This window comes from Desulfobulbus sp., assembly GCF_031547805.1.
In the GTDB taxonomy this organism is placed as follows: Bacteria; Desulfobacterota; Desulfobulbia; order Desulfobulbales; family Desulfobulbaceae; genus Desulfobulbus.
Genome location: NZ_JAVBRQ010000028.1, coordinates 54,842 through 161,594 on the forward strand (window position 1 = coordinate 54,842; position 106,753 = coordinate 161,594).

90 protein-coding genes and 3 pseudogenes (1 of these 93 only partly in view) are annotated in these 106,753 nt (G+C 63.1%); 62 read left to right on the top strand and 31 right to left on the bottom strand.

The features are described from left to right. Together RMR13_RS09615 and RMR13_RS09620 are read left to right on the top strand one after the other, a co-directional pair. Positions 1–608, top strand: partial view of a hypothetical protein gene (locus RMR13_RS09615; protein ID WP_310600413.1) — the 3' end only. The gene continues 1,165 nt to the left of window position 1, outside the view; 608 of the gene's 1,773 nt are visible here — the last part of the coding sequence; the start codon falls outside the window, past its left edge; it ends in the stop codon at positions 606–608. 118 nt (positions 609–726) lie between these two features. Beyond that, positions 727–1,935, top strand: a complete 1,209-nt coding sequence (locus RMR13_RS09620) for a pyridoxal phosphate-dependent aminotransferase (RefSeq protein WP_310600414.1) — start codon at positions 727–729, stop codon at positions 1,933–1,935. Between the two features lie 98 nt (positions 1,936–2,033). Here the strand turns inward: RMR13_RS09620 and RMR13_RS09625 are convergent, their stop codons facing one another. Then, complete coding sequence (locus RMR13_RS09625; RefSeq protein ID WP_310600415.1) at positions 2,034–3,032, bottom strand: LysR substrate-binding domain-containing protein; 999 nt, start codon at positions 3,030–3,032, stop codon at positions 2,034–2,036. A 281-nt stretch (positions 3,033–3,313) separates the two neighbouring features. Between RMR13_RS09625 and RMR13_RS09630 the strand changes: the two genes are divergently transcribed. The 13 genes from RMR13_RS09630 to RMR13_RS09690 all read left to right on the top strand — a co-directional run bounded on the left by RMR13_RS09630 (position 3,314) and on the right by RMR13_RS09690 (position 14,773). Next, the gene (locus tag RMR13_RS09630; RefSeq protein ID WP_310600416.1) at positions 3,314–3,721 is read left to right on the top strand and encodes an NADH-quinone oxidoreductase subunit A; all 408 of its coding nucleotides are present in this window, start codon (positions 3,314–3,316) and stop codon (positions 3,719–3,721) included. Continuing rightward, entirely contained in the window at positions 3,691–4,188 is a 498-nt protein-coding gene (locus tag RMR13_RS09635) for an NADH-quinone oxidoreductase subunit NuoB (protein WP_310600417.1), read from the top strand. Before RMR13_RS09630 ends, RMR13_RS09635 begins: the two co-directional genes overlap by 31 nt. Positions 4,189–4,212: 24 nt before the next feature. Beyond that, positions 4,213–4,722: an NADH-quinone oxidoreductase subunit C gene (locus RMR13_RS09640; RefSeq protein WP_310600418.1), complete on the top strand. Its 510-nt coding sequence runs from the start codon at positions 4,213–4,215 to the stop codon at positions 4,720–4,722. Next, entirely contained in the window at positions 4,719–5,837 is a 1,119-nt protein-coding gene (locus tag RMR13_RS09645; RefSeq protein WP_310600419.1) for an NADH-quinone oxidoreductase subunit D, read from the top strand. Before RMR13_RS09640 ends, RMR13_RS09645 begins: the two co-directional genes overlap by 4 nt. 15 nt (positions 5,838–5,852) lie before the next feature. After that, a complete protein-coding gene (gene nuoH, locus RMR13_RS09650) occupies positions 5,853–6,845 on the top strand; it encodes an NADH-quinone oxidoreductase subunit NuoH (protein ID WP_310600420.1) in 993 nt (330 codons plus the stop codon). 2 nt (positions 6,846–6,847) lie between these two features. Then, positions 6,848–7,300 carry a 4Fe-4S dicluster domain-containing protein gene (locus RMR13_RS09655; RefSeq protein ID WP_310600421.1) on the top strand — a complete coding sequence of 151 codons (453 nt, stop codon included), beginning with the start codon at positions 6,848–6,850 and terminating at the stop codon, positions 7,298–7,300. Further along, positions 7,288–7,842, top strand: a complete 555-nt coding sequence (locus RMR13_RS09660; protein ID WP_310600422.1) for an NADH-quinone oxidoreductase subunit J — start codon at positions 7,288–7,290, stop codon at positions 7,840–7,842. Before RMR13_RS09655 ends, RMR13_RS09660 begins: the two co-directional genes overlap by 13 nt. A gap of 3 nt (positions 7,843–7,845) precedes the next feature. Beyond that, the gene (nuoK, locus tag RMR13_RS09665) at positions 7,846–8,172 is read left to right on the top strand and encodes an NADH-quinone oxidoreductase subunit NuoK (protein WP_309412156.1); all 327 of its coding nucleotides are present in this window, start codon (positions 7,846–7,848) and stop codon (positions 8,170–8,172) included. Between the two features lie 15 nt (positions 8,173–8,187). Further along, on the top strand, positions 8,188–9,684 hold the full coding sequence (locus RMR13_RS09670) for a monovalent cation/H+ antiporter subunit D family protein (RefSeq protein ID WP_310600423.1): 1,497 nt from the start codon (positions 8,188–8,190) through the stop codon (positions 9,682–9,684). Then, positions 9,681–9,956 (top strand): hypothetical protein, encoded by a 276-nt coding sequence (locus tag RMR13_RS09675; protein ID WP_310600424.1) that lies wholly within the window; start codon positions 9,681–9,683, stop codon positions 9,954–9,956. Before RMR13_RS09670 ends, RMR13_RS09675 begins: the two co-directional genes overlap by 4 nt. Next, positions 9,953–11,743, top strand: a complete 1,791-nt coding sequence (locus tag RMR13_RS09680) for a Na(+)/H(+) antiporter subunit D (protein WP_310600425.1) — start codon at positions 9,953–9,955, stop codon at positions 11,741–11,743. Before RMR13_RS09675 ends, RMR13_RS09680 begins: the two co-directional genes overlap by 4 nt. A 12-nt stretch (positions 11,744–11,755) precedes the next feature. After that, complete coding sequence (locus RMR13_RS09685) at positions 11,756–13,273, top strand: NADH-quinone oxidoreductase subunit M (protein ID WP_310600426.1); 1,518 nt, start codon at positions 11,756–11,758, stop codon at positions 13,271–13,273. Between the two features lie 81 nt (positions 13,274–13,354). Beyond that, positions 13,355–14,773 carry an NADH-quinone oxidoreductase subunit N gene (locus RMR13_RS09690; RefSeq protein WP_310600427.1) on the top strand — a complete coding sequence of 473 codons (1,419 nt, stop codon included), beginning with the start codon at positions 13,355–13,357 and terminating at the stop codon, positions 14,771–14,773. Between the two features lie 72 nt (positions 14,774–14,845). Here the strand turns inward: RMR13_RS09690 and glyA are convergent, their stop codons facing one another. Next, positions 14,846–16,096 carry a serine hydroxymethyltransferase gene (glyA, locus tag RMR13_RS09695; protein WP_310600428.1) on the bottom strand — a complete coding sequence of 417 codons (1,251 nt, stop codon included), beginning with the start codon at positions 16,094–16,096 and terminating at the stop codon, positions 14,846–14,848. Positions 16,097–16,688: 592 nt separating this feature from the next. Here glyA and RMR13_RS09700 point away from each other — a divergent pair. Then, entirely contained in the window at positions 16,689–17,129 is a 441-nt protein-coding gene (locus RMR13_RS09700) for a gamma-glutamylcyclotransferase family protein (RefSeq protein WP_310600429.1), read from the top strand. A 68-nt stretch (positions 17,130–17,197) separates the two neighbouring features. On the opposite strand, the gene yhbY is transcribed toward RMR13_RS09700, so the two are convergent. From yhbY to RMR13_RS09715, 3 genes are all read right to left on the bottom strand, one after another. After that, a complete protein-coding gene (gene yhbY, locus RMR13_RS09705; RefSeq protein WP_310600430.1) occupies positions 17,198–17,605 on the bottom strand; it encodes a ribosome assembly RNA-binding protein YhbY in 408 nt (135 codons plus the stop codon). 69 nt (positions 17,606–17,674) lie between these two features. Further along, on the bottom strand, positions 17,675–19,174 hold the full coding sequence (locus RMR13_RS09710; RefSeq protein ID WP_310600431.1) for an SDR family oxidoreductase: 1,500 nt from the start codon (positions 19,172–19,174) through the stop codon (positions 17,675–17,677). 154 nt (positions 19,175–19,328) lie between these two features. Further along, positions 19,329–21,170 (bottom strand): LysM peptidoglycan-binding domain-containing protein, encoded by a 1,842-nt coding sequence (locus tag RMR13_RS09715; RefSeq protein WP_310600432.1) that lies wholly within the window; start codon positions 21,168–21,170, stop codon positions 19,329–19,331. Positions 21,171–21,784: 614 nt separating this feature from the next. Between RMR13_RS09715 and RMR13_RS09720 the strand changes: the two genes are divergently transcribed. The 14 genes from RMR13_RS09720 (at position 21,785) to RMR13_RS09785 (ending at position 41,955) form a co-directional block, all read left to right on the top strand. Next, the gene (locus RMR13_RS09720; protein WP_310600433.1) at positions 21,785–25,063 is read left to right on the top strand and encodes a transglycosylase domain-containing protein; all 3,279 of its coding nucleotides are present in this window, start codon (positions 21,785–21,787) and stop codon (positions 25,061–25,063) included. Positions 25,064–25,383: 320 nt separating this feature from the next. After that, positions 25,384–27,069: a hypothetical protein gene (locus RMR13_RS09725; RefSeq protein ID WP_310600434.1), complete on the top strand. Its 1,686-nt coding sequence runs from the start codon at positions 25,384–25,386 to the stop codon at positions 27,067–27,069. Positions 27,070–27,284: 215 nt separating this feature from the next. Then, positions 27,285–27,884 carry an alpha/beta hydrolase gene (locus RMR13_RS09730; protein ID WP_310600435.1) on the top strand — a complete coding sequence of 200 codons (600 nt, stop codon included), beginning with the start codon at positions 27,285–27,287 and terminating at the stop codon, positions 27,882–27,884. A 16-nt stretch (positions 27,885–27,900) separates the two neighbouring features. Beyond that, positions 27,901–30,390, top strand: coding sequence for a DNA topoisomerase III (locus RMR13_RS09735; RefSeq protein WP_310600436.1), 2,490 nt, complete (start codon positions 27,901–27,903; stop codon positions 30,388–30,390). Positions 30,391–30,451: 61 nt separating this feature from the next. After that, entirely contained in the window at positions 30,452–30,850 is a 399-nt protein-coding gene (gene rsfS / locus RMR13_RS09740; protein ID WP_310600437.1) for a ribosome silencing factor, read from the top strand. A gap of 18 nt (positions 30,851–30,868) precedes the next feature. Further along, positions 30,869–32,425 (top strand): 2,3-bisphosphoglycerate-independent phosphoglycerate mutase, encoded by a 1,557-nt coding sequence (gene gpmI / locus RMR13_RS09745; protein WP_310600438.1) that lies wholly within the window; start codon positions 30,869–30,871, stop codon positions 32,423–32,425. 23 nt (positions 32,426–32,448) lie between these two features. Beyond that, positions 32,449–33,840 carry a threonine synthase gene (thrC, locus tag RMR13_RS09750; protein WP_310600439.1) on the top strand — a complete coding sequence of 464 codons (1,392 nt, stop codon included), beginning with the start codon at positions 32,449–32,451 and terminating at the stop codon, positions 33,838–33,840. Between the two features lie 42 nt (positions 33,841–33,882). Next, the gene (locus RMR13_RS09755; protein WP_310600503.1) at positions 33,883–34,713 is read left to right on the top strand and encodes a purine-nucleoside phosphorylase; all 831 of its coding nucleotides are present in this window, start codon (positions 33,883–33,885) and stop codon (positions 34,711–34,713) included. Next, positions 34,710–36,041 (top strand): amidohydrolase, encoded by a 1,332-nt coding sequence (locus tag RMR13_RS09760; protein ID WP_310600440.1) that lies wholly within the window; start codon positions 34,710–34,712, stop codon positions 36,039–36,041. Before RMR13_RS09755 ends, RMR13_RS09760 begins: the two co-directional genes overlap by 4 nt. A gap of 71 nt (positions 36,042–36,112) precedes the next feature. Beyond that, entirely contained in the window at positions 36,113–36,292 is a 180-nt protein-coding gene (tatA, locus tag RMR13_RS09765; RefSeq protein WP_309412176.1) for a twin-arginine translocase TatA/TatE family subunit, read from the top strand. 41 nt (positions 36,293–36,333) lie between these two features. After that, positions 36,334–36,582 carry a twin-arginine translocase TatA/TatE family subunit gene (locus RMR13_RS09770; RefSeq protein ID WP_310600441.1) on the top strand — a complete coding sequence of 83 codons (249 nt, stop codon included), beginning with the start codon at positions 36,334–36,336 and terminating at the stop codon, positions 36,580–36,582. Between the two features lie 241 nt (positions 36,583–36,823). After that, positions 36,824–37,966: a glutamate synthase gene (locus RMR13_RS09775; protein WP_310600442.1), complete on the top strand. Its 1,143-nt coding sequence runs from the start codon at positions 36,824–36,826 to the stop codon at positions 37,964–37,966. Beyond that, complete coding sequence (locus tag RMR13_RS09780) at positions 37,924–39,564, top strand: glutamate synthase-related protein (protein ID WP_310600443.1); 1,641 nt, start codon at positions 37,924–37,926, stop codon at positions 39,562–39,564. Before RMR13_RS09775 ends, RMR13_RS09780 begins: the two co-directional genes overlap by 43 nt. Before the next feature lie 30 nt (positions 39,565–39,594). Further along, complete coding sequence (locus tag RMR13_RS09785; protein WP_310600444.1) at positions 39,595–41,955, top strand: FAD-dependent oxidoreductase; 2,361 nt, start codon at positions 39,595–39,597, stop codon at positions 41,953–41,955. Between the two features lie 127 nt (positions 41,956–42,082). Here the strand turns inward: RMR13_RS09785 and scpB are convergent, their stop codons facing one another. From scpB to RMR13_RS09835, 10 genes are all read right to left on the bottom strand, one after another. Further along, the gene (gene scpB / locus RMR13_RS09790; RefSeq protein WP_310600445.1) at positions 42,083–42,862 is read right to left on the bottom strand and encodes a methylmalonyl-CoA decarboxylase; all 780 of its coding nucleotides are present in this window, start codon (positions 42,860–42,862) and stop codon (positions 42,083–42,085) included. Positions 42,863–43,105: 243 nt separating this feature from the next. Further along, positions 43,106–43,270 carry a hypothetical protein gene (locus tag RMR13_RS09795; protein WP_310600446.1) on the bottom strand — a complete coding sequence of 55 codons (165 nt, stop codon included), beginning with the start codon at positions 43,268–43,270 and terminating at the stop codon, positions 43,106–43,108. A gap of 88 nt (positions 43,271–43,358) precedes the next feature. Continuing rightward, positions 43,359–44,510 carry a DUF362 domain-containing protein gene (locus RMR13_RS09800; RefSeq protein WP_310600447.1) on the bottom strand — a complete coding sequence of 384 codons (1,152 nt, stop codon included), beginning with the start codon at positions 44,508–44,510 and terminating at the stop codon, positions 43,359–43,361. A 183-nt stretch (positions 44,511–44,693) separates the two neighbouring features. Beyond that, a complete protein-coding gene (locus tag RMR13_RS09805) occupies positions 44,694–45,551 on the bottom strand; it encodes an NAD(P)-dependent oxidoreductase (RefSeq protein ID WP_409070283.1) in 858 nt (285 codons plus the stop codon). A gap of 63 nt (positions 45,552–45,614) precedes the next feature. Beyond that, positions 45,615–47,105, bottom strand: a complete 1,491-nt coding sequence (locus tag RMR13_RS09810; protein ID WP_310600449.1) for a helicase HerA-like domain-containing protein — start codon at positions 47,103–47,105, stop codon at positions 45,615–45,617. Positions 47,106–47,180: 75 nt separating this feature from the next. Continuing rightward, complete coding sequence (locus RMR13_RS09815; protein ID WP_409070284.1) at positions 47,181–47,753, bottom strand: GNAT family N-acetyltransferase; 573 nt, start codon at positions 47,751–47,753, stop codon at positions 47,181–47,183. Positions 47,754–48,071: 318 nt separating this feature from the next. Further along, the gene (locus RMR13_RS09820) at positions 48,072–48,344 is read right to left on the bottom strand and encodes a hypothetical protein (RefSeq protein WP_310600451.1); all 273 of its coding nucleotides are present in this window, start codon (positions 48,342–48,344) and stop codon (positions 48,072–48,074) included. Positions 48,345–48,387: 43 nt separating this feature from the next. Further along, the gene (locus RMR13_RS09825) at positions 48,388–48,885 is read right to left on the bottom strand and encodes a methylated-DNA--[protein]-cysteine S-methyltransferase (protein ID WP_310600452.1); all 498 of its coding nucleotides are present in this window, start codon (positions 48,883–48,885) and stop codon (positions 48,388–48,390) included. Positions 48,886–48,920: 35 nt separating this feature from the next. Further along, positions 48,921–49,463: a hypothetical protein gene (locus RMR13_RS09830; protein ID WP_310600453.1), complete on the bottom strand. Its 543-nt coding sequence runs from the start codon at positions 49,461–49,463 to the stop codon at positions 48,921–48,923. Positions 49,464–49,474: 11 nt separating this feature from the next. Further along, complete coding sequence (locus tag RMR13_RS09835) at positions 49,475–51,427, bottom strand: PBP1A family penicillin-binding protein (protein ID WP_310600454.1); 1,953 nt, start codon at positions 51,425–51,427, stop codon at positions 49,475–49,477. Between the two features lie 105 nt (positions 51,428–51,532). On the opposite strand from RMR13_RS09835, the gene mutL reads away from it, so the two are divergent. From mutL to RMR13_RS09850, 3 genes are all read left to right on the top strand, one after another. Then, positions 51,533–53,470, top strand: coding sequence for a DNA mismatch repair endonuclease MutL (gene mutL, locus RMR13_RS09840; protein WP_310600455.1), 1,938 nt, complete (start codon positions 51,533–51,535; stop codon positions 53,468–53,470). Further along, positions 53,460–53,969 (top strand): YchJ family metal-binding protein, encoded by a 510-nt coding sequence (locus tag RMR13_RS09845; protein WP_310600456.1) that lies wholly within the window; start codon positions 53,460–53,462, stop codon positions 53,967–53,969. The genes mutL and RMR13_RS09845 overlap by 11 nt, the downstream gene beginning before the upstream one ends. 89 nt (positions 53,970–54,058) lie before the next feature. Beyond that, positions 54,059–57,685: a PAS domain S-box protein gene (locus tag RMR13_RS09850; protein ID WP_310600457.1), complete on the top strand. Its 3,627-nt coding sequence runs from the start codon at positions 54,059–54,061 to the stop codon at positions 57,683–57,685. 40 nt (positions 57,686–57,725) lie between these two features. Here RMR13_RS09850 and RMR13_RS09855 read toward each other — a convergent pair whose 3' ends face one another. Next, a complete protein-coding gene (locus RMR13_RS09855; protein ID WP_310600458.1) occupies positions 57,726–58,442 on the bottom strand; it encodes a sulfite exporter TauE/SafE family protein in 717 nt (238 codons plus the stop codon). A 289-nt stretch (positions 58,443–58,731) separates the two neighbouring features. Between RMR13_RS09855 and RMR13_RS09860 the strand changes: the two genes are divergently transcribed. From RMR13_RS09860 to RMR13_RS09875, 4 genes are all read left to right on the top strand, one after another. Further along, positions 58,732–59,493: an amidohydrolase family protein gene (locus tag RMR13_RS09860; RefSeq protein WP_310600459.1), complete on the top strand. Its 762-nt coding sequence runs from the start codon at positions 58,732–58,734 to the stop codon at positions 59,491–59,493. Positions 59,494–59,556: 63 nt separating this feature from the next. Beyond that, complete coding sequence (locus RMR13_RS09865; RefSeq protein WP_310600460.1) at positions 59,557–60,000, top strand: DNA-binding protein; 444 nt, start codon at positions 59,557–59,559, stop codon at positions 59,998–60,000. A 129-nt stretch (positions 60,001–60,129) separates the two neighbouring features. Continuing rightward, entirely contained in the window at positions 60,130–60,909 is a 780-nt protein-coding gene (locus RMR13_RS09870) for an enoyl-CoA hydratase-related protein (RefSeq protein WP_310600461.1), read from the top strand. Positions 60,910–60,969: 60 nt separating this feature from the next. Then, positions 60,970–61,953: a methyltransferase gene (locus RMR13_RS09875; protein ID WP_310600462.1), complete on the top strand. Its 984-nt coding sequence runs from the start codon at positions 60,970–60,972 to the stop codon at positions 61,951–61,953. Between the two features lie 112 nt (positions 61,954–62,065). On the opposite strand, the gene RMR13_RS09880 is transcribed toward RMR13_RS09875, so the two are convergent. Then, positions 62,066–62,356 carry a hypothetical protein gene (locus tag RMR13_RS09880; protein WP_310600463.1) on the bottom strand — a complete coding sequence of 97 codons (291 nt, stop codon included), beginning with the start codon at positions 62,354–62,356 and terminating at the stop codon, positions 62,066–62,068. A gap of 235 nt (positions 62,357–62,591) precedes the next feature. Between RMR13_RS09880 and RMR13_RS09885 the strand changes: the two genes are divergently transcribed. Continuing rightward, entirely contained in the window at positions 62,592–63,152 is a 561-nt protein-coding gene (locus RMR13_RS09885) for a metal-dependent hydrolase (RefSeq protein ID WP_310600464.1), read from the top strand. Here the strand turns inward: RMR13_RS09885 and RMR13_RS09890 are convergent. Continuing rightward, on the bottom strand, positions 63,131–64,483 hold the full coding sequence (locus tag RMR13_RS09890; protein WP_310600465.1) for a sigma-54 dependent transcriptional regulator: 1,353 nt from the start codon (positions 64,481–64,483) through the stop codon (positions 63,131–63,133). The genes RMR13_RS09885 and RMR13_RS09890 overlap by 22 nt on opposite strands. Before the next feature lie 5 nt (positions 64,484–64,488). Next, positions 64,489–65,997, bottom strand: a complete 1,509-nt coding sequence (locus tag RMR13_RS09895; protein WP_310600466.1) for a HAMP domain-containing sensor histidine kinase — start codon at positions 65,995–65,997, stop codon at positions 64,489–64,491. A gap of 185 nt (positions 65,998–66,182) precedes the next feature. Here RMR13_RS09895 and RMR13_RS09900 point away from each other — a divergent pair, with 185 nt between their 5' ends. The 8 genes and pseudogenes from RMR13_RS09900 to RMR13_RS09935 all read left to right on the top strand — a co-directional run bounded on the left by RMR13_RS09900 (position 66,183) and on the right by RMR13_RS09935 (position 76,709). Further along, on the top strand, positions 66,183–66,617 hold the full coding sequence (locus RMR13_RS09900; RefSeq protein ID WP_310600467.1) for a universal stress protein: 435 nt from the start codon (positions 66,183–66,185) through the stop codon (positions 66,615–66,617). Position 66,618: 1 nt separating this feature from the next. Further along, positions 66,619–67,554, top strand: coding sequence for a sulfite exporter TauE/SafE family protein (locus tag RMR13_RS09905; protein ID WP_409070281.1), 936 nt, complete (start codon positions 66,619–66,621; stop codon positions 67,552–67,554). A gap of 1 nt (position 67,555) precedes the next feature. Next, on the top strand, positions 67,556–68,326 hold the full coding sequence (locus tag RMR13_RS09910; protein WP_310600469.1) for a TIGR02186 family protein: 771 nt from the start codon (positions 67,556–67,558) through the stop codon (positions 68,324–68,326). A 12-nt stretch (positions 68,327–68,338) separates the two neighbouring features. After that, positions 68,339–70,903 (top strand): PEP/pyruvate-binding domain-containing protein, encoded by a 2,565-nt coding sequence (locus RMR13_RS09915; RefSeq protein ID WP_310600470.1) that lies wholly within the window; start codon positions 68,339–68,341, stop codon positions 70,901–70,903. Between the two features lie 4 nt (positions 70,904–70,907). Beyond that, positions 70,908–71,321, top strand: coding sequence for a response regulator (locus RMR13_RS09920; RefSeq protein WP_310600471.1), 414 nt, complete (start codon positions 70,908–70,910; stop codon positions 71,319–71,321). A gap of 22 nt (positions 71,322–71,343) precedes the next feature. After that, entirely contained in the window at positions 71,344–73,959 is a 2,616-nt protein-coding gene (locus RMR13_RS09925) for a PEP-utilizing enzyme (protein ID WP_310600472.1), read from the top strand. Further along, a pseudogene (locus RMR13_RS09930) lies at positions 73,946–74,596 on the top strand (PEP/pyruvate-binding domain-containing protein); the annotation flags it as partial. The gene RMR13_RS09925 and the pseudogene RMR13_RS09930, both read left to right, overlap by 14 nt. Before the next feature lie 85 nt (positions 74,597–74,681). Next, the gene (locus tag RMR13_RS09935) at positions 74,682–76,709 is read left to right on the top strand and encodes a PEP/pyruvate-binding domain-containing protein (RefSeq protein WP_310600504.1); all 2,028 of its coding nucleotides are present in this window, start codon (positions 74,682–74,684) and stop codon (positions 76,707–76,709) included. Here RMR13_RS09935 and RMR13_RS09940 read toward each other — a convergent pair. The 3 genes from RMR13_RS09940 to RMR13_RS09950 form a co-directional block, all read right to left on the bottom strand. Further along, a complete protein-coding gene (locus tag RMR13_RS09940; protein ID WP_310600473.1) occupies positions 76,700–77,398 on the bottom strand; it encodes a metallophosphoesterase in 699 nt (232 codons plus the stop codon). The two genes, RMR13_RS09935 and RMR13_RS09940, sit on opposite strands and share 10 nt — an antisense overlap. A 46-nt stretch (positions 77,399–77,444) precedes the next feature. Next, positions 77,445–77,678 (bottom strand): hypothetical protein, encoded by a 234-nt coding sequence (locus RMR13_RS09945; protein WP_310600474.1) that lies wholly within the window; start codon positions 77,676–77,678, stop codon positions 77,445–77,447. 254 nt (positions 77,679–77,932) lie between these two features. After that, the gene (locus RMR13_RS09950; protein WP_310600475.1) at positions 77,933–78,397 is read right to left on the bottom strand and encodes a hypothetical protein; all 465 of its coding nucleotides are present in this window, start codon (positions 78,395–78,397) and stop codon (positions 77,933–77,935) included. 391 nt (positions 78,398–78,788) lie between these two features. Here RMR13_RS09950 and RMR13_RS09955 point away from each other — a divergent pair, with 391 nt between their 5' ends. The 9 genes from RMR13_RS09955 to asd all read left to right on the top strand — a co-directional run bounded on the left by RMR13_RS09955 (position 78,789) and on the right by asd (position 87,285). After that, positions 78,789–79,427: a YceH family protein gene (locus tag RMR13_RS09955; protein WP_310600476.1), complete on the top strand. Its 639-nt coding sequence runs from the start codon at positions 78,789–78,791 to the stop codon at positions 79,425–79,427. Between the two features lie 50 nt (positions 79,428–79,477). Beyond that, entirely contained in the window at positions 79,478–80,248 is a 771-nt protein-coding gene (locus RMR13_RS09960) for a 5-oxoprolinase subunit PxpA (RefSeq protein ID WP_310600477.1), read from the top strand. 7 nt (positions 80,249–80,255) lie between these two features. Further along, positions 80,256–80,981, top strand: coding sequence for a 5-oxoprolinase subunit PxpB (pxpB, locus tag RMR13_RS09965; protein WP_310600478.1), 726 nt, complete (start codon positions 80,256–80,258; stop codon positions 80,979–80,981). Continuing rightward, complete coding sequence (locus RMR13_RS09970; RefSeq protein WP_310600479.1) at positions 80,978–81,925, top strand: biotin-dependent carboxyltransferase family protein; 948 nt, start codon at positions 80,978–80,980, stop codon at positions 81,923–81,925. The genes pxpB and RMR13_RS09970 overlap by 4 nt, the downstream gene beginning before the upstream one ends. Positions 81,926–82,046: 121 nt before the next feature. Beyond that, a complete protein-coding gene (gene hisD, locus RMR13_RS09975) occupies positions 82,047–83,357 on the top strand; it encodes a histidinol dehydrogenase (protein WP_310600480.1) in 1,311 nt (436 codons plus the stop codon). Continuing rightward, positions 83,344–84,000, top strand: coding sequence for a 16S rRNA (guanine(527)-N(7))-methyltransferase RsmG (rsmG, locus tag RMR13_RS09980; protein ID WP_310600481.1), 657 nt, complete (start codon positions 83,344–83,346; stop codon positions 83,998–84,000). The genes hisD and rsmG overlap by 14 nt, the downstream gene beginning before the upstream one ends. 99 nt (positions 84,001–84,099) lie before the next feature. Next, on the top strand, positions 84,100–85,182 hold the full coding sequence (gene leuB, locus RMR13_RS09985; RefSeq protein WP_310600482.1) for a 3-isopropylmalate dehydrogenase: 1,083 nt from the start codon (positions 84,100–84,102) through the stop codon (positions 85,180–85,182). A 25-nt stretch (positions 85,183–85,207) separates the two neighbouring features. Then, complete coding sequence (gene prs, locus RMR13_RS09990) at positions 85,208–86,128, top strand: ribose-phosphate diphosphokinase (RefSeq protein WP_310600483.1); 921 nt, start codon at positions 85,208–85,210, stop codon at positions 86,126–86,128. 38 nt (positions 86,129–86,166) lie between these two features. Then, a complete protein-coding gene (asd, locus tag RMR13_RS09995) occupies positions 86,167–87,285 on the top strand; it encodes an aspartate-semialdehyde dehydrogenase (RefSeq protein WP_310600484.1) in 1,119 nt (372 codons plus the stop codon). A gap of 122 nt (positions 87,286–87,407) precedes the next feature. Here the strand turns inward: asd and RMR13_RS10000 are convergent, their stop codons facing one another. From RMR13_RS10000 to RMR13_RS10035, 8 genes are all read right to left on the bottom strand, one after another. Beyond that, positions 87,408–88,385, bottom strand: coding sequence for an MBL fold metallo-hydrolase (locus RMR13_RS10000; protein ID WP_310600485.1), 978 nt, complete (start codon positions 88,383–88,385; stop codon positions 87,408–87,410). A gap of 246 nt (positions 88,386–88,631) precedes the next feature. Then, positions 88,632–89,393: a hypothetical protein gene (locus RMR13_RS10005; protein WP_310600486.1), complete on the bottom strand. Its 762-nt coding sequence runs from the start codon at positions 89,391–89,393 to the stop codon at positions 88,632–88,634. Positions 89,394–89,449: 56 nt separating this feature from the next. Continuing rightward, entirely contained in the window at positions 89,450–90,205 is a 756-nt protein-coding gene (locus RMR13_RS10010; protein ID WP_310600487.1) for an SPASM domain-containing protein, read from the bottom strand. A gap of 229 nt (positions 90,206–90,434) precedes the next feature. Further along, on the bottom strand, positions 90,435–90,896 hold the full coding sequence (locus RMR13_RS10015) for a DUF2846 domain-containing protein (RefSeq protein ID WP_310600488.1): 462 nt from the start codon (positions 90,894–90,896) through the stop codon (positions 90,435–90,437). 50 nt (positions 90,897–90,946) lie between these two features. Continuing rightward, positions 90,947–91,684 carry an ABC transporter ATP-binding protein gene (locus RMR13_RS10020; RefSeq protein WP_310600489.1) on the bottom strand — a complete coding sequence of 246 codons (738 nt, stop codon included), beginning with the start codon at positions 91,682–91,684 and terminating at the stop codon, positions 90,947–90,949. Further along, the gene (locus RMR13_RS10025) at positions 91,677–92,903 is read right to left on the bottom strand and encodes a lipoprotein-releasing ABC transporter permease subunit (RefSeq protein WP_310600490.1); all 1,227 of its coding nucleotides are present in this window, start codon (positions 92,901–92,903) and stop codon (positions 91,677–91,679) included. Before RMR13_RS10025 ends, RMR13_RS10020 begins: the two co-directional genes overlap by 8 nt. Before the next feature lie 18 nt (positions 92,904–92,921). Beyond that, entirely contained in the window at positions 92,922–94,409 is a 1,488-nt protein-coding gene (gene lysS / locus RMR13_RS10030; RefSeq protein ID WP_310600491.1) for a lysine--tRNA ligase, read from the bottom strand. Between the two features lie 125 nt (positions 94,410–94,534). Continuing rightward, positions 94,535–95,803, bottom strand: a complete 1,269-nt coding sequence (locus RMR13_RS10035) for a class I SAM-dependent RNA methyltransferase (protein WP_310600492.1) — start codon at positions 95,801–95,803, stop codon at positions 94,535–94,537. A 208-nt stretch (positions 95,804–96,011) separates the two neighbouring features. Here RMR13_RS10035 and RMR13_RS15395 point away from each other — a divergent pair. The 7 genes and pseudogenes from RMR13_RS15395 (at position 96,012) to RMR13_RS10075 (ending at position 106,291) form a co-directional block, all read left to right on the top strand. Next, positions 96,012–97,304, top strand: a pseudogene (locus RMR13_RS15395) (sigma-54-dependent transcriptional regulator). A 128-nt stretch (positions 97,305–97,432) separates the two neighbouring features. After that, complete coding sequence (locus RMR13_RS10050) at positions 97,433–100,096, top strand: diguanylate cyclase domain-containing protein (protein WP_310600494.1); 2,664 nt, start codon at positions 97,433–97,435, stop codon at positions 100,094–100,096. Between the two features lie 160 nt (positions 100,097–100,256). Then, positions 100,257–101,588, top strand: a complete 1,332-nt coding sequence (locus RMR13_RS10055; RefSeq protein ID WP_310600495.1) for a pyridoxal phosphate-dependent aminotransferase — start codon at positions 100,257–100,259, stop codon at positions 101,586–101,588. 244 nt (positions 101,589–101,832) lie between these two features. Continuing rightward, a complete protein-coding gene (locus tag RMR13_RS10060) occupies positions 101,833–102,420 on the top strand; it encodes a nucleotide exchange factor GrpE (protein WP_310600496.1) in 588 nt (195 codons plus the stop codon). 108 nt (positions 102,421–102,528) lie between these two features. Continuing rightward, entirely contained in the window at positions 102,529–104,460 is a 1,932-nt protein-coding gene (dnaK, locus tag RMR13_RS10065) for a molecular chaperone DnaK (RefSeq protein WP_310600497.1), read from the top strand. Positions 104,461–104,662: 202 nt separating this feature from the next. Then, a complete protein-coding gene (gene ddlA / locus RMR13_RS10070; RefSeq protein WP_310600498.1) occupies positions 104,663–105,748 on the top strand; it encodes a D-alanine--D-alanine ligase in 1,086 nt (361 codons plus the stop codon). A gap of 33 nt (positions 105,749–105,781) precedes the next feature. Continuing rightward, the gene (locus tag RMR13_RS10075; protein ID WP_310600499.1) at positions 105,782–106,291 is read left to right on the top strand and encodes an N-acetyltransferase family protein; all 510 of its coding nucleotides are present in this window, start codon (positions 105,782–105,784) and stop codon (positions 106,289–106,291) included. A gap of 195 nt (positions 106,292–106,486) precedes the next feature. Here the strand turns inward: RMR13_RS10075 and RMR13_RS10080 are convergent. Then, positions 106,487–106,753, bottom strand: a pseudogene (locus tag RMR13_RS10080) (IS4 family transposase); the annotation flags it as partial.

The window sequence follows — 106,753 nt, forward strand, 5'->3', positions numbered from 1 at the left end:
GGGTGCCGCAGTGCTACGGCTGCCATGCCAAGCGGGACAAGCGCGAGACCCATCTCGACAAACTGACCCTCAAGGAGACGCCCGGCTGGTGGGAGGAGGGGCGTTCCTATATCCGCTACGAAAAGCCGATGCTGGCGGTTTGGGGCGACAAGGTGGTGGTGGTGACGCCCGGCTGCCAGGACATGGTGACTCTGATCGACGAAAAGGGCGCCTCCGAGGGGGGATTCAACCGGTTCACCATGGCCGCGATCAATCCCCACACCATTCAGGCCAAGGGACGCACCTGCAAAGACTGCCACGCCGAACCGAAGACCATCGGCCTGGGAGAGGGCACGGTGGCCCTGCGGGAGGGGAAATGGCAGTTTTATCCGCTGGATCGGGGCGTGGAAACCGAGACGGGGCGAACGCCGGGGCTCGACACCTTCGTCACCATCGACGGCACGCCGCTCCAGCACGGTTCCCGGTCGAATCTGCGGCCGTTCAACGGCGAGGAGCTGCGGCGCATTCTGCGCATCGGGCTCTGTCTCGACTGCCACCGCGAGGCCGACGATCCGGTCTGGCGCAATTATGACCGCCAGCGCCCCTGCCCGGTGTTCAAGGCGCCGTGAACGGCGACGATCGGCGAAAAATGTTCGCCTCTCGGCGGATTTGTACTTGTGAAAATTGAACGAAAGCGTTACAGCGCACTGTTTTTTGTCATTCACGGATATGTGGAAGGAGTCAAGGATGTTTTCTGAAAAATTTGTGCTCTCGGATCGTGTGCTGCAAGTGGCCCCCTCGCCAACCCTTGCGGTCAATGCCAAGGCAAAGGCGCTCAGGGCCGCCGGTGCGGATATCCTGAATTTCAGCGTGGGCGAGCCCGACATGCCCACGCCCGCCCATGTTTGCGCCGCCGGCAAAAAGGCCATCGAGGAAGGGCGCACCCGCTATACGCCGGCTGCCGGCATTCCCGAGTTGCGGGAGGCGGTCTGCGCCAAGTTGAAGCAGGAGCATGGGTGGGAGTACAAGCCGGAGGAGGTACAGATCAGCTGCGGCGGCAAGCATGGTCTGTTCAATATATTCCAGGCGGTTCTCAATCCGGGGGACGAGGTCCTCATCCCCGCGCCTTACTGGGTATCCTATCCGCCCATGGTGCAGTTGGCCGGAGGCACGCCGGTGATCGTCCCCCTGCAGCAGGATCGGCAGTTCGATATCGACCCGGCGGTGGTGGCGCGATATGTCACCAGCAAGACCAAGGCCATTGTCCTCAACAGCCCTTCGAACCCGACCGGAGCGGTCTATTCGCTGGCAGCGCTGGCTGAGGTCGCCAAAATGGCCTATGAAGGCGGGTGGCTGGTGGTCTCCGACGACATGTACGAGGAGCTGTATTACGGCGAGGGGAAGGTGCCGCACATCCTCCATGCCGATCCGCGGCTGAAGGACCAGACGGTGCTGTCCAACGGGGTTTCCAAGGCCTTTGCCATGACCGGGTGGCGGATCGGTTATTCCATCGGCCCGCGCGAGGTGATCAGGGCCATGAACAAGATCCAGAGCCAATCCACCTCGAATCCGGCCGCGCCCTCGCAGTATGCGGCCCTGGCCGCCCTGACCGGGCCCCAGGATTTTCCCCACCAGATGCGCGAAGCCTTCTTGCCCAGGCGGGCCTTTTTCGTCGAATCGCTGGAATCCATACCCGGAGTAAGCTGCGTGGCCCCGATGGGCGCTTTTTACGTTTTCCCGAATTTTTCCGCGTATTACGGCAAGAAGTTCAAGGGGACGGCCATCGACGGCTCGGTTGCCCTGGCCGACTATTTCCTGGACGAGGCCCAGGTGGCCTCCGTTCCCGGAGCCGCTTTCGGCGCCGACGATTTCATCCGCTTCTCGTTCGCCACCTCGCTCACCACCATCGAGCGAGGCATGGAGCGGATCAAACAGGCCCTGGCCGCTCTGCAATAGCCATTCGGTCTTTTTGCCCCCGCTGGCATAAAAAAACCGGACAGAGCGCAGGCTCCGTCCGGTTTTGTTTTTGTCTTTCTCGCCGCCGACCGGCCGAATTATCCTTTGGCCTCGGCGGGTGGGCCGCTTTCCTGGTTGAGTTTGCTTTTCATCAGCAGCGACTGCAGTTTCCAGGGGGAGGAGAGGCATTCTCGGCCCAGATGGTTTTCCGCCACCATTTCGCAGAATTTCAGGAATTCGGCCATCAGACGGGTAATGATCTTATCCTTGTGCTGGATGATCCAAAGTTGGCGGCTCATGTCGATGCCCTCGATGGGCAGGATTTTCAGCCATCCTTCCTCGGCTTCACGGCACACTGTCAGCATGGACAGACAGGCCGCGCCCACACCCGCTTCCACCGCCTTTTTGATGGCCTCGGTGTGGCCGGTCTTGGTTACCACCTTGAGCATGGAGGTGTAGCGGCCCAGTTTCTTGGTGAAGATTTCGGCGGTGCCCGAACCCTCCTCCCGCATGACCCAACTGGTTTCCTTGAGATCGTCCGGAATCTGGAAGGTCTCGCGTTCGGCCAGTTTGTGGCTGGAGCTGACGATGATCCCGAGTTCATCCGCAAACCAGGAGGTGGCCACCAGGGCATCGACGTTGATGTCCCCCTCGACGAACCCCAGGTCGGCCTGGCCGCCGGCCACCAGCTTTTCCGCGGTCATGGTGTTGACCACCAGCATGTTGATGTGCGCCTCGGGATGAAGCCGCATGAAGGCCCCGATGAGGTAGGGGAGGACATAGTTGCCGATGGTCGAGCTGGCAACGATTTCGAGTACCCCGGCCACCGCGCCCTGCTGCTCGGTGAGGACGGTCTCGATATTGGCCACCTGGTGGAGGATATTTTTTGACAGCGGCAGCAGATAGCGGCCCCGGTCATTGAGGAGCAGGCTGCGGCCATGGCGGTCGAAAAGCGGGCCGCCCAGCTGGTTTTCCAGTTCGCCCAGGGCCATGCTCACTGCGGACTGGGTCAGCAGCAGTTTCTTGCTGGCGCGGGTGACCTGCTGCGTTTCGGCGACCGCGATGAAAATTTCGAGTTGTCTGAAGGTAATAGCCATGAAAACGCCTGATATCAGTTTAGCTGAATATATATATGATTGAAATTGAAAGCCAAACTAACACTTCCGGGAAATAGGTCAATCACTTTTCGAAAACAGCGGGTATTATTTGCCGGCCGCAAGAGTCGCGACCGCCGGAAAAGCAGGGCATTTTTTTCCAAATCGAATTCTGGAATTGTCCTTGACATCGGTTTTGCTTTTCAGTAGCTTGATAAAATGTGCTGATAAAACGCATCAGTAGGATTGATGCCACGTGGTGGCTCCTGCCAGGGGGAATCAAGATGGATCAGGTTGTTCTCACGAATATCATTTACGTCACCCTCTTTTTGATCGGCGCCCTGTTGTTCGGGTTCGGGTCGATCATCATCGTCAAGCTGCTCAGCCCTTCCTCCCATACCCGGCAAGCCGCCGGCCGAACCGGTCAGTTGATCGAATGCGGCATGGAGCCCATCGGCAGCGCCTGGATTCGATTCGGCATCATCTATTATCTCTACGCCCTGATTTTCCTCGCTTTCGATGTCGATGTCCTTTTCCTGTTTCCGGTGGCCGTGGCCTACAACAGCCCGGAATTGGGCCTGCGGGACTTTTACGAGATTCTGTTGTTCGTCGCCATCCTATCACTAGCCATCGTTTACGCCTGGCGTAAAGGAGTCTTCACGTGGGAGAAGAAAACGTACCTACGTCAATAGTGCAGTTTGCTCAGCTCGATAAACTGCTTAACCTCGGCCGGGCCAATTCGTTGTGGCCCATGACCTTCGGGCTGGCTTGCTGCGCCATCGAGATGATGTGCACCGGCGGTTCCCGCTTCGACATCTCCCGTTTCGGCGCGGAGGTCTTCCGGCCGTCGCCCCGCCAATCCGATGTCATGATCGTGGCCGGGACCATCAACAAGAAGCTGGAATTAGCCGTCAAGACGCTGTATGACCAGATGCCGGAGCCCAAATGGGTCATTGCCATGGGGAACTGCGCCATATCAGGCGGTCCGTTCAAAGTCAAGGAAAACTACAATGTGGTCGAGGGAGCGGACAAGCTCTTTCCCGTTGATGTCTACATCCCCGGCTGCCCGCCACGCCCCGAGGCCTTGCTCGAGGGCATCATGACGCTTGAGGAAAAAATCACCGGAAAACGCCGCTGGCCGCGGGTCCATCCGGGCTAAGAAAGGGGGCGAGCAATGGGCCTAATGGAACGAACGCAGGCGGCCTTGGCCGAAATATTCCCCCCACCGGCTTCCGCCGCCACGCCGCCGGCAGGGGAGGAGGGGCAGGAGGGGCAGGAGGGGCCGCCGCGAGAGCAGGGGATACTGGTCGTCGACCCGGCCAGACACGGCTGTCACCTTGATGTCCTCTGCGGGCTCGGCCAGGTGGTGGACGTGGCGCGCACGCTGGACCGTGAGGGCTATTTCCTGGAGGCGGTCTCCGGGGTCGACTGGCCGGACAAGGGGCAATTCGAGGTGATATACGACTACAGCCGGCTGGGTGGCGAGCATTGCCGGGTAATGGTCCGCGCCTTCGTGGACCGAAGCGAACCCGTGGTGCCGACCATCTCCGGCGTTTTTCCCGCCGCCGATTGGCACGAGCGCGAGACCTTCGATTTCTACGGCATCCATTTCCAGGACCACCCCAACCTGATTCGCATTCTCCTGCCGGAAGATGCCGATTTCCATCCCCTTCGCAAGGACTATATGCCATGACCGTCCCCGTTCATCTGCGGCATGATGAGACCTTTGTCCTCAACCTGGGGCCGCAGCATCCGGCCACCCACGGCGTCCTCCGGGTCAAGCTCACCATGGATGGCGAATACATCGTCAAGGCGGAGCCGGTGCTGGGCTATATCCACCGCATGCACGAAAAACTGGCCGAGGGCGGCACCTTTGCCCAGTTCATGCCTAATACCGCCCGGATGGACTATCTGCACGCCCTGGCCTTCAACCATGGCTGGGCCCTGGTGGTGGAGAAGGCGGCCGGGATCGAGGTGCCCGAACGGGCCGAATACATCCGGGTGATCACCGTCGAACTCAACCGCATCGCCAGCCACCTGCTGTGGTGGGCGGCCTTCCTGCTTGATCTGGGCGGTTTCACCCCCTTGCTCTACGCCTTCGACGACCGCGAGAAGATCGTCGACCTGCTGGAGCGGGTCACCGGCTCTCGCCTGACCTATTGCTACCTGCGGTTCGGCGGCGTCTACAACGACATCGACGACGAATTCATCGCCGGCACCCGCGACTTCATCAAGCGCCTGCGCGGCCGCATGCCCCGCCTCTATCACGACCTGGTCACCCACAACATCATTTTGATCAAGCGGATCAAGGATATCGGTTTCGTCTCCGCCGAGCAATGCCGCCGCTACGGTGCCACCGGCCCGGTGGCTCGCGGTTCCGGCATCGACTACGACATCCGCAAGAACGAGCCCTATTCGGTCTACCCAGAGTTCGATTTCGAGGTGCCGGTCTTTAACGAGTGCGACTCCATGGCACGCTACATGGTGCGGATGCACGAAATCGAGCAATCGATGCGGATCATCGAGCAGGCCCTGGACAAGCTCCCCGGCGGCCCGGTGATGGGCAAGGCGCCCAAGGTGCTGAAACCCGAGGCCGGCTACTATTATTCCGCGGTGGAGACCGCCCGGGGCTCGCTTGGCCACCGGCTGGTCTGCAACGGCGACAAGAACCCCTACAAGCTCAAGCTGCGGTCGCCGACTTTTTCCAATCTGAGCCTGTTCGGCGAAGTGGCCGAAGGCATGCTGCTGGCGGATGCCCTGGCCTTCATGGGCAGCCTGGACCTGGTTATCCCCGAAATCGATCGCTGACCGAAAGAGGAAACGATGGAAACAAGTATGTGGCGCGCCCTGCTGTACCTGGTGGGGCTCCTGGCCTTTGCCGGTGTCAACGCCGCCTGGCTCGGCTGGTGCGAGCGCAAGGGCGCGGCCCGCATCCAGCGGCGCATCGGACCCTGCGAGGCGGGGTTCGCGGGACTGCTCCAGCCCCTAGCCGACGGGCTAAAGTTGATGAGCAAGCAGCTGCTGGTGCCTCAAGGCGTGGACGGCATCATCTTTCGGGTGGCGCCGGTGCTGGCCATGATTCCGGCCATCACTTCTCTGGCGGTGATTCCATTTTCGGAAAATATCGGTGCCCGGGCCATGGAACTGTCGCTGCTGCTCCTCTTCGCCCTGGCCTCGATCGGCATGATCGCCATCCTGCTCGGCGGCTGGGCCTCGGGCAACAAGTATGCCATCATCTCCGCGGCCCGCTCGGTCTCCCAGAATCTGGCCTATGAGATTCCCATGCTGCTGACGGTGATCACCGTGGTGCTGATCTCCGGCTCGATGAACCTGCGCGAGATCGCCCTCGACCAGCAGGGCGGGTTTTGGCATTGGAACATCTTCCGTCTGGAGAACGGGCATTTCCTGACCATGTGGATCTCGTTCATCATCTTCTTCATCTGTTCGGTGGCCGAGACCAACCGCGCCCCCTTCGACATGGCCGAGGCCGAGAGCGAACTGGTGGCCGGGTTCATGACCGAATACAGCTCCATGGGATTTGGCCTGTTCATGATGGGCGAGTATCTCAATATCGTGGTCGGTGCCTGCCTGACCGCGACCCTGTTTCTCGGCGGCTGGGACTGCCCCTTCGGCCAGACTCCCGGCATCTGGTGGTTTTTGCTCAAGATCTACGTTCTGATCTTCACCTTCATCTGGATCCGCTGGACCTATCCCCGGACCCAGATTTACCGGCTTCTCAATCTTTCCTGGAAAATACTGATTCCGTTCTCCATGGCCAATCTCCTGGTAACGGCAGCCCTGATCAAGGTGTTTTGAGTATGAGCGGGTATTGGAGCGATATCGTCACCGGCGGCAAAAGCCTGGTGACCGGCCTGGCCATCACCGCCCGCGAGTTCTTCCGGCCGGTGGTGACCGAGCAGTACCCCTGGGAAGTGCCGACCATGACGCCGCTGTTCCGGGGACATATCGAATTGATCGGCAACGAGGAGACCGGCGAGCCCAATTGCGTGGTCTGCGGCATGTGCCAGCGGGCCTGCCCCTCGGTGTGCATCAGCCTGGACGGCAAGAAGAACGAGGGCGGCAAGGGCAAGGTGCTGACCCGCTACATGCTCGATTTCACCAAGTGCAGCCTGTGCGGCTCCTGCGTCGAAAGCTGTAATTTCAACGCCTTGCGGTTTTCCAGGGAATACAACCTGGCCAGTTTCGACAAGAATGACTTCATCATGGATCTCATGCAAAGGCTGGAGGATCAGAACAGATGCAAGCGCTAGTCTGTCAGCCGGCGGATGTCCCGGCCCTTTTTTCCGCCGAGGGCATGGTCGGGATCGTTTTCCTGCTCACCGTGGCCCTGGTCGTGACCGGGGCGGCCATCGCGGTCAGCGCCCGGCGGCTGGTCCGGGCCGTCTCCGGCCTGGCGATCTGCTTCACCGGCCTGGCCGGGGTCTATTATTTCCTGCTCAGCCCCTTTTTGGCCATGATGCAGATGCTGATCTACGTCGGCGCGGTCTCCATCTTGATCGCCTTCGGCATCATGATGGCCACGCCCGAGGAACAACAGACGGCGGACAGAAAGCAACGCAGCCTTCTGGCCGGGCCACTGGCCTTCAGCGTCGCCGCCCTGATCTTCGCCGCCCTGACCGTGCTCGGGCTGAAAACCGAGTGGCAGGTCTTTCCCCGGCAGGGGAGCTTTGACATCAAGGCGGTGGGCTTGTCGCTTTTGACCACCCACGGCTTTGTCTTCGAACTCATTTCCATCGTCCTGCTCCTGGCCATCATCGGCGCCTTGGTGCTTGCGCAGAGGGGGAGAAACTAACCGATGCAACTGCTCAATCTCTACAATTGCCTTTCGACCTACCTGGTGATCGGCGCCCTGCTGTTCGCCTTCGGGGTCTACGGCATGGTGGCCCGCCGCACCGTGATCGGCATGCTGATTTCCTCGGAATTCATCCTGGCGGCCGCCTCCACCAACTTCATGGCCTTCAACCGTTTCCTGGCCCCCGACCCGGCGATCGGGCAGATTTTCACCCTGTTCATCATGGCCATTGCCGCTGCCGAGGCGGCCATCGCCATCAGCATCATGATCGCGGTCTACCGGAACTACAAATCCATCGAGACCGACGACCTGGTCGATCTGCAAGGCTAAGCGGGGAGAATATCCATGGATATCGTTGCCTCCACCACCGACGTCGTCGACAACCCCTACCTGCTGCTGGCGGTGCTCATCCCGCTGTTCGGCAGCCTGGTGGTCATGACCCTGAAAAACAAACCGAACCTGCGCGAGTTCGTCTCCTCCTGCGCCTCGGTGCTGTTGCTGGGCACGGTTCTCTCCTTCGTGCCGGCGCTCAGGGCGGGCAAAACCCTCGTCTTTCCGATTTTCCAACTTTTGCCCGGATTGTCGATTACCCTGCGGGCCGACGGCTTTGCCATGATCTTCGCCCTGGTCGCCTCGTCGCTGTGGGTGATTGCGGTGTTCTACTCCATGGGCTACATGCGGGCCCACGACGAGCCCTGCCAGACCCGGTTCAACGCCTGCTTCGCCCTGGCCATCTTCGGTGCCATCGGCGTGGCCTTTGCCGACAACCTCCTGACCCTCTATCTCTTCTACGAGATCGTCTCGGTCTGCACCTACCCGCTGGTCGCCCATCACCAAGACGAGGAATCTTACGAAGGGGCGCGCAAATACATCGTCTACCTGACCACCACCGCCAAGTTTTTCCTCCTGCCGGCCCTGATCCTCATCTACGTCTTGGCAGGCACCCTGGATTTCCCGCATAACATCAACACCGGCATCATTCCCACCTCGGCCCCCGGCTGGATGGTGACCATGCTCTACATTTTTTGCATCTTCGGCTTCGCCAAGAACGGCGTTATGCCCTTCCACCACTGGCTCCCCGGCGCCATGGTGGCTCCGACCCCGGTCTCGGCGCTGCTGCATGCGGTGGCGGTGGTCAAGGTCGGCGTGTTCTGCACCACCCGCACCATGCTCTACGTGTTCGGCGTCGACACCATGGACCGGCTCAACCTCGGCATTCCCACCGCTTACTTCGTCGGCTTCACCATCATCGTCGCCTCGATGATCGCCCTGTCCAAGGACAATCTCAAGGCCAGGCTGGCCTATTCCACGGTCAGCCAGCTCTCCTACATCATCCTGGGGGTGGCACTGCTGACGCCCCATGCCATCGAAGGCGGCCTGATCCACATCGTCAACCACGCCTTTTCCAAGATCACCCTGTTCTTCTGCGCCGGCGCCATCTACATCGCGGCCCACAAAAAATACATCTCGGAGATGAGCGGTCTGGGCAGGACCATGCCGTTCACCTTCGGCGCCTTTGCCGTGGCTTCGCTGTCGATGATCGGCGCGCCGCCGGTGGCCGGTTTCGTCTCCAAGTGGTATTTGCTGGTGGGCTCGATGGAGGCGCACCAGGTGGGCATCCTGCTGATCCTCATCGCCTCGACCGTGCTCAATGTCGGCTACTTCGCGCCGGTGACCTACAAGGCCTTTTTCGGCAAACGGCCGGCTGGCCAGGCCGAAACCGGGATCAAGGAGGCGCCGTTGAGCATGCTGATCCCCTTGCTGATCGCGGTCGCCGTTTCGGTGATCATCGGCATTTACCCCAATTTCATGATGCAATTCGTCTGGATGGTGACAGGATGACCACGCTGATCGCATACCTCCAAGCCCGGCTGAAAACCGTGGTGACGGTCTGCCTCGTGCTGCTGGCCGCCATTGCCGTGGCCTCGCTGCTCGTCGATACCCAGCACGCCCATTCCTGGGCCGAGCGGCGCGTGCCCTTTTTCTGGTCGTTGTTCGGTTTTGCGGCTGCGGCCCTGATCATCGGGGTGGCCCGTTGGTTCGGCCGGTCCGGCATCCAGGCCCCGGCCGATGTGTATGACCGCACCCTTTTACCCTGCGAGGAAGAAGAATGACCTCCGGCTTTCTCCACCCCTCCCTGTTTTTGATCGCGGGCGCGCTGCTGTTGCCCTTCGTCCAGGGACCGCTGCGCCGGCCCTACCTCTTCCTGGTGCCGCTGCTGGGCCTGGGCGCGGTGCTGTACAATGCCGCCCTGGCCGGCAATTACGGTCTGGTGAATTTTCTGGACTGGCAACTGGTCTTCGGCCGGGTGGACAAGCTCTCCACGGTCTTTGCCCTGATCATGGCGCTGATGGCGGTGATCGGCACCCTCTACGGCCTGCATGTCGACCGGGCCGGCGAGCACGTGGCCGCCTGGTTCTATGCGGCCGGTTCCCTGGGGGTGATTTACAGCGGCGATTACCTGAGCCTCTTTCTCTTCTGGGAAATGATGGCCTTTGCCTCGGTCTTCCTCATCTGGTTCAGGCGGGGACCGAACTCGCTGGCAGTGGGCTACCGCTACCTGGTCATCCACACCATCGGCGGTATCATCCTCCTGGCCGGCATCCTGCTCCGGTACCAAGCGACCGGCAACATCGCCTTCGACCTGCTCGACGTCAGCCATCCCCAACTCGCCACCTGGCTGATCATGATCGGCTTCGGGCTCAACGCCGCCGTGGTGCCGCTCCACTCCTGGCTGCCCGAGGCCTATAGCGAGGCCTCGTTCAACGGCGCGGTCTTCCTCTGCGCCTTCACCACCAAGACCGCCGTGTATGCCCTGGCCAGGTCCTGCGCCGGCATGGAGATCCTGGTGGTGCTCGGGGTGATCATGGCCCTGTACGGCGTGATCTACGCGGTGATGGAAAACGACATCCGCAAGCTGCTGGCCTGGTCGATCGTCTCCCAGGTGGGCTACATGGTCGCCGGCATCGGGATCGGCACGGACCTGGCCATCAACGGCGCCGTGGCCCACGCCGTGGCGCATATTCTCTACAAGAGCCTGCTGTTCATGGGGACCGGTTCGGTCCTGTACATGACCGGCAAAACCAAATTCACCGAACTGGGCGGCTTGCATGCCAAAATGCCGGCCACCTTCTTCTTCACCATGATCGGCTGCCTGTCGATCTCCGCCGCCCCTTTCTTCGCGGCCTACGCCAGCAAGTCGATGATCATCGCCGCCGGTTTCGAGCAGCATCTCAACTGGGCGGTCTGGCTGCTGATGCTCGGTGCCACCGGCACCTTCATGTACAACGGCCTCAAGCTGCCCTATTTTCTGTTCTTCGGGACCAACAAGTGCAGCCAGGCCACCTGGGACAAGGCGGCCGATCCCCCGCGCAACATGCTCATCGCCATGACCCTGGGTGCCACCATGTGCGTCCTGGTGGGGACCGCGCCCGGCTTTCTCTACGCTCTGCTACCCCATGCGATCGACTACACGCCGTACACGGCCTACCAGCTGATGGAAACCCTGCAACTGCTCGGTTTTGCCGCCCTGGCCTTTTTCCTGCTCAAGAAATACGTGGAGCCGGTGGACCGGGTCTGCCTCGACATCGACTGGCTCTATCGCCAGTTCGGCCGTGCCTTCCTCTGGCTGGTCAGGCGTCCGCTGCAGTGGTTCGACACCGCCTGGGGTGAGGCCTACCGCGTGGTCGGGCTCGGTTCGCTGATGACGGTCAGCCGTTTTTGGAGCTGGTTTGATTGGAACGCCATCGACGGGGTGGTCGACGGCATTGCCCGCGGCGTGCGGGCTTTGGGCGGCAAGGTGCGGGTGCTCCAGAGCGGCCAGATCCAGGTCGCTCTGTTCTACGTTTCTTCGCTTGCCGCGGTCGTGCTGGTCACCTTTGTCGTCTCCCAGTTGCTCTAAGGGGAAAAGAGAATGGATCTGCTACTTATCAAAGAGGGTTTTCCCCTGCTCAGTTTTCTCATCTTCCTGCCTTTGGCCGGCTCGATTGTGCTGCTCTTCTTTCACAACGAGACCTTTGCCCGGCTGTGGACGCTGCTGATCACCTCGCTGACCGCGATCTGCTCGCTGCCCCTGTTGGTCGGCTTCGACCAAACCAGCAGCAAGTATCAGTTCGCCGAAGCCTATGCCTGGATTCCCCGGCTCAACATCAACTACATCGTCGGCCTGGACGGCATTTCCATCCTGCTGGTCCTGCTGACCACTTTGATCATGCCGTTTTGCGTGCTCGCCTCCTGGAAATACATCCAGCAGCGGGTGGCGCCGTTCATGTTCTGCCTGCTGGTGATGGAAACCTCCATGGTCGGGGTCTTTGTCGCCCTGGACTTCGTCCTGTTCTACATTTTCTGGGAATTCATGCTCATTCCCATGTATCTGCTGATCGCCGTCTGGGGCGGGCCCCGCAAGGCATACGCCTCGATCAAGTTCTTCCTCTACACTTTGGCCGGCTCGGTCCTGCTGCTGGTGGCCATCATCGCCCTCTATCTCGAATCGGGCAGCTTCTTCATCCCGGAGATGATGTGGCAACCCTATTCCCTTACCTTCCAGGTGCTGGTCTTCCTGGCCTTCTTCCTGGCCTTTGCCATCAAGGTGCCGATGTTTCCCTTCCATACCTGGTTGCCGGCGGCCCACGTGGAGGCCCCGACCGCTGGATCGGTCATCCTGGCCTCGGTCCTGCTCAAGATGGGAACCTACGGCATGCTCCGCTTCTGCCTGCCGATCACACCGGATGCCACCATGCTCCTGGCCCAGCCGATCCTCTGGCTGTCGATCGCCGGCATTATTTACGGCGGCTTCACCGCCCTTGCCCAGCAGGACATGAAAAAGCTGATCGCCTATTCCTCGGTGGGGCACATGGGGTTCGTCACCCTGGGCATCTTTGTGCTCAACAGCCGGGGGGTGGAAGGCGCCATGCTGCAGATGATCAACCACGGCGTCACCACCGGCGCGCTCTTCCTGTGCGTGGGCATGATCTACGAGCGAACGCACAGTCGGGAGCTGGCGCTGGCCACGGGGGTGGGCAAATACATGCCCTGGTTCGTGACCTTTCTGGCCTTTTTCTCCCTCTCTTCCTTCGGCTTTCCGGGAACCAACTCGTTCATCGGCGAATTTCTGGTGCTGGCCGGGGCCTTCGAGCACAATACCTTCCTGGCCCTGGCCGCCATTCCCGGCGCGGTCCTGGCGGCGGCTTACATGCTGCGCCTGCTGCAAAAAGTCGTTTGGGGCGGAACCGCCAATCCGGATCAGTCCTACCTGACCGATCTCGGCCTGCGCGAGATTGCCGTGCTCACGCCCTTTCTGCTTTTTGTTTTCTGGATCGGTCTTGGGCCGCAACCTTTTCTCAACCTGATGCACACCTCGGTCAGCGCCTTGCTGGATCAGCTGCACCACTGGCAACAGCATCAACAGGTCGCGGCGGTGCTGTGGAATTGATTGCGCATCCGCTTGGTTTGGTCACTCTCCCGATCGTCTTGAGCGATCGCTGCTGAGACAACACGAAGAAAGGCAACGTTTATGGTTATTCTTCCCGAATTGGTGCTGGCTGCCGGTGCGCTGGCACTCTTTTTTGTCAGCCTGAGCAAAACGCCCCCGGTCCGGATCGCGAAGTCGGTGGCCGTGCTTTTCGGCCTCGCCACCTTCGCGGCCGCCTTGCTCGCGTTCCAGTCGAAAGGGAGCCTGTTTTACGGGGCCTACGCGGTGGATTCGTACTCGCAGCTGTTCAAGGCGCTGATCGGATTCTCCCTGGCTGTGCTCCTGATCTTTGGCCAGAACCTGAAAGGCATCAGCCCGGAGATCCGCCCGGAATATTATCTTTTCCTCCTGCTCAGCGTCCTCGGCCTGATGATGCTGGTCAGCTCGGTGGAACTGATCGCCATCTTCATTTCGCTCGAACTCTCCTCCTTTGCCCTCTATCTGCTGGTGCCCATGCGCGACGACCGCACCGGCAGCCGGGTGCAGATGGAAGCGGGCATGAAGTATATTCTCTTCGGCGTCATGGCCACCGGCTTCATGCTCTATGGCATGAGCCTGCTGTACGGGCTCACCGGTACCACCTATCTCAAGGAAATCATCGCCTTCCTCGCCAAGGGCAACGTGCAGCCCACGGTGCTGGTGGCGGTGTTGCTGGTTTTGGCCGGTTTTTTCTACAAGCTGGCGGTCTTCCCCTTGCATTTCTGGGTGCCGGATGTCTATCAGGGGGCCTCGAACGAAACCGCCGGCTTCATCGCCACCCTGCCGAAATTCGGGGCGGTGGCCCTGTTGATCCGTTTTCTCACCGTTCCGACCGGCCAAGCCCAGTTTCTCATCGAGCTGATGGCGGCGCTGGCGCTCTGTTCGATGTTTTACGGCAACCTCAGCGCCTTGGTGCAGAAGGATATCAAGCGGATGCTGGGCTTTTCCGGCATCGCCCATGCCGGCTTTGTGCTCCTGGGCCTGCTTGCTCTCGACCGCGACGGCTACGGGGTGGCGATTTATTACATCGCCGGGTATGTGCTGATGAACCTGGCCTGTTTCCTGGTGATCAGCAATGTTTCGCGGGAAGGGGAAAACTTGAGGATCGACGACTTCAACGGCCTGTACAAGCGGCAGCCGCTGCTGGCTTTCGTGCTGGCGGTCGGTCTGTTCGGTCTGGCGGGTATTCCGCCCTTTGTCGGCTTCATGGGCAAATTCATGATCCTGACCTCGGCGCTGCGGGCACACCATGTGGTGGTGGTCTGCCTGGCAGCCATCAATACCGCCATTGCACTGTACTACTATCTTTCGGTGGTCAAGGCGGCCTACACGGTCGAACCCGGAGAACAGGCCGGGCGGATCGCGGTGAACCCGCTCATTCAGCTGACCGGGGTGGTGCTGGTGCTCGCCATCACTTTGCTCGGGGCCTTGCCCGCCCGATTCATCGATTTTGCCAGCGCCGTGGTGCAAACCCTGCACTGAAAAAGCATGGGACAATAAAAAAGGGGACGCTGTACGGCGTCCCCTTTTTTATTGCGGATTGCTGGGCGGCTGTCAGCCGGCAGACTCCAAGCCCGGCGCGGGAAAACCGGCGCAGAGCTGCCGGACCGCCGCGGCGATCTCGGCCTGGAGCGCGGTGTTGGCCGGATCGGCAACCACGGCGTCGATCCACTTGCCGATTTGCTCCATCTGCTCCTCTTTGAACCCGCGCGAGGTCACGGCCGGGGTCCCGAGGCGGATGCCGCTGGGGTCGAAGGGCTTGCGGGTGTCGTAGGGAACGGCGTTGTAGTTGAGGACGATGCCGGCCGCATCCAGGGCTTTGGCCGCGATTTTGCCGGTCACGCCCTTGTTGGTGAGATCGATCAGCATCAGGTGGTTGTCGGTGCCGCCGGTCACCAGGTGGAAGCCTCGGCCGATCAGGGTATCGGCCAGAACATGGGCGTTTTTGACGATCTGGGACGCATACTGCTTGAAGGCCTCGGTGGAAGCCTCCTTGAGGGCAACGGCGATGGCGGCGGTGGTGTTGTTGTGCGGGCCGCCCTGAAGCCCGGGGAACACAGCCTTGTCGATGGCGGCGGCGTACTCGTTCCTGCACATGATCATGGCGCCCCGGGGACCGCGCAGCGATTTGTGGGTGGTGGTGGTGACCACGTCGGCATAGGGGATGGGCGAGGGATGGACGCCGCCTGCCACCAGCCCGGCGAAATGGGCCATGTCCACCAGGAGCAGCGCCCCGCAGGCATCGGCGATCTCGCGGAATACGGGAAAATCGAGAATCCGGGAATAGGCGGAGTGACCGGCGATGAGAATCTTGGGCCGGCAGGCCAGGGCCTTCTCGCGGATGGTGTCGTAGTTGAGGCGGCCGGTTTCCTGGTCAAGGGAATAGGACTCGGCGATGAAGTACTTGCCGGAGATCGACACCTTGGCGCCATGGGTCAAGTGGCCGCCGTGGGGCAGGGCCATGCCGAGAATGGTGTCGCCGGGGTTGAGGAAGGCGAGGTACACCGCCAGGTTGGCCGGTGAGCCGGAATAGGGCTGCACATTGACGTGCTCGGCGCCGAACAGCTCCTTGGCCCGTTGGATGGCCAGGCTCTCCACCTGGTCGATGTATTGCTGGCCTTCGTAATACCGCTTGCCAGGGTACCCTTCTGAATATTTGTTGGTCAGCACCGAACCGGTGGCTTCCATGACCGCGCCGGAGACGTAGTTTTCCGAGGCGATCAGGCGAATCTTGTCTTGCTGCCGCTGCTCTTCCTGCTTGATCAGGGCAAAAAGTTCGGGATCACATTGTTGTAGGCTGCTCATCTTGACTCCTTGGAAGGGGAAGTAGGCCGGCTGTACGCGGTCTGGCCCGCGGCAGCGGCTCTCGAAAAAAAGGATAACGCGGTTTGCGGCTCTGCCGCGGCTTGGGCGTCACAAGAAGACTTTTGGGAAAAGCCGTGCTGCAAAGGGGGACATCATACCCAACCTGACTGCCGTTGAACAGGAGAAAATGACAGGGGCGCCTTTGGCCCGATCGCAGCGGTTGCAACCGGGAAGAGAGAGAACGCTCGGGCCGCTTCCGCTGGCTTGCACCGGGCCCGAGGTCTGTCTACGGCCGGTTTTCGATTTTTTTGATATGTTCTTATGCTCTTGGAAAATCGGTGATGGTAGGGTATTTTACCCTGGTAATTTTACCAGGTTCGCTGCAATTCGGAAGTCCTGGGAGGGACGATTGAGGACCGGTTGCAGTTGCGCCGAAGACCAGCTGGCGGAAAAGCCCGTGGGGCCGTGTCGGCATGGGAAATTATCTTCGACGAAAAAAACGGAAATAAGGAGGGATACGATCGGTAAACGGGTTTGGCGACGCGAAGAAGACGTGTGGGCAACAGATGTTGAATGAACAGCAGGGGAGAGAATGAATACGAGAGCACTATTTTGTTATGGAACATTGCAGTCGCCACTGGTCATGAAGGCCGTCACCGGCCAATCCTATGAGGGCAGGGAGGCGACCTTGCATCATTGGGCCCGGTATCGCGTCCGCGGTTCCGAATATCCCGGCATCACCCACCAAACGGATTCGGTTGTTTCTGGCAAGCTATACTGGGGGCTGGACGAGCAGGCCATGGAAAAGCTCGATGCCTTTGAAGGCGACAAGTACGAGCGGGTTGTCGTCCAGGTGACCATGGCGGACGGTTCCGAGGAAGATGCCTACGTGTACGCGATCCGCAACGATTGTCGCAAGATGCTGTCGAACGACCCCTGGGATTTTGACCGTTTCCTCCAAAACGGCCTGGAAAAATTCATTCATTGGTTTGTCGAGGATCGCCGGGATCTGTTCGATCGAGGCGATCTCTAATCGTCCCTTTTTCCCTCTCCTGGAGCAAGCCCGGCTGAAAGCGCGCCTTGCCGGCGAGAGGACCATGTTCATGGCTTTTTGGTCCGTGTCGCCGCCTTGCCTTGCCGTGTGTTTTTTCCCGTCTGTCCAACGGATGCGCCGGATGTCAGAGATATCCGGCGCGCCTCCGGAAGATCGGGATTGGGTCGGTACAAAAGCAGCGTTCGGCCAATGGCCTGGACCAAGCTGGCACCGGCCGCTTCGGCCAATTCCTGCCCGGCTTGATTCCGTTCCACCGGATAGTTCTGTCCGATTTTGACCTTGATCAGTTCATGCGCCTTGAGCGCTGCCCGCATGGAGCAGAGCAGGGCTGGCGACAGCCCTTCCTTGCCGGTGTAGACCACCGGTTCAAGGCTGTGGCCCAGGCCGCGCAATATCTTCTTCTCCCGACCGGTCAATTCGACCGGCTCAGCCGCTGTATCGGTTTGTTCGCTCATGTTTATCTGACTCTTCCTTGTGGTTGTGAAATGAGGCGGTTACGTTTGCAACCACCCTGGCCGAACGGCTCACGCCGGCCGGTCGTCCGTGCAGGTGGTGCTGCCGTCGGGCAAAAAACCGGGCACCTGTCCGGGCGGTGCGGCGATCCGCGCCCGTTCTACGACCCTGCGGCAGAGCCGGGGAAAGATCAGGCCGTGCCATGGCAGCATCGCGTACCAATAAAGCCGGCCCAGCAGACCGTGGGGAATGAAAAAGGCGGTCTGGACCAGAGTTTCCTGCCGGATTTCGAATTCCAGCCATGCCTTGCCAGGAAGCTTCATCTCCCCCTGCAGCAGCAGGCGCTGGTTGGGAATCAGGTCGGCAACCCGCCAGAAATCGAGGGCATCCCCGGTCCGAAGTCTTAGGGCCTGCCGGCGCCCCCGATTCAGGCCCGGGCCGCCGATCGCCTTGTCGATCAGCCCGCGTCCTTGCCAAAGCAAGTTGCAGGTCAGCCAGCCCGTTTCCCCGCCCAGGGCCAGGAGAGAGGCAAAAACCTGTGACGGCCTTGCCCCGGCAAGGGAATGGGTGCGTCGATCGCGCCAGAGCGTCGCGCCGGCCGGAGCATCGACATCCGCAAGAACGCAGTCGCTGGAGTCGCACCAGCGGCTAGGTACCAGATCGTTTTCCGTTTCGTCAAGGGCTTGCCGAAGAATATGGGAGAAAGGTGCCGGGCTGATTTCCGGGAAAAAGACACTGGCACGAGGCTGTTGCCCCTGGATTGCGGTGTGCAGGCCGGCGATGAAGGCATCGGTCGTCGGGCGGGATATCGGCGTCATGGCGGCCAGCCCCAGTGAACTGGGGCGGGGAAGCGAAAAGGGAATGGGAATGAGTACGTTGCTGCGGCCCATGGCCTCGGCGGTCTGACGCAGCATGTCCATGAAGGTCAGCGGTGGGGTGTCGATATCGACTTTTGTGCTTCCGGGATGATGATGCGTAAGTGCTGCCACGAGGTAAGCCACGACATCGTCGATGCCGATCGGGTGGGCCGGAAGAGAGCCCCATCTCGGCACCGGTATGAGCGGTGCGTTCCGGATCAGGCCGCGAAGTAGTTCGAAGTTGCAACTGCCTGACCCGATGATGGTGCCGGTTTGCAACCAAAGGGTACGGATTCGGTCGGGTCTGCTGGAGAGTATCCGACCGGGTGCGGCGAAAGGAGCGGTTGTGCGCCGAGCATCGTCGTCCGGCCGGCCAAGAGCGCCGATGCAGATGATGTTCTTGACGCCCTGATCAAGGCATGCCTGGAGAAAATTCGTTGCCACGGTTTGATCGAGACGGCGACTGTCCTGTCCTGTCCCCTCGACACGGATGAGATAGATCGCGGTTTCGACTCCGGCCAGCGCCTGTTGGAGTACGGGCAGGTGCATGGCGTCGCCTTGAAGGATTTCCGCTCCTTGCCGGGCGGTGTCGGCCAGTTTGCGGGCATCGCGCACTAACAGGCGCAAGGCGATGCCCTTGTGCCCTCGCAGTGCTTTTTCCAGCCGCCGGCCTATATATCCGGTGGCACCGGTGAGTAGAACCGTTGGTCGCAAGGAAAAACCGCCTTATTGGCGCGGAGGTGCGGCAATCATTGAAGACTGGGGCAGGATTGTTCGGGGGTTAGCGATACAAAAACACAGAACAACAGGGAAGAGGTGTCGCGGGAAAAACGGCCGGGGACGAGGCAAAGCCCCCGGCCGGGTAGCCTTATCCTTTTTTGACAATCAGCTTGTCACCCGTTTGCAAGGCATTGCTGCTGAGCTTGTTCCAGGTGCGGATGTTTTGGGGGGAGGCTTGAAATTTCTTGGCAATGGTCGCCAAAGTATCTCCGTTTTTTACCACGTACCAAGTGGGAGGTTGATTTTTCGCCGTCTGAGCAACCACGGTCGGCTGGGCGGACGCTTTCTGGCTACTGGCCGGCTGCTGGGTCGCCTTGGCAACGCTTTGTTTCCTGGTACTTTCCAAGGTGGGAACCACGGCGGGTTTCTTGTTGGCGCTGCCTGGAGTTTTGGCCACCGCGATCTTGGTGGCAGCGGCGGTCAGAGTGGCATCGGACTTGTTGGTATCGGCCTTGCCTTCCGGCTTCTCGGCAAGACTCGGTACGGGCATCGAGGTGTAGAGAGCCAGCTGCTGCCCCGGTTTGACCTTGCTCGCCTGGGAGAGTTTGTTCCACCGCAGGACCTGCTGGGGTGAAACGCGATACTGCTTGGCGACCGAGGCCAGGGTCTCGCCGGATTTAAGGGTGTATTTCACCAACTGCTGCTGCCGTTTATCCTTGCCATTGTTTTTGGCCAGGCGGTCTTCGGCCTGTCTGTCCCGGTCCTTGGCAACCACATATTTGGTGCTGGTCGTCGGGATCTGGAGACGCAGCCCCCTCGGCAACTGCGCGCTCCTCAGGTTGTTGGCTTTCAGGAGGGTGGTCTTGCTGATATTGTACAGACTGCAGATACTGTCCAGGGTTTCGTCCTTCTTGACCGTGTGAGTGGCGTACACGGTCGTGGTCACCGGGCGGAGCTTGTCGATGTTGCCGGCGATCAACTCTCTGGTGCCCACGGGAATGCGCAGAGTGTACTCGCTCCTGGGGGGAACCTGGCCCTTTCTCAACTCATTGTTGAGTGCCCGCAATTCTTTGGTCGAGGTGTTGGCAGTGGCGGCCACCACCTCAAGGCTGACCCCGCCGGGGACGGCAATAGTCTCGTATTCGTGCGGCTTTTTATAGGCAATGTCGGTAAATCCGTACTTTTCCGGGTTGCGGGCAATGATGATGGCGGCAATCAGTTTCGGCACGTACCGCTTCGTTTCCATGAAAATGCCTTCGGTCGCCGCTATTTCCCAGAAATCCTTGGCATTGTTTCTCTTCAAGGCGGTGTCGATCTTTTTTTCGCCCGCATTATACGCGGCCACGGCCAGGTACCAGTCCCCGAATTGGGAATAGAGGTTGGAAAGATACTGCACCGCCGCTTTGGTGGACTTTTCCGGTTGCCGGCGTTCGTCGACCCAAGAATCGATCCTGAGGCCGTATCGGCTGCCCGTCCCTTCGATGAATTGCCACAGGCCGCACGCCTTGGCCGGCGAGTAGGCCGACGGATTGTAGCCCGATTCGATCATGGCCAGGAAGACGAGGTCCGTGGGGAGACCGGCCTTCTTCAGTTCCGCTTCGATATGGGGCCGGTACATGGCGGACCGGGCCAGCCATTGGGTGAAGTAATTCCTCTGCCTTCCCTGGAACAATTCGAGATAGTACAAAACCTGCTTGTTCACCATGATGGGGAAGTCGTATTTGTTGGAGTCAATGCCCAGCTTTTCCAGAGAGTAGGTCTGGCCGATGCCGTATTCCCAGGCGCCGGGGGCATTGAGGGCTTCCAACTCTTCCGCTGCGGTTTCTTCCGGTTCGGCCGAGGAGATCTCCTCGTCCTGGTTGTCGGTGAGCGCTACCTCGTTTGCGGGCGGAAGCTGGGTCGTTTTTTTGTTATGCGAGGAACAGGCTGTGAAGGAGAGGCAGATGAGGGCGACGAGACAATGGGTCAGCAGATTCGGCAATATTTTCATATGGAGTAGTCGGGTTTGTGCAACCTTATATTGCATTGAAACAATATTGTATTTTCTGCGATCAATCAGATGCTGAACACAAAATGGGTAAGAACAATATGGCCTTTTTAACTTTTAACCAAAAGAATGACAAGCAAAAGTATTTGGTTGCGTTGTTTTGCCCTGTTGGGTGGGTATTTTTTTTCTTGGATTTTTTTCTGCGGCCGTTTTTTTTTCCGGTTTTTCGTGCACAGGGACAAGCCGGGGAATCCTTGGGATGGTCCTGGGAGGTTCCGTGTGGTTCTTTGCTTATAACATGTCGTATTATTGGGAAATAATAAAACCAATCCGATGAGTATCGTGGACAACTGCTTGTCTGTTTGGGCCGGTTAGGGTTGCTCAGCCGCCGTTCGCTTGGCCAAAGGCATGGTTTGCTTTTGACGACAGAGAAAAAAAAGCACTTTTTTTTGGCCGAACATGCTAAAAACCTCATCGCGTTTTCACCGGCGGCGCACCGGCTGGCGAATGGATGGCCGGTCGAATTGTCGATGAGAATATTGCCTGTAAAAATACATGGTTGAAGTAGAGAGGCGCTCTGCCGCTCTCCGTGATTTCGTTGGGAACGCGTTGGAATTATGCTGAAATTGATCAAATACTGTTTCCTTTTGGTGTTGATGTTCTCTTTGCTCGCCACCGCGATAGGGGCCGGCGGACTGTATTACCTGGTGGCCCTGGTGCCTGCTCCGGAGATCGAAGAGTCGGCCATCAGCGAAATCCTGGGGCGGGAAAGCCCGGTTTATTATCGGGACGGGGAGGACAAGCTGGGCGTGTTGTTCGAGGGGATCCACCGCCAGTACCTCACCTATGACCAGATTCCGAAGAATTTTGTCAACGCCCTGCTTGCCGCCGAAGACAATCAGTTTTTCAGCCATTTCGGTCTCGATATTCCGGGGATTGGCCGGGCGATGTTGGCCAACCTCAGGGCGGGTAAGGTGGTCCAGGGCGGCAGCACCATCACCCAGCAGACCGCAAAAAACCTGTTTAAGCGGGAATCGCGCAGCCTTCAGGCCAAGCTCAAGGAGTTGCTGTATGCCCTGCGTCTGGAACACCGCTACAGCAAGGAGAAAATTCTCGAATTCTACACCAACCAGTTCTTTGTCAGCGGCAACGGTCACGGCCTCGGCGTGGCGGCCCGCTTTTTTTTCGATAAGGAGCCCAAGGATCTGACTTTGCTGGAATGCGCCTTCATTGCCGGCAGCGTCAAACGGCCCAACTATTACAACCCGTTTTTGAAAAAGAACCTGGCCAATGCGGACGAAGTCAGGCAAAGAAGCGAGGAACGCGTCCGCTACGTGCTGGGCCAGATGCGCAAGAACAATTTGCTCAGCGAGGAGGAATACAAAGGCCTGAAACTCGACGAGCTGGTGTTCAAGCAGGGGAAGATGTCCTATGCCCAGAATACGGCCATGGATCTGGTCCGGGAAGGCTTGAGCACCCCGTTTATCGCCGATATTCTTGAACAAAACGGCATATCCAACATCGCGACCTCGGGCGCCAGGATCATCACCACGCTCGACCACCCGCTCCAGCGCAAGACCGTCGAAGGCCTGCGCCGCCACCTCTCCCAGCTCGATGTGCGCCTGCGCGGCTATGAACGGGCGATGGTGCAGGAGGAATACAAGGCCCTGGAATATCAGGGGGACGAGGAGTTGCTGCCGGGCAATTTCGTTTTCGGCACCATCAAGGATATCGGGGAAAGCCGCGACAAGGGCGTCGAGGTGCGCGTGCATTTCGACGAGGGCCGCGCCGAGGGCATCGTCGATGCCGCCGGATTGAACCGGATGGCGGATGCCTACGCCCGGTTCAGCCGCGGCGCCCAGACCGCATCGGCTGCGGATCGCAAGGCCTTGCTTCGCCAGCTGCAGGCCGGAGACAAGGTGTACGTCGCTGTCCGGGAAAACGACGGGCACGGCAAGGTGCTGCTCGATCTGGAACGCTACCCGCAGGTCGAGGGCGCCGCCTTTGTCCTCCAGGAAGGGGCGATCCGCGCCATGAGCGGCGGCATGTCCAACCTGAACTTCAACCGGGCCACCACCGCCAAAAGGCTGATGGGCTCGACCTTCAAGACCTTTCTCTTTGCCGCGGCCCTGCAGTTGGGCTGGAGCCCGGTGGACATGATCAGCAACAGCCGGGACACCTTTGTCTTCATGAACCGCCCGTATGCGCCGCAACCCGACCACGACAGTCCCTTCGGCTCGGTATCGTTGAGTTGGGCCGGCGTTACCTCGGAGAACGTCGCCGCGGTGTGGCTGCTCTACCATCTGACCGACCATCTGACGCCGCCGATGATCCGCGAACTGGCCGCCAAGGTGGACATGGCGCCCCGGATCGACGAGGACGGAAGAGTCGAGGCCTACCAACGCTACCGGGAACGCATGCGGGATCATTTCGGCATCCAGCTTTCCCGCCAGTATCTCGACTATGCCGCCTTTGGCAGTGCGGTGCGGGCCTTGCAACCGGATTTTGTCTTCGATAACCGCGAGGAAGAGTACAAAAAGCTGACCCAGATGCGCTACGACGATTTTCAACACCTGCGCGCCCTGGTTGACGCCCTGGGGGCCTATCGCCGGGCGCTGGACAGTGGGGCGCGGCCGCTCAATCCGGATGCGGCCTTCGACGACCCCGGCGCATCGACCCTGCCGAATGCCGCGGGGCGATTGGTCCGGGACGATGCCGGCCGTTTCATTTTCACCCTGCGGCACGATCTGCCCGCCAATTGGACGCCGTTGAACGTGCATGAGGTGGTCGATCAATTGATCGCCCTCGATCCCGGACAGTTCGAGGACTTCTGGCTGGAGCGGGTTCAACTCGAGGGCATGGTGTCGGCCACGACCGTCCAGCAGGTGGACAACCAGTTGGGCAACGAGCGGGGCAAGCTCAACCCGGATAAGCTCTACTCGCTGGATGTGCTGGGGGAAGTCCGCGACTTCCGGGTGATGCTCGGGTTGCAGTACCTGGTGCAGCTGGCCCGCGAATGCGGCATCAACAGCAGGTTCGAGCCGGTGCTGTCGCTGCCGCTCGGCTCCAACGTGGTCTCCCTGTCCGAGATCACCCGTACCTACGAGACGATGATCACCGGTAGCCGCCACGATGCCGCCGATGCCCCGACCCTGGCCCAATCCGAATTGGACGGCCATGTCGACCCCGACGGGGCCGCCATCATCGACCGGATCGAGACCCCCGAGGGACGAGTGGTCTATTCCCGCCAGGTCTACAGGACCAGGGTGTTCGATCCCAAGAGCGCGGCCGAGGTCGGCAACATCCTCCAGAATGTCATCCCGTACGGAACCGGCCGCTATGCCCAGGAGCATGTCCGGCTCCGCAGCGACGATCCCGACCGGAACAAGCTTCTGGCCAAGCTGAACCAGCCCTACCCGTTGTTGGGCAAAACCGGAACGGCCAACGACTACCGCAACTCGGCCTTTGTCGGCTATGTCCCGGCGCTGGCGCAAGACCAGTCGGGCATCGGTTTCCAGGGCGGCTACACGGTGGGGGTGTACGCCGGGTTCGACAACAATGCCACCATGGTGCGGCGTGGGTTCCGGGTCACCGGTTCCCAGGGCGCGCTCCCGGCCTGGAGCGCCATTGCCCAGGCCGTGCTCGATACCGAGAAGATAGCCGATCGGCTCGATCCGGTGGACCTGACCTTCAACGGCCTGTCCTTGCAATATCCCGACGTGAAACAGGTATTCATGCCGGTGGCCCCCAACCAGGGCGGGGCAATGACCGGTGCCGCCGGTCTGCGCCAGACCTCGGCGCCCGGTTCGCCCGCCAGCCTCTGCTTCGGCGCGGTGAGTGCCAGCGGCCGGTTCGAGCCCGAACGATTGTTTCTGCCGTACTGGCGAAATCGCTGAGCGACCGCCTTCGGGACAGGGGCCGGCCACCGTCCCGAAGGCATGTTTTTCCGCTCAGATGGAGAAAGCGATTGTTTGGCACCGGCTTATTTGCTATCTTGCCTGCCGTATTCTTTTCTCTGCTTACTTGAAACAACCCGGCGGGAAGAGGGGAGAATAGCCTGCTTTTTGCCGGTCCTGCCCGCTGTCTGCTGCGAGTGACGGCAACCGTTTCATCGACTCGAACATGCGCGGAGAGAACAGGGCATGCCGGGTTCCGGGACAACAGGAATTCCCTTCCGGTTTTATCACTTACGACCTCCCTACAACGGACAACATCCATGATGCCTTCAAGAATTTCGTCGTGCAAATTGCTGGTGCTCTCCTTCTGTCTGTGCGGCCTGTTCCTTTCGGGGTGCGCGTTCGACAGCGGCATGATCGATCCGGCCGACGGTCGCTCCAGGCGCGATGCCGCGATCCAGCAAAAAACGGATCAACCCCAGACCGAGGCGGCGCGGCGGGACGTGATGATGCCGGTGATGAGCTCCATCAACGGCCGGATTCGCGCCTATGAGCAACGAGTGGAGGAGTGGCGAGAGGTCGAACGGAAGACCGCGACCATGGACCTGCCGCAGGAAAAATTGAACAGGATCGACGAGTGCCGTTCCCACCTCCAGCACATCCTGCTCGAATACAACGCCCTCCAGAAACAGCTGCAGCAGGAAACCCGGATCGAGGCGGCCCAGCTGCTGGCGGGCAATTCCCTGTTGCAGCTCAACCAGCAGGATATCGACTATCTCGAAAGCGGATGCGGCAAATTCCTGGCCGAGCTGAAAAACGCGACCCAGCCCTCGGCCTCGGCGACTCCCGATCCCCAAATCAAGGCCGCGTTCAACGGCGGCGACTACGGCCAGGTCATCAATCTCTATGCCCAGAGCGCGGCTACATCCGGCCAGACGCCCGCGGCCGAAACCACCTTCCAATACGGCCAGGCGCTGCTGAAGAACCACCAGGAGGCCGAGGCCTACAAGGTGCTGAACGATCTGCTTGCCCGGATGCGGCAACAGCAGGGCCAGGACGAGCTGCTGCTCAAGGTCCTGCAAAGCGTGGCCGACCTGAATTTTGGCATGGAGGCTAACGACGAGGCCCGGAAAAATTATGAGGAACTGATCCGGCTCTCCATCGAAAAAGGGGCGCAACGGGACGAATGGGCCGGGCTGCAGCTCGCCGCCCTGATGCCGACCAGCACCATCCCGCCGTCCGAAATGAAGGAATATTGCGCCCTGCTCAAGAATTACCTGGCCTACGTGCCCAAGCGGGACAGTTATAACGTGACCGAGCGGGCCGATAAATTCCTGCAGGCCTATTCGGCGTCGCCGCTGGTGCCCAATGTCAACCTGATCAAGAAGGCGACGAAACAACAGGCCGATAACTTCATAAATCAGGGCGTCGCCCGGATCGAGGTGCAGGCCGGCGAGCGGACCGCGCCCCCATCCCAGTTTCCCGCAACGGGCCAGGTGCCCGGCGATTCGTCCAGAACCGGCATCGTGCCCGTAACCGGCGGCGGCCCGGTTGCGGCGGGCAGCGACAAAAACCTCCAGGACGAGTACGACCGGGGCGTGGCCTTGCTCCAGGCCAGGGAGTACGACAAGGCGATCGAACGTTTCAACCGGTTGCAGCGAACCGCCTATGAAGCCAAGGCCCGGCCCCAGCTCGAGGAGGCCTCCAAACTCGCGGCCCAGGATTTGCGCCAGAAGGCGGCGGAATTGTTCGTCCGCGCCAGCAACAATCGCGATCCCGAGGAAAAACGCAAGCTGCTGCTGAGTTCGCGCGATCTGCTGCAGAGCATCCTGGTGAAATATCCCCAATCGGGACTGACCGACCGGGTGCAGAAGAACCTGTCCCGGATCGAGGCCGAGTTGCGGGCGGTCGAGGCCAGCGGTGCCGCGCCCCGTCCCGCTGCGGGCGGCGGTGCCTATGTGCCTCCGAGAACCGGTACCGGGACGCCCTCGCCCACGCTGCGCTGAGGGCTTCTTTCGCCTGGCCCCGGCCAAGCCGCCGGGGAGCGCCTTTTCCTTTTCCGTTCCCGAGTTTTTCCGAAGGATAAGCCGGATCCGCTGTTTTTTCCGGCCCGCCACCGGACTGCGTTTCTCCCGGTTGACAAAGCCGCGCCGGTCGCTTACTTCTGTGGCACCGCCAGCCTCGCCTGGTGGAGAAGCGATACCTGTCATCGGGGGAAACCATGTTTGAGATCACGGAAAAAACTGTCGATTGCGGTGGGGGAGAACTCCACTGCCTCGAATGCGGCCGGCCGGAGGGCCGGTCGATTGTCCTGCTCCACGGGATGAAGTTTCAGGCCGCGACCTGGCGGGAGCTGGGCACGCTGGAAGTGCTGGCCGAGCTGGGCCTGCGGGTGTTGGCCGTGGACATGCCCGGTTTCGGCCGCAGTCCGGCCTGCGACCTGGCCCCGGTCGAGGCCCTGGCCCGTTTTCTCGACCGGCTGGACCTCGGGCAGACGATCCTCGTCGGTCCTTCCATGGGAGGGCGCATCGCCCTTGAATTCGCCATCGCCCATCCCGGACAGGTGGCCGGACTGGTTCTGGTCGGAGCTGTCGGCGTCGAGGAAAACCGGGCACACCTGGCCCAAATCGCCGCTCCCTGTCTCATTGTCTGGGGTGGGGCGGACCAGGTTTCGCCGCTGGCCAACAGCGAGATCCTCCTGGCGGGCCTGCCGGACGCGCGCCGGGAAATCTATCCCGAAGCCCCGCATCCCTGCTACCTGGAGCGGCCCGAGCGATGGCACGCCAGTCTCCGCACCTTTCTTTCCGCCTTGCACACTTAAGGACATCGCCCACCTTATGGGAAAAACACTGATCATCGCCGAAAAGCCGAGCGTTGCCACCGACATCGTCAAGGCGCTTCCGGGGAAATTCACCAAGGCCAAGACCCATTTCGAAAGCGACGACTACGTCATCTCCTTTGCCATCGGGCATCTGGTGTCCATTGCCTATCCCGAGGAGATCGATCCGGAATTGCACAAGTGGACGCTCGACAGCCTGCCCATCCTGCCGGAATCCTTTCCCCTGACGGTGCTGTCCGAGACCAAGGCCCAGTTCAATGCCCTGACCAAGCTCATCCGCCGCAAGGATGTGGACGTGATCGTCAACGGCTGCGATGCCGGCCGCGAGGGCGAGTTGATTTTCAAGTACATCCTCAAGCAGGCGGCGAACAGTACGGTGGAGCGCAAGCAGATCAAGCGCCTGTGGCTGCAGTCCATGACCCTGGACGCCATTCGCGACGGCTTGGGCCATCTCCGGGAGGACAGCGAGATGCGGCCGCTGGAGGACACGGCCCTGTGCCGCTCCGAGGCCGACTGGCTGATCGGCATCAACGCCACCCGGGCGCTGACCTGCTACAATTCCCGGTTCGGCGGCTTTCGCAAGACCCCCTGCGGCCGGGTGCAGACCCCGACTCTGTCGCTGCTGGTCAAGCGGGAGATCCAGCGGCGCGAGTTCGTGCCCCAGACCTACTGGGAGCTGCACGCCCGTTTCGATTGCGGCGCCGCCGTCTACGACGGGGTCTGGATCGATCCCGATTTCGCCAAGGACGACGAGCAGAACCAGGGGCGGCGCAACCGCATCTGGGACGAGGAAAAAGCCAAGGCCATTGTCCTTCGCTGCGCCGGCAAACCGGCCGCGGTGGAAGAGACGAGCAAGAAATCGACCAAGGGGGCGCCGCCGCTCTACGACCTTACCCTGCTGCAGCGCGAGGCCAACAGCCGCTTCGGCTTTTCCGCCAAGAACACCCTGGCCTTGGCCCAATCGCTGTACGAACGGCACAAACTGATCACCTATCCCCGGACCGACAGCCGCTGTCTCCCCGAAGATTACCTGGCAACCGCCGGGCAGGTGATGGTCCGGCAGCAGGAGTGGCAGTTCGGCCGATTCGCCGCCGAGGCCCTGGCGAAGAAATACCTGAAGCCGGACAAGCGGATCTTCAACAATAAAAAGATCTCGGACCACTTCGCCATCATTCCCACCACCGGCCTGCCCAAAACCCTGTCCGAACCCGAGCAGAAGATCTACCAGATGATCGTGCAGCGGTTTCTGGCCGTTTTTTTCCCGCCGGCGGTCTACCACAACACCCGGCGGGTGTCGCTGGTGGAGGGAGAAACCTTCCTCACCGAGGGCAAGATTCTGGTGGAGCCGGGCTGGCGGGCCATTTACGGGGCGAGCAGCGAGGAGGACGGCGACAAGGAATTGCAGGCCCTGCCGGCCGGCACCGAGGTCCGCTGCGGGGACATCGACCGGCAGGAACATCAGACCAAGCCGCCTCCCCGGTTCACCGAGGCCACCTTGCTTTCGGCCATGGAAAACTCGGGCAAGCTGATCGACGACGAGGAACTGGCCGAGGCCATGAAGGAACGGGGCTTGGGAACCCCGGCCACCAGGGCGGCGATCATCGAGAAGCTGATCAACGAGAAATACATCGTCCGCGAGCAGCGGGAACTCGAGCCCACCGGCAAGGCCTTCGAGTTGCTGAGCCTGCTGGAGGCCAGGCAGATCGATGTCCTGGCGTCGCCCGAACTGACTGGCGAATGGGAGTACAAACTCAACCAGATCCTGCGCGGCACCATGACCCGGGACCAGTTCATGCACGAAATCCGGGCCATGACCGGGACCATTGTCAACAAGGTCAAGCAGGAGGGCGGCGGCGAGCGGAAACCGGCTGCGTTTTCCCCGGTCGACGGAGTCAATTTTTACGAAACGGCTTCGGCTTACGAGTCGGAAGACAAGAAGTTGGTCGTCCGCAAGGTGCTGGGCGGCCGGGTGATGACCGAAGAGGAGATCCTCGCCCTGATCAAGGGCGAAACCGTGGGGCCGTTCAGCGATTTCCGCTCGAAAAAAGGCAAGCCCTTTACCGCCTCGGTGCATATTGTTCATTCAAAGGTGGAGTTTATCTTCGCCGACTCCGGTGAATTCGATCTCGACGAAATCCGCGGCCAGGAGCCGCTGGGCCAGTCGCCCATCGACAAGACCAAGGTGTTCGAGACCCCGGTCGGGTTCCAGTCGGAATCGGCCTTGGCAGGCGACCAGAAAAACGGGTTGCGGATCTCGAAGATCATTCTTGGCCGCCGGCTGGACCGGGAGCACATCGGCCAGTTGCTGGCCACCGGCCGCACCGGTTTGATCACCGGTTTCATCTCCAAGAAGAAAAAACCGTTTGACGCCTTCTTGCTCCTCGATGCCAAGGGCAAGTTGAGTTTTGAATTTCCTCCCCGGGAAAAGAAGGGGCGGGCCAAGGATGCCGACAAGGACTCCCCGCCCTCGGATGCCCGGGAGGATTGATCGTTGACAAGGCGCTGCGCGTCCGGGTTTTAGGCTTCGGAAGGCAGCCAGCAAGGAAATCATGCGACATTTAAAGAAAGAATACGCGGCAAGAGAAGGAAAGGAACTGGCGGCGGTTTGCGCCCGCATCGCCTCGGACACCAAGGCCGAGGATCTGGTGGTGCTGGATGTGAACGGCCTGGCCTCCTTTACCGATTATTTCGTCATCATGAGCGGCCGGTCCACCCGGCATGTCCAGGGCTTGGCCGAGGCCATCGCCGGCGAGCTCCATGCCAAGCGGGTCAGCAGCAGGCACAGCGAGGGCCTGCGCGAGGGACTGTGGGTCCTGCTCGACTTCGGCACGGTGGTGGCACATATTTTCTATCATGAAAACAGGAAGTTTTATGACCTTGAGGGGTTGTGGCACGATGCCCCCAAGCTCGATGTGGACGCCCTGCTGGCCGACGAATCGTGCGCATAACCTTTCCGGAGGTGCATCATGTCTGCTCCTGTTCCGATTATTTTGACCATTCTTGACGGCTGGGGCGTCGGCAAACCCGTCGACACCAACGCGGTGTTCGTTGCCGACACCCCGAACGTGGACCGGCTGAGCCGGGAATTCCCCACCACCACCCTCGTTGCCCACAACGGCATGGTCGGGTTGCCGGAAGGCCAGATGGGCAACTCCGAGGTCGGCCACCTCAACATCGGCGCCGGCCGGATCGTCTACCAGGACTACACCCGCATCAACCGGGCCATCGATTTGGGCGAGTTCGCCGCCAATCCGGTGTTCAACGACACCATGGACCGGGTGCGGCAGGCGGGTTCGCGGCTGCATCTGTGCGGGTTGGTGTCCGACGGTGGCGTCCACAGCCATCTCCGCCACCTGGTCACCCTGATCGAGCTGGCGGCGGGCAAGGGGATCGAGGTGGTGGTGCACGCCTTCATGGACGGCCGGGACACGCCGCCCACCAGCGGCCTGGAATTCATGGGGGAACTGGTTGCGGCCATGGACCGCATCGGCTGCGGCCGCGTGGGGACGATATCCGGGCGCTACTGGGCCATGGACCGGGACAAACGCTGGGACCGGGTGAAAAAGGCCTGGGATGCCATGGTCTGCGGCCAGGGGCCGACCGCGGCCGATCCGCTGGCCTGCATCCGGGAGGCGTACGGCCGGGACGAAACCGACGAGTTCATCACCCCCACGGTGCTGGTCGACGACAACGGGGCCGTGGGGCGGATCGCGGCCGATGACGCGGTGATCTTTTTCAATTTCCGCGCCGACCGGGTGCGCGAGCTGTGCCATGCCTTCGGCGATGCGGACTTCAACGGCTTTGACCTCGAATGCCGGCCGAACTTGCTGGTGCTCGCCACCATGACCGAGTACGAGGCCGATTTCACCTTTCCCGTCGCCTTTCCCCCGGTCAGCCTGACCCGGATCCTGGGCGAGGAGGTCAGCCGCCACGGGCGGCGCCAGCTGCGGATCGCCGAAACCGAGAAGTATGCCCATGTCACCTATTTCTTCAATGGCGGCAACGAGGTGCCCTACGAGGGCGAAGACCGCATCCTGATCAATTCGCCCCGCGATGTCGCCACCTACGACCTCAAGCCGCAGATGAGCGCGGTGGAGGTGACCGACACCCTGCTGCGGGTCCTGGCCGAGAAGGAAGCGGCGGGGACGCCCTATGACCTGGTGATCCTGAACTTCGCCAACGGCGACATGGTTGGCCACAGCGGGGTGATGGCGGCGGCGGTGGCGGCCTGCGAGACCGTCGACCGCTGTGTCGGCCGGATCGAGCGCTTTGTCCGGGAGCGGGGCGGGGTGATGCTGATCACCGCCGACCACGGCAACGCCGAGCAGATGGTCGATCCGGAAACCGGCGGCCCGTACACGGCCCACACCCTCAACCCGGTGCCGTGCATTCTGGTCGCGGACCGGTTGAAAGACAGGAAACTGCGGCAGGGCGGGGCGCTGAAGGATCTCGCGCCCACGCTCCTGGACTTGATGGAACTGCCTCGCCCGGCCGAAATGGAAGGGGAGAGCTTACTGGCCTGATCGCCTCAATCAAAGGAAATACCATGCGTTATATCAGCACCCGGGGCGGGATCGCGCCCCTGCGTTTTCAGGATGCGGTGATGATGGGGCTGGCCCGCGACGGTGGCCTGCTCCTGCCCGAAACCCTGCCCACGGTGGACGCCGGCATGCTCGACCGCTGGCAGCACCTGCCGTATCAGTATCTGGCCAAGGAAATCCTCTCGCTCTTCATCGACGACATCCCGGAGCACGATCTCGAGGACCTGATCGAGCGGGCCTATGCCAGCTTTGCCCATCCCCAGGTGACGCCGATGACCAAGCAGGGCGAGGTCTACATCCTGGAGCTCTTCCACGGCCCGACGCTCGCCTTCAAGGACGTGGCCCTGCAGCTGCTCGGCAACCTGTTCGAGTACGTGCTGGCCCGCACCGGCGGTTTCATGAACATCCTCGGCGCCACCTCGGGCGACACCGGCAGCGCCGCCATCGCCGGGGTGCGCGGCAAGAACAACATCAACATCTTCATCCTCCATCCGCACGGCCGCACCAGCCCGATCCAGGCCCTGCAGATGACCACGGTGCTCGATCCCAACGTGTTCAACATCGCGGTCCGCGGCACCTTCGACGATGCCCAGGCCCTGGTCAAGGCCATCTTCAACGACCTGGCCTTCCGGGACCGCTACCGGCTGGGGGCGGTCAACTCGATCAACTGGGCCCGGGTCCTGGCCCAGGTGGTCTACTACGTGTACGCCTACCTCAAGCTGCGCAAGCTGGGGCATGACAGCGTCGATTTTTCCGTGCCCACCGGCAACTTCGGCGACATTTTCGCCGGCTATGTCGCCAGGGCCCTGCTGCCGCGCGGCTGCATCCACAGCCTGATCCTGGCCACCAACGCCAACGACATCCTCGCCCGGTTCGTGACCGAGGGCGACTACTCGCGCGGCCAGGTGCAGGCGACCAGCAGCCCGTCGATGGATATCCAGATCGCCTCGAATTTCGAACGCTACCTCTACTATCTGCGCGGCGGGGACGGCGGCGCGGTCCAGCGGGACATGGAAGGTTTTGCCGCCACCGGCCGGCTCGATTTCGCCGCCTGCCGGCAACGGGTGGCCGAGGATTTCCGCTCCCGTTCGGTCTCCGAGGAGGAAACCTTGGCGACCATTGGCGATTTTTATCGGCAATACGGCTACCTGCTCGATCCGCACACTGCGGTCGGCGTCAAGGCGGCCCTTGAATTGCGCGATCCGGCTCGGCCGATGGTTTGCCTGGCCACCGCCCATCCGGCCAAATTTGGGGCGGCCGTCACCCTGGCCATCGGCAGCGAGCCGCCGTTGCCGCCCGCCCTGGCCGAACTCGTAAGCCGCGAGAGCCGTTGCGCCGTGCTGGATGCCGAGCTCGGCGCGATCAGGGACTTCGTCGCGGCCAATGCCCTGCAATAATCGATAATCCATTGGCACAGGAGCACGACCGCCTTGATTGACATGAACCGATACCGGGAGCAGGTCGAGGAAGCGGCCGCGTTCATCCGGGAACGGGTGGCCGAACCGCCCGAGGTGGTGATCCAGCTGGGGACCGGGCTCGGCGAATTGGCCAAGGCCATGGATGTCGACTGTTCCTGGCCGTACGCCCAATTGCCCAATTTTCCCCGTTCCACCGTGGCCAGCCACGACGGCAACCTGGTGGTCGGCAACCTGGCCGGCCGGCGGGTCGCCATCTTGCAGGGGCGTTTCCACTGCTACGAGGGCTACGCGGCGCGCGAGGTGGCCTTTCCCATCCGGACCCTGGCCCTGGTCGGGACGCGAGTCGCCATCATCACCAATGCCAGCGGCGGCCTCAATCCCGCTTTCCGGCCCGGGCACATCATGGTGCTGGCCGACCATCTCAATCTGCTGGGCGACAATCCCCTGCGCGGGCCCAATATCGACGAGTGGGGGCCGCGTTTTCCCGACCTGTCGACCCCCTACGATCCCCGGCTCCGCCAGCTCGCGCTCGGTCTGGCGGGCCGGCTGGGGCTTGACGAGGTGGTCAGCGGCACCTATGTCTGCATTCCTGGCCCCAGCCTGGAAACGCCGGCCGAGACCCGCTTTCTGCGGATGATCGGCGCCGATGCCGTGGGCATGTCGTCGGTGCCCGAAATCCTGGTGGCCCTGCATGCGGGCATGCGGGTGCTGGGCCTGTCGGTGGTGGCCAATGTCAACGATCCCGACCAGTTCCAGCCGATTCTGCTCGACGACATCATTGCCGCGGCCCGCAGGGCCGAGCCGCGCCTGCAGCAACTGATCATTCAAACCCTGGCGGAGCTGACTCCATGACCGAAATCGCGGCAGACCTCATCCTCACCGGACGCTACCTGTTGACCATGGACCGGGAACGGCCGCTGATCGAGCGGGGCGGGGTGGCCATCGGCGGCGACACCATCCTGGCGGTGGACAGCGCCGACCGGTTGCTGGCCCGCTTTCCGGGAGCGCAGGTGATCGCCGAACCGCACGGCCTGATCATGCCCGGCCTGGTGAACGTCCACACCCACGCGGCCATGTCGCTGTTCCGCGGACTGGCCGACGACCTGCCCTTGATGCGGTGGCTGAACGACTACATCTTTCCGGTGGAAGCCACCCTGACCGGCGAGATCGTGCATCTGGGGAGCCAGCTGTCGATCTGCGAGATGATCAAGTCCGGGACCACGTCGTTTTGCGACATGTACCTGTTTGCCGGCGAGGTGGCCAGGGCCGCCGAGGAGGCGGGCATCCGGGCCTGGATCGGCGAGGTGCTCTACGATTTCCCCTCGCCCAATTACGGCGCGCTGGAAAACGGCTTTGCCTATACCAAGGACCTGCTGGCCCGATATCGGCGCCATCCGCTGGTCACCGTCACCGTGGACCCGCACGCGGTCTACACCTGCTCGCCGGACCTGCTGACCCGGCTGGGAACCATGGCCGCGGAGGAAGAGGCGCTGTATGTGATCCACCTCAGCGAGAACGAGGACGAGGTGCGCACCTGCCGCGAACGCTACGGCCGCACCCCGGTGGAGCATCTCGAGGCCCTCGGCCTGCTCGGGCCGCGGGTGGTTGCCGACCACTGCGTCGTGCTCACAGCCGAGGAGATCGCCCTTTTGGCCGAGCGGGGCGTCAAGGTGGCCCACTGTCCGGAATCGAATTTGAAGCTGGCTTCCGGCATCGCCCCGGTGGTGCGGATGCTGGAGGCGGGGATCTGCGTGGGGCTGGGCACCGACGGCAGCAGCTCCAACAACGATGTCGACCTGTTCGGCGAGATGAACACCGCGGCCAAGATCCACAAGGTCGAGCAGATGGACCCCACGGTAATGAACGCCGAGACCACCTTGCACACCGCCACCCTGGGCGGAGCCGGGGTGCTGGGCGCCGGCGGCCTGATCGGCAGCATCGAGCCGGGAAAAAAGGCCGACTGCATTGTCCTTGACCTCGACCAGCCGCACCTGACCCCGCTGTATCACCCGACCTCGCATCTGGTCTACGCCGCCCGGGGCAGCGATGTGATCCACTCGGTAATCAACGGCCGCCTGGTGATGCGAAACCGCCGGCTGCTCACCTTGGACGAGCCGGCGATCCTGGCCCGCGCCGCCGAGATCGGGGCCGGGTTCCGCCGGGGCCGCGATGGCGGTTGACAGGGAATCGACCGGAGTGCTATTATCAAGTCCTTTCGTTCTTCTTCGCTTATTCTACATGAGGTGTCGTCATGTTCGGACTCGGAATGCCTGAGCTGATCGTTATTCTGGTTATTATCGTCATTATCTTCGGGGCCGGCAAGCTGCCGGAAATCGGCAGCGGCATCGGCAAGGGTATCCGCAACTTCAAGGAAGCGGTCAAAAAGGACGACCCCAAAACCCTGGACAACGACAAGGACAAAGAGGCCTGATCCGGCCTCTTGCCGCTTCTCCCCCCCCCATCGGTGCCGCCATGTTTGGACTTGGAATTCCTGAACTGATTGTCATTTTGGTCATTGTCTTCTTCCTTTTCGGCGGTAAGAAACTGCCTGAAATCGGTGCCGGCCTCGGCAAGGCCATCGGCTCCTTCAAAAAGGGGCTGAACGAGGTCGAGGAAACCGCCACCGATCTCAAGAAAAGCCTGCCGGTGGTCAAGGAGATCACCGAGGTCAGGGAATCGCTGGAACAGGTCGGAAAAATAACCGGTTCCGCCGACAAATAATCGCCCGGCAATCTCCCCCCGGTTCGCCATGGAACCCCCTGGCGAACCCCCGCTGCTTTCCCGATACGTCTTTTTTATTAGCGCTTGACAAGCCCCCCCCTTTTCAGTAAATGCTCCTCCTTACACAGATTGCAATTCTGTGAATAAACAATTGCAAAATCGTATTTAATTTTACAATTTTGTGCATTTTTATTCGTGATTGTCGACTTCGCCAGCGCGAACGACCGTCCAGGAGCCGTCCATGTGCCGATTAGCTCTCAAAAGCGCAGATATCCCTTTTTCCCCCTACGAAGTGCTCTCCGCCATGGAGGCCATGCAGGAAGGCTATGACGGCAGCGGCCTCGGCTTGCTGCTGCGGGGTGTGGAGTTCGACGAGTTCAAGCTCAAGCCCCACCATGTGGTTCTCTCCGGTATCGCCCACACCGAGGCCGCCTTCCACCGGTTGACCGACTGGATGGGCGCCCAGGGTTTCCGGGTCAAATACGCCCACGAGTTCGAGCGCCGGCCCGAACTGATCGAGGCCGGAGACCGGTTCACCTATCTGGTGCGGGTGTACCGGATTCCGGAGGCCTGGGCCAACCTGAGTTTGGAGCAGATCGACGACAAACTGCTCGAGACCCGGCTGGCCATCCGTCGGGACGGTGAAGCCCATGGCGGCGATATCACCGTCTTTTCCCTGTACCGCGACGTGGTGATGATCAAGGAAGTGGGCTGGCCGCTGGCCGTGGGCGACGCCCTCGGTCTGGCCGACGGCCGGCTCAAGGCCAGGGTGGTCATGGCCCAGGGGCGGCAGAACACCAACTACGGCATCAATCTCTACGCCTGCCATCCCTTTTTCATCCAGGGCATCGCCACCATGACCAACGGCGAGAACACCGCCTTCGTCCCGATCAAGGAATGGCTGCTGGGCAAGAACATCCCCGGCTATTTCGGCTATCATTCCGATTCCGAGACCTTTACCCACATTCTCCATTACGTGACCAAAAAGCTGAAGCTGCCGCTGGAGTTGTACAAGCACGTCATGACCCCGCTGAAGACCGAGGAGTTGGATGTCCATCCCAACGGCGATTTCCTCAAGGGGCTGCGCACTGCCTGCCGCCGCCTGATCATCGACGGCCCCAATGCGGTCATCGGCACTCTGCCCGACGAAACCTGCCTGCTGGTGATGGACCAGAAGAAGATGCGGCCGGCCACGGTCGGCGGCCGGCCCGGCGCCTGGGCCATCGCCTCGGAGATGTGCGGGGTCGACGCCCTGGTGCCGGACCGCAACCCCGCCCTCGACTTTCAGCCCATGCGCGAGCACACCGTTATCATTCCACCTGAACGCAAGGAACGCATAATATGGTCTCAGTTCGATCGATTCACTCTTCCCCAAGCAGCCTGACCTACCACGACCTTCCCTGGATCATCGCACACCGGGAAGACCGCTGCACCCTGTGCGGCCGCTGCACCTCCGTTTGCCCGGTGGGGGCCATCTCGCTTTCCCATTTCCGCCAGCGGGTGCCCAAGCTCGATGTCCTGCAGAAGCGGCGGGGCAACGACTACCGCCATTTCACCGGCATCCGCCAGAACACGGCGATCGAGAAGCGATGCATCGGCTGCGGCATGTGCGCCTCGGTCTGTCCCAACGAGGCCATCGGTCCGCATGCCAACGACAACGAGCACCGGGCGGTCTTCCATCTCAATCAGAAGGGCGATGCCCACAAGCGCGGCGGCCGGCGCAATGTCCCCGGCAGGACCGTGCTGGACCGGATGCAATTCGGCCGCATCTCGATGCTGACCGACCCGGCGCTCGATGCCGGCCGCCACGAGTTCAACATCAACACCATCCTCGGGCGGGTGCTGCCGCCGGAGGAGTTCCTCCGCCGCAAGCTGGTCGGGGAATGGATTCCGCCGACCCGGGAGATCTTTCCCTTTGTCATCGGCTCGATGTCGTTCGGGGCGCTGTCGCCCAACATGTGGCTCGGCCTGCTGCAGGGCGTGGCCTACTGCAACGAGGTGCTGGGCATCCCGGTGGTGATGGCCACCGGCGAGGGCGGCTGTCCGCCCTGGGTACTGAAGAGCCCGTTCCTCAAGTACATCATCCTCCAGATCGCCTCCGGCTATTTCGGCTGGGACGAGATCATCCGTGCCATCCCCGAGATGCAGTGCGACCCGGCGGCCATCGAGATCAAGTACGGCCAGGGGGCCAAGCCCGGCGACGGCGGCCTGCTGATGTGGTTCAAGGTCAGCAAGCTCATCGCCCGGCTGCGCGGCGTGCCCGAGGGCGTCGACCTGCCGTCGCCGCCGGTGCACCAGACGCTCTATTCCATCGAGGAGAGCGTCATGAAAATGATTCAGACCATGTCCATGGCCTTCGGTTTCCGGGTGCCGGTCTACCCCAAGGTCTCCGGTTCGACCTCGGCCAAGTCCGTGCTCAACAACCTGGTGCGCAATCCCTATGCCGGCGGCCTGCTGATCGACGGCATCGATGGCGGCACCGGCGCGGCCTACAACGTCAGCATGGATGCCACCGGCCATCCCATCGCCTCCAACCTGCGCGAGTGCTATCTGGACCTGGTCCGCCAGGGGCGCCAGAACGAGATTCCGCTGTTTGCCGCCGGCGGCGTCGGCAAGAACGGCAATGTCACCCAAAACGGCATGGCCCTGATCATGCTCGGCGCCTCCGGGGTCCACATCGGCAAGTACATCATGCAGTCCTGCGCCGGCTGCCTGGGCAATGAGATGGGGCGCTGCAACGTCTGCAACGTCGGCCTGTGTCCCAAGGGCATCACCAGCCAGAATCCCAAACTCTACCGCCGTCTCGATCCCGACGAAGTCGCCCAGCGGGTGGTCGACGTGTTCATGACCATCCGCACCGAAATCAAGAAGATCATGGCCCCGCTCGGCCGTTCCCAGAGCCTGCCCATCGGCATGTCCGACGCGCTGGGCATCGAGGACAAGGCCATCGCCGAGCGGTTGCAGATCAACTACATTTGCTGATTCAGGTCTTCAGGACAGAGCTTTGACATTATGAGCGACACACAACGCACCATTCTCACCATCCGCGGCCGCGACGCCAACAACCAGCGGATTTCATCCAAGATCTTCGAGGAAGAGGTCCGGGCGGCCGCGGCCGTCGCCGACGAGCTGATCCTCGAATCCTATGGCCAGCACAATATCGGCCTGCGGCTCGGTTCCAAGGAGCGGCCGCTGACCATCCGGGTCAAGGGGCCGGCCGGCCAGCGGCTCGGCTGCATGGGTCTGCCCGGCGCGACCGTCGTGTGCGAGGGCTCGGCCTCGGACGATGTCGGCTATCTCAACATCGGCGCCGACATCGTCGTCAAGGGCGATGCCACCAACGGCGTCTGCAACGCCATGGCCGGCGGCCGGGTGATGATCGGCGGCTCCATCGGGGCCCGCGGCCTGACCATGACCAAATGGAATCCGGACTACGAGCGGCCGCAGATGTGGGTGCTCGGGTCGGTGGGCGATACCTTTGCCGAGTTCAACTGCGGCGGTGTCGGGGTGGTGTGCGGGATCGAGGCCAAGAATCCGGAGAACGTGCTCGGCTACCGGCCCTGCGTCGGCATGGTGGGCGGCAAGATCTACTACCGGGGCAAGACCGACGGTTCCTATGCCACCACCAACGCCAAACTGGGGGCGCCGAACGAAGAGGAGTGGCAGTGGCTGATCGAGCGGCTGCCCGAGTTCCTCACGCACCTCAACCGGGGCGAACTGCTGCCGAAGCTGTCGGTCCGCGAGGAATGGCAGGTGCTGACGGCCATTACCCCCCAGGAGCGGGCCCTGATCTTTTCCGGCCCCATGCCCATGGCCGAATTCCGGCGGCGGATCTGGGACCGCGGCTTTGGCGGCGGCGACCCGTTGCGCGATATCGCCCCCGGACTCGAGCGCGGGCTGATCGGGGTGGTCGAGCCGGGCGAGTTCCGGCGGCGCAAGCCGTTCTGGGCCAACCGCGACGCGGCCGCGCCCTGCACCTTCTTCTGCCCGATCCATATTCCGACCGTCGACCGGCTGCGCCTGATCCGCGAGGGCCGCACCGACGAGGCCTACGAGATGCTGCTGCGCTACACCCCGCTGCCGGCCTCGGTGTGCGGCGCCATCTGCCCCAATCTCTGCATCCAGAACTGCTCCCGCGAAAAGATCGATTATTCCATCGACGCCGCGGTGCTCGGCCGTTCGATCCAGGCGGTGGCGCCGCCGGCCGCGACGCCGGCCATCGGCAAGAAGGTGGCGATCATCGGCGGCGGCCCGTCGGGCATGGCCGTGGCCTGGCACCTGGCCCTGAACGGAGTCGAGGCGCATATCTTCGAGCGCGATACCAAGCTGGGCGGCAAGCTGGCCCAGACCATTCCCTGGGAGCGTTTGTCCCAGGCGGTGTGGGACGTGGAAATCGACCGTTTCCTCAAGACCGAGAACCTCCAGGTCAGCCTGGGAGTGGATCTGAGCCGAGATACGGTCGAGGAATTGAAAAAATCGTTCGATTACGTGGTAGTGGCGGTGGGAACCCATCAGCCGCGCACCCTTTCCTTTCCCGGCCACCAGCGGGTCGTGCCCGCGCTTGCGTATCTCAAGGCGGCCAAGAGCGACCAGCCGATGACCACCGGCAGGCAGGTGGTGATCATCGGTGCCGGCAACGTTGGCTGCGACGTCGCGGCCGAGGCCTATCGATTGGGGGCCGAGGAGGTGACCCTGGTCGATATCCAGAAACCGCTGGCCTTCGGCAAGGAACGGATCGCGGCCGAGGCCCTGGGGGCCACCTTCAAGTGGCCGTTCATGACCCGCGAGGTCACCGCCGAGGGCGTGGTCGGGGCCGACGGCACCGTGCTGCCCGCCCAGACCGTGATCATCTCCATCGGCGACATCCCCAGCCTGCCCTTTTTGCCCGAGTCGGTGGAAGTGGTCAAGGTGGCCGGTGCGGCCTGGATCAAGACCGACGAGGCGGGCCGGACCAGCGATCCCCAGATCCTGGCGGTGGGCGACGTCGAACGGCCCGGTCTGGCGACCAACGCCCTGGGGGCCGGCAAGCGGACCGCCGAATACCTGCTGTCCGTGTTCAGGGGCGAACCCTGGCTGCCTTTCCGCCAACGGCTGATCAGTTACGAGGACCTGACCCTGGCCCACTACGATCCGGTCACCGACCGGGGCGCCACCGAGGACCAGCAGGCCGCCCGCTGCCTGAGCTGCGGTTCCTGCCGCGATTGTCACCTCTGCGAAACCGTCTGCCCCACCGGCGCCATCTCCCGCCGGGACATCCTCCCCGGCCGGGACGGGGTGAACTACGAGTATGTCTCGGACGACGACACATGCATTGCCTGCGGCTTCTGTGCCGATACCTGCCCCTGTTGCATCTGGGTGATGCGGCCGTTCTGATCCCGGCCAATGTCCGAAAAAACGAAGCCCCCCGATCGCACCGCGGTCGGGGGGCTTTTTTTTGCCGCCGGGCAAGCGGCTTCGGCTTGAGTCCGTATCGGCGGCTGTGGCGGTCGCGGCACCGGCTTTACTTGCCCTGGAAGCGGGGCGGGCGTTTTTCCTTGAACGCCCGGATTCCTTCCTGATAGTCCTGGCTGTCGTACACGTTTCGCCGTACCGATTGAATCAGTTCGAAGGTCTCGGCCGTAAGCGTGGCGCCGCGGGTGAGCAGGCGGAATTGGCGCTTGATCACCGAGACGGTCAAGGGGGCGTTGTTGATGATCTTGGCGGCCAGCTCCTTGGTGAATGCCTCGAGTTCGGCGGCCGGAACCAGATGGTTGAGCAAGCCTATGCGCAAGGCTTCCTGGGCGGAGATCGGTTGGGCGGTAAAGAAGAGTTCCTTGGCTTTGTTCAGTCCGAGGATATTGATGAAATGAATCAAACCGGAAGGATTGTAAGGAACGCCGATCTTGGCGGGGGTGATGGCGAAGGTGGCGTTTTCGCACCCGATCAGGATATCGCAGGAAAGGGCGAGGTCCAGGGCCCCGCCCCACACGCCGCCTTCGACCATGGCGATGATCGGTCGGGGATAATCTTGGACATGGCGCAACAGGGATTCGAACGGTTCTTCGTACGGCAGGGGATCGCGATAGGGATCGGGCAATTCACCGATGTCGTGGCCCGCAGACCAGACCGTGCTGTTGGCGGGCGCGCGTAAAACGACCGCCAATGCCCCGGATTTTTGATGTTGGTCGAGGGCCTCGACCAGTTCGTCGATCAAGGCCTTGCTCAGGCAATTGCGTTTGGGCGCGTTGTTCAAGGTGATGAAACCTAATTTTCCATCCAATTCGGTATGCACGAGAATCATGATTATCTCCAGGGAAGTACGGTATTTTTTCTCGGTAGTTGCTCCAGCAGAAGCCGTTTTTCAGTTTGTCGGAGCGGTCGGATCGATATCCGCCGATGGTATATTCGGGCGGAAGTTGGGAGATACAAGCGGTTCGGCGCGAAGCAGAGGCAATGCCCCGCGAGTGGCAGCGAAGTGCTTTTCATTTCCCATCCACCCGTGCCAAGAGATGGTCCACAGGCGGATGGGGTTTTTCGCGGCCGATTAGGCCAGCTTTTCAGCCTCCTCGATAGAGCGCTTGAACCGCTCGGTCGAAAAACGCAACTGGCAGCCGGGGCAGCAATTGCCGGGTTTCTTGAACCAACTGCCGGGGTTGGTCATTTTGATGCCGCATTTGGGACAGGTAACGGTGATGTTCTTGTCTTCCATCGTGATGCTCTCCTCGCAAAGAAAAAATGAATGGGTCGGGCAACCGGGCGGCTCGTTGTTGCCGCCGAAGCCGTCGCCCTTGAGGTTCTCAAATGGCCGTGAGTGTATACTCGGTGGTGCCCAGACCGATTTTTTCGGCATAGGCGAATTGGTGCTCCCACGGGATATGGGCATAGACGGCGCGGATCTTGTCGGCGGTATCCGCCTTCTTGGCCAGGCACGAGGTCGGCAGGACCGGCTGCCTGTTCATGAGGTCCACCGAGGCCTTGTCCAGGGCGACCGGGTCGGTGGAGGCCAGGATGCCGATGTCGCCGACAATGGGCGCGTCGGCATAGGAATGGCAGTCGCAGGCCGGGGAGATCTGGGTAAGGAAATTGATGAACAGGGATTTCTCCTTCTTGCCGTACAGGGCCGCGGCGGCATAATCGATCATCCGCTCCAGGAAGGCCGGGATGTCGCCGGCCCAGTCCACATCCAGGGCACCCTGCTTGCAGGCGTGCAGGCACATGGCGCAGCCCACGCATTTTTTTTTGTCGATCCGGGCCAGGCGGGTGATTTTCGGGTTGGGGGCTTTTGCCTTTTCCGCCGCGTTCCGTTCCACCAGGCTGAGCGCTCCGTGGATGCACTGGGGCAGACACATGCCGCAGCCGATGCATTTCTCCACCGCCACCACCGGCGAAACCGTGCTGTGCTGGGCCATCTTGCCCCGCCGCGAGCCGCCGCCCATGCCGACGTTCTTCAGGGCGCCGCCGAAGCCGGCCATTTCGTGGAGCTTGAAATGGGCGACCGAGACCAGGGCATGGGCGTGCATCAGGGCCGCGCCGATGAAGGCGGTCTTGAAATGGGCCGATTCCACCGGCACCTCGATTTCCTCCCGGCCGTTGAGGCCGTCGGCGATGATCAGCGGCGCCCCGATCGAGGAATAGCCGAAACCGTTGTAGACGGCGGTGTTGAGGTGATCCACCGCGTTGCCCCGTTCCCCCACGTAGAGGGTGCTGGCGTCGGTCAGAAAGGGCTTGCCGCCCGCCTTCTTGATGGCCTCCACCACCGGCCGGACGAACAGGGGCCGGACAAAGGCGGTGTTGCCCAACTCGCCGAAATGCAGCTTGATGGCGGTCAGGTCGTCCTTGGCGACGATGTCCTCCAGGCCAGCCTTGCGCATCAGGGTGCGGAGCCGGGGGAGAATCCCCTGGGACCGCTTTGCGTTCAAATCCATGGAATAGACGGTTGCCGGTGCCATGCTGCCTTCTCCTTGCCGATGTGCGTTTTCAATGAAAAAGTTGCCTCGAACGGGGCTTTGACGCAAGCCGCCCGCCCGGCCGGGCCGGCGGTCATCTCGCGCTTCCAGCCCGAAAACTACTGCAGTCCGGGCGGGTTGAATAGCTTTTTTATCCGGTTTTCCCCGTTGGTCCGTGCCGCCCGGTCACAGGCTGCGGACCACGGCCGCGATGTCCCGGTCGCCGTATCCTTCGGCCAGGGCTTTGACGAAGACGGCGTGCACCGCCTCGGCCACCGGCAGGCCTTGATCCAGTTCCCGGCCGAGCTGCAGGGTCAGGCGCAGATCCTTTTCCATGTGTTTGAGGGGAAAACTGGTGGTGGTGTCCCCGGCCAGGACCATGGGTCCCTTGACCCGGAACATCGGGTTAGCCATGGCGCCCTCGGCCAGCACCTGCAGGATTTGGTCGCCTGCCAGGCCGCATCTTTCGCCCAGGGCCAGGGCTTCGCCCAAGACTTCCATCATGGTGCCGAGCACCAGGTTGACCACCAGCTTCATCTTGGCGCCCTGGCCGACTTCCCCCAGATGCAGCGACAGCCGGCCCATCTGTTCGAAGGCCGGCAGGGATCGATCGTACAGGTCGCGGTCGCCGGCGGCGAGGATCACGAGGGTGCCGTCTGCGGCGGGTTGTTTCGTGCCCGAGACCGGCGCCTCCAGAAACCGGGCGCCCTTGGCGGCCACCGCCTCGGCGATGCGGCGCGAGGTCGCGGGGTCCACGGTCGACATGTCGACATATCCGTTGCCGGGCTCGATGCCCGCCAACACCCCGTCGATGCCGAAGCAGAGATCCAGGCTGGCCTGGGGACCGGCGACCATGGCGAACGCGATGTCGACCGCAGCCGCCACCTCTTTGGGGCTTGCTCCCTGCCTGGCGCCGAGCTCGACCAGGGGGAGGCACTTGCCCGCATCCCGGTTCCAGACCGTGACATCGAAGCCGGCGCGCAATAAACGGGCCGCCATGCGGCTGCCCATGATGCCCAATCCCAAGAAACCGTATCGCATGATTTTTTCCTCCGCAGTCGTGATTGACGATGGTACCGCCTCGGCGGGCGGCGCGAACGGGGCCGGTCAGCGCCGGCGGGAGCCGCCCAGGATACCGCCCAGCAGGCCTCGCAGGATCTGGCGGCCGACCTGGCTGCCCACGGTGCGCGCCGCCTGTTTGGCCATGGTTTCCACCAAACCCTGGCGGCCCTTGGTGCCCCAGAGAAGCTCGCCCAGCAGGCCCCGGTCTTCCGTCGTTGCCTGCGGTGCGGTTTGACCGGCCGTGACCGGGCCGTCGCTTTTTTGCGAAGCGCGGCGGCGCAAGATTTCGTAGGCCGATTCCCGGTTTATCGGGGTGTCGTACTTGCCGCCGATCGGGCTGCGGGCCCTGACCATCGCCCTTTCTTCGGGGGTGATCGCGCCCATCCGACAGCGGGGCGGACAGATCAGGGTGCGTTCCACCGGCATGGGCACCCCGTTTTCCTGAAGGGTGGAGACCAGGGCCTCGCCGACGCCCAGGCGGGAGATGGCCTCGGCCACGTCGAGTCCGGGACGGGGCACAAAGGTTTCGGCCGCGCTCCGGACCGCCTTCTGGTCGCGGGGAGTGTAGGCGCGCAGGGCGTGTTGGATGCGGCTGCCCAGCTGGCCGAGGATCTCGTTGGGCAGGTCGTCGGGGTATTGCGAACAGAAATAGAGCCCGACCCCCTTGGAGCGGATCAGCCGCACCACCTGTTCCACCCGTTGCCGCAGCGCCGGCGGGGTGTCGGCAAACAGCAGGTGGGCCTCGTCGAAGAAAACGGCCAGCTTCGGTCGGTCGAGGTCCCCCGCTTCCGGCAGGTTCTCGAACAGTTCCGACAACAGCCACAACAGAAAACCCGAGTACAGGCGGGGCTGGAGGATCAGTTGGTCCGCGGCCAGGATGCTGACGATGCCGCGCCCGCTCAGGTCGGTGCGCATCAGGTCGGCGAGTTCCAGGGCGGGCTCACCGAGCAAGGCGCTGCCGCCCGCCCGTTCCAGGGCCAGGACGGCGCGTTGGATGGCGGCTGTCGACTGGCTGCTGACCAGGCCGTAGCGCGAGGAGATTTCCTGGCGGTTTTCGAGGACAAAGCCTAAGATTTCGCGCAAATCGTCGAGGTCGAGCAGCAAGAGGCCCTGGTCGTCGGCCAGCTTGAACACGATCTCAAGGATGCCGGTTTGGGTCTCGTTGAGTTCGAGCATCCGGCCCAGCAGGGTCGGGCCGATCTCGCTGACGGTGGTGCGCAGCGGATGCCCCTGTCGCCCGTACACATCCCAGAATAAAACCGGACTGGCCTCCGGGGCAAAGCCCTCGATCCCGGTCCGGAGGGCGCGCTCCCGAATCTTTTCGTCGGGGCTGCCGGCCAGCGCCAACCCGGCGACGTCGCCCTTGACGTCGACCATGAACACCGGCACGCCCAGGCGCGAAAAACCCTCGGCCAGGACCATGAGCGAAATGGTCTTGCCGCTGCCGGTGGCGCCGGCGATCAGGCCATGGCGATTGCCGTATCTGGCGGGCAGATCGACAATCGTCTCCCCCTTGCCGATGAGTATGCGGTCCACGGTTTCCTCCTGGGCAATGTCAATGCCCTGCGGCCGTTATCTTGCGCGCGCCTGCCTGGCCGGGGCAGGCGGCCGTCATGTGTGCCGATCCCTCGCCAGCCGGTAGAGGCAGTGCAGCCGGAGCGGACTGTCCACCGGTAGTTGCGGATGCTCGAAGGTGCCGGACGGGCGCATGCCCAGGCGTTCCATTACCGCCCGTGAGCGCCGGTTGCCGACAACGGCGAAGGAGACGATTTCCTCAAGCAGCAGCTGGTGGAAACCGACGGCAACCGCGGCGGCGGCCGCCTCGCTGGCCAGCCCTTGGCCCCAATGGGCGAACGCCAGCCGCCAGCCGATCTCGACGCAGGGCGAAAAGGGGAGTTGGGTGGTGGGGGTGTGCAGGCCGACAAAGCCGATGAATTGTCCGGTGGCTTTGAGTTCCGCCGCCCAGAAGCCCCAGCCGCGCCTGGCGATCAGCGCGGCAGCGCGTTCGGCCAGGGCATCGCTCTCGCTGCGGGTGAGCACCGACGGGAAGAATTCCATCACCCGCGCATCGGCGCAGAGGGCGGCAAAGGGCTCGCGGTCCGCTGGCCGCCATTGCCGCAGACGTAGGCGGCTGGTCTCGAATTCGATCGGTTCGGCTGGATTCCAGGGCGAGGAAGGATGCATGTCCGTTTGCAGGGGGCAGGGGTTGGTTTGCTGGTACCGATCGGTCGCCAAGGGCAAAAATACCCGGTCGGATTTTCTTCGGTCAAGGGAAAAAATTCCGGTCTTTTCAACGGTTCCGGGAGATTGCGGGCGGAGCGACGGCGAAAAAGTGCCGCCAATCCGGCAAGGGGGCGGGGAGCCGGGCGAGATGGCAATGTCGCCGGGCACTTCTGTGCGGCAGAACGAGAATTCGGCCCAACCCGAGATGCGGGCGGCATCGGTGCCGAGTTGCCGGTCGATGCCGGCCGGGCAAGGCATCCGGTCCGGAATTTGGCCGCGCTATTTTTTGATGAACCGGATGATCACCTTGTATTTTTGGGTGTCGAGATCCTTGGGCAGGTTGGCGCTGTCGTTGATCAGCAGGGTGAGTACCTTGCCGTTGGACGGATCCTTACGTTGCTGTTTGCGCCGTTCCTGGCCCAGGGGGCCGACGAGGCGCTGACGGGGGGCGCGCACATGGAGCAATTCCGCCTCCACCGGCTTGCCGGTGGGACCGGACCTGCTGGGCAGCGAGCCGAGGGGGTCGATCGAGCCGATGATAATATCCACCATGGGTTTTTCCTCCCTGGATAGAAGTGGGGGGTATGGGTGTCCGTTAGGTGCCGTGGTGCAGGCGTTCGCTCACCTGGCGTTCCAGGTCGAGCAGGGTCCGTTTCATGGGCAGGCCGCCGCCGAACCCGGTCAGGGCGCCGCCCGCCCCGATCAGCCGGTGGCAGGGGATGACGATGCTTATGGGGTTGACATGGGCGGCACCGCCCACGGCCCTGGCCTTTTGCCGGCCGCCGATCCGTTCCGCCAGTTCGCCGTAGGTCATGGTTTGGCCGTAGGCAATGGTCTGGAGCTGCTCCCAGACCTGCCGTCGGAAGGCGGTGCCGTGGACCGAAAGGGGCAGGTCGAAATCGGTCAGCGAGCCCTCGAGATAGGCGAGCAGTTGCCTGGCGGCCTCGTGCAGGAGCGGATGCGCCACCCGCTCCACCGGGGGCGGCGGGGCGGCGGCCCGCTCCCTGGGAAAGTCCAGGCAGCAGAGACCGGCGTCGTCGGCGGCCAGGAGAAAATCGCCGAGAGCGGTGGCAAGGGTGGCGCTGATACGCATGGCGATCTCCTCGGGAGCCAGGAAAGGATAAGGGTTTACGGTGCCGGACGAATCCGGTCCCGCACCGCATCCAGCAGCAGGTCTTCGATGCGGGTCTGCCGGCTGAGCACCGTCGCGGCCCGGCGGTACAAGACGGCCAGGTCCGCCGGCGCTGCGCCGGTGAGGATATGGCTGCAGTTATAGTTGAGGCAGAAGATCGGCTTGGCCGGAAACGGGCAGCCCGTGGGACCGAGGAAGCAGCAATTTTCCCCGCTCTCCGACCGCACGGCCACCGGGACGTCCAGCAGCAGATTGATCAGGATCTGGAGCGCGTCGGTGTTGTCCGCCATGAGCGCGCTGCAGCACCCTCCGTCCGGCCGCGCAGCGCAGCGGCTGCACAGCCGGCCCAGCTGCATGGCCTCCATCTGGCCGGCAAGAGTCCGGCATTCCAGGCGCAGGCCGTCGAGTTCGGCGGCCAATGGCGGCAGGGCCTTGAGGCGGGGCGCCAGCTCGGCATGCAGGGCCTCGGCCGTGGCCAGCTTGTCGATTGGCCGGCCCTCGTACAGGATGCGCAGGAGTCGGTCGTTGGCGATGGTCATGGCGTGTTCCTTTAGTTGACCGTCTGGAGCATGAACTGTTTCCACACCGGCGCGGCCGCCTGGCCGCCGGTCTCGCCGGAGCCGAGCGGCATGTCGCGGTCGTGGCCGAACCAGACGCCGGCGGTCAGATCCCGGGCCGAGCCCACGAACCAGGCGTCGACCTGGTTGTCGGTGGTGCCGGTCTTGCCGCTGGCCCCGATCACCCCGGCGGCGTTCTTGCCCGTTCCCCGCCGTACCACCTGGGCCATGGCCGCCTGCAGCCAGGCGGCGGTCGCGGGGGTCAGCACCTGCTTGCCCGCGGATTGCGGCCAGGGGGTGAAGCCGCCGCGTCGGTCTCCGATCCTGGTGATGCCGACCGGGGCGTGGTACTCGCCCTGGTTGGCGATGGCGGCGTAGGCGGCGGTCAGTTCCAGCAGCGACACCGGCGAGGAGCCGAGCGCCAGCGACAGGTCGGCATCGAGCGGCGCGCTGATCCCCAGCTTCCGGGCGGTGGCGATGACCTTCTGCGGCCCGACCTGCTGCATCAGCCGGACCGCGACCACGTTGCTGGAATGGACCAGGGCCTCGGTCAGGGTGATGGGCCCTCGGTATTCCCGCTTGAAATTATGCGGCTGCCAGGGCTTGCCGTTACCGCTGTAGAGGGTGATCGGCGCGTCCGGGAACACGGCGTCCGGAGAAATGCCCTGCTCCAGGGCGGTGGCATAGAGCAGGGGCTTGAAGGCCGAGCCGGGCTGCCGGTTGGCCTGCACCGCCCGATTGAATTGATTTTCGGTGAAGTCCGCCCCGCCGATCATCGCCTGGATGCGGCCGCTGCCGGTATCCAGTGCTACCAGGGCCCCCTGCGGCGCCGGCTCGCCGGGATGGCGGCCGGCAATCCCGGCCACGCCCCCCTGGACGGCCCTGGCCGCCGCTTCCTGGAGCCGGGCATCGACGGTGGTGGCCACGCTCAGTCCCTTTTGGTAGAGATCCGCCTCCTTGTACACCGTCAGCAGTTGCTGGCGGACGTAGAGGGCGAAATAGCCGTTGATCGCCTTGCGCCACTGGCCGGCCAGGGGCAGACCTTCCTCGTAGGCGGTCCGGGCGGCATCGGCGGTGACGAGGCCGTCCTCGGCCATTCGGTTGAGCACGTAACGCTGCCGGGCCCTGGCCGCCTCCGGCTGCTTGAGCGGCGAATAGTTGCTGGGCGACTGGGGCAGGCCGGCCAACAGCGCGATTTCGCCCAGGGTCAGCTGGCTGGCCTTCTTGCCGAAATAGGTGCGGGCCGCGGCCTCGACCCCGTAGGCCCCTTCGCCGAGATAGATTTCGTTGAGATAGATGGAGAGGATTTCCTCCTTGGTCAGCATCCGTTCCAGCCGGAAGGCGAGCACCGCCTCTGCCATCTTGCGCAGATAGCTCTTTTCCGGGGAAAGGAGCAGGGCCCGGGTGACCTGCTGGGTGATGGTCGAGCCCCCCTGGCTGCGGCGGCCGGCGCGGATGTTGTTGAAGGCGGCGCGGGCGATCGACCACAGGTCGAGGCCGTCGTGCTCCCAGAAACGGCTGTCCTCGGCGGCGACAAAGGCCCGGGGCAGCAAGGGCGGCAGGCTGTCGTAGGGAACGACGATTCGGAATTCCCTGGCAATGGCGTCGATGGGCCGGTTGGAGCGGTCCAGGATCATGGTCGCCACCTGGGGCCGGTAGTCGTCCAGCGAACGGATATCGGGCAAGGAGGAAATCCAGGCCAAAACCGTGCCTAAAAGCAGCGTCACCAGGGCGGCGATGATGAGAACCATCCGGGTGAGATGGCGTTCGTCCAGAATCCGGCCGCGAAAGGGGAGAGGCCCGGGGGGAAGTTCCGTTGATGCCGAGGGTGTGGTGGACAAGAACTCAAAGAAACGGTAGTGTTGCAGTTGGGTACGGACCGGCTGGACCGGCGGTGCGCCACCGCAGCGTTTGCCGGAATCGATAGTCGTATTAATAAGTACCATGAATGGCGCCTTGAAGCACGGAGTTCTTTGCATGGTGCCGGTTGGTCCCCCGGAGTGGCACAGCTTCGGGGCGGGTTTTTTCTTTTTCCAGAACCACGGTAGATCGTGTCGCGCATACGGATTCTTTCAGAACAGCTGGCCAACCAGATCGCCGCCGGCGAGGTGGTGGAACGGCCGGCCTCGGTGGTCAAGGAGCTGCTGGAAAACAGCCTCGACGCCGGTGCCACCCGGATCGACATCCAGATCGAGGACAGCGGCAGCGGCCTGTTGCGGGTGGCCGACAACGGGGCGGGCATGGACGGCGACGACGTGCTGCTGTGCCTGGAGCGGCACGCCACCTCCAAGATCCGCGAGGAGGCCCAGCTGGCCGCCATCGTCACCCTGGGATTCCGTGGCGAGGCCATTCCCAGCATCGCCTCGGTTTCCTGGATGACCATCCTCTCCCGGCCCCAGGACCAGGAACTGGGCACCCGGGCCGAGATCCGCTACGGCACCCTGCGCCATGTGCATCAGGACGGATGCGGCCGGGGTACGGTTATCGAGATCCGGCATCTGTTCGGCAACATGCCGGCCCGTAAAAAATTTCTCAAGTCGGCGCGCACCGAAATGCACCACATCGAGGAGGTGGTCAAAAACCAGGCCCTGGCCCATCCTGCCACCGGTTTCACCCTGCAGACGGACGGCCGGACGGCGTTCGACTACCGGCAGGGCGCCGACCTGGAAGGGCGGGTCCGCGAGGTGTTCCGTTACCGGGACAAGCTGATGCCGCTTGCGGCCGAGGCCGCAGCCGAAACCGGGACCATGGCCCTGGACGGCTTTCTGCTGCTGCCGGAAACCGCGCCGGCCACCGCCGCCCGCCTGCGGCTGCTGGTCAACGGCCGGCCGGTGCAGGACGCGATGCTGCGGCACGCGGTGAACGAAGGCATGCAGGGCTTTCTGATGAAGGGGTATCAGCCGGCCGGAGTTCTGCGGCTGGCCGTTTCCCCCGATCAGGTGGATGTCAATGTCCATCCGGCCAAGCGCGAGATCCGGTTCCGCCGCAGCGAGGCTGTGCACCGTTTCGTGGCCGACGCCATCCGCCGGGCCATGGCCGGCTACCAGCGCGACCTCCGTACCAGTTTATTCGCCCCGCCGTTGCAATCCGCGCCGCCCGTTGCGCCTGCCACGGCCGATTCGGAGGCAACCGCCGCCACGTGGCCGGATTTCCCGGCCCTGGCCAGCGCCGAGCCGGCCGTGCCCCCCCAACCGCGCCTGCCTGCCGCTCCACCGATAACGTCGGCAATGGCACCGTCAGGGGCGCCATCGATGGCGCCCCCGCCGCCCCAGTCGCCGCCGCGCTTGTTTTCGCACGAACCGCCGGTGCAAACCGCTCCGGCACCAGGGCCGCCCCTGCCGGACAGCCCCTCGGCCGCCCCCGAATCCGGCCACGCCGGCCCCGTCGGCCATGAATACGCGGGCCTGACCTTGATCGGCCAGCTCTTTTCCCTTTACCTGCTCTGCGAACGGGAGGGGCGGTTCATCGTCATCGATCAGCACGCGGCCCACGAACGCCTTCTCTACGGCCAGCTGCTGCAGGGATACCTGGCGGCGAACATCCCGCAACAGGCTTTGCTGTTTCCGGTCACGGTCGAGCTGTCTCCGGCCCAGGCCGAGACTCTGGAGCAACGCGGCGACGAGGTGGTCGGCTTGGGATTTACGGTGGAACCGTTCGGCGACGCCACCTGGGTGATCAAGGCCGCTCCGGCCCTGGTCGGCCAGGTCGAACCCGGTGAACTGCTCCGCGAGATCCTCGACGGCTTGCGGGGACCGATGCGAGGCGACGTTGCCCGGCCCGTGCCCCAGGCGGTGGACGACCTGCTCGCCTCCATGGCCTGCAAGGCCGCGATCAAGGCGGGCAACCGCCTGCAGCCGGTGGAGATGCTCAAGCTCTTGGCCCAGATGGAAGCGGGGGCGGTGTTTTCCCACTGCCCCCACGGCCGGCCGGTGCTCAAGACCTTTACCGCCCAGGAAGTGGAACGATGGTTCCATCGTCATGGCGGCTGAAGCGGCTGAATCGCGGCCGGCCGACCGGCCCTGTCCGTGCGGCTCGGGCCTTGGCTATGGCCAATGCTGCGGCCCGCTCCTGGCCGGCCGGGCGCGGGCCCGAACCGCGGAAGCGCTGATGCGCTCGCGTTACACCGCCTTTGTCGAGCGCAACCAGGCCCATCTGGAACGGACCTGGCATCCGTCCACCCGGCCGGCCGACCTGGCGCTTGCGACCCAGCCGAATTGGTGCGGCCTGCGGATCGTGGCGACCGAACGGGGCGGGGAGGACGATGACCAGGGCCTGGTCGAATTCGTGGCCACCGCCCTGGCCGGCACCGAGGTGATCACCCTCCACGAACGCAGCCGTTTTGTCCGGGAAGAGGGCCAATGGCTGTATGTTGCCGGGCGGATCGTCGAACCGGATCAAGGTCCGGCGGCCTGCGGCGGCAGGATCGGCCGCAACGATCCCTGTTGCTGCGGCAGCGGCAGGAAATTCAAGAAATGCTGCGGCCGTTGAGGCCGGAGCCGGCCGAATACGGCCCACACGGATCGGCCCGAAACGGGTCTTTTCTTTGAAAAACGCATTGTGAACGGAATGCTGATGCCATGAACCATGGTTTTTTTCGAAACAGCTTGCAACGGCACGGCTGTATCTGGTGTCTCGTCCTGCTGTTGCTTGCTCTCTTCCCGGTTGCCGACGGCCGGGCCGCCAACCCCGGCGGCGATGCCGCGCATCCCCTCCGGGTGGTGCTGGACGGTAACTATCCGCCCTATGTCTCGATCGACGGGGAAGGGAAAATCCAGGGCATCCTGGCCGACCGGTGGCTGCTGTGGCAGGAGAAGACCGGTATTCCGGTGAAGGTGACCGCCCTGGACTGGAAGGATGCGCTGGCCGGGATGAAGGCGGGCCGGTTCGACGTGATCGACACCGCGTTCGTGACCGAGGAACGCCTGAAGTGGCTCGAGTTCGGCAAACCCTACGCCGATATCGAGGTTTCCGTGTTCTATCGCAGCAATATAAGCGAAATCGACGAAGTCCATTCCTTGCAGGGTTTCGTGGTCGGGGTCAAGGAAGGTGATGCCGCCATCGAACTGCTGCGGAGCAACGGCATCGACAATCTGATGCCGTTCAAGGACTACGAGACGCTGGTCCAAGCCGCCCGGGAACACCGGGTCAACGTGTTCGTCGCCGACAAGCCCCCGATCATCCACTACTTGTACAAGCACGGCATTCGCAGCGATTTCAAGGTGTCGGCCCCGATCAACATCGGTGAATTCCACCGGGCGGTCACTACGGGAAACAGCGGGCTGCTGCGCGAGGTCGAGGAGGGATTCGCCCGAATTTCGGCCGAGGAGCTGGAGCGCATCGACAAGAAATGGTCGTCCCAGCCCCTGCTGCCGGAGCTGCCGGTAGTGCCGCTGCTGGTCGGCGCCGGCGCCCTGGGCCTGGTGATTGCCGGCCTGTTCTACTGGAACCGGACCCTGCGGGCGGCGGTGGTACGGCGCACGGCCGAGTTGGAGAGCAGCGAACGGGCCTTGCGGGAAAGCGAGGCGCGGTATCGCCGGCTGGTGGAAGATGCCGGCTCGATCATCCTGCGCATGGATCGCGACGGCCGGATTCTGTTCCTCAACGAATTCGCGCAGCGGTTTTTCGGTTACAGCCTCGACGAGGTGGCAGGCCGCAACCTGGTCGGGACCCTCTCGCCGCACGACCTGCCCGGTGGCAGGTTCTGGGAGCGTCTTGCCGACGCGGACGGACAGCCCGACGACTCCGTGATCGAGGAAAGCGAAAACATGCGCCGGGACGGCTCGCGCGTCTGGATCACCTGGGCCAGCAAGGCGCTACGCGACCCGCAGGGCAAAGTCGGCGAAATCCTGTGCGTGGGGAGCGACAGCACCGACCGCAAGCTGGCGGAAGAGGCGCTGCGCAGGGAGCGCGAACGCCTGGCCTTCGTGATCGAGGGCTCGCAGATCGGCACCTGGGAGTGGAACGTGCAGACCGGTGAGGTCGTGGTGAACGACAATTGGACGCGGATGCTCGGCTACACCCTGGCCGAGTTCATGCCCCATATCGGCGAAACCTGGAAAAAACTGGTGCATCCCGACGACCTGGAGCGGGTCAGGGAGTCCTTGCTCAGGTGTGCCCAGGACGAGGCGGCCGTCCATGACCGCGAGTACCGCATGCGGCACAAGGATGGCCATTGGGTGTGGATTCTGGACCGCGGCCGGGTGGTGACCCGCGATGCCGCCGGCAAGCCCCTGGGGATGATCGGCATCCATGCGGACATCAGCATCCGCAAGCAGGTGGAAAAGGAGCTGCTGGCAACCAGCGAACTGCTAACCCAGTTCATCAAGACGTCCCCCATCTATGCCCTGATTCGAGAAGTGAGCCCCACAGAGAGCACTGTCCTGAAAGCCAGCGACAACTGTGAGGTGATGTTCGGCATACCGGTTGCCGAGATGATCGGCAAAACCGTGCGCGAGCTGTTTCCGGCACCCTTTGCCGCCAAGATGACGGCCGACGACTGGCAGGTCGTCTCCCAAGGGGAAGTCCTGCGGCTTGAAATGGAACTCAACGGCCGTACCTATGCCACCATCAAGTTCCCGATCAAGCTGGGGGACCGCCACCTGGTCGCCGGATACGCCATCGACATCACCGAGCACCGGCAAGCGCAGGTCGCCCTGCAGGCCAGCGAGACCATCTTCCGCAACATCGTCCAGGCCTCGCCCATGGGCATCCATATTTACGACCTGCTCCCCGACGGCCGGCTGGTCCTGGCCGGCGCCAATCCCGCCGCCGACCGCCTGCTGGGGCTGGAGCATTCCCGGCTCGTCGGCAAGACCCTGGAGGACATCCTGCCGGCACTCCCCGAGACCGAGCTGCCCCTGCGCTTCCGCCGGGCGGCCGAATTCGGCGAGAGTTGGCGGAATGAGCGGTTCGAATATGCCGACGCCGCCATCGCCGGGGTGTTCGAGCTGCATGTCTTCCAGATGTCGCCCGGTCAGATGGCGATCCTGTTCAACGATATTTCCGACCGCAAACGGGCCGAGGAGGAAAAGAACAGGCTGGAGACGCAGCTGAACCAGGCGCGCAAGATGGAATCGATCGGGCAATTGGCCGGCGGCGTGGCGCACGATTTCAACAACATGCTCGGCGTCATCATCGGCCATTGCGAGCTGGCGCTCACCGGGCTGAATGCGGCGCATCCGTTGTATGCCACTCTGCAGAGCATCCGCCAGGCCGCGGAACGGTCGGCCGACCTGACCCGGCAGCTGCTGGCCTTTGCCCGCAAGCAGCCGGTCGCGCCCGAGGAACTCGAGTTGAACGCCACCGTCAACCAGAGGCTGACCATGCTCAAGCGTCTGGTGGGCGAGGATATGCACCTGACCTGGCAGCCGAGCCCGAACACCGTCCGGGTGCGGATCGATCCCTCGCAGCTCGACCAGATCCTGGTCAATCTCGTTGTCAATGCGCGGGATGCGGTCGGCGAGAATGGCAAGATCACCATCGAGACCGCGGCGGTGACCCTGGATGCGCGCTACTGCGCCGAGCATGTCGACGGGGTGCCGGGCGATTACGTCCGGCTGGCGGTGAGCGATAACGGCTGCGGCATGTCCGGCGAGACCCTCACCCGGCTGTTCGAGCCCTTTTACACCACCAAGGAGCTGGGCAAGGGCACCGGGCTCGGCCTGGCGACGGTTTATGGCATCGTCAAGCAGAACGGCGGGTTCGTCACTGTCTACAGCGAGCCGGGCCAGGGGAGCACCTTCAAGGTCTATCTGCCCCGGCTGGCCAATCCCGAAGATCGGGAACCGGAGGCCGAGGTCGGGATCGAGCCGCCGGCGGCTTCCGGCAGCGAGACCGTCCTGCTGGTGGAGGACGAACTCATGATCCTCGAGATCACGGCGACCATGCTCCGCAGGCTGGGCTACACCGTGTTGACCGCCTCCGGGCCCGAGGAGGCCGTGCGCCTGGCCGAGGAGCACGGCAAGGCCGTCGACCTGTTGCTGACCGACGTGGTCATGCCGGGCATGAACGGCCGCATGCTGGCCAAGAACCTGTCGGCGGCCAACCCCGAACTGAAATGTTTGTTCATGTCGGGCTATACCGCCAATGTCGTGGCCCAGCACGGGGTGCTCGACGAGGGCGTGCACTTCATCCACAAGCCGTTCGCGCTCAACGTGCTCGCCGCCAAGATCCGGGAAACCTTGGCAGGAGAGGGTTCCTGCTGACGCTCCCCGGTTGGCGCGGGAGGGCGGCGGCCGCCCCGGATTACCGGATCAGCATCACCGCGCCCAGCACGATCAAGAGCAGGTAGATGATTTGCAGGTAGCCCTGGCGGTTGATCCGGCCGCTGAGGGCGGAGCCGGCCTGGGTGCCCAGGAGCACGAAGCCCAGGGTCAAGGCAAAGGAGATGAGGATGTCGCGGGTAATCACCCCGCTAAAGGCATGCACCGCCACGGTGATGTAGCTGTTGAGCATGAAAAAACCGGTGAGCGTGGCCTTGATCTCGTTCTTTTTCCAATCGGTGGAGGTGGCGTAGAGGATCACCGGCGGCCCGCCCGCACCCACCGAGGCGGAGATCGCTCCGGAGAAGAATCCGGCGGTATAGCCCCAGAAAACATGCGGGTTGAGGGGCCGGGGCTTGAAGGTGAGGTTGATCGCACTGATGGCGATCAGCATGATACCCATCGCCCGGTTGATCCCGACCGGGTCGGCCACCTTGAGCAGGAAGGTGCCGGCCAGGACGCCGGGCAGGGAACCGATGAGCATGGGCAGGATCTTGCGGCGCTCCATGGTCCGGCGCAGGCCGATGGTCATGGAGGTGGCGATGATCGTGCCGTTGAGAATGGCCAGGGGCACGGCCAGCTTGGCATCCATGATCAGGCAGAGCAGGGGGATGGCCACCAGGCCGCCGCCGAATCCGGTCAGGCCTTGGATCAGGCCGGAGACGAAGAAAATGAGGCAGGAAAGAGCAAGAACGATCATGAAGCAACAGGTGCCCTGGTCGGCGCGGGCCGGATGAAGGTTTCGCGGTGAGCAGGAGCGCCGCTGCACGTGCGGCGGCCGCGCTCCCCGGAATCCGGCGCGAGGGGCGTTGCCTGCGGAAGCACGCAGTATAAAAGGAAACCCGGACGGAGTTCAAGCACTAGTCCCAATCGGTCAACTTTTTTTGCATTGCGCGTTTTTTTTGTACCCCGGGCCCCGGCGGTTCGGATAGGCAGAAAAAAGAAAACCTCAACCGAGGGCCCGGTCCGCTCGCGCAAGGAGGAACGCCATGGGCACGCCACGGATTGTCGACAGCCATATCCACTGCGGGGTACAGCATTCGGACCTTCCTTTCGAGCGCATCGCGCCCCTGCTGGCGCAGGCTGGCATTGCCGAGGCCTGCCTGTTCGCCCCGGTGGAGGACATCTACGACCGTGACGATTACCATTTCCAGGACAACGACGCCTGGCAACGGACTCGAAGGGCGGCCAACCGCTACCTGCTCGATCTGGCCGAACAGAGCGCCTCCATCTATCCGTACCTGTTCGTCTGGAACGATTTCGCCGTCGACGAACTGCGCCACCCCTATCGCGGCATCAAGTGGCACCGCCACTCCTGCGAGCCCGAATACCATTACGACGATCCCCGCTGCGCGGTCATGCTCGAGGCCATCACCCGGCGGCGCCTGCCGGTGGTGCTCGAGGAAAGCTACGCCAACACCCTTCGGTTCATCGAGCAGCTGGCGCCGGAGGCGGTGATCGTCATCCCTCACCTCGGCGGCCTCAACGGCTCCTACCGGGCCTTGGAGAACGCCGGCATCTGGCGGCGCGCCAACGTCTATGCCGATTCGGCCCTGGCCTCGACCGTGGACATGCGCCATTTCGTCGAACGCTACGGCGCCGGCAAGCTGCTGTTCGGCAGCGATTTCCCGTTCGGCACCCCGGCGCAGGAGTTGCGTAAGATCCAGCGGTTGGATCTGTCGGCCGATGAGTACGCTCAGGTGGTGGGCGGCAATATTCTCCGACTGCTTGCTGCGGTGACCGATCGGTGAACGGTTGCGGCGGCAAAACCGGAACAGACGAACAGTATAGAACAGTATTGGCGAGGTAAGAGAATGCGATATTCGGAAGCCCGGCCGGGCAGGGTGTTCGTGCTCCGTTTGGAGGACGGCGACATGGTCCATGAAACCATCGAGCGCTTTGCCCAGGAGCAGGGAATCGCGGCTGCTTCGCTGATCGCGGTCGGCGGCGTCGACCACGGCAGCCGGCTGGTGGTCGGGCCGAAGGAGGATCGCGGCCTGCCCCTGCAACCGATGCAGCGGGAGCTGGATCACGCCCATGAGGTGGCCGGGGTCGGTACCCTGTTTTGCGATGAGGACGGGGTGCCGCTGGTGCACATGCACATGGCCTGCGGCCGGGAAGGCGAGACCGTCACCGGCTGCATCCGCGCCGGAGTCAAGACTTGGCAGGTGCTGGAAGTGATCGTGCACGAACTGGCGGACTGCTCCGCCCGGCGCGCGCTCGAATATCCCCTGGGCCTGAAGCTGCTGCAACCCTAGCGGGCGCGGCCGGCCGCAGCGTGCAGCGGCCATGGGGGCGACAGGATGGGCTTTGCCGGAATTCGGGCGTCAGCCGTGCCCGGCCGGACAAAAGCCGGCAACGAAAAAACATCGAACAGGAGGCGGCACATGGCATACACGCACGTAATCGTGGAGGTGAGCGAACGATTGGTCGGCACCATCACCCTCAACCGGCCGGACGAGCTGAACACCTTCAACAGCCTGATGGCCGGGGAACTGGCTTCGGCGCTGCTGACCATGGACGCCGATCCCGCGGTGCGGGTGGTGGTGATCAAGGGGGCGGGCAAGGCGTTTTGCGCCGGGATCGACATCAACGAGCTGGCCGACAAGAGCGCCATGGAATACCGGCAATGGATCGAGCACATGGAGCAGCCGCTGCTGGCCGTCGCCCGGATGAAAAAGCCGGTGATCGCCCAGGTGCACGGCGTGGCCGTGGCCAACGGCATGGGGCTGGTTGCCGCCGCCGACCTGGCGATCGCCGCCGGCAACAGCAAGATGGGCCTGACCGCGATCAATGTCGGCCTCAACTGCGTCGGACCGGTCATTCCGGTGGCCCGGTGCGTGGGGCGGAAAAAGGCCCTTGAGCTGCTGCTGTTCGGCGAGTTGATCAAGGCGCCGGAGGCCCAGGCCATGGGCCTGCTCAACCGGGTGGTGGAGAAGGAGGCGCTGGAGGCCGAAACCAAAACCTGGGCCGAGCTCCTGGCCAGGAAGAGCCCGCTGGCCATCCAGATCGCCAAGAAAGGGTTCTATGCCTCGGAGGATTTGCCCTACGAACGCCAGTTCGACCTGATGAACGAGGCTTTTGCCCGGCTCTGCACCACCCAGGACGCCAAGGAAGGGGTGCAGGCCTTTTTCGAAAAACGCAACCCTCGCTGGCAGGAGCGGTGACCGTATGCCGGGCAATGCTTGCAACATGCAATCAATCAACCACGACAGGAATCATCAGCCATGAACATCCCCGAACTCCTCTCCCTGGCCAGCGGTTACTGGAAACCTTGCACCCTGCACGCCGGGGTCGAACTGGACGTCTTCAGCCCGTTGGCGACCACGCCCATGACCGCGGCCGAACTCGCCCGGCAGCTCCGGGTCGACAGCCGAGCCTTGGCCATGCTGTTGCATGCCCTGGTGGCCATGGAGCTGCTGATCAAGGAGGACGACCGCTTTGCCGCCACCCCGTTCAGCGCCGAGCATCTGGCCCGGCAGTCTCCCGCCTACCTGGGGCACATCATCCTGCACCATCATCATCTGGTCGAGGGCTGGAGCAAGCTGGACGAGGCGGTGCGCAGCGGCGGGCCGGTTCGCAAGCGTTCCTCCCACCAGACCGACGTGGCCGAGCGCGAGAGCTTCCTGCTCGGCATGTTCAACCTGGCGATGCAGCTGGCGCCGCGCGTCGCCGCCGCCATCGACCTGAGCGGGCGCCGCCGGCTGCTCGACCTGGCCGGCGGGCCCGGCACCTATGCCATCCATTTTTGCCTGCGCAATCCGGAACTGAACGCGGTGGTGTTCGACCTGCCCACCACCCGTCCCCTGGCCGAGCAGACCATCGACCGGTTCGATCTGGCCGGGCGCGTCCGCTTTGTCGGCGGCGACGCCGAGGCCGATTCCCTCGGCAGCGGTTTCGACGCGGTGTGGATCTCCCATCTTTTGCACAGCGAGGGACCGGAGGCCGGCGCGGCTATTGTCGCCAAGGCGGCCCAGGCCCTCGGCGAAGGCGGCGTGTTGTTCGTCCAGGAGTTCATCTTGGACGACACCCGGACCTCGCCGCTTCATTCCACCCTGTTTTCGCTGAACATGCTGATTGGCACTCCGGACGGGCAGGCATACAGCCAGGGGGAACTGGGACAAATGATGCGGCAGGCCGGGCTGCGGGAGGTGGTTCGGGTACCGGTCGACCTGCCCAACGGTGCCGGCATCCTGGTGGGGAAACGGTGAGGGGGATTGGCGCGGATCGGCCGGGAATGGAATCCCTACCTGTTGCATGGCGTGATTTGTTCTCCGTCCCCAGCCGTTTCAAGGCGATTGCATTCGGGAAGACAGTCGGGCCTTAATGAACCGAAAAACTCCTCCAGTGGGTTCTGAGCCAGCGGATCGCCTCCTGCTGGTTGGCGATTTCCACAGGTAGGTGGTCGTGGAGCAGTTTTTCCATCCTGTTGCCGAAACCGTCCACCCCGTATGCCAGGTGGCTGGTCAGTTGATTGATGAGATACAGCATTTCCCGGCCTTCTTTTCTGTTGAACGCGGTGGCGTCCGGCGGGCCGGATATGCGGGAATCGTCCCGTTCGTACCGAGACCAGTCATATTCATAGGCAAGATCGGATTTCTCGAATGTTTCCATGCCAGCACCTCCTGCAAGGGAAGAAAGGGACAGGTTGAGTGGGTTGTTCCCTTACTTTAAGCACCAAATGGCGTTTGTCGCCTCCGTGCGCCCGGTCCGCCGATTCCGGGGCCTGGCTGCCGATGTCCATGCTATCCCGCCACCCGCTACGAATGATGAATTCCTTGCCTTCCGCCGCGTTTTTCGGTAACGTCCCGCGCCTGTTTTCCCTCCGAATTTCTTTCGGGATAGCGATATGCCTACCGTGATCACCCACCTGGCAATTCCCTTGGCCGTCGGCCTCGGGCTCGGCCGCCGCATCGTGCCCGGACCGCTGCTCGCCTGCGGCGTGGCGGCCTCCGTGCTGCCCGACCTCGACGTGGTCGGCTTCAAGCTGGGCATCGCCTACGCCGCCGACCTGGGACATCGGGGCTTCAGCCACTCCATCGTCTTCGCCCTGGCGGTCGCGCTGATCGCCGCGACCATCCTGCGCTCATTCCGGGTGCCCTGGGCAACAAGCTTCTGGTTTTTGCTGTTCGCGCTCGTCTCGCACAGCCTCTTGGACGCCTGCACCACCGGCGGCAAAGGGGTGGCCCTGCTCTGGCCCTTCTCGGGCCATCGTTTCTTCGCGCCGTACCAGGTGATCGAGGTCAGCCCCTTGAGCATCACCCGCTTCATGTCCGACCGAGGCATCGCCGTGCTGCTGTCCGAGTTGTATTGCGTCTGGATGCCGTCGGCCGCGCTCGGTACCCTCCTGCTCGGCGGCCGCCGGCTCATCTGCTGTTTCGTCTCGAATCACCGCTCCTCCAGGCCGTAGGCCTTGATCTTGCGCCAGAGGGTGGTGCGGGGGATGTCGAGGATCTGGGCGGTGATGCCCTTGTTGTAGTTGGTGCTGGCCAAGACCTTGGCGATATAGCGCCGTTCCATCGCTTCCAGAGTCAGCAGGCCGTCGCCTTCCAGGGTGTCGAATTCCAGGTCCTGGAGATCGCCGGGCAGGTCCTGGGGGCCGATTTCGTTGCCGTCGGTCAGGGCCACGGCCCGCTCGACAATATTCTCCAACTCGCGAACATTGCCGGGAAAGCTGTAATTGCACAGGATATCCAGGGCCTGCGGCTGGATGCCGCCAACCTGTTTGTGGAAGGCCAGGCTGTATTTCTCGATGAAGAACCGGACCAGGAGCGGGATATCCTCCCGTCTCTGGGCCAGCATGGGCAGATGGATGGTGACCACGTTGAGGCGGAAGTAGAGGTCCTCGCGGAAGGTGCCCACTTCCACCTCGTGCTTGAGCTCCTTGTTGGTGGCGGCGATGATGCGGATGTCCAGCTCGATCGGCTTGGTGCCGCCGACCCGCAGGATTTTCCGTTCCTGGATCACGTGGAGCAGCTTCACCTGCATCGCCAGCGGCATCTCGCCGATTTCGTCGAGGAAAACCGTGCCGCCGCCGGCGGCCTCCAGCAGGCCCACCTTGGTGGCGGTGGCGCCGGTGAAGGCGCCGCGCTCGTAGCCGAACAACTCGCTGTTGATCAGCTCGTCGGTGAAGCCGCCGCAGTTGAAGGCCACGAATGGCTGGTCCTTTTTCGGGCTCAGCTGATGAATGGCCCTGGCCACCAGGGCCTTGCCCGTGCCGCTGCCGCCCTGGACGAGCACGTTGCAGTCCACCGGCGCCACCTTGCGGATCAGGGCGAACAGCTCCTGGATCGCCTGGCTGTTGCCGACAATCGCGCTCAGGCCCGCCTCACCCTTGAGCGCCTCGCGCAGGCGCCGGTTCTCCCGGCGCATGGCGATCTTTTCCCGCACGCTTTGCATCATGAGCCTGATCTCGGCCAGGTTGACCGGCTTGACCACGTAGTGGAAGGCGCCGCCGCGGATGGCCTCGACCGCGCTTTCCACGCTCTTGGAGCCGGTGACGATGATCACCTCGGTCTCGGCGCTCAAGGCCTTGACGCGCCGGAGGATCTCCAGGCCGTCGATATCCGGCAGCCGCAAATCCAACAGCACGATATCAAAAGGATCTTGCATCATCCGTTCCAAAAAGGAACGTCCGATGATGAAGGCCTCGATCGCAAACCCTTCCTTGGCCAGAGCCTGGCCCAGGCGGCGGCAGACAATCTCCTCGTCGTCGACAATCGCCAGTCGCAGCTTGTTCATACTGTTCATCCGATCCCCCCGGGCAGGTCGTTGCAGGAATTGTGCGCCTCATGGGGCATGCGGGCCACATGGGGCAGGAGAACGGTAAAGGTGGCGCCGCACCCCGGCTCGCCGCCCACCGCGATGGTGCCGCCGTGGCGTTTGACAATCGAGTAACTCACCGCCAGCCCCAGGCCGGTGCCCTTGCCGACCTCCTTGGTCGTGAAGAAGGGCTCGAAGATTTTATGCTGTATCTCCTTGGGGATACCCTTGCCGTTATCCTGCACCGCGAAGCTGAGGAAGCCCGGCCGGTCGGCATGCTCCACCCGCAGGCGGATGGTTCCGCCTTGGGGCGAGGCCTGGATGGCGTTGAGCAGGAGGTTGGTGAACACCTGCTGGAGATTGGCCAAGTTGCCGCGGATGGGCGGCAGGCCGGGAACGATCGATGTTTCAAATTGCATCCCCTCGGTCTTGAACTGGTTTTTGACCAGATCGATGCTGCTGGCGACGATTCGCTCCGGCGCAAGTTCGCTGAACGTCGGTGTCTCGGTGCGGCTGAAGTCGAGCAGGTTCTTGACGATGCCCGCCGCCCGTTCGGCCTGGGTGAGGATGTCGGCCAGCATCTCCATGTTTTCCGGCCCGGTTGTGCCCTCCAGTTCCTCCTTGAGGCTGTCGGCGGTGAGGACGATGTTGTTGATCGGGTTGTTCAGTTCATGGGCGATGCCGGCGGTAAAGGTGCCGATGGCCGCGATCTTGCGGGCCTGGACCAGGTCTTCCTGGTGGATTTCCAGCTCCTTGGCCATCCGGTTGAAGGCCCCGATCAGGCCGGAAATCTCCTCCAGGCGGACGCCGTCGTAGTGGATCGGGCTGAAATCGCCCCGACCCACCGCGCGGGTGGTGCCGGTGATCACGCTTAACGGGCGCAACAATCCCCGGGAGATGAGCAGAACCACGGGCAGCATCAGGGCCAGGAAGATGAGCAGGAAGGCGAAGGGCAGGGCGGAGATGCGCAGGATGGCGGCGTGGATGCGGGCGCGTTTGATCTCGCGGAAGCGGTCGGCCTCGCCGGTGAGCTGCTTGCCGAGGGCGCGCAATTGGTCCGGCGAATTGCCGTTGCCGGCGCCCAGGCGTTCCATGGTGGCGCGGTAATCCGCCAGCTTGCCGACGAAGGCCGCAAACGATTCGCGGCCCACCAGCCGGGTGAGGTCCGGGGAAAGATCGGCGGCCAGGGCATCGATCCGGTCCAGGTATTCCTTGCTTTCCTGCAGGCTCCCGCGGTCGCCGTAGATGAAAAAATTCTTCTCGAAGCGCCGGGCCTCGAGAATGTTGTTGAGCAAATCGTCGTAACGTTCGCCGAGCAGCAGCCGCTCCTTGAGGGTGCCGATGTTCCACAGGTTGAGCGCGCTCAAAGCCATGATCGAGAGAAAGGCCGCCGAGAACACGGTGAGAATCTTGCCCTTGATCGATCCGGGATTGACCAGCCGCCACCCCGCTTGCACCGCCTGCCGCGCCAGTGCGCCCATCTCCGTTGCCATGCTCCCTCCTGTTCGCCCCGTCTTTTTCATTTTGAAACAATTGTCGGCAAGCGTACACGACTTGGTTTCAAAATGAAATATCAATGACCTGCCGCTGGCACCGTCTAAAGGATAACATGCCGATAATTCTAAGGTAATTTTATTGGCATCCGGTTTGCTTTCCTTGACCGTAAACGAGGAACGCAATGGAAAGGATCTTGGTGGCAATCGACGGCAGGCACGGGGCATGGGAGGCGCTTTCCCATGCCTGTTCCCTGGCCAAGCGCGTTCAGGTGCTGGTGTACGTGCTGTTGGTCATGCCGACGGCACCGGGCCGGGAACGGGCCACGGACAAGGGCGGCTGGCAATCGGTCAAAAAGCGACTGGAGCTGCATTTGGCGGCCGCCAAGGCCGAGGGGCTCGCCATCAACTATTTCATGACGGAGGGCCACTACGAAGATGAGGTGATCAATTTCGTCAACCATCACAAGATCGCGCTGTTGGTCCACGAGACCCGAGGCAAGGACGCCCGCTCGGCGGCGAGGGATGCTGTCGCGCTGCGAGCCCTCCGGCACCGGTTGACGTGCAAGCTGGAAGTGGTGGCGCCAATGAAAACCCTAGTTGCATACCCAAGAGGATGACATGAGCCTTTCAATGAATTTATACCTGCCCATCGCCGGAGCCAGCGTCAACTGCCTGGCCATCTTCGGCCTGGGCGGCGTGGTCGGCCTGCTGTCGGGCATCTTCGGCGTCGGCGGCGGCTTTCTCATGACCCCGCTGCTGATCATGCTCGGCATTCCCCCGACCGTGGCCGCCGCCTCGGACTCCAACCAGATCGTCGGCGCCTCGACCTCGGGTACCCTGGCCCATTTCCGCCAGGGCAACGTGGACATCAAGATGGGGCTGCTGCTCCTGATCGGCGGCGTTGTCGGCGGCACCCTGGGGGTGCAGATCATCGCCCTGTTGCGGCGGATGGGCAACGCCGATTTTCTGATCAGCGTCACCTACGTGCTGATGCTGGGATTCGTCGGCGGCTACATGTTCCTCGAGAGCCTGCAGGCCATGCGCAAGACCGCCAGGAAGACCCCGAGCGGGGCGCCGCCGAAGGAATCGCTCTACGCCAAAACGATCCGACTGATGCCGTTCCAGGTCGATTTCAAGCGTTCCGGCATCCAACTGTCGGTGCTGATGCCCTTCCTGCTCGGGGCGCTGGTCGGTGTCCTGTCCGCGATCATGGGGGTCGGCGGCGGCTTCATCATGGTGCCGGTGATGGTCTACCTGCTGCGCATGCCGATGCACGTGGTGGTCGGCACCTCGCTCTTCCAGATCCTCTTCACCTGCATGAACGTCACCGTGATGCAGGCGGCGAAAAATCACACCGTGGATTTCGTCCTCGCCCTCCTGCTCCTGCTCGGTTCGGCCCTCGGCGCCCAGGCCGGGGCCAAGATCGGCAAGAAGCTGGGCGGCGAACACCTCAAGATCCTGCTGGCCTCGCTGGTGCTCGTCGTCATGGTGAAGATGCTCTACGACCTGCTGGCCCGGCCGGACATCCTGTTGACCTATGCCGGAGGACACTGACATGCACGCGAACCTGATTGCTTGCTGCGGACGGCTGGTCCTGGCCGTGCTGGTCCTGGCCGCGCCCGGCCCGACCATGGCCGCCACCGACGCCCTGAGCCTCAGCCCGCCGGCCATCGTCATGGGGGCGCAGTACAACGGCGTCGATCTCACCGTGGCCGGCGGCGTTCCCGCCGGGGCGGATGTGATCGTCCGTCTGACCGGCACCCCGGACGAGTTGCACCTGCGCGAAAAAGGCAAGGTCTTCGGCCTGTTGTGGATGAATGTCGGCAAGGTGGTCGCCACCAATGTCCCCAGCGTGTACCTGGTCGACGGTTCCCGGCCGCTGTCGCAGATGGGCGCGGGGGCCGTGTCCTACCGGCTCGAATCCCTGGTCGGGACCATTGGCGTCAAGCAGGAGGGCACGGACGATTCGATCGACATCCCTCACCAACTCCTGCTGCTGAAGGCGCATGAGGGGTTGTATCGGGAAAGCGCCGAAGGCATATCCCTAAGCGCGGCCACGGGCGACACCCAGCGGTTCGTTGCCCACATCAAGGTGCCGCCCTCGCTGAAACCGGGGGAATACCGGGTGGAGGCCATTGCCCTGAAAAACGGGGCCGTGGTCGAGCAGTCGCAGACCGTGATCGAGGCCGCCCTGACCGGCTTCCCCAAATGGCTGAGCGAGCTGGCTTCCCAAAAAAGCGCGCTCTACGGGGTCATGGCCACGGTGGTCGCCATTTTCAGCGGCCTGGCGATCGGGCTGGTCTGCCAAAGCAGGAAAGGTCACTGATCGGGTGCGACCATGGCCAATCGCCTGGCACAACGGCTCGCCTTCTGGCGGCCTCCCAGCGAGGCGTTGCCGTTCACGGTGCTCTTCAAGAAATTCCAGAGCATCCTCGAGCGCAACAACCTCATCCTGGAACTGATGGCGGACATGGGGGACAAGCTGGGAGGCGAGTATATCTTCGACGGCCACTATATCGCCGAGGCCGCGGAGAAACTCGGGGATCAGGTCTTCAAGCTGATCTCCGACTACTCCATCCTCAACCAGCACCAGAACGCCGACCTGTTCGTGGCCTTCGAGCGGATTCGCTATGCCATCCAGGAGGAACTGGCCGGCCACCACATCCTCACCGGCGGCGGGCCGGTGGCCGAACTGACCGAGATCGGGTACGAACAGAGCGAGCTGGCCGGGGCCAAGATGGCCACCTTGGGCGAGATCCGCAGGCGGTTGGAGCTGCCCGTCCCGGACGGCTTTGTCATCACCACCCGCACTTTTTTCGATTTTTTCCAGCGCAACAACCTGTTCGACCGGACCGAAACCGCCGCCCGCCTCTGGCAGGAGCAGGCCCTGGACGATCTGCGCCAGTTGTCGGAGGAGATGCAGCAACGCATCCTGGCCGCCGCCATGCCGCGCCGGCTCAGCCAGCACATCCTCGCGGCCTTCGATGCCCTGGCCAAACGGCAGCGGAACCGGAAGCTCAAGGTGGCCTTGCGCAGCAGCGCCTGGGGCGAGGACGGCAGCAGCAGTTTTGCCGGACAGTACCGATCGATCCTCAACCTCGGCCGGGACGAACTCATCGATGCTTACCTGCAGGTAGTGGCCAGCGCCTACGGCATCGAGGCCTGGCGCTACCGCCTGGCCAAGGGTTTTCTCGAAAACGAGACCGCCATGGCCGTGGGCTGCCAGGCGATGATCCAGGGGCTGGTCAGCGGCGTGCTCCACACCTATGCCCCGCAGGCCGCCGAGGGCGCCATGCTGGTCAACGCGGTCTGGGGCCTCTGCGCCCCGGTGGTGCAGGGCGATGCCTCCGCCGACACCATCCTGCTCGACCGCCGGCCGCCGTATTCGCCGCTCAGCCTGGCCGTGGCCGACAAGCCCCGGCAACTGGTCCCGGCCGAGGACGGCGGCACAACGTGGCAGGAATTGCCCGTTGTTCTCCAAAAAACCGCCAGCATGAACCCCGCGCAGATGGAGGAGCTGGCCCGGGCGGCCATGAGCATCGAGCGCTATTACAAGCGGCCCCAGGAAATCGAGTGGACCTTCGACCGGGACGGGCGGCTGGTCATCCTCCAGTCCCGGCCGCTGCGCATCCATGTGGAGGCCGATGCCGGCCAGGGTATCACCGAGGCCACCCGCGACGCCGAGATCGTCTTTTCCGGCCGAGGATTCGTCGCCCAGCAGGGCATCGCGGTGGGCAAGGTCTTTCTGGTGGAGAACGACCGCGACCTGGCCGCCTTCCCCCACGGCGCCATTCTCCTGTCGCGCTACACCTCTCCGCGCTATTCGGCGGTCATGCCCATTGCCCAGGGAATCATCACCGATGTCGGCTCGCCCACCGGCCACATGGCCACTTTGTCCCGCGAGTACCGGGTGCCGACCGTGGTCAACGCCGAAATCGCCACCGCCCTGTTGAAAACCGGCGACGAAATCACCTTGGATGCCACCCAGAATATCGTGTATCGTGGCAACATCGGTGCCTTGGATCGCTTCGAGTTGATCGAGGAGGAGGTGTTCGAGGATTCCTACGAGTATCGGCTGCTGGGCCGGCTGCTCAAGCTGATCAGTCCGCTGCACCTGCTCGATCCCCAGGGCGAGGACTTTACGCCGGCCGCCTGCCGCAGCTACCACGACATCACCCGCTACATCCACGAAAAGGCGGTGGAGGAGCTGATCCATCTCAGCGAAAAGCAGGGTGCGCGCTCGCTGTCCGCGCCCAAGCGGCTGGCCACCGAGCTGCCGTTGGGCCTGATGGTTATCGACGGCGGCGGGGGCACCACCTGTCCGCCGGAATCGCCGGCCATCGGCCCGGAGCAGGTCGTCTGCCTGCCGCTCAAGGAGCTGCTGGAGGGCATGGGCGGGATGGGCATGTGGTGCACCGAGCCGGTGGCCGTGGACCTGGGCAGCTTCATGTCGAGCTTCACTCGCACCTTTTCCGCCTCCATGGCCCGGCCCGAGGAGATCGGCCGGAACCTGGTGGTGGTGCTGGACCACTACATGAACATCAACATGCGGCTGGGCTACCATTTCACCATCGTCGACGCCTACATCGCGGAGAAGATCAACGACAACTACATCTATTTCCGTTTTCTTGGCGGGGTGACCGAGTTCATCCGCCGTTCGCGGCGGGCGGCCTTCATTGCCAGGGTGCTGGCCCACTACGATTTTCTGGTGGAAATCCATGGCGACCTGGTGGTGGGCCGCCTGAAAAAACTCTCGCAGCAGCGCATGGCGCGGCGGATGCGAATGCTGGGCGGCCTGGTCGGCTACACCCGCCAGCTCGACGCCCGCATGCACACCGACCGCGACGTCGATCACCACGTGGAACTTTTCCTGCAAGCGATGCAGGCATGTCTTGGAGAGTAGGACGATGGTAACCAACGAGGCCGCGGCCCCGCTGCGGATATTGATCCTGGACGACGAGCCCATCGTCTGCAAGCGGCTCAAGCCGGCCTTCCAGAAACTGGGCCATACGGTCGAGACCTTCACCGACAGCGGCCAGGCCCTGGCCCGGTTGGGCGAGGCCGTCTTCGACCTCGTCATCACTGATTTGAAGATGGAGGGGGCGGACGGCCTCCAGATCCTCAATGGCGCCAAGGCCTCCTCGCCCGCCACCCAGGTGATCGTGATCACCGGTTTCGCCACCCTGGAGACCGCCAAGGAATCCTACCGCAAGGGCGCCTTCGACTTTGTCGCCAAGCCGTTCAAGCTGCGCGACATCCTCGATTGCGTCAAACGGATCGAGGACCGGCGCCGGGGCCCGGCGGCCGAATCCGGACAATAGGCCGGTGGGGGCGGTCTCGGGCATGCGGCGGTGGTGGCGCGGGCTGGGGGCGGACAGGCGAACCGCGAGGCAGGAGGTCGATTTCTGGCGCCTGCAGGCCCTGTTCAACAATTTCAAGCGCATCCTCTCGCTCAACAACGCCATTCTCGAGGACATGGCGAAGATGGAGCGGGCCCTGGGCGGGGAATACATCTTCGACCGCGCCTTTCTCGAATCCTCGGTGAGCAACATCGCCCACCGGGTGCACCATGTGGTCTACAGCCTCAATGCATTGACCGGCAACCGCCATGTCGGCCTGTACGATCGCTATCAGGACATCCGCACCCTGCTCGACGACATCCTGGCCGACAATATCCGCACCCTGGCCGACGAGGCGGTGCTCCCCCTGCGGGCCATCGGCTGGGAGCACGAGTCCCTAGTGGGGATGGACCTGGTCTGCCTGGCGGCCTTGCCCGCTTCTTCCCGGATCGTGCCGATGGACGGCCTGGCCGTGACCGCGGAGGGGATCCGGGCCCTGGAGCTGGCGGATGCCGGCGGAGCCGACAGCGACCAGGGCCCGCGGCTGGCGGAGGCGCGAAGCGCTCTGCGCGAGCAGCTGCGGCGGCTGGCAACGGCCCAGCCCGGCGGGCCGGTGGCGGTGGTGGCCAGCCGGATCGACGGGGATGAGAGTCCCTTGCAGGAGATGGGCGCGTTTTTGCTCGGCCTGGATCTGGACCGGCGGGAGGTCTCGCTGGTGCGTCAGGACGGTCCGGCAGACGCGGTGGCCGAGCGCATGGTCCTGGCCGATCCGGGACCAGACCGGACGGAAGAGGAAGACGGGGAAGGGGAGTGCAGCGCGGCCGAGCTGCTGCTGCACGGGCTGGAGCGGATCGCCCAGCTGGTCGGCGAAACGCCGGCTCCTGCCGGCCCGCACCCGGCAAAGAGCGCCTTGTTCGTCCATCCCCAGCCGCCGCCGATGCTCACGGGCACGATCCGCACCCGGCCCCTGCCCGGCAACCCCTTGGCGGCCGAAGACGGCCTGATGGTTGAGGCCGCGCCCTTTCCGGAGGCGCCGGGCGATTGCTTCCTGCTGCGGCGGACCCATCCCTTCGAGTTGCTCCGGTCGCATATCGCGGCCCGGCCGGCCGGGCACCGCTTTGCCGACAATCGCCCCGCCTCGGCGGCTTCGGCGGAACAGCCGCATCTGCGCCGGGGCTCGGCCCTGGTCGAACCGGGCCTGCTGCGCGATTTGGCCGAAACCGCCATGCTGCTCGAACGCCTCTTCGGCGCGCCCCTGGAGATTCGGTGGCAGTTGGGGAGCGACGGCGTCTGCCGCCTCGCCCGACTGTTGCCGCTGGCCTGTGGGCTCGAGCCGGGCCCGGGTCAGGGCGCCGCCGAATCCGGCGAGGCGGTCCCGGTGTGCCAGGGCGGGCAGACCGGCCAGTCCGGGGTGGGCGCCGGTCCGGTGGTCCATGTCGACGAGACCACGGACCCGGAAACCTTTGTAGCCGGAGCAGTGGCCGTGGCCCGGTACGCCTCGCCCGACCTGACCCCGATCCTGCAACGGGCCGCGGCCCTGGTCACCGAGTTCGGTTCGGCCGCCGGTCACCTGGCCACCGTGGCCCGCGAACTGCGGCTGCCCTCGATCTTCGGCCTGCCCGACGCCCTCGACCTGCTGCCACCGGGTACCGAGGTCACGGTCGACGGCGGCGAAACCACAATCTACGGCGGGATCGTTGAGGCCATGCTGCGCCTCGACGCCATGGGCATGGAACTGACGCCCCAGGATCGGGAATACCGAATGCTGCGGCGCCTGCTCCGTTTCATTCTGCCGCTTCACCTGCTTTATCCGCAATTGCCGGACTGTACCGCTGAAAATTGCCGCAGCTTCCACGACATCATCCATTTTTGCCACGAGCGGGCGGTGGAGGAGTTGGCCCATTTCCAGGAACGGCGTCCCGGCCTGGACACGCTGCGCACCCGGCTTCTGGAATTGGACCTGCCGCTGGATATCCGGGTCCTGGATGTCGGCGGCGGCATTCGTCCCGGGAGCGATTTGCGGCTGCGGCCCGACCGGATCGAGTCCGCGCCGTTCGCCGCCTTCCTGGAAGGACTGACCGATCCCCGCGCCCGCAATCCCGAGGTGCCGAGCCTGGGGCTGCGCGACATCCTGGCCGGCGTGCCTCGCAGCATGGGCCTGCTCGCCGCGCCGGTCGACGCCTTGGGAGCCAACCTGGCCATCGTTGGCGGCGAATACCTCAACCTCAGCCTACGCCTGGGCTATCACTTCAGCGTCATCGACGCCTATCTCGGCGAGGATGCCAGCCGCAATCACGTCTATTTCCGCTTTGTCGGCGGCCTGGCCGATCCGGAGCGGCGCGGCCGGCGGGCCCGGTTCGTCGCCCAGGTGCTGGCGGCCATGGAGTTCAAGACCAGCGTCAAGGGCGATCTGGTGGTGGCCCGGCTCAAGCTGATGGAGCCCGACCTGCTCCGGGCGGCCCTGCTGGCCCTGGGCGCGCTCACCGCCTTTACCCGGCAGCAGGACATCAACATGCGCAGCGAGGCGGATTCGGCGCAGCGGTTTGCCGCCTTTGCCGCCGATTTTCTTTTGCCCTTCGGCGCGCGAGGGTTGCGGGAGGCCGGCGATGAAGTGTCTTGAGGCGGTCTGGGGATGGATCAAGCAGCGCCGGCAGGCCCGGGAGCAGAAGGCCCTGGCCGGACTCAAGGCGCGCTACCACGCCTTTCGCATTTTTCTGGAGAACAACGGCAAGGCCCTGGAGCTGATCGCCCACCTCGACGGCCAGCTGCACCGGGCCGAACCGGCCGATATCCGGGCCACGGTCGACGACCTGCTCGGGGTGAGCAGCGAACTGGTGGACGGCCTCAACCTGCTGGCCGACGGCCGCCACGAGAACCTCTACGTCCTCCACGGCCGGCTGGGCGAGCAGATCCGGGCCGAACTGCGCAATCTGGGACAGGCGGCCCTGGCGCGCAGGGCCTGCGTCGGTCTGGACGAGCTGGAGGCAACGGCCCTGCTCCAGGCCGGGGCCAAGGCCATCAACCTGGCCCGGCTGCGGCAGATGCACCTGCCGGTGCCGGACGGATTTGTCTGTACGGTCCGGGCCTGCAAAAACGTTCTCCGCGGCGGCCGGCTGGGCGGGCACATCCGCTTTCTGCTGCGCGATGTCGAGATCGGCCGCCTGCACTCCCTGGCAGCGGCGGCGAAAATACGCGGACTGATCTTGGAGACGCCCTTGCCGTCGGAAATGGCCGTAGCCTTGACCGCAGCCTACCAAGAGCTGGAGGCGCGGGAAGAGGCGGCGGGGCGGGGAACGGCCGCTGGCGGTTTCGGTCCGCAGCAGCGGTGCCAGCGAGGACGGAATCGAGCATTCCTTTGCCGGCCAGTTCACCTCGCTGCTCAACATCCGGGGCGTCGAGGCCCTGCACGATGCCTGCCGCCGGGTGATTGCCAGTGGCTTCGGCGACCGGGTCATCGCCTACCGGCTCAATGCCGGCCTGCCGCCCTTTGACTTCGACCTGGCGGTCCTGGTCCAGGCCATGGTGCCGGCCACCACCGCCGGAGTGCTGTTCACCGTGGACCCGTCCCGGCCGGAGAGCGGCCGCATGCTGGTCAGCGCGGTGCCGGGCCTGGGCACCACCGCGGTCGGCGGAACGGTGCCGGCGGATATCTACCGGCCTCTGCGTCGCCTCGGCGGGGAGAGCGAAGAGGCCGCGAAAAGGCCGGGAGAACAGTCGGCGGAACCATCGACGGCGCCGGCGGTCGAGCAGTCGATCGTCCGCAAAACCTGGCGCGAGGTGCCCGATCCGGCCGGTGGTCTGCGCCGGGAAGAGGTGCCGTCGGCCGAGGCCGAGCAGCCTTTGCTCACCGAGGAAATGCTCGCCCAACTGGTGGCGGTTGGCCGCATGGTCGAGGGCCTGGAGGGCATGGCCCAGGATGTGGAATGGGCCTGGACCCCGGCCGGTTTGCGCATCCTCCAGGCCAGGCCCCTGCGCCTGGCGGCCGCCTTTGGCCCCCGGTCCCCGATGCCCTCACCGGCCGAGCCGCTCTGCACCGGCCTGTGCGCCTCGGCGGGCAAGGCGGTGGGCCGGGTGCGGCTGATCCGCTCGATCTCCGAACTGCACCGGCTGGAAGCGGAGTTGCCGCTGATCCTGGCCGAGGGGCCGCTGATCCTGGCGCTGCCGCACAGCATCGTCGACGCCGCCCGTCTGCTGCCCCATTGCACGGGTATTCTGGTGGACATGGGCAATCCCACCGATCATCTGGCCTGCGTGGCCCGCGAGGGCGCGGTGCCGATGCTGTGCGGGGTGCAAACCGGCCTGGCCGATCTGAAGGACCGGCAATGGCTTCTGGTCGACGCCGACCACGGCCTGGTCCTCAAGGCGCCGGAACCGGTGTGCCGGCGGATCATGACCAGCCATGGCCAGCGGCTTGCGGCCGCGGCGCAGGACGGGGAGGGCGGCCGTTCCCGCCCGTCCCAGGCCATGGACCTGTCGCCGGTCCGCCAAAATCTGCGCCGGCAGATCGTGGCCCTCGATCTCACCGACGCCTACGGCCCCACCTTCTCCCTGGCCGAATGCAGCTCGATCCACGACATCGTCCGCTACACCCACGAGATGGCGGTGCTGACCATGTTTTCCGCCGGCGACCGGGTGATCGAGGAGGCCGGCGGCCTGCTGCGGCCCATGGAGATCGGGGTACCCTTTTCCTTTTTGGTCGTCGACCTGGGCGGCGGCATCCGCCGGCGCAATCCGGCCAACCGGCGCCGCTTGGGCCTGCGCCGCACCCTGGGCCGGGAGGATGTGCTGTCCGCGCCGCTGGCCGCCCTCTGCGACGGCATGGTCACCCCCGGCCTGCGCTGGCACGCGCCCTCCGACCTCAAGGCCTTGCCCGCGATCGCCTCCCGCACCCTGCTCGACGGCCGCGGGGTCCGGCCGGCCGGCGCCTTCAACTACGCCCTGGTCGCCCGCGACTATCTCAACCTCAACGCCCGGGTGGAATTCCATTTCGTGATGGTGGACGCGGTCTGCGGCCGGGATGCCCACGCCAACTACATCCGCTTCCGTTTCAAGGGCGGCGGCGCGGGCCTGGAACGCAGCCGGCGGCGGGCCGTTTTCTTCCAACATGTGCTCGAGCGCAAGGGCTTCTACACCACCGTGGCCGGCGACCTGGTGACCGCCTCGTTTGCCGGCGCGGACAAGGAACGCATGGCGGGACAATTGGCGATGGTCGGCCGGCTCTTCGGCTTCAGCCGTTTTCTCGACGGCGCCATGGCCAACGACGCCATACCCACGCACCTGGCCGAATCCTTTCTTGCCGGCCGGTTCGACAGCCTGGAGATTTTGGCCGCGATGGAGGCGGAGCAAGACAGGGGAAGCGATCAGGCGTGATAGAAGATCCGTTGCGGCAATTGCACGGCGGTGAGCAGGTTGCCATATACCGCGCCGGTATCGATGCCGATGCGGTCGGGCCTGACCAGCGGGGTGGCGTGGGTCAGGTGGCCAAAGATCACGGTCCAGGGCGGCGGCGGTTGCAGGTTCTCTTCCCGGCCCAGGCGGCGGCTGATCAACAGCCGGGCCTCGGCCTGGCGCCGCCGCATCCGTTGCCGAGGGGTTTCGTCGATAGTAGCGACGGTGGTGGCGGGCGGGGCGGGATCGAAGTCGGCGTGGGTGAAGAAAAAGCCGTCGCAGGTAAAGTTGAGCCGCAGATCGAACAAAAATTGCTGGTGTTCCGGCGGCATGCAGGAAAGGTCGGCCAGGCGCCCGAGCGGAACCCCGTAACTCTCGGCCGTGGCCTCGATGCCCATCGCCCGCAGCAGGCTCAGGCCGCTGGGGCCGCTGTCCGGATCGTAGTCGAGCAGGGCCTGCTCGTGGTTGCCCTTGAGGAAAACCGCCCGGCGACAGTTGCGCTGCAGGCCGATCAGGGTGTCGAGCACCCGGCGGGAGTCCGGACCGCGGTTGATGTAATCGCCGAGGAAGACCAGGGTGTCCTCGGCCCGGTCCAGCGGCAGGCGGCCGAGCAGAGCGACCAGTTGCCGATGGCATCCGTGGATGTCGCCGATGGCGAAAATCTTCGACATGGGCCGGTTCCTCGTTGGGTAGGGTCTGTTGCCCGGCTTGTCCGCCTCAGTCCATGGCCAGCGTCATGCCATACCAGGTGGCAGGCGGGGGATGGCCGACGACCAATCGTTCCACCGCATGCGGCTGCAGCCGCTTTGCCATGTAATCCATCCACTCCAGGGCCTCGGTTTGGGAGGCGAACGGGCCGACCTGGCAGGCGTTCCACCCGTCGATGCCCCGGGCGTTGAGTCGATTGTCGATGGCCTCTTTGTCCTGATAAATGCCAAGAAGTACTTTCACTGCGAACCTGTGCGAAGGGGAGTCTCAATGCCGCCCGCCGGCTGCGATCGTGCGGCGTTCCGGCATGGGCCGGGACGCGGGACGGACAATACTCCAATCAGCAAGAACGGTGCCAGGTTGTTGAGGTTGGAAAAAGCGGAAGAACGGGATATTGCGAGCTGCCTTGGGCCGGATCTGTTCATTTTGAAACAGACCCGGTCCGATGGTGTCTCAAAATGAAATCGTGGCCGGCAATAAAAAAGGGCGGGGGGCGCTCAAACGCGGCGCGGTCCCCGGCGCTCCTCCGGTTCCGGCGGCAGCGATCTGGGCTGCAGGCGGCTGCCAAAGGCGCTTTGCAGCATCTGCTTGACCGCGGTGCGGTCGCCGGCGGTCAGCGAGACGATCTTGGCGCCGGTCTGCATGAGGGCCATGGTCAACAAGGCGCCGGCCAGCACGCCGAGGCAATACACCATCAGGGCGATGAGGTTGGCCAGGGGGATGGTCCGGTCCGGCAATTTGATGTCAAAGGCGCGGCCGCCGAAGCTGTCCGCCAGTTCCCGGATCGGTTCGGCAAGGGTGGTCGGCGACTTGAGCATGGCCAGGATGAGGTGGAAGACGTCCATGGCGTAGAAAAGGCCGATGACGATGATGGCAAGGCCGAGGCAGGTGGCCGCGATCTGGACGAATCGTTTCAATATTTCCATGACTGGCAAGCTGTCGTCATCTTCTGTAAACGGCATGTTCTTGGCCTCTCCTGAAGGTTGCACGTGGCGGTGTCGGCCTGCATTCCCCCTGTCGGACGCGGGTCGCGCTGGTCAAAGCCACACTATCTCGGGATCGTCGCCGGCTTGCAAGCACTTCTTTGGCCGTTGCCGTAAAAATGCGCGGTTTTACCCATCGCGGCCAGGCGGGCCAGGGGGGAGCGCGGCCTGCCATCCTCCGCCGACTGCAGGGCGAGGCCGGGATAAAAAACGCGGCCGGTCGGAAGATATCGTTTTCAAAAACCGGCGAAACCGATATTTTCATCCAGGATGCCGGCCGGGCGCCATGCCCGCGTCCCACTGTTTCTCCGGTGCATCCGGCCGGTGGGGAACCGGCCTGAAAACAACCTTTGCTGTTTGGGTCCGATCCATGAATATCGATCTCGATGCCGTTGAAATCCGGGTGCTGGGCTGCCTGATGGAAAAGGAGCTGGCCACGCCGGAATACTATCCCCTGTCGTTGAACGCCCTGCTCAACGCCTGCAACCAGAAAACCAACCGGACACCGGTGATGCAGCTGGACGAGGACACGGTGCTGGCGGCCCTGCGGTCGCTCAAGGAGCGGCGCTACGTCTACCAGAGCGATGCCGGCCGGGTGCCGAAGTACTGGCAGGCCTTTGCCAAGGACCACGACCTCGGCAGCCGTGAATCGGCCGTGCTCGGCGTGCTGCTGTTGCGCGGGGCGCAGACTGCGGGCGAACTGCGGCTCCGGGCGGATTCGCTATGCCCCTTCGACAGCCTGGAACAGGCGGCCGCCACCCTGGACCATCTGATCGCCCTGGGCCTGGCGACGCAGCTGCCCCGGCAGCCGGGCCAGAAGGAACAGCGGGCCATTCATTTGCTGGCGGCCCCGACGGACGGCCCGGAGCCGGAGACCGTGCAACTCGTCCGCACCGCGCCGACGCCGGTCGAGGAGCGGTTGGCCGCGCTGGAGGCGGCCGTGGCCGCGCTACGCGAGGAATTGGCAACGATGAAAAGCGAGCTGCAGGCGCTGCAGTCCCCCGAATGAGTCGGGAAATGAGTCGGGAAATGGGTCGGAACGGGCAGCAAAAGGCGCCGATGCACATCGATCTCAACTGCGACATGGGCGAGGGGTTCGGCGCCTATGCCCTGGGCCGGGACGAGGAGATCGTCGCCTCGGTCTCCTCGATCAACATCGCCTGCGGCTTCCACGCCGGCGACCCCCACGTGATGGCCAGGACGGTCCGGCTCGCCCGCGAACGCGGCGTGGCCGTCGGCGCCCATCCGGGCCTGCCCGACCTGATCGGCTTCGGCCGGCGGGACATGGACTGCAGCCCGGAGGAGATCGCCGATTTCCTGACCTATCAGGTTGGCGCCCTCCAGGCCTTCTGCAGGGCCGAGGGGGTGGCGTTGCGCCATGTCAAGCCGCACGGCGCCCTCTACAACCGGGCCGCCCGGGATGAGCGCTTGGTGCGGGCCCTGGCCGGCGCCCTGGCCCGCATCGACCGTAACCTGCTCCTGGTCGGCCTGGCCGGGCGGGACAACCGCCGCATGGCCGACATTGCCGCCGCCGAGGGCATCGCCATGGTGTTCGAGGCCTTTCCGGACCGGGCCTACACCCCGGAGGGCACCCTGGTTTCCCGCCGTCTGTCCGGTGCGGTGATCCACGATCCGCAAGCGGCGGCGGCTCGGGCCCTGCGCATGGTGGTGGAGCAGACGGTGGCGGCCGTTGACGGTACCGTCGTGCCCCTGGCGGCCGGCACTCTCTGCGTCCACGGCGACAACCCTGAGGGGGTGGCGCTGGCGGCGGCCATCCGCCAGAACCTGGAAGCGGCCGGAGTGGCGGTCCGGCCGATGCAAGCGGCCTGAACCGGCCATGGACAACCGGGACGACAAAGCCGACAATCGCCTGCCCGCCGTCCGCTTCCGCATCAGCGGCGACCGGGCGCTGATCGCGGTCTATGGCGACCGGGTCGAGCCGGAGATCAACGAGCGGGTTCGGCGGATGGCCGCCCTGATCGAGGCCGCGCGCCACCCGGCCATCGAGGCGGTGGTGCCGTCCTACGCCACCCTGGCGATCCACTACGATCCCGACCTGATCGATCCGGCCGCGCTCGGCGGCCTGCTGCGCGATTTGGAAGTTCGGGCCGAAGAGACGACGGTGCCGCCGGCAACCACGATCGAGATCCCGGTCTGCTACGGTGGCGAGTTCGGGCCGGACCTGGCCACGGTGGCCGCCCACAACCGGCTGGCCTCGGAGGAGGTGATCGGCCTGCACTGTCGGACCGTCTACCGCATCTACGCCATCGGCTTCACCCCCGGCTTCTGCTACCTGGGCGGGCTCGATCCCCGGCTGCACACCCCGCGCCTGGCCACCCCGCGTCAGCGGGTTCCGGCTGGCTCGGTAGGCATCGCCGGCGGCCAGACCGGCATCTACCCCCTGGCCAGCCCCGGTGGCTGGCAACTGATCGGCCGCACCCCGTTGTTGCTGTTCGATGGCGGCCGGACCCCACCGGTTCCCTATCGGCCCGGCGATGCCATCCGGTTCCGGCCGATTGCAGCCGAGGCTTTCTTCCGCCTGGCCGGGGAGGAGAAGCGGTGAACCCGGCTTTACGCATCCTTGCGCCGGGATTGGGCCTCACCGTCCAGGATCTGGGGCGGTTCGGCGCCCGCCATCTGGGGGTGCCGCCGTCGGGCGCCCTGGACGACTATGCCCACCGGGTGGCCAATTGGCTGGTGGGCAATCCGTCCGCCTGCGCCACCCTGGAAATGACCGTGAGCGGTCCCCGGATCGAATGTTTGATTGCCGCCGACATCGCGGTCACCGGCGCGGCCATGGGCCTGTGGCTCAACGGTACGGTTCGTCGGCCATGGGCCTCGCTGCGGGTCCGGCCGGGCGATGTGCTCGAACTGGGCCTTGCCGAAAACGGCTGCCGCGGATACCTTGCCCTGACCGGCGGCATTGCCGTGCCCGAGGTGCTGGGCAGCCGCTCGACCTGCCTTGCCGGCGGCCTGGGCGGATTGGAAGGGCGCCTGCTGGCAGCGGGCGACCTGCTGCCGGCCGGCCCGGGCGAGCTGCTCACGGTGCCGCGCCGGCTGCCCTGGACGCCGATCTATCCGCAGCATCACCTGCTCCGCGCCATTCCCGGCCCGCACGATCACCTGTTTGCCGGCGAACTCGGCCGTTTTTTCGAAACGACCTTTACGGTCAGCCCCCGCAGCGACCGCATGGGCCTGCGGCTCGACGGCCCGGCGGTGGCACGGGACGCGGGCGCCCCGAGCGGCATCGTTTCCGAGCCGGTGGTGCCGGGCGCCATCCAGGTGCCGGGCGATGGCCAGCCGATCCTGCTGCTCCGGGAGCAGACCATCGGCGGCTATGCCTGTATTGCCACGGTGCTTTCCGCCGACCTCTGGCGGATCGGCCAGGTCAAGCCGGGGGACACGGTGCGCTTTGTCCGGGTCGGCCTGGCGGCGGGCCGGCGGCTGGCCGCCCAGTGGCGGGATTTCCTGGCAACGACCGAGCGCCTGCTGGCCGCCGGCCGCTAGCCGGATACCGGTCCTTTCGGGTTGACAACCGGTTGGGCCGGGGATATGAGTGGGCTCTTTTTCGACTTTTCATTTTCAGGCCGCACCTGAAGCTGCGCCAAGAGCGCCAAGGAATATTGCCATGATCACACCCGTACCGCTCAACTCCGACGAGGGCCAAAGGATTGCGGTTGCAATCCGCAACCGTTTTGCCGACGCGACCGATGCCGCCTGCCGGGAGGCGGTGGCCGCCATCCTGGATCGGGTACGCCGGGAAGACGACGCGGCGGTGCTCGACTACTGCCGCCGGTTCGACTGCCCGGTGATGAGCCGGGAAGGTTTGCGGGTCACGCCCGAGGAATTCGACCGGGCCGAGGGCGAGGCCGACGCGGAACTCCGCCAGAGTCTGCGGTTTGCCGCCGAGCGTATCCGCCGCTTTCACGAGCGCGAGATGGAGGATTCCTGGCTGCTGACCCGCGACGACGGCGTGGTCACCGGCCGGTTGGTGCGGCCGGTGGATTCGGCCGGCCTGTATGTGCCCGGCGGCAAGGAAGGCTCGACGCCGTTGGTCTCCTCGGTGCTGATGAACGGCATCCCGGCCCAGATCGCGGGCGTGGGCCGACGGGTGATGGTGACCCCGCCCGGCCGCGACGGCCGGGTGAGCCCGGCCTTGCTGCTGGCGGCGCGGGAGATCGGCATCGATGAGGTCTACAAGGTCGGGTCGGCCTGGGCCATCGGCGCCCTGGCCTTTGGCACCGCCACCATCCCCAGGGTGGACGTGATCGTCGGGCCGGGCAACCAGTACGTGGCCGAGGCCAAGCGCCAGGTGATGGGCCGGGTGCGGATCGACATGATCGCCGGGCCGAGCGAGGTGCTGATCGTGGCCGACGACACCGCCGAGGCTGCCTTTGTCGCCGCCGACATGCTGGCCCAGGCCGAGCACGATCCCCAGGCCCTGGCCATGGTCATCACCACCAACAGCCGGCTGGCTGCGGAGGTGGGCGCGGAACTGGAGCGCCAGTTGCCGCTTTTGCCCAGGGCCGACATCGCCCGCACCGCGCTGGCCGACCGGGGCTTGATTCTGGTGGCCGACAGCCTGGCCGCGGCCGTCGACTTGGCCAACGAGGTCGCGATCGAGCATCTGGAGTTGCAGGTGGCCGAGCCGTGGCAGTGGCTGCCGAAAATCCGCCATGCCGGGGCCGTGTTCCTGGGCAACTGGACCCCGGAGGCGGCGGGCGACTACGTGGCCGGACCCAACCACGTCCTGCCGACCATGGGCACCGCCCGCATCGCCTCGGCCCTGGGAGTGGAAACCTTTTTGAAGAAGAGTTCGATCATCAGCTATTCCCGCCAGGCCCTGGAGGCCGACAGCGACCATATCCGGCGACTGGCCGGCCTGGAAGGGCTGACGGCGCACGGCAATTCGGTGGCGGTCCGCCTTGGCCGAGGATAGCCGGCAACTACTCGCCGAGGGGGCCAGGGCCCTGGGAATCGGGCTGGAGGCTGCGGCCATCGACCGGCTGGCCTTGTATCTGGCCGAGCTGATGAAGTGGAGCCGGCGGGTCAATCTGATCGCCCGCGACACCCCGGAGCCGCAGGTCGTCGACACCCACTTCCTCGACGCGCTCACCCTGGTGCCGCTGCTGGAGGAAGGCGGCGGCGCGGTCCACCTGCTCGATGTCGGCACCGGCGCCGGCTTTCCCGGCCTGGTCTTGGCCTGCGTCCTGCCCGACGCCCGCTTTACCCTGGTGGAGCCGAGGCAGAAACGGGTGAGTTTTTTACGCCACATGGTCCGCACCTTAGGCCTGGACAACGTCGAGGTGGTGGCCGACCGGATTGAGCCCCATGCCGTGGCCTGGCACGGCCGCTTCACTCATCTCACCAGCCGGGCCGTGGCCGAGCCGGCCGTTTTTTTGCCGCTGATCCGGCCCCTGGCCGCCCCGGCGACCAAGGTAATCCTCATGCTGGCCCGTCCGGAGGCCCTGGCCGGACTCGAGCATCTGCCAGCCGGCCCGTGGCGGCTTGTTGCCAGCCGCGAGTTCGTCCTGCCGTTTTCCGGCGCGCCCCGGCTGCTGGCCGTGGTCCGCTGCGGGTGATACTTCTTTCTGGAATTAATGCGGTCGATCTGGTAGTAACAAATCTCTTTCTTCCACCATATCCACACGGAATTGCTCCGTTGTTGAGCGAGGTTCATTATGGCACACACGATTGCGGTCCTGGCCGGTGACGGCATCGGTCCGGAGGTGATGGCCGAGGCCATCAAGGTGCTGGACGCGGTCCAGCAAAAATTCGGTTTTTCCTTGAAGTACAGCGCGGCCGACGTCGGCGGCATCGCCATCGACAATCACGGCGAGGCCCTGCCGGCCTCGACCCTGAAGGTCTGCGAACAGAGCGAGGCCATCCTGTTCGGCTCGGTGGGCGGGCCCAAGTGGGAAAGCCTGCCGCCGGCGCAGCAGCCGGAACGGGCCGCGCTGTTGCCCCTGCGCAAGCATTTCGACCTGTTCTGCAATCTGCGGCCGGCCAAGGTGTTCAAGGCCCTGGTCGGCGCCTGTCCCCTGCGTCCGGACATCGTCGGCGACGGCTTCGACGTCCTGGTGGTGCGCGAGCTGACCTCGGGCATCTACTTCGGCCAGCCCAAGGGCCGCGAGGGCAGCGGCCCGGACGAGCGCGCCTGGGACACCAAGATCTACAAGCGTTCCGAGATCGAGCGCATCGCCCGCATGGCCTTCGAGGCCGCCCGCCTGCGCCGTGGCCGGGTCACCTCGGTGGACAAGGCCAACGTGCTGACCTGCATGGTCTTCTGGCGCGAGGTGGTCAAGGAGGTGGCCAAGGATTTTCCCGATGTCGAGCTGAACCACATCTACATCGACAACGCCACCATGCAGCTGGTCAAGGATCCGCACCAGTTCGACGTCATGCTCTGCGGCAACATGTTCGGCGACATCATCTCCGACGAGGCGGCCATGCTCACCGGCTCCATGGGCATGCTGGCCTCGGCCAGCCTCAATAGCTCCAAGTTCGGCCTGTTCGAGCCGGCCGGCGGCTCGGCCCCGGACATCGCCGGCCAGGGCATCGCCAACCCCATTGCCCAGATTCTGTCGGCAGCGATGTTGCTCAAGTACAGCCTCGGCCAGGAACAGGCGGCCGCAGCCATCGAGGCGGCGGTCGCGGCGATTCTCGACCGGAAGATCATGACCCGCGACATCGCCACCCCCGGCGTGACCCCGGTCTCGACCTCGGCCATGGGAGAGGCGATCGTCCGCGAAATTCTGGCCTAATCTCAACCTGACAGGGAGGTACGGTATGCCGCGACGGAAGAACATGGTCCTGATTGCCAACAGCTCGGCCGCCCGCATGGCCGCCGACGTGGCCCGCGAGCTGGATATCTCGGTGACCGAGATGACCACCAAGCGTTTTGCCGACGGGGAACTGTACCACGCCTTTCCCCGCGACATTGCCGGTTGCGATTTGGTGATCGTCGCCACCACCGAGGACGACGCCGCCCACCAGGAATTGATCGACCTGATCGCCGGCGCCCGCTACTGGAACGCCCTGTCAGTCAATGTGGTGATTCCCTACCTGGGCTATTCGACCATGGAGCGGGCCCGGCCCGATTCCGGCGAGATTCCCAAGGGGATCACCCGCACCCGGCAGATCTTCCGCGCCCGGCCGGATTACGTGGCCTTCCTCGATCTGCACTCCGAATCGGTGATGCACGCCCACACCGGCGAGGTGCGCACCCGTCATCTGTGGACCGAGCAGGTGGCGGCGGAGAAGATCCGCCGGATGGGGCTGGACAATATCGTGCTGGTGTCGCCGGACTACGGCTTTTCCAAGCGGGTGGCGCGCCTGGCCGGCTTGCTCGATTGCCCGCACACCGCCGCCAACAAGGACCGCTACGATGTCGACCAGACCATTGTCGGTCAGCTGTCCGGGGCGGTCCGGGGCCGCAACGCCATCATCTGCGACGACATGATCCGCACCGGCGGTTCCATGCTCCAGACCGTGGACCGCTGCTACCAGGCCGGGGCGGTGAGCGTGATGCTGATGGCCACCCACCTGGTTTTGGCCGGCAACGCCCGGGAACGGTTCGTGGAAAAGGGGATCGACTGCATCATCGGTGCCGATACCTATCCGGGCCGGGTGAGCGACGAGCTGCTGCGGGTGTATTCGGCGGCGCCGGTGATCGCCGATGAATTGAGGGGATATTTCCGCCTGCACTGAGCCAGGCGCAACATGATAACCACCAAGGGGAGAGCGATATGAAAAAGGTTGGTATTGTCGGCTGGCGCGGCATGGTCGGCTCGGTGCTGATGGAGCGGATGCGGCAGGAAGGAGATTTTACCGGGTACGAGCCCCGGTTTTTCTCCACCTCCCAGGCCGGGCAGGCGGGGCCGGAAGTCAACGGCACGGTCTATGAACTGCTGGATGCCAACAATCCCGGCTTGCTGGCGGAGATGGACATCGTCCTCTCCTGCCAGGGCGGCAGCTACACCGGCGAGATATATCCGCAACTGATGGCCAAGGGCTGGCAGGGCTACTGGATCGACGCCGCCTCCAAGCTGCGGCTGGACGCGGACTCGATCATCGTGCTGGACCCGGTCAACCGCAAGGTCATCGATCAGGGCCTGGCTAAGGGCATCAAGAAGTATATTGGCGGCAACTGCACTGTCTCCCTGATGCTGATGGGCCTGGGCGGCCTGTTCGAGCAAGGCTGGGTCGAATGGATCAGCAGCCAGACCTACCAGGCCGCCTCCGGCGCCGGGGCCAAGAACATGCGCGAGCTGGTCAGCCAGATGCGGGTTGTCGGCACCAATGCCGGGCACCTGCTGGACAACCCGTCCGCGGCCATCCTCGAGCTTGACCGCAACGTAATCGCGACCCTGCGCGATTCGTCCTATCCGACCGCCAACTTCGGAGCGCCGCTGGCCGGCAGCCTCATTCCTTGGATCGACACTGCCATGGACAACGGCCAGACCCGCGAGGAATGGAAGGGCGTCACCGAAACCAACAAGATTCTGGGCCTGGCTCCCGGCCAGATCCCGGTGGACGGCTGCTGCGTGCGGATCGGCGCCATGCGCTGCCACAGCCAGGCCTTCACCATCAAGTTGAAAAAGGATGTGCCGCTGGCCGAGATCGAACAGGCCATCGCCAACCACAACCAATGGGTCTACCTGGTCGAGAACACCAAGGAGCAGACCTTGAAGGAACTGACCCCGGCCCGGGTCACCGGCACCCTCGATATTCCGGTGGGCCGTTTGCGCAAGATGAACATCGGGCCCGAATACCTCAGCGCCTTCTCGGTGGGCGACCAGTTGCTCTGGGGCGCTGCCGAGCCGGTCCGGCGGATGCTGAAGATCGCCCTGGAGTATATCGGATAAGATATCGGTTGCATCGAATCGACTGGGAGGGCGCCACTCGTCCTCCGCCAAAATCAAAGGCCGCTTCCTGTTCGGGAAGCGGCCTTTTTTTATCGAACGGTTCGATGAGCAACCGACAGCGTCTATTCCTTGTCCGCCGGCGGCATGGGCGCAAACTCGATCGGCACCCAGGCGTAGCTGCCCTTGCCCTCGGCGCGGACATGGCCGATGCCGGGGAAGGGCAGGTGCATCCCGGCCACCAGCGACTGGCTGGCCGCCATGGCTTGCATGATGGCCTTGCGGGTGGCAATGGCCTGCTTCTGGTCGACATCGAACTCCATGGACACCTCCGGCCTGGTGAACTGAACGGCGTGGGCATGGACCAGGTCTCCCCATATCAACAGTTTTTGTTCCATCGATTCTACGGCATAGGCGGTGTGGCCGGGGGTGTGGCCGTAGGCTTCGACCGCTTTGACGCCGGGAACCAGCATCGTGCCCGCGGCAAAGGTCTTCCATTGGCCGGTGGCCAGGTACGGGGCGGCGATGTCTTGGACTCGCTTGAAATTGGGGCGGGCCCTTTCCGGGGCCGTGGCGGCGGCTTTTTCCGAAAGCCAGTAGTCGTTGTCCACCTGGGGAACCCAGACCGTGGCCTTGGCAAAGAGCGGTTTATCCTGGTTGTCGCGCAGGCCGCCGATGTGATCGCCGTGCAGATGAGTGACGATGACCGTGTCGACCTGGTCCGGCTCATAGCCGGCGGCTTTCATGTTGTCCACGACATGGCCCAGGCTCGGACCGATGAGTTTGGCCGCGCCGGTATCGACCAGCACCAGGTGATCGCCGGTGTTGATCAGATAGGCGTTGACCGCGGTTTGCATGGCGGGATTGCCGACGAACATCCGGGCCAGCAGACGGTCCAGGTCGGCCGGCTTGGCGTTGTGCAGCAGCTTGGTATCCAGTTGAATGGCGCCGTCGTACAGGGCGGTGATCTCGAATCGGCCCAATTGCATCCGGTAGTAACCGGGGACCTGAGCCCGCGCCGGCGGCGCCTGGGCCTGGGAGACGGCGAAGGAGCCGAGGAAGAGGGCGGTGCTCAGCAACAAAATTTGGGGCAGGAAATGCATGGTCGTGTCCTCCTTCGTGCAGAATGAAAATGAACCGGCGCCGGGTCGGTTGCGTGAACGGGCATGGCCGACCCCGTGCCGGCAATCAAAGGGCCTGGTCGGCCTCCGGCCGGTTTCGCGGCGATGTCGCGGTTGTGCGGTCCAAGAACTCGACCGATGGAGTAAACACTAAGGCCCCGCCATGGATGTGGCAACGGACAAGGACGGAGCCCCGGACAGTTGGTTGCGCAGTATCGATGTCGTCCCTCAACGCTGGATAAAGCCGAGTGCCTTCAGGTTCTTGGCCCAGGCGGCCCAGGGGCCGGATTCGAAGGAGACCGTCATCCGTTTGGGATCGAACAGCACCGTGGCATCCTGGTCGAGGTGGCACTTGCGGTCGTAGTTGGTGTGGCTGATGCGCAGTTGCCAGATGCCGTTTTCGTGTTTGTTTACTTCTTCGACATAGACCGGGTGGCCGGTGGGCATGCCGCGACCGGCATTGGCGGCGAGGACCAGGACCGAGCCGGCGTGGGGGAGGGAGGAGGTGGCGCCGTTTTTTTCGGCACAGGCAAACCATTGCACCGGGCTGGTGTCGCCGAGCTTGCAGGTGGCGAGGCCGGTGCGGCAGCGGGCGTAGATCAGACTTTGCGGCTGGCAACGGCCGGAGGTCCGCACCACCTTGGTTGCGGTTTTCCCCCCTTTTTTGGCAATATGGGCGCTTTTCGCGCTTTTCGCCGGAACCTGGCGCGTGACCGCCGTGGTGGCGGCCGGCTGGAGGCGATAGCAGGCGGCCCGGTCGCGTTCGCTTCTGCGCACCTGCGCCGGGTCGAGACAGCCCGAACGTCGGTTGCCGGCGGCGTCTGTCTCCGGCGCGCTCTCCTCAACGGACCCAGGGGCGATGGCGGCCGGAGGAGCGGTCTCCTGGGGCGTCGTCCGGCTTTCGGACTGTTTGGCGGAACAGCCGGCCAGGGCCAGCAGCAACAAACCGATCAGGGGAAAGAGTGCGGTGCCGGGGACAAAACGATTCATGACAACTCCTCTCGCGGTGCAGGGATTGGTGGGGACCAGGCCGCGTTTGTTGGGGGTCACGGCTGGCCAACGCATTTTCGGCAGATGGGCAGCCGGTATTCGCCATTTCTGAGTTGCTTTCTGATGGCGCGATATCGGGGACTCAACCAGATGTCGAGCAACTTCTCCGTGCGAATATTCCCAAAGATCACGGAACTATGATAATCGTGGCAGCACAGGATCACATTGCCGGCATAGTCGACGGCGACCGGGTTGCCGGGATCCGAGCAGCGGGGGGTGGTATTCACCACTGCGGGCTGAATCAAACCGCCCCGGTTGTATAACGGCGTGGCCGGATCGAAATGATCGTAGCGGATTTTGTGCGCCAAGCTACCGTTCTCTTCCACATGGGCGAGGAGGGTCTGCATGTTGTTGCTCATCGACGCACCGTGCTGGGTGATGGAAAATTTGTCGACGCCGGCGGCAATTAGGGCGTGGAAGGTGTCGACGGTCAAGGCGTCGCCGTTGGAGATGAGGACGATATGGGCCTTGGGCAGTTTTTTCCTGGTGTACGCCATCAATCGGACGAGTCTGCGGTCAAGGAGTGGTTCGCCGTAGAGTTGTGGGCTGAGTCGTCCCCTGAACTTGATCGTGGCCAGCTCGTCGATCAATTTGTAGTAGATCGCTTCATCCATGAGCCGTTCATTGGCGATTAATCCTCGCTCGAATACGCTGTTGGGACAGTAGACACATCGCCTGTTACAGGAGGTGTTGATTTCGATATTGAAGTCGCTGAAAAAATCCCAATGGCCGTAGCGGACGAGAGATTTCATGGAATAACGAAACCATTTCAAACGAATGGATGAGGGAGTTTTCAAGTGAAGGCTCGGATCCGACTGGTCCATGGTGTCATTGTCGTGCTGGAGTGGCGTCGAGAAAAAGAAGACCCTGCCTCTCTGCCCATTGGTTCCGAAAATAGGGGGCTAGCGAACACCCGACTCAAGCCGCGCCCGTGCAGCGGCTTCGGCTTGAAAACCTGTCGATTTGATACATCGCGAGGCCTTATTTGCTGCAATTGCCGCTTTGCGCCAACGATAGTTCCTGTACCGCGCTTGCACCTTGCTCCGTTGGTACAACCTCCAAGTCGGCCCCGCCCACAAATACCCCGATCTTGATATACTGACGGACGAAATAGTTGGTGCCGCTTTTGGTGAAAATGCTGATTTGGTTCGGGGAGAATTCGGATTCGGTGGAAATGACGTGTTCCTTGTCGCCATCGACAGATTTATAGAAGAATACTTGGGGCGCGGATTCTCCGAGGCATTCGCCATCGATCCAGATATCCTTCTTGATCGCTCCGCCGATGTTGCTGTCCCGGTAGATGTACATACCGGATTGTCCCGCCGGTGGAGCGTCAAAGCGCTTGGCCTGGGCTGAAAGTTCCTTGCTTGTCATCGGGACCGTGGCACAGCCTGAGACAAACATGGCAACGCCCGCAACTAATGCACTACCTGCGAACTTCATGGGCATCTCCTCTCTTGGTGTGGGTTGCGGCCAAGCACGGCGGTAAGGGATCAGGTGGCTGTGTCGTCAGTCGCGGTCGCCGCGTCCGGGCCGGAGAGCGGCGGATCGGCCTGCAGCCTGCCGTCCGCCAGGGTCAGGCAGCGATCCATGGCCCGCGCCAGCTCCAGATTGTGCGTGACCATGATCACCGCCAGGTCGAGATTGCGGCTCAGCTCGTGCAACAGGGCGAAAACCCGGTTGCCGCTGGCCGCGTCGAGATTGCCGGTGGGTTCGTCGGCCAGCAGCAGGGCCGGATCCATTACCAGGGCTCGGGCCAGGGCGACCCGCTGCTGCTCGCCGCCGGACAGCTCGCCGCTGCGGTGATGCAGCCGTTGGCCCAGTCCTACCCGCTCCAGCAGGTGCTGGGCCTTGTCCTTGAGGGCCGTCCGCGGCCGGCCGTTGATCAAGCCGGGCATCATCACGTTTTCAAGGGCGGTGAATTCCGGCAGCAGGTGGTGGAACTGGAAGATGAAGCCGATGTGGGCGTTGCGGTGGCCGGCCAGGTCCGGCTCGTTTTTGCCGGTCAGTTCCCGGTCGCGGAAAAAGAGCCGTCCCGAGTCCGGCGCGTCCAGGGTGCCCAGGATCTGGAGCAAGGTGGTCTTACCCGAACCCGAGGCCCCGACGATGGCGACCATCTCGCCGGGGCGGACGGCAAGGTCGACCCGGTCGAGCACGACGATGGTGTCGTCGCCGCTGCGGTAGGAGCGGCAGAGGTCCTCGGCCTTGAGGAGAAAGGCGTGGTCATTCATAGCTCAATGCCTCCGCCGGCCGAACCCGCGATGCCTTCCACGAGGGGTACAGGGTGGCGATCAGGGTGATGAGGATGGCGGATATCGCGATCACGGTCACATCGAGCGGCACCACCTTGATCGGCATGGTGGACATGGGGTAGACGTTGCTTGGCAGCTCGATGATCTTGTAGCGCTTGAGCAGGGCGCAGAGCCCCAGGCCGCCGGCCACGCCCAGCACGGTGCCGGCCAGGCCGATGACCATGCCCTGGTAGAAGAAGACGCGCATAATCGCGCGGGTGGTGGCGCCCATGGATTTGAGGATGGCGATATCCCGGTTTTTTTCCATCACCATCATGATCAGGGCGCTGATGATGTTGAGCGCCGCCACCAGGATGATCAGGTCCAGGGCGATGAAGATGCCGAGTTTCTCGAGCTTGAGCGCGGCGAACAGGTTGCGGTTGAGCTGCATCCAATCGCGGGCCGAATAGCCCTTGCCCAGGGCTTCCTGGATGGCGGCGGCGGTCCGGTCGGCCTGGTCGATGTTCTTGACCCGGACCTCGATGCCGTGCACACCCCGGCGAAGGTCGGCGAGGCTGCGGGCGGTATCCAAGGTGATGTATCCCATGGTCGAGTCGTACTCGAACATGCCGGTCTCGAAGATGCCCACCACCATGCAGGTGCGGATCTTGGGCAAGACCCCCATGGGCGAGAGCGGCCCGTTGGGCGAGATCAGTCGGACCCGGTCGCCGATGCCGACCTGGAGTTGCCGGGCCAGGTCGCGGCCCAGGACAATGGTCGGGATCTCGGAGGGTTTGTCGAGGTCGGTCAGCTGTCCGGCCACCATCTTCCGGCCGATGCTGAGTACCCGCATGGCACTGGCCGCGTCGATCCCCCGCAAAACCACGCCGGTGGACTGGGTGGCCGAGCTGATCAGCGCCTGGGCGTAGATATAGGGCGTGGTGGCCTCGACCCCGGCAACGCCGTCAATTTTGGCGAGAACCGCCTCGGTGTCGGTGATGGGCGCGCCGAACCGCTGCACCTGGGCATGGGCGTTGACTCCGATGATCTGGTCGCGCAGCCCCTCGGTGAAGCCGGTGTACACCGACAGCACCACGATCAGGGCCAGCACCCCGACCGCCACCCCCAGAATGGAGATGACGGTGATCAGCGAAATGAACTTCTGTTTGCGTTTGGCCCGCAAATAGCGCAGGCTGACAAACCATTCAAAGGAGGCCATGGGCTGGCGCCGCTCCGGTTATTCGGCGGATTCCGGTTTCATTTGCGGGAAAAGGATGACGTCGCGGATCGAGGGCGAATCGGTCAGCAGCATGACCAGCCGGTCGATGCCGATGCCCTCTCCCGCGGCCGACGGCATGCCGTACTCCAGGGCGCGGACATAGTCGCGGTCGAGCACCGGGTGGATTTCGTCGTCCTCGCCGCGCTCGTCGATCTGCTTCTGGAACCGGTGCAGCTGGTCGATGGGGTCGTTGAGCTCGGAAAAGGCGTTGGCGATCTCCCGGCCGGTGATGAACAGCTCGAAGCGGTCGGTGATAGTGGGGTCTTGCTCGTTGCGCCGGGCCAGGGGGGAAACCTCGGTGGGATAGGAAGTGATGAAGGTCGGGTCGATCAGCCGCTCCTCGACCAGCAGTTCGAACAGCTCGGTCTTGGCCTTGCCGGGGCCGGCGCCGGGTTGCAGCTCGATGCCCTTGGCCTTGACCAGCGCCATGACCGCGGCATCGTCCCTGAGCACGGCCCGCTCGATGCCGGCGATCTGTTCCAATGCCTCTTCCATGGTCAGGCGCCGCCACGGCGGGGCCAGGTTGACCGGGGTTCCCTGGTAGGCAATGTCCATGGAGCCCGTCACCTCGTGGGCCAGCCAGGAGACCATCTCCTCGGTGAGGTCCATCAGGTCGTGGTAGGTGGCGTAGGCCTGGTAGAACTCGAGCATGGTGAATTCCGGATTGTGGCGGGTGGAAAGGCCCTCGTTGCGAAAGTTGCGATTGATCTCGAACACCTTCTCGAAGCCGCCCACCAGCAGCCGCTTGAGGTACAGCTCCGGGGCGATGCGGAGGTAGAGATCCATGTCCAGAGCGTTGTGGTGGGTGCGGAACGGCTTGGCCGTGGCGCCGCCGGGCACGGGCTGCATCATGGGGGTCTCGACCTCCATGAAGCCGCGGTTGTTGAGGAATTCGCGGATCAGGCGGATGATCTCCACCCGCTTCCGGAACACCTCCCGGGCCTCGGGGTTGACGATCAGGTCCAGGTAGCGCTGCCGGTAGCGGGTCTCGACATCGGTCAGGCCGTGGAACTTCTCCGGCAGGGGCCGCAGCGACTTGGTGATCATCTGCATGGCGGCCGCCTCCAGCGACAGCTCGCCGGTCTTGGTCTTGAACAGGGAGCCCTCGATCCCGACGATGTCGCCCACATCCCATTTCTTGAACAGGCTGAACTGCTCCTCGCCCAGCAGGTCGCGGCGGGCATAGACCTGGATGCGGCCGTCGGTGTCCTGGAGGTGGAAAAAGGCGGCTTTGCCGAACTTGCGCATCGACATCACCCGGCCGGCGATCCGGAAGACCGCGCCGGACTCGTCGTGGCCTTCGGCCTCCAGATTTTCGCCCAGGGGGAGGATGTCGACGATGGCGGTGGGATTCTTGAAGGTGTTGCTGAACAGTTTGATTCCGGCCTCGGCCAGGGATTCGGCCTTTTCCCGCCGTTGCTTGAGAAGGTTGCTCGTCGTTTCCATCGGGTAGTTTGCAAGAAGGATTGTCGGTGGCGCCCGGCCGAGGTGCGGCAGGATCGTCAGGGGTATGGGAGAAACAAGCGCTTGGCTTGAGGAATCCGGCAAAATATCCCGCCGGATTGCCGATGTCAAATCCTTTCCAAAAGGGCTATGGATTCGATGTGATGGGTCTGGGGAAACATGTCGACCGGGATGAGGCGGGTCACTTGGTACCCGTGGGCAACGATCTGGGCAAGATCGCGGGCAAGGGTGGCAGGATCGCAGGAAATGGAAAGGATATTCGATGGTTGTAAGAGAGGTAGCAGGGGCGCGGCCTTGCCCGCTCCCTGGCGGGGCGGGTCGAGAAGGACGGTGTCGAACCGGGCGCCGGTATCGATAAGGGCCTGCAGGTGCCGCTCGACCTCGTCGGCGATAAAGCGGGTGGACTCCAGGCCGGAGGCCTGGGCGTTGGCCCGCGCCCAGTGAATGCTGGCGCGGTTTTGTTCGACCCCGGTCACCTCCAGGCCGGCCAGGGCCAGGGGGATGGAAAAATTGCCCATGCCGCAGTAAAGATCGAGGGCGGCGGCCTGGGCCGGCAAGGGCAGGAGTTCGAGCACCTTTGCGACCAATTGGGCGTTCTGGCGGCTGTTGACCTGGAAAAAGCAGCGGTGGTCCCAGCACAGGCGATAGCCGGGGCCGCCAGGGGTGAAATCCTGGCCGAAGACGGCCGAGGCCGAGGCGGAGCCGGGCGGGCCGCCGGTCAGGAGCACCGCGTCGGCCAGGGACCGCAGTGCCTCGAGCAAGCGGGGGACCTGCCGCAGGCGCTGGCGGGGACGGGGGGTGAGCACCATTGCCACGGTGGCGTCCGCCGGACTGTGGATCAGTTCGATGGCCGCGATCTCGGCGGCCAGCCGTGCGGGCCAACCGTCCTCGACCAGGGCGGCGAGCACCCGGTTGACCGGCTCGGCCGCCAGCAGGCACCGGTCGATCGGCACCACCGTGTTGCTGGCGTGCTCGTGGAAGCCCAGGCGGCCCGACCGGTCGAGGTGTAGCCGCAGGCGGGAACGGTAGCCCCGGGCCAGGGGCGAGGGCAGGGTGGAATGGTCCGGCGGCGCCTCCAGGCGGACCCGGGCCAGGGATTCGTGCAGGATGAGCCGCTTGAGTTCCAATTGCGCCGGATAGGCGGCATGCTGCAAATCGCAGCCGCCGCAGCGGCCGTAGTAGGGGCAGGGGGGCTCGACCCGGTCCGGCGAGGCCTCGAGAATCCGGACCAGGTGTGCCTCCAGGTAGCCGCGATGGCTTTTGCGCTCCCGGACCGCCACGGTTTCGCCGGGCAGGGTCGCCGGTACCATCGCCACCATGCCGTCGGACAGTGTCCCCAGCCCTTTACCCCCGGCAATGACCTTTTTTATGGTCAACGTATGTTCCATTTGCGCATACTAACAGTTTGATGTTACTCTGATCAACCTGAGATTTGCATCTTATGGCTGCGAGCTGGAAGCCCGGAAAACGCCGGGTGGGACAAGGGACAGCCGGACAGACAGATGAGCAAGGGGGAAGGAGACGGTGCCCATCCAGGCAAAGGCAAAAGTGTTGATTGTGGACGATGAGCGGGTGCATCGTTTCATGCTGCGGTCGATGTTCGCCGAATGGGGCTGGGACACGACCGAGGCGGACGACGGTACCACCGCCGTGGCCGCCGTCGAGCAAGGGCCCTTCGACGCCATCCTCATGGATGTCCGCATGACCACCATGGACGGGATGGAGGCCCTGCAGAGAATCCACGCCATCAATCCCGCCATTCCGGTGGTGATCATGACCGCCTTTTCCTCGGTGGATTCCGCGGTGGCGGCAATCAAGCAGGGCGCGCACGACTATCTGACCAAGCCGCTCGATTTCGACCGCCTGCGCACCACCCTCGAGGTGGCCATGGGCCACCGCCAGCGGGATGCCGACAGCCACGACATCGGCCAGCCGTTCGGCAACGACGGCCGCATCATCGGCAAGTCGGCCCCGATGCAGGAGTTGTGGGAGATGATCGTCCATGTGGCCCCCACCGAGGCCACGGTGCTGATCAACGGCGAGTAGGCTACCGGCAAGGAACTGGTGGCCGCGGCCCTGCATCACAAGAGCCTGCGCGCCAAGGGGCCCCTGGTCAAGGTCAACTGCGCGGCCCTGGCCGAAACCCTGCTGGAATCCGAGCTGTTCGGCCATGAGCGCGGGGCTTTCACCGGTGCCGACCGCCGCCGCGAGGGCCGATTCGTCCAGGCCCAGGGCGGCACGCTCTTTCTCGACGAGATCGGCGAAACCTCGCCGGGCATGCAGGCCAAGCTGCTGCGGGTGCTGCAAGAACACGAACTGCAGCGGGTCGGTGGCCAGGAGACCATCAAGGTGGATGTCCGCATTCTCTGCGCCACCAACCGCGACCTGGAGGAAGAGGTGGCGGCGGGCCGCTTCCGCGAAGACCTCTACTACCGTCTCAACGTGGTCGAGCTATGGGTGCCGCCCCTGCGGGAGCGACAGGGCGACACCCCGCTGCTGGCCAACTATTTTTTTCGCAATTTTGCCGAGAAGAACGGCCGGCAGGTTTGCGGCATCACCCCGGAGTGTATGGATGTGCTCAACCGCTACCCCTGGCCGGGCAATGTCCGCGAACTGGAACACTCGATCGAGCGCGGCGTGATCCTGATGCGTGGCGACTACCTCGATATCGGAGCCCTGCCGCAGGCCATCCAGCGCTGGGCCGGGGTCAACGCCCCCAAGGAGGTGGAGGAGCCGTCCACCCTGAAGGAGGCGGAGAAAATGCTGATCCTCAAAACCCTGGAAGAAACCGGCGGCAACCGCAGCGAGGCAGCCCGGCGGCTGCAGATCACCCGCAAGACCCTCCTGAACAAGTTGAAAAGCTACAATATCAACTGAGCCTGCAAAATGCAGTGGCTGCTGCTGTCCGGCCTGCAAGATGGTTGCATTTTTGTAAGTGCTTCTTTATATAGTTCGGAATGTTGATTCCGGACCCGTTGTTCTCCCACCTGTATGCCGATCAGAATGTGAACCGATCCATCCTTCTGCTACGGACCTGCTACGCCGTCAGCCGGGTTTTGATCCGGGAGCGGGACATGTCGGCGCTGCTGCAAGGCATTTGCGACCAGTTCGTCGGCGCGGGCGTCTATCGCGCGGCCTTGCTGGTTTTGCTCGATCGAACATCGGACGGCATGGTCACCGCCGAAGCGGGGTTCGGCGATCGTACCGCCCCGATCATGGCCGCCCTGCGGGAGGGCAAGCTGCCGCCCTGCGGTGCCCGGGTCCTGAAGGGCGACCCGAAAAACGTTTTCGTCTGCACGGGCGAGACCTGCACACTCTGCGCCTCAACGGATCTTCAGGCCTTTTCGGGGGCCTTCTGCGCTCCCTTTCGCTGCAACTCCAAACTGTCCGGATTTCTGCTCCTCATGCTGCCGTCCGGGAACAAGCCGGTTGCCGACGAGTCGGCAACCGTCGCCGAACTGACCGGCGCCATCGCCCATGCCCTGCGGCAACTCTTTTCGTTCGAGGAGGTCAAGTTCAGGGAGCGGCAACTCGAGGAGGCGGAGGAACGGTACGAATTGGCCTTGCGCGCTTCCCAGGCCGGTCTCTGGGACTGGAACATCAAGACGGGCGAAATGTATACCAGCCCGGACCAATGGGAGTTGCTCGATTACCGCGCCGGCGACGCCGCCGAGGGGAAAACCCGGCGTTCCATTCATCCCGAGGACCGGGAGCGGGTGCTGACCGTGCTCAACCAGCATCTCACCGGCGTCACCGAGGAATACCGGATCGAATACCGGGTGATGGAGCCGGAGGGCAAGACCTCCTGGTTTCTTGACCGCGGCCGGGTGATGGAGCGGGACGAAAACAACATGCCGGTGCGCATGACGGGCACCCACCAGGACATCACCCTGCACAAGCGGCAGGAACAGGCCCTGGCCGCGGTGCAGCGGCAGCTGCACGAGGCCATGGATGTGGAGCGCAATTTCCTCCAGACCGTGATCGACAGCGCCGGCGATCCGGTGATGGTCATCGATCTCGACTGCACCCTGCTGTTGATCAACCAGGCGGCGGCCCGGTTGGTGCGGGGCAACGGCGGGATCGCCAGCCTGGTGGGCAGGAAGTGCCACCAGCTGTTCTGCGGCGCCGACACCCCCTGCGACGATCCGGATTTTCCCTGCCCGGTCCGGGCGGTGACCGAGTTACGGCGGCCAACCAAGGTCCTGCACCATTCCTTCCACGGTAACGGCATCCACAACACCTTCGAACTCGAGGTTTCGCCGCTCAAGGATGGCGAGGGCAAGCTGTACGGCATCATCGAAGTGGCGCGGGACGTCACCGACCGGCTGCGGATCGAACAGGAGTTGCGCGACAGCCAGTCGCGCCTCTACCGGCTGGCGCACCACGACACCCTCACCGGCCTGCCCAACCGGCTGCTTTTCCGGGACCGGCTGACCCAGGCGCTCAACAAGGCGGAGCGCAACCGGACCAAGGTCGCCGTTCTTTTCCTCGATCTCGACAAGTTCAAGGTCATCAACGACACCCTGGGGCACGATGTGGGCGACGACCTACTGATCGAGGTCGCGGCGCGCCTGCAGCGCCAGTGCCGCCAGTCGGACACCGTTGCCCGGCTGGGTGGCGACGAGTTCGTCTTTGTCCTTGAGGCGGTGAACAGCCGGGAGGACGCGGCCGTGGTCGCCGAGAAGATCATGGCGGCCCTGACCGCGCCCGTCTGCGTCAACGGCCACGAACTGCCGATTGCCGCCAGCGTCGGCATCGCCCTGTATCCCGAGGATTCGCTCGAGTTGGAGGGCATGATCAAGTGCGCCGATGTCGCCTTGTACGCGGCCAAGGAGAGCGGGCGGCGCAAGTTCCAGTTCTACCGGCGCGACATGACTCAGCAGGGCCGGCGGCCGCAACTGGACGAACGGCAGTTTTCGGAAGTACTGGCCTCGGACGGCCTGCGTTTGGACTATCTACCCCAGTTTGCAGTGGCGGACGGACGGGTGGCCGGGCTCAAGGCGTGTCTTTCATGGAATCATCCGGAGATGGGGCTGCTGCAGCCAGGGGATTTTTTGCCCGCGGCCGACGAGTGCGGCATGCTGGCCGGGGTCAGCCGATGGCTGTTGGTAAAGGTGGGGCGTGATCTGCGCGCCTGGCGCGGCCTGGGACTGGACTGCGTGCCGGTGACCGTTCCCCTGGCCTCGTGCCAATTGCTGCACCCCGAGTGCCTCCCCGAATTCGAGCGGATTCTGGCCGATACGGCCCTGCCCGCCGAGTCGTTGGTCGTCGAGGTCAAGGAACGGCCGCTGGCCCAGGCCACCGGCTGGACCCAGGAATTGCTGAAACGGATGCGGGGTCTGGGCCTGCAGTTGGGAGTGGACGGTTGCGGAATCGAGCACTGCCCGCTGCCCAGCCTGCGGCAACTCCGAATCGGCCGGATAACCGTCCCCGCCGACCTGCTCGCCGCCCTGGCCGACGAGGGTGGAAACGGCGATCTGGCCGCGGCGGTCATCGCCTTGGGGCACGCCGTGGGACTGACCGTGTTGGCCGACGGCGTCCGGCACGAGCGGCAGCTCGCGTTTCTCCGGGCCCATGGCTGCGATTTGTTCCAGGGACCGCTTCGTTCGCCGCCGCTCACTGCCCGGCAAACCGCCGACCTGCTGCGCTTTTCGGCAAAGGGTGGTTGACGCCACCCTTCTTCCTGTGGTAAAAACCCACCTTGTTCCCCCGGGGGGGAACGGTAATCGCTCTGAACAACCGCGACGACAGGCGCGGGGTGAGGGGCACCGGTTTCCCGCCCGTATCAAATCAATCTCAAATCAAACGAATCCTGGCCGGTAACTCGGTATGCGTACGGATATTTTACACATTGGTGCGGGCGAGCTGAATTACGAGATCCGCAATATTGTCGGTGTCGGCGAAAAACTTCAGAAGATGGGCGTCCAGGTCAACTGGGAGAATATCGGCGACCCGATCGCCAAGGGCGAACAGGTGCCGGACTGGATGAAGGATATCGTGGCCGAGGCGGTCCACGAGGACGCCACCTACGGCTACAGCCCGACCAAGGGGCTGCTGGCGGCCAGGGAATACGTGGCCGCCAGCACCAATAGCCTCGGCGGAGCCCAGATCGACGCAGACGACGTCATTTTCTTCAACGGCCTGGGCGACGCGATTTCAAAGGTGTACGGCTTCCTCAAGCCCACCGCCCGGGTCATCGTGCCCACCCCGAGCTACACCACCCACAGCTCGGCCGAGGCGGCCCACGCCAGCGACCAGCCGGTGACCTACATCCTCGACCCCAACCATCTCTGGTATCCGGACCTCGAGGACATCGAGAACCACATCAAGTACAATCCGGCGGTTGCCGGCATCCTGGTGATCAACCCCGACAACCCGACCGGGGCGGTCTATCCGGCCGACGTCATGCGGGCCATCGTCGAGATCTGCGAGAAAAACGACCTGTTCATCATCTGCGACGAGATCTACCAGAACATGACCTACAACGGCACGGTTTCGGCGCCGTTGTGCACGGTGATCGGCAACAAGGTGCCGGCGATCTGCATGCGCGGCATCTCCAAGGAAATGCCGTGGCCGGGAAGCCGCTGCGGCTGGATCGAGGTGTACAACCGCCGCCGCGATCCCATGTTCGCCACCTACGTCCAGTCGATCCTCAACGCCAAGATGCTCGAGGTGTGCTCGACCACCCTGCCGCAGGCCGTCCTGCCCCGGATCAAGCAGCATCCCCAATACAAGGAGCATCTGCAAAGCCGGATCAAACGCTATGAGCGCTATTCCAACCTGGCCTACGACACCTTGAAAAACGTCAAGGGACTTTTGGTCAACCGCAGCAACGGCGCCTTCTACATGAGCGCGGTCTTCGAGGAGGGGGTGCTCAACCATCAGCAGACCCTGCCCATCGCGAACGACGAGGTCCGCGAAACCGTGGAACAGCTGGTTTCCGGCTCGAACATCCAGCCCGACAAGCGGTTTGTCTATTATCTCTTGGCCGCGACCGGCATCTGCGTGGTGCCGCTGTCCTCCTTTGCCACCGAGCTCCATGGGTTCCGCGTTACCCTGCTGGAGAAAAACGAGGAGGATTTTATCGAGATTTTCAACACCATCGCCAGCGGCATCCGCCAGTATGTCGCTTCGAGCCCGACCAGCCCCCAACACCACTGATTCCCCTGTCTTCCCAGTACCCGCAGCCCTGGCCGCCGAATGGCGACCAGGGCTTTTTTTTGAATGCCTCCCCCTGTTTCCCCCTGTTATTCTTCATTTTTATCGCGCCGTTTTCCCCTCGTAACCCTCGTCGCCTTCCCTTGACACTGGATTTTGCCATACTTATTGTTCGCACCAGATTTGACCGGCCCGGACGGGCCTAAAGAATACTGAGACGGAAATTATTGGGACAAGGAGAGGAGAGGTGGCAGAAGAAGCGAAAGAACAGGAGGTCGGCAAACAGGACGAGACCGATGCGGTCGAGAATCCGGAGGAGGCGGTGATCGTTGAAGAGGCGGCGATGGACCGGGAATGCGAAACCGAGACCCTGCAACGGGAATTGGCGGATGCCCGCGACCAGATGATGCGGATCGCCGCGGAATTCGACAATTTCAAGAAGCGGGCGGAACGCGAGAGAGGCAAGTTGCTCAAATATGCCGGTGAAAACATTCTCCGCGATCTGCTGACCACCGTGGACAATCTCGATCGGGCCATCGAGCAGGGAGGGGCTGCCGCCGAAGATGAAGGCAAGAAATTGCAGGCCATGGTGCAAGGCGTGGAACTGACCCGCAAGGGATTGGTCGCCACCTTGGAGCGGTTCGGCGTGGAACCCCTGGAGGCGGTCGGATTGCCTTTCAACCCCGACGAGCACGATGCCCTGACCATGGAGGCCAGCGCCGATGTGGCTGCCAACCATGTGCTGCGCGAGTTTCTCCGCGGGTACCGTTTCAAGGACAGGATCTTGCGGCACGCCCAGGTGGTGGTGTCCAGCGGTCCGGAAAAATCGGCTTGACACGGTCTGATTTTAGAACACTGTAGAATAAAAGAACCAAATATTTTTAGAACGATTGATCAGGCCGCATGGCCGGGGATAAGGACAGGAGGACAGGAGATAGGGATTATGGGGAAAATAATTGGAATTGATTTGGGGACCACCAACTCGTGCGTGGCCATCATGGAAGGCGGTGACCCCAAGGTCATTGAAAACAGCGAGGGGAACCGGACCACACCGTCGATCGTGGCCTTTTCCGACAGCGGCGAACGACTGGTCGGCCAGATTGCCAAGCGGCAGGCGGTCACCAATCCCACTCGCACCTTGTTTGCCATCAAGCGGCTGATCGGCCGGAAATTCAGCGACCCGGAAGTGAAGAAGTCGATCGGCGTCAGCCCGTTCGCCATTGTCGAGGGCCCTGGCGGCGATGCGGTGGTGGAGGTGGGCGGCAAGAATTATACCGCCGCCGAGATTTCGGCCATGATTTTGGGCAAGATGAAGCAGACCGCCGAGGAGTACCTGGGCGAACCGGTCACCGACGCGGTGGTCACCGTGCCCGCCTATTTCAACGATGCCCAACGTCAGGCCACCAAGGACGCGGGCAAGATCGCCGGCCTCAACGTGCAGCGGATCATCAACGAGCCGACCGCCGCTTCCCTTGCCTACGGCCTGGACAAGAAAGGCGAGGAGAAGATCGCGGTATTCGACCTTGGCGGTGGCACCTTCGATGTTTCCATCCTCGAGATCGGAGACGGGGTGTTCGAGGTCAAGTCGACCAACGGCGACACCTTCCTCGGCGGCGAGGATTTCGACATGCGCATCGTCAACTGGCTGGCGGACGAGTTCAAGCGCGACCAAGGCGTTGACCTGCGCAACGACAAGATGGCCTTGCAGCGACTGAAGGAAGAGGCGGAGAAGGCCAAGAAGGAGTTGTCGTCCGCCATGGAGACCGACATCAACCTGCCCTTCATCACCGCCGACGCATCCGGGCCGAAACATCTCAACATGAAGTTGAGCCGGGCCAAGCTCGAGGCCCTGGTGGAAGACCTGATCGATCGTTGCGAGGGACCCTGCCGCACCGCACTCAAGGATGCCGGCATGAACCCGTCCGAGATCGACGAGGTCATCCTGGTCGGCGGCATGACTCGCATGCCCAAGGTCCAGGAAAAGGTCAAGGCCATCTTCGGCAAGGATCCCCACAAGGGGGTCAACCCCGACGAGGTGGTGGCCATTGGCGCGGCAATCCAGGGCGGCGTGCTCAAGGGCGACGTCAAGGACGTGCTTTTGCTCGACGTTACCCCGCTTTCTCTGGGGATCGAGACCCTGGGCGGGGTCATGACCAAGCTGATCGAGAAGAACACCACCGTGCCCACCAAGAAAAGCCAGGTCTTTTCCACCGCGGCCGACAATCAGCCGGCGGTTTCCATCCACGTGCTCCAGGGCGAGCGCGAGATGGCGGCCAACAACAAGACCATCGGCCGTTTCGAGCTGGCCGATATTCCTCCGGCGCCGCGCGGCGTGCCGCAGATCGAGGTCACCTTCGACCTCGACGCCAACGGCATCCTCCATGTTTCCGCCAAAGACCTGGGCACCGGCAAGGAGCAGTCGATCCGGATCACCGCTTCCTCCGGCTTGTCCGAGGCCGAGATCGACCGGATGAAGAAAGATGCCGAACTCCATGCCGAGGAAGACAAAAAGCGCAAGGAGCTGGTTGAGGCCAAGAACAACGCCGACTCCATGATCCACATGACCACCAAAAGCCTCAACGAGTTGGGCGACAAGGTGGATGCCGAAACCAAGAGCAATGTGGAACGGGAGATCGAGAACCTCAAGAAGGCCATGGAGACGGAAGATCTCCAGACCATCAAGAGTGCCACCGAGGCCTTGACCCAGGCTTCGCACAAGCTGGCCGAGTTGATGTATGCCCAGGCCAAAAACCAGGGCGGCGGTCCTGCCGGCGATGCCGGTGCCGGAGCCGGCGGCGCGGCCGGAGGAGCGGCGGGCGGCAAACGCAAGGATGACGACGACGTGGTCGACGCCGACTTCGAGGAAGTGAAGTGATTTCGATTTGAATCAATTATTGATAATAGCGAATCCGCAGTAAACAACTGATTTACTGCGGATTTTTTTTTGTCTATTTTTGTCATATAGTTGTACCACATATTTGTACCGGAATTTATTGCATCGTCTTTCAAAAATCTCTTTTTCATTTTGCTGGAGCAAAGAGTTTGTCACCGTTCTTCTGTCTATCGGAGCAACGCCCATGAAAAATGTAGTCATTATTTTCGGGGGAAAATCCGCCGAACATGAAGTTTCGTTAAAATCAGCCACTAATATTTTTAATACCATTGACAGGACGATTTTTCGACCTGTTTTAGTTGGGATTGATAAAAATGGCAATTGGAACTACAGCGAACATTATCAGAAAAAAGAGAGTATAGATTTAGTGAATAACGATTTTTTCTCCGAATCTGTGAATGTATACATATCCAATTTTGCAAAACAGGCTGAAATCATAAATAAAGCTACCCATGTGGTTTCGGATTGTATTGATATTGCTTTTCCTATTATTCATGGGACATTCGGTGAAGACGGAACATTGCAAGGGTTTCTTAAAACAATGAACATTCCGTTTGTCGGCTGTGATATATTGGCTTCGTCTGTCGGAATGGACAAAGAAGTAACCAAACGATTGCTGAGAGATGCAAATATTCCGATCTCAAAATTTTATACGCTATATAGGCATTTGCCTAGCCAATTTTCATTTGAAGAAGTTGTATCCAAATTGAAACTTCCTCTTTTTATCAAGCCTGCCAATGCAGGTTCATCAGTCGGAGTGAGTAAAGTTACCAATAAGGATGAATATGAAACTGCACTATCGGAAGCCTTTAAATTTGACAATAAGATTCTGATAGAAGAAGCGATTATCGGCAAAGAAGTTGAATGCGCTATTTTGGGAAACGAACAGGTCAAAGCATCCGTAGTCGGAGAAATAGTTCCTACAAAAGATTTTTATTCGTATGATGCTAAATATATCAGTTCGGACGGAGCAAAGTTGAAAATTCCTGCCGACATAGATGAAGTAACATCCGAGCAAATTCGGGAGTATGCAATAAAGGGATTCAAAACCATTTGTGGCGAAGGCATGGCAAGAGTTGACTTTTTCTTGCGACCTGATAACGCCTTTGTATTAAATGAAATCAATACATTGCCCGGTTTTACGGAAATCAGCATGTATCCCAAGTTGTGGGAATACACAGGGATTCCTTATAAGGACTTGATAACGGAATTAATAAACCTTGCATTGCAAAAGCACAAAAAGGATTCGAAGTTACTAAAAAAAATATAAACCGTCGGGAAAGGATATAAAAAGTAGGAAAATATGAAGCGATCAATAGAACTTAAGAGTTTGGGTGCTGAGCATCAGGGTGAGGTAATGAATATTCTCAATTATTATGTTGAGAATTCTTTTGCAGCTTATCCTGAAAAAAAATTACCAGATGCTTTTTATGGCAATCTGCTGGAAATGACAAAAGGCTATCCTGCGTATGTCGTCAAAATTGATGGCAAAGTGATAGGATTTAGTTTTCTTCGAGCATATAATCCAGTCGCATTTAACGAAAGTGCTGAAATTACTTGTTTTATTGACAAGGATTATTCAGGGAAAGGGATAGGAAAAATAATATTGAACAAGATAGAAGAAAGCGGTAAAAATAAAGGTATTTGCAATATTTTAGCAAGTATTAGTTCGCAGAATGCATCCAGTCTGAAGTTTTATGAAAAAAATGGATTTGTTGAATGTGGAAGATTTCCAGAAATAGGGAAAAAGTTTGGGAAAAAGGTTGATGTAGTCTATATGATAAAAAAAATAAATCATATATCAAATAATTGAAAAATTATTTCTCATAAATGCTTACAATTAACTTTCAGCCTGCTTTCATGCGTGGCGAAGGCCTGGTTTTCAGCTTTTGTCACCCACATCACCTTTCGGAATCTGTGGACAGTGAAACGCGCCTAACTCGCCCGAAAAGAACTTGACGGCAAGTTAGGGTGTTTATTCTATACTCTCTCAAGTTTCTGAGTTGCATCAACTAACTGTTATTATGTTTGTACTGCGGGCTAACCTTTTCCCCGTTTGCAGGATATCAACGGCAAAGTCCATGACTGTATCAACAAGGGCCAGCACTGCACCTTCGGTGATGAGGCCAGCAGCTCTGACTTTATCCAGGGCGAGGCTGAGCAGCCGTTGCATGGCTTCGGCCAGGTTCAAATCCTGCTGCTCTTCACTGCAGGCGTAAAAGAGCGAGCCAAGGGTACGGGGATCGTCATGACAGCGTTGCTCGAAAGCCAGAAA

Coding starts and splice junctions, on each gene's coding strand:
- RMR13_RS09620 (WP_310600414.1), top strand. CDS start 727: ATGTTTTCTGAAAAATTTGTGCTCTCGGATCGTGTGCTGCAAGTGGCC.
- RMR13_RS09625 (WP_310600415.1), bottom strand. CDS start 3,032: ATGGCTATTACCTTCAGACAACTCGAAATTTTCATCGCGGTCGCCGAA.
- RMR13_RS09630 (WP_310600416.1), top strand. CDS start 3,314: ATGGATCAGGTTGTTCTCACGAATATCATTTACGTCACCCTCTTTTTG.
- RMR13_RS09640 (WP_310600418.1), top strand. CDS start 4,213: ATGGAACGAACGCAGGCGGCCTTGGCCGAAATATTCCCCCCACCGGCT.
- RMR13_RS09645 (WP_310600419.1), top strand. CDS start 4,719: ATGACCGTCCCCGTTCATCTGCGGCATGATGAGACCTTTGTCCTCAAC.
- nuoH (WP_310600420.1), top strand. CDS start 5,853: ATGGAAACAAGTATGTGGCGCGCCCTGCTGTACCTGGTGGGGCTCCTG.
- RMR13_RS09655 (WP_310600421.1), top strand. CDS start 6,848: ATGAGCGGGTATTGGAGCGATATCGTCACCGGCGGCAAAAGCCTGGTG.
- RMR13_RS09660 (WP_310600422.1), top strand. CDS start 7,288: ATGCAAGCGCTAGTCTGTCAGCCGGCGGATGTCCCGGCCCTTTTTTCC.
- nuoK (WP_309412156.1), top strand. CDS start 7,846: ATGCAACTGCTCAATCTCTACAATTGCCTTTCGACCTACCTGGTGATC.
- RMR13_RS09670 (WP_310600423.1), top strand. CDS start 8,188: ATGGATATCGTTGCCTCCACCACCGACGTCGTCGACAACCCCTACCTG.
- RMR13_RS09675 (WP_310600424.1), top strand. CDS start 9,681: ATGACCACGCTGATCGCATACCTCCAAGCCCGGCTGAAAACCGTGGTG.
- RMR13_RS09680 (WP_310600425.1), top strand. CDS start 9,953: ATGACCTCCGGCTTTCTCCACCCCTCCCTGTTTTTGATCGCGGGCGCG.
- RMR13_RS09685 (WP_310600426.1), top strand. CDS start 11,756: ATGGATCTGCTACTTATCAAAGAGGGTTTTCCCCTGCTCAGTTTTCTC.
- RMR13_RS09690 (WP_310600427.1), top strand. CDS start 13,355: ATGGTTATTCTTCCCGAATTGGTGCTGGCTGCCGGTGCGCTGGCACTC.
- glyA (WP_310600428.1), bottom strand. CDS start 16,096: ATGAGCAGCCTACAACAATGTGATCCCGAACTTTTTGCCCTGATCAAG.
- RMR13_RS09700 (WP_310600429.1), top strand. CDS start 16,689: ATGAATACGAGAGCACTATTTTGTTATGGAACATTGCAGTCGCCACTG.
- yhbY (WP_310600430.1), bottom strand. CDS start 17,605: ATGAGCGAACAAACCGATACAGCGGCTGAGCCGGTCGAATTGACCGGT.
- RMR13_RS09715 (WP_310600432.1), bottom strand. CDS start 21,170: ATGAAAATATTGCCGAATCTGCTGACCCATTGTCTCGTCGCCCTCATC.
- RMR13_RS09720 (WP_310600433.1), top strand. CDS start 21,785: ATGCTGAAATTGATCAAATACTGTTTCCTTTTGGTGTTGATGTTCTCT.
- RMR13_RS09725 (WP_310600434.1), top strand. CDS start 25,384: ATGATGCCTTCAAGAATTTCGTCGTGCAAATTGCTGGTGCTCTCCTTC.
- RMR13_RS09730 (WP_310600435.1), top strand. CDS start 27,285: ATGTTTGAGATCACGGAAAAAACTGTCGATTGCGGTGGGGGAGAACTC.
- RMR13_RS09735 (WP_310600436.1), top strand. CDS start 27,901: ATGGGAAAAACACTGATCATCGCCGAAAAGCCGAGCGTTGCCACCGAC.
- rsfS (WP_310600437.1), top strand. CDS start 30,452: ATGCGACATTTAAAGAAAGAATACGCGGCAAGAGAAGGAAAGGAACTG.
- gpmI (WP_310600438.1), top strand. CDS start 30,869: ATGTCTGCTCCTGTTCCGATTATTTTGACCATTCTTGACGGCTGGGGC.
- thrC (WP_310600439.1), top strand. CDS start 32,449: ATGCGTTATATCAGCACCCGGGGCGGGATCGCGCCCCTGCGTTTTCAG.
- RMR13_RS09755 (WP_310600503.1), top strand. CDS start 33,883: ATGAACCGATACCGGGAGCAGGTCGAGGAAGCGGCCGCGTTCATCCGG.
- RMR13_RS09760 (WP_310600440.1), top strand. CDS start 34,710: ATGACCGAAATCGCGGCAGACCTCATCCTCACCGGACGCTACCTGTTG.
- tatA (WP_309412176.1), top strand. CDS start 36,113: ATGTTCGGACTCGGAATGCCTGAGCTGATCGTTATTCTGGTTATTATC.
- RMR13_RS09770 (WP_310600441.1), top strand. CDS start 36,334: ATGTTTGGACTTGGAATTCCTGAACTGATTGTCATTTTGGTCATTGTC.
- RMR13_RS09775 (WP_310600442.1), top strand. CDS start 36,824: ATGTGCCGATTAGCTCTCAAAAGCGCAGATATCCCTTTTTCCCCCTAC.
- RMR13_RS09780 (WP_310600443.1), top strand. CDS start 37,924: ATGGTCTCAGTTCGATCGATTCACTCTTCCCCAAGCAGCCTGACCTAC.
- RMR13_RS09785 (WP_310600444.1), top strand. CDS start 39,595: ATGAGCGACACACAACGCACCATTCTCACCATCCGCGGCCGCGACGCC.
- scpB (WP_310600445.1), bottom strand. CDS start 42,862: ATGATTCTCGTGCATACCGAATTGGATGGAAAATTAGGTTTCATCACC.
- RMR13_RS09795 (WP_310600446.1), bottom strand. CDS start 43,270: ATGGAAGACAAGAACATCACCGTTACCTGTCCCAAATGCGGCATCAAA.
- RMR13_RS09800 (WP_310600447.1), bottom strand. CDS start 44,510: ATGGCACCGGCAACCGTCTATTCCATGGATTTGAACGCAAAGCGGTCC.
- RMR13_RS09815 (WP_409070284.1), bottom strand. CDS start 47,753: ATGCATCCTTCCTCGCCCTGGAATCCAGCCGAACCGATCGAATTCGAG.
- RMR13_RS09820 (WP_310600451.1), bottom strand. CDS start 48,344: ATGGTGGATATTATCATCGGCTCGATCGACCCCCTCGGCTCGCTGCCC.
- RMR13_RS09825 (WP_310600452.1), bottom strand. CDS start 48,885: ATGCGTATCAGCGCCACCCTTGCCACCGCTCTCGGCGATTTTCTCCTG.
- RMR13_RS09830 (WP_310600453.1), bottom strand. CDS start 49,463: ATGACCATCGCCAACGACCGACTCCTGCGCATCCTGTACGAGGGCCGG.
- RMR13_RS09835 (WP_310600454.1), bottom strand. CDS start 51,427: ATGGTACTTATTAATACGACTATCGATTCCGGCAAACGCTGCGGTGGC.
- RMR13_RS09845 (WP_310600456.1), top strand. CDS start 53,460: ATGGCGGCTGAAGCGGCTGAATCGCGGCCGGCCGACCGGCCCTGTCCG.
- RMR13_RS09850 (WP_310600457.1), top strand. CDS start 54,059: ATGAACCATGGTTTTTTTCGAAACAGCTTGCAACGGCACGGCTGTATC.
- RMR13_RS09855 (WP_310600458.1), bottom strand. CDS start 58,442: ATGATCGTTCTTGCTCTTTCCTGCCTCATTTTCTTCGTCTCCGGCCTG.
- RMR13_RS09860 (WP_310600459.1), top strand. CDS start 58,732: ATGGGCACGCCACGGATTGTCGACAGCCATATCCACTGCGGGGTACAG.
- RMR13_RS09865 (WP_310600460.1), top strand. CDS start 59,557: ATGCGATATTCGGAAGCCCGGCCGGGCAGGGTGTTCGTGCTCCGTTTG.
- RMR13_RS09870 (WP_310600461.1), top strand. CDS start 60,130: ATGGCATACACGCACGTAATCGTGGAGGTGAGCGAACGATTGGTCGGC.
- RMR13_RS09875 (WP_310600462.1), top strand. CDS start 60,970: ATGAACATCCCCGAACTCCTCTCCCTGGCCAGCGGTTACTGGAAACCT.
- RMR13_RS09880 (WP_310600463.1), bottom strand. CDS start 62,356: ATGGAAACATTCGAGAAATCCGATCTTGCCTATGAATATGACTGGTCT.
- RMR13_RS09885 (WP_310600464.1), top strand. CDS start 62,592: ATGCCTACCGTGATCACCCACCTGGCAATTCCCTTGGCCGTCGGCCTC.
- RMR13_RS09890 (WP_310600465.1), bottom strand. CDS start 64,483: ATGAACAAGCTGCGACTGGCGATTGTCGACGACGAGGAGATTGTCTGC.
- RMR13_RS09895 (WP_310600466.1), bottom strand. CDS start 65,997: ATGGCAACGGAGATGGGCGCACTGGCGCGGCAGGCGGTGCAAGCGGGG.
- RMR13_RS09900 (WP_310600467.1), top strand. CDS start 66,183: ATGGAAAGGATCTTGGTGGCAATCGACGGCAGGCACGGGGCATGGGAG.
- RMR13_RS09905 (WP_409070281.1), top strand. CDS start 66,619: ATGAGCCTTTCAATGAATTTATACCTGCCCATCGCCGGAGCCAGCGTC.
- RMR13_RS09910 (WP_310600469.1), top strand. CDS start 67,556: ATGCACGCGAACCTGATTGCTTGCTGCGGACGGCTGGTCCTGGCCGTG.
- RMR13_RS09915 (WP_310600470.1), top strand. CDS start 68,339: ATGGCCAATCGCCTGGCACAACGGCTCGCCTTCTGGCGGCCTCCCAGC.
- RMR13_RS09920 (WP_310600471.1), top strand. CDS start 70,908: ATGGTAACCAACGAGGCCGCGGCCCCGCTGCGGATATTGATCCTGGAC.
- RMR13_RS09925 (WP_310600472.1), top strand. CDS start 71,344: ATGCGGCGGTGGTGGCGCGGGCTGGGGGCGGACAGGCGAACCGCGAGG.
- RMR13_RS09940 (WP_310600473.1), bottom strand. CDS start 77,398: ATGTCGAAGATTTTCGCCATCGGCGACATCCACGGATGCCATCGGCAA.
- RMR13_RS09950 (WP_310600475.1), bottom strand. CDS start 78,397: ATGCCGTTTACAGAAGATGACGACAGCTTGCCAGTCATGGAAATATTG.
- RMR13_RS09955 (WP_310600476.1), top strand. CDS start 78,789: ATGAATATCGATCTCGATGCCGTTGAAATCCGGGTGCTGGGCTGCCTG.
- RMR13_RS09960 (WP_310600477.1), top strand. CDS start 79,478: ATGCACATCGATCTCAACTGCGACATGGGCGAGGGGTTCGGCGCCTAT.
- pxpB (WP_310600478.1), top strand. CDS start 80,256: ATGGACAACCGGGACGACAAAGCCGACAATCGCCTGCCCGCCGTCCGC.
- hisD (WP_310600480.1), top strand. CDS start 82,047: ATGATCACACCCGTACCGCTCAACTCCGACGAGGGCCAAAGGATTGCG.
- leuB (WP_310600482.1), top strand. CDS start 84,100: ATGGCACACACGATTGCGGTCCTGGCCGGTGACGGCATCGGTCCGGAG.
- prs (WP_310600483.1), top strand. CDS start 85,208: ATGCCGCGACGGAAGAACATGGTCCTGATTGCCAACAGCTCGGCCGCC.
- asd (WP_310600484.1), top strand. CDS start 86,167: ATGAAAAAGGTTGGTATTGTCGGCTGGCGCGGCATGGTCGGCTCGGTG.
- RMR13_RS10000 (WP_310600485.1), bottom strand. CDS start 88,385: ATGCATTTCCTGCCCCAAATTTTGTTGCTGAGCACCGCCCTCTTCCTC.
- RMR13_RS10005 (WP_310600486.1), bottom strand. CDS start 89,393: ATGAATCGTTTTGTCCCCGGCACCGCACTCTTTCCCCTGATCGGTTTG.
- RMR13_RS10010 (WP_310600487.1), bottom strand. CDS start 90,205: ATGAAATCTCTCGTCCGCTACGGCCATTGGGATTTTTTCAGCGACTTC.
- RMR13_RS10015 (WP_310600488.1), bottom strand. CDS start 90,896: ATGAAGTTCGCAGGTAGTGCATTAGTTGCGGGCGTTGCCATGTTTGTC.
- RMR13_RS10020 (WP_310600489.1), bottom strand. CDS start 91,684: ATGAATGACCACGCCTTTCTCCTCAAGGCCGAGGACCTCTGCCGCTCC.
- RMR13_RS10025 (WP_310600490.1), bottom strand. CDS start 92,903: ATGGCCTCCTTTGAATGGTTTGTCAGCCTGCGCTATTTGCGGGCCAAA.
- lysS (WP_310600491.1), bottom strand. CDS start 94,409: ATGGAAACGACGAGCAACCTTCTCAAGCAACGGCGGGAAAAGGCCGAA.
- RMR13_RS10055 (WP_310600495.1), top strand. CDS start 100,257: ATGCGTACGGATATTTTACACATTGGTGCGGGCGAGCTGAATTACGAG.
- dnaK (WP_310600497.1), top strand. CDS start 102,529: ATGGGGAAAATAATTGGAATTGATTTGGGGACCACCAACTCGTGCGTG.
- ddlA (WP_310600498.1), top strand. CDS start 104,663: ATGAAAAATGTAGTCATTATTTTCGGGGGAAAATCCGCCGAACATGAA.
- RMR13_RS10075 (WP_310600499.1), top strand. CDS start 105,782: ATGAAGCGATCAATAGAACTTAAGAGTTTGGGTGCTGAGCATCAGGGT.